Genomic DNA, 115,007 nt, shown 5'->3' with positions numbered 1-115,007 from the left:
TGAATTTCATCTTTTGTAAAATCATAGTGATCTGGGAAATAAAAACTAGCTTTGGCGTGTTTTTCAAACTCTTTTAGGCGCCATGGCTTGGCGATTGCGCTGATTAAAATCGTATTTTCCTTGTCGGTGTGTGGATTTGGGAAATTTGAAATTTCACTCGTGGATTTTATATCATCTATGCTAGGGATAAAATCTGCGAATTTGTAGAAATTTGGCGGATAGCGATAGCCTGCGACTGGTAGTGGCAAGGGCAAAAGTGGCGAATCGCTAGGGCGCAAAACAATCTCAAATTTTTCTATATGAAATTTAGAAAATCCATCGTCTAAAATCGCAAGAGCAAAGCCATCTTTTTTGGCCTGCATTATGGCATTTTCGCGGTTTTCGCTCACAAGAACGCTTGCGTTTTTTAGGGTTTTGGCATAGAGCATGGCTTCGTCGCCACTGGTTTTTATGTCGCATAAAATTTCGCCATTTTTCGCCACATATTGTAGTCCGTGGCTTTTGCGGCCGTATCCGCGCAGTATTATGCAGGTAGGAATCTCGGGGCTAAATTCTGTAAAAATCGCCCCCACAAGCGGAGTTTTACCGCTTCCGCCAAGGGTTAAATTTCCCACGCTTACTACTGCTATGCCATAATCTTTGGGCTTAATTAGGGCGCGCCTAATCATCTGAATAAAGCCAAAAATGATTGAGAGTGGAAGCAAAAAAAATGAAATTATAAGCCAAATAACGCCCGGATCGTATAAATTTTTTTCGAGCCAAATTTTAAACACGGCTTCTCGCAATTTCTATAATTTTTTCGCAGATATAGGCCACATCGTCATCGCTAAGCGAGGCATAAATCGGCAAAGATAAAATTTGCTGATAATTTTTTAGCGCATTTGGGAAATCATTGACTTTGTAATTATACTTGGATTTGTAGTAGCTCAGCAGGTGCAGTGGCACATAGTGAAGCCCCACATCAATGCCCCTAGAAATCATTTCGCGCGCGAAATCATCGCGGTTTTTGTCGATTTTGATGATAAATTGTGTGTAAATATGCTCCGCGCTATCGGTAGGAAGCTCGATATGAGGGCAATCTTCCAAAGATTTCCTAAACATTTTTGCGATATTTTGGCGACGCTTGATAAAGCTATCTGTTTTTTCTAGTTGAGATAGTGCAAATGCCGCATTTATCGAGTTTAAATCGTATTTTTGACCGATACGATCTACATTATAAGTAAAGCCTAAATTTCCGTCTTTATAAAATGCTTCGCCCACGATTCCGTTATTGCGTAAAATTTTGGCAGAATTTGCCAAACCTTCGTTGTTTGTGACGAAAAATCCAGCCGTAGAGATTGCGTCTTGGGCTTGTGGATTTATCTGAAAGCACGAAAACAGCGAGTTTTCAAACGAGCCGATTTTTTTGCCCTTATATGTAGCGCCTGTGGCCCTAGAAGCGTCATCTATGATAGTGATATTTTCTTTTTTGGCGATTTCGTAAATCTCGTCCATATCTGTTACGAGCCCAGCTGTATGCGAGATAAAGGCGCATTTTAGCTTTTTATGTCTGTTTAGCTCGATAGCTTTTGAAAAGCTTTCAGGGGTGATATTAAAGGTGTTTGTATCGATATCTACAAATATCGGCTCGGCATCAAAATGCCTAATAACCGCCGCTACATGCGGAAATGAATTGACCGAGCATAAAATTCTATCTCCGCGCTTGACGCCAAGTGTGCAAAGCGCAAGATGAAGCGCAGTAGTGCCACTAGTAGTGGAGATCGCGTAATTCACGCCAAAATACTCACAAATTTTGTTTTCAAAAATTTCTGAGTATTTTATTTGTGGATTGTGAAGGGCATTTAGTATAAGCGATTCTTCTTTATCATCAACCTGCGCTTTAAAAAAGGGTATTTGCCTCATGTGAAATCCTAAGCATTAGGATCTACTTGTGCTACATTTGGCATGCGTAATTTAAAGCTATTTTTTATCATTCTATTTGTGATAAATTTGCATAAATCAGCGTTGTGATTCGAATCAAGCAAGTATGCTAAATCATCTTTTGTAATCTCTTTGCCACCTCTAATTTTTTCGCGAAGTTCAGGGCGAGAGAAGATGTCTCTAAGCACGCTATCAAGGATATCATAGCTATATCCAAGCTCTCTTTCGTCGCTTTGATTTTCCCATAAATCTGCGCTTGGAGTTTTTGCGATTATATTTTCATTGATAGTAAGCGCTTCGGCAAGTTTGCTTACTTTTGTCTTTAAAATTTCGCCGATTGGGTTAAAGGCACACGCCAAATCACCATAAATCGTGCTGTATCCTAGCATTCTTTCGCTCAAATTTGTTGTTCCGACTACGACTGCGCGGTGTTTCGCGCTGTAATCGTATAATAATCCCATGCGAACTCTTGTCGCAAAATTTCCAATTCTTAGCTTATCTGCGCCAGTATCAAGCGAAGCGAAAGCCTCCATAAATGGGGCGATTTCTTGGATTTCGTAGTCTATACCAAACATATCGCAATGCTCAATCGCATCGCCTAAATTTGCTAAATTTGAGCTAGGCATAGGCATGATTAGGGCGCGAGTTGGGATCTCTGTTAGGGCGCACAATGCCGATACTACGGCACTATCAAGTCCTCCGCTGACTCCGACTACGAAAGCGTCTGCTCCTGTTTTTTCAAGTTCTGTGGCCAAAAAATCGGTCAAATATGGAATTAAATTTTGAGCGTTCATAGAAAACCTTTGTAAATTATAAACTAAACTTTTAATTCTACCAATATTAAACTAAAATTAAACTTTAAAAAAGAGAGAAAAATTTGATTAAAATTTATGATTTATTTGCAAATTTTGCCAAATTTGACAAAATACGCAAAATTATTTGTAAAATTTTGCGTATTTACAGGCTGATTTTGACATAGACTCGTTTCGGGGCAGGGTAACCCTCGATAGTGAGATTTGGGTTTTTTGGATCTAGGAAATTTTCCAAGCTCTGGCCGTCAATCCAATCGGTTTTTCGCTGTTCGTTAAAATCAGTTTGTTTGGTTTCTAAAATTTCAAAATTCTTAAATTTCGCCCTTTCGCACCAGTTGCTAAGTGCGCCGATAGTGGGCACGAAGTAGATATTTGAGATCTTAGAATACCCGCCCTTTGGCGTAAGCGCGAAATCCCCGTCCATATCTATATACATCGTATCCAAAATCACCTCGCCACCGCTATTTAGCGCAGATTTGAGCTGTTTTAGCATAGATACTGGGTCGCTTCTGTGATAAATCACGCCAAGGCAGAAAATCGTGTCAAATTTCGCCCCATAAAACGGCAAATGCTCCACGCCAAGCGGCTCGAAAATCGCCTGCGCTCGCATAAAATGCTGTAAAAACAAAAATTGCAGATAAAATAGCGCGCTAGGATCAAAGCCTGTAACGCTATGCGCGCCAAGGCCTAGCATACGATACATATAGTATCCATTATTACAGCCCACATCTGCGACATTTTTGCCCGCCAAATCAATATGCCCCCTTAAAAGGTTAAATTTGATGAAGCTTTGCCACTCGCTGTCGATAAAAAGCTCATTTAGCGCGAAAGGCCCCTTGCGCCAAGGTTTTAGCGATAGTGCGATTTGCTTGATTTGCTCCATTTGCTCTTCGTTTGCGTCAAATTTCGCACTTATAGCATCGCCAAAACTCACCTTGCAATCAAATTTTGGCAGTGCCTTAATCGCACCTAAAATTTCGGCGTTTTGAGCGTTTTCTAGTTTTTTTAACATTTCGTTTTTTATGGTAGTTAAATCCATTTTTTACCCTAAATTTCATAAATTTTGCGCCATTTTATCAAAGCAAATTTAAAAAAGCAATTTTAAAGCGTTAAAAAGATAAAATCTCTGTCTTTTAGAGCCAAGTTTTGGTTAGATTATTCAGGAATTTTTTCAAATGAAAAGACGAGATTTTTTCAAATTTAGTAGTATTTTAGGTGTCGCTAGCTTCGCTCCTAGCGTAGTTTTGGCTGATGTGAGCGCCAAAGAAGCCGAGCAAAAAACGCGCAAATTTAGCGTTAGTTTAAAACACGCTATCAAAGAGGTCGGCAAAGAGAGCAGGGTGTGGGTCCCGCTCGTGCTTCCTAGCGATTTTCAGCAGGTCATTTCGCACTATAAGGTCGGCTCAAATGCAGTGGAAAAATTTATCACTGAGGGCGAAATTCCGACATATTATGCGAAATTTAGCGGAAGCGATACTCCGATACTTGATATCAGTTTCGATGTGCAAACCACAGAGCGAAATACCGATTTTTCGAAGGTAAATTTCAACGAAAACGAAAAACTAGCCCCCGAAATCGCTAAATTTTTGCAGCCAACTACGCAAATTCAAATCGACGGCGTGGTTAAACAAAAATCAGATGAAATCATAGGAAATATCAAAGGCGATTTAGAAAAGGCTAGGGCGATTTACACCTGGGTGGCAAACACCATGGAGCGCGATAATAGCGTGCTTGGGTGTGGGTTAGGCGATGTCAAACAAATCCTAACTAGCGGTAAATTAAGTGGCAAATGCACCGACATAAACTCGGTTTTTGTGGCTTTGGCGAGGGCTGCTGGGATACCTGCGCGCGAAATGTTTGGTATCCGCGTGGGCGCGTCGCGTTTCTCATCTCAAATGGGCGCAGCACCCAAAGATGACGGATTTAGCCATATTTCAGGCGGACAACACTGTCGCGCTGAGTTTTATCTCAAAGGATATGGCTGGATTCCAGTAGATCCTGCCGATGTCACCAAAGTCCGACTTGGCGAAAAACTCACAAACGACGACCAAAAAATCGCGCAAATCCGCGAATATCTCTTTGGCAACTGGGAGATGTGCTGGATAGGGTTTAATTACGGCAGAGATTTCACGCTAAGTCCGCGCCCAGCGCAATTTCCGATAAACAATTTCGGCTATGTTTATGGCGAAACGGACGGACAAACGCTAAATTATTACGACCCGAAAGAATTTAGCTACGATTACAAAAGTCACGAAATTTGAGTAAGCTAAAATTTATCGTTCTAGCGATTGTAAGCGCATTTATGGCGACTTTGTGCTGTTTGCCAGCGCTTTTGTTTTTGCTTTTTGGGGTGAGTTTTTCGGCACTTTCCTTTGCGGACGAGTTGGCGAGATTTCGCCCCATTTTTACGGCGATTTCCATTGTTTTTTACATTGCGAGTCTGTATTTTGTGCTATTTCGTAAAAACTCATGCGTTATCGGCGCAGGTCGCAAAAAATGGTATTTTATTTACATTTTAAGCGGAATTTTGATATTTTTACTTCTATTTTATCCTGAAATTTTAGGGAGATTTTATGCGTAAAATTTTACTTTTATCACTCGTTTGTGGCGCGCTTTTTGCACAGCGCGAAATCGAAATCCAAGTCGGAAAAATCCATTGCAACCTATGCGCAGCTTCGATTAAATTTGCCTTGCAAAAATGCGAGGGGGTAATTAGCGTCGAGGCCAAAGAGGGCGAGAAAAAAGCGGTCGTCATCGCCGAGGATAGCGCCGATACGAACGCTATGATCGAGGCTTTGAAAAACGCAAAATACGAAAAAGCCAAAATTCTAAGCGATAAACAAAAATAAAGGCAGATTATGCGTAAAATTTTACTATTATTTGCCCTTGTTAGCGCGGTTTTCGCCGATAGAGAGATTGAAATTTATGTAGAGAAAATACACTGCCCGCTCTGCACGCAAATGGTGCGAAAGGCCCTAAGCGAGTGCGAGGGCGTAATCAGCGCGCGCGTGGAGTTATCAAGTAAAACAGCCAGCGTGCTAGCGCGCGATGATGCCGATACAAAGGCAATGCTAGAAGCGATCGCAAAGACCACTTACGAGGGCAAAATCGTAAGTGATAAACGAAAATAAGGCGAAAAAATGAAAAAAGTTATGAATTATTTTCGCCAAATTTGCGAAATTCCGCACCTTAGCTATGAAACGGAAAAATTGCGAGATTTTTTAGTGGAATTTGCAAAAAAGCACGAATTTAGCGTGGAAGTTGATAGTGCAGGAAATATTTATGTCTGCAAAGGTGAGCCAAAAATTTGCCTGCAAGCGCATTATGATATGGTTGGCGTAGGACTTGCGCCGCAAATCGAGCTAGTGGAGCAAGATGGCTTTTTAAGCGCGAAAAACTCATCACTTGGGGCTGATAACGGAATTGGCGTAGCCATAATCATGGCGATGATGAGCGAATTTAGCGATTTTGAGGCAGTTTTCACAAACAACGAAGAAGTGGGGCTCTGGGGCGTTAGAGAATTTAACGCAGAGATAAAAAGCAAAAAAATGCTAAATTTAGACAGCGAAGATGAAAACGAAGTCATAATCGGGTGCGCAGGAAGTGCCGAAATTCGCGCTCTTTGCGACAGCGCGCGCGAGAAAAAAAATGGCTTTTGCTATGAGATTTTTATAGATGATTTTCCGGGCGGTCATAGTGGAATCGAAATTCATAAAAACCTGCCTAATGCGATTAAATTTTTAGCCGAATTTATCGCTAAAAACGGCGCTAAAATCGCCAAATTTAGCGGTGGCGAAAGGGCAAATTCGATCCCTGCAAAAGCTAGTGCAACGGCAATTTTTAAAAATGAAATTTCAAATTTTCCAAATTTTATTAAACATAAATTTTTAGGGTTTAAAGAGTGCGAAATTTATGAAAATTCGGACAATATTTTAAATCTCATTTGCGAATTTAAGCAAGGCGTTATGGATTTTAACGATGATTTAGGATTACCACAAACTAGCATAAATTTATCTCTGGCTAACGAAAAAAACGGCAAATTTGAACTTTTGTTTTACGCTAGATCAATGAGCGAAAAGGGCTTAAAAGGGGTGAAATATCAAACCAAAATGTCGGCTGAGAATTTTGGCTTGGAGTGCGTTTTTGGCGAAACTAGCGAGCCTTGGCAACCACAAATTAGCGAATTTAGCGAATTTATCTTAAAAAATTTGCAAAAATTTGTGCCAACTGCTAGGCTGGGAGCCGTTCATGCCGGGTTAGAGTGTGGCGTTTTTATCACAAAAGATAGCGCTATACAGGCAGCTTCGATTGGTCCAAATATCACTTCGCCACACAGCACGCATGAAAAAGTCGAACTAAAATCGGTAGAAAAAATTCTTAGTGCCGTGCGAGAAATAATGACAAACACGCAAAATTTATAAAATTTTATCCTTACTTTTGCAAAGGTGCGATAAAAAGCACTCTTTGCAATTTGGTTTTACGGCTTTGCAAGTGTATCGCCCAAATAATACCAAAGCTTGGTGCAGGTAGTTTAGCTCGCTTACAAATGCCTTTGTAAGGTCGTTTTCGGTTAGTTCTGGCGTTTTTGCGCTACTTAGCCCAAGCCTGTGCGAAACGCGAAAAACATGGGTATCCACGGCGATAAAATTCGCTCCACAATGCTCGATTAGCACGACATGAGCTGTCTTTTGCCCGACCCCTGCAAGGCTTTTTAAATCCTTTTCATTTAGCGGGATTTCGCCGCCGAAATTTTCCACCACAGACTTTGCCATTTTGATTAAATTTTGCGCTTTATTATTAAAAAAACTGCACGAATTTATCAGCATTTTAACTGCGCCCAAATTTGCATTTGAGAGCGAGTGTATGTCAGGAAACTCCCTAAATAGTGCAGGTGTGATTAAATTTACCCGTTTATCAGTGCATTGTGCGCTAAGCATGACGCAGACGATTAGTTCGTATAAATTCCTAAATTTAAGCTCAGTTGTCGGCTCACCAAAATGCGACAATAATAAATTTTTGATTTCTAAAATATCTTTTTTTGTTCTCATGCCCTTATTTTACACTAAAATTTTGATTATTAACAGCTTTTTGGCTATAATCTTGCATTTTTTTACAAGGAATTTTAATGAAAAAATTACTATTTTCAGCCCTAAGTTTAGCAGCGGCAGCTAGCCTAAATGCGACAGTTTTCGCCACAGTAAATGGCGCGCCAATCACAGAAGCCGAGGTCGCCCCGCACATAGCAGCGCTTGGCAAAGATCCAGCCGCACTTAGCAATCAAGAAAAACAAATGGTGCTAGCAAGAGCGATTGATATCGAAATTTTAGCCGCTGAGGCTAAAAAAAGTGGCGTTACAAATCTGCAAGAATACAAAGACGCCCTAAAAGCAGCACAAGATAGAATCGCAATCGAAATGTATCAACACCAACTATCGAAGCAAATCAAAGTAAGCGACGCTGATATCGCTAAATTTTACAACGAAAACAAATCTGCTTTCGTCGAACCAGCCGCTTTGTTGCTATCTAATATCACAGTGGAGAAAAAGGCCGAAGCTGACGCGATTATCAAAGAGTTAAAAAACACAAAAGCCGACGCTTTGGTGAGCAAATTCGAAGAGCTTGCAGTAGCTAAATCAATCGTGCCTGAGGCCAAACAAACCAAAGGTCATCTTGCATGGGTTACCCAAGAAATGATGCCAAAAGCGTTTTGGGACGCTTCAAGCAAGCTTAAAAGAGGCGCTATCACGCAAACCCCTATCAAAACTGATTTAGGCTATCATATCGTGCTCAAAGAAGACGCCAAACTTCAAAAACAGCTTAGCCAAGACGAAGCTAAGCCTTTCATCGAAAATTTAATCAAAGGCCAACAAGCAGGCGCTGCATTAGAGCAAAAACTACAAGAACTTCGCAAAAGCGCGAAGGTAGAAGTAAAATAAATTTCACTTCAATTACACTGACCCGCTCATAGATACGCGAAAATGCGTATCCTAAGGCGGGCAAAATTTTAATCATTAACCAGCTTTGGCTATAATCTTGCGATTTTTTTTACAAAGGAATTTAAATGAATAAATTAGTTTTTTCAGCACTTAGTTTGGCTGTGGCTATGGGCCTAAATGCGACAGTTTTAGCGACTGCTAATGGCAAAAACATCACAGAAAACGATGTTATTCCATTTCTAGTAGCCCAAGGCATAGCTCCACAACAATTCGCTTCACTGCCAGCAAACACCAAAAAAGATATCTTAAACCGCGTTATCGCTAGAAAACTTGTCGTAGAACAAGCTAAAAAAGCAGGCGTTATGAACGACGAAGTTTATAAAAAAGAGTTAGAGTTCCAAAAAGACAATCTAGCTGTGCGCGTATGGCAATCAAAAGAGGCCAAAAAAATCAAAATCAGCGACAAAGAGGTTCAAGACTTTTACAACAAAAATAAAGCCAAATTTGTAAATCCAGAACTTGCCCAAGTTCGCCATATTTTGGTCAAAACAGACGCTGAGGCAAAGGCTGTGATTGATGAGCTAAAAGGTCTAAATGGTGGCGCGCTAATCACTAAATTTAGCGAAATCGCGAAAGCCAAATCAATCGAGCCAGCCGCAAAACAATCAGGTGGCGCATTACCAGCATTTCCAAAAGAGGGCGCTATGGTTAAACCTTTCGCAGACGCTGCATTTGCGCTAAAAAAAGGTGAAATTTCAAAAACTCCTGTTAAGACAGAATTTGGCTACCATGTAATCTTAAAAGAGGATCAAATCGCAAAACGCCAAGTCCCAGTTAGCGAAGTAAAACCTCTAATCGAAGGCTCAATCCGCCAAGAAAAAGCAGCCGCAAATTCAGAAAAATTGGCGCAAGATCTGCTTAAAAAAGCAAAAATCGAATACAAATAATCTTAAAAAAGGGGTGCAAAATGGGTGTTTTAGATGTAGTTAAAGCTGGTGTATTATTTGGCGATGATGTTAGCAAGCTCTACAAATACGCGCAGAGCGAGGGTTTTGCAATCCCTGCTGTAAATGTCGTAGGAAGCCACTCGGTAAATGCTGTATTAGAGAGCGCCAAAAAGGCAAACTCTCCTGTGATTATCCAATTTAGCAATGGCGGAGCGAGTTATTATGCGGGCAAAGAGTGCGAAAACGGTGCGATTATGGGCGCAGTCGCAGGTGCTTTGCAGGTGCATTTGCTAGCTAGGTATTATGGCGTGCCTGTAATTTTACACACTGACCACGCAGCGCGCAAACTGCTTCCTTGGATTGATGGATTATTAGAGGCAAGCGCAGGGTATAAAAAAGCGCACGGTGTGCCACTATTTAGCTCTCACATGCTAGATCTTAGCGAAGAGAGTTTGGAAGAAAATTTAACCACTTGCGAAAGCTATCTTAAAAAGATGAGCGAGCTAGGAATTAGCCTAGAAATCGAGCTTGGCGTAACAGGTGGCGAGGAAGATGGCGTGGATAATACAGGCGTGGATAACGCACTTTTATACACGCAACCAGAAGATGTCGCGCTTGCGTATGATAGACTTAAAAAAATCAGCGATAATTTCTCGATTGCAGCGAGCTTTGGCAATGTGCATGGCGTGTATAAACCGGGAAATGTCGTGCTTCGCCCTGAAATTTTGCGAAATTCGCAAAAATTCGTGCAAGAAAAATTTGGCTTAAATGACACCAAACCTGTAAATTTCGTATTCCACGGCGGAAGCGGTAGCGAGATCAAAGATATCAAAGACGCTGTAAGCTACGGCGTGGTTAAGATGAATATCGACACCGATACGCAGTGGGCGTTTTGGGACGGCGTGAGAGAGTATGAGCTCAAAAACAGAGCGTATTTACAAGGTCAAATCGGCAACCCAGAAGGCGAAGATAAACCAAACAAAAAATACTACGATCCACGCAAATGGCTAAGATGTGGCGAAGAAAGTATGGTAAAAAGATTGCTTGTCGCATTTGAAAATTTAAATTGTATAAACAAAAACTAAGGCAAATTTATGGAAAAAACAACAGAAATTTTAGATTTAACGCTTCCTGAAAATCCAGAGCGCTCACTACTTGGCGTTTATCTGAAAATCGTGTTTGTTCCTGTGGCGATTTTCGCCATATTTTTGCTAGGATTTTTGAAGGTAATCAACTTCAAAGTCGAGCTTCACTCGATCGTAATGATGGGCTTTTTGCTCATCATTGCGCTATTTTTGGCTAGGCATAATGCTGAATTTGGCTGTTTGAAATTTCAAAATAGTATCGAAAATTTCAAAATTCAGCTTAAAAACTACATCGTCGAAAATCTCCTTAGCATAGGCGCTAAAAAAAAGTCCGACGCTAAATTTGAAAATTTCGTAGATGAATACTCGCACTCGCTTCGCAATGACAACTACGCCTCTGTCGCGGTGGGTGTTTTCCCAATGCTGGGCATTTTGGGCACATTTATCAGCATTGCGATTTCTATGCCAAATTTCTCATCATCAAATATCGCAAATTTAGAGACCGAGATTGCTGGGCTTCTAGGTGGCGTTGGCACGGCGTTTTATGTGTCGATTTATGGTATTTTTCTGGCGCTTTGGTGGATTTATTTCGAAAAAAAGGGAATTAGCAAATTCGAAAGATTGCTTTTGAAATACAAAAACGCCACAAAAAACTTTTTTTGGAGCAAAGAGGAAATCACACAAAGTTACCTTAGCGAGATACTTGATCGCAATGCCGAGGTTTCGCGCTCCTTCATGGCTATGGCTTCAAATACCCTTAGCGATAGCCTAAATGTCGCAATCGATGAAAAAATGCAAACACTTCAAGGCATAATTGACGCCGAGCAGCGCGCCCTTGCGCTAACCACAAGCGAATTAGAGCGAGCCAACGAAATGATACTAAATGCCAACCTAACTCACGGCGAAATCAGCAAAAATTTCGATCAAATTTTATCGTCTTTAAAGGCCGTTACAAGCAATATGGTCGAGATCCAAAACGGCATTTCAGCAGGATATTTGAGCTTTTCAAAATCATCTGAGCAAAAGAGCGCAAATCTGCAAACCAGCGCAGACGCCCTAAATCAGGCAATCGTAAATTTTACCTTGCAGATTAAATCCCTAAACGAAAATATGCTAAGTGAGCAAATTAACGCTAGGGAGAGCTTTAAAGCAAGTTTTAAAGAGCTAAATGACGAAATCAAATCGCTTTTTGATTCTAGCTTAGGCAAAAACACAAGCTCAGAGGGTATCATCGACGAGCTACGCAAAACGCTTAAAAGCATAGACGAAAAAGAAAACCAAAATGAAGAGTAAAACCAGCGAAAAAGAGACCTTTTGGATAGCTTACGCTGATTTAATGGCAGGGCTTTTGTTTGTCTTTATTTTATTAATCGGCGGAATTATCGTCAAATACTATTTGGTGCAAGACGACCTCAAAGCCCAAACCAGCGAGCATGAAAAGACTATGGTCGCACTTCAATCCTCACAGAAAAAATCAGCCGAATTAGAGGCGTTAAATAAGATTTTTTCCGAACAGCTTGAAAAGCTAAATGTCGAAAACACCGACCTTCGCAAACAAAATTCGATCTATTTTATCCAAATCGAAGATTTAAGCGCCATGGCAGAAAAACTCAAAAAAGAGAATTTCGACATTAGCGAGCTTTTGAAAAACTCACGCACCGAGGCTACCGAAAAAGAGATAAAAATCGCGTTTTTGCTCGATCAACTAACCCAAAAAGAGAGCGATTTCAATAAAATTTTGCACGATTTAAATGTCACCAAAAACCGAATTCGCAACCTAACCGGTCAAAAGGTCAAACTAATCGCCGAACTTAAAGAACGCTTAGGTGGCAAAATCCGCATAGATAGCGAGAGCGGGGCGATGACGCTAAACTCGTCCGTGCTTTTTGACAAGGGTTCAAGCGAGCTTAAAGAGAGTAGCAAAGAGAGTTTCAAAACCGCGCTAGAAGGGTATTTTAGCGCACTTATGGATAATGATGAAATCAGAAATAGCCTAGATCAAATCATCATCGAGGGCCACACAGACAGCGACGGCGGGTATTTATACAACCTAGCCCTTTCGCAAGAGCGCGCGCTAGCGGTCATGAATTTCATAAACGAGTGGAACAAAGACGAGAGATTGCAAAAATACCTAATCGCAAGCGGTCGCAGTTATTCTCAGCCTGTGCTAACTGACGGCGTCGAGGACAAAGACGCAAGCCGTAGAATCGAAATCAAATTTACGCTTAGCAACAAAGAGGCTATGGAAGAAATCCGCAAATTTTTGGAATTTGACGCAAATGCGACAAGGTAGCTTTGGCGGGGCGCAATACTCGCGCGAGCTTACAGAGCGCGCCATAATCTCGCCTGAGTTTGAAGCTCATTTGCGCGAAGTAGAAAAGGCGCAAAAAACGGGCGAAATTTCGCTACAACCCCCACAAATCCAAAAGATAAAAATCGAAAATTTTAGCTTTGCAATTTTGCGTGATGATTTGATTGGGATTTTTAACGGCAATAAAGCAAGGAAGCTTCAATCCCTGCTCGGTGTCGATTTACGGGGCATTTCAAAGATTGTAAGCTTTGGTAGCTCGCAATCAAACGCTATGTATAACGAGAGCGTTTTTGCCCGCATAAAGGGCCTTAAATTTCAGTTTGTTATCTCGCATTTAAGCGAAAATTTAAGCGCGCGCCCGTGCGGGAATTTCGCCGCCGCACTAGAAAATGGCATGGAGATTTTCGTGGCGCAAAATCGCCGTGAATTCGCACTTAGCCTTTGCGATGAGAGCACGATTTTTATCGAAGAGGGGGTTGCGCAGGGCGAGGCTGAGGCTGGATTTATCGCGCAGGCTAAATTTATCGAGGAGTATGCGCGCGAAAATGGGCGAGAATTTGACATTTTTTTGCCAAGTGGCACTGGCACGAGCGCGGCGTATCTAGCCAAACACAGCCGTTTTCGCGTCTTTACCACGCCTTGCGTGGGTGATTGCTCGTATCTGAGAGAGCAAATACTCGCCCTAGATCCGCGCTCGGGCGTGCAAATTTTGCCCCCGCCACGCAAATTTCACTTTGGCAAACCTTACACCGAACTTTATGAAATTTGGCAAAAAGCCCGTGCGCAAACCGGCATAGAATTTGACCTCATTTATGACCCCGTGGGACTTCTCACACTTTTAGCTAACCGCGAAAAATTCACAAACGAAGTCCTATATATCCACCAAGGCGGAATTCTCGGCAATATCTCGCAACTGCAACGATACAAATATAAATTTAAAAATTTGTAAATCGCCTTTAAAAGCCTTTTTATAAATGTTTGGCTAAAATTTGCGAATTCATAAATTTAAACAAGGACAAAAAATGCCAAGCATAGAAGAAAAAGTCGAAGATACCATAAAACAACAGCTAAAAAAATTAAAGCTAGATTATTACACAAAAACCGAAACAATCAACAAAGGCATTGATGAAGCCTTAAATAAAGCCCCAAGCAAAAGTGGCGGAAAAGGTAAAAATTTCCCAGACATTAAGCTTTTTATTGAAACAAAAAAATTAAAAAAGCTTCCTGTTATGATTGAAGTAAAAGGAAGCAAAGGCGATTTAGCCAAATTTAACACTAACGGCGAAATTGATAATCTCACAAAAGATAAAAAACCAAACTATGCAAATATCCAAAAATACGCCCTAAACGGAGCTATTCACTATGCCGATGCCGTTACATTTTATTCTGATTTTAGTGAGTGTTTGGCTATCGGTATAAACGGATATGACACACCTACAAAAGATACAAAAATCGAATACGCCGTATATTTTGTATCAAATCCGCAAATTTATCAAAAATTAGGCGATTTTAGCGACCTAAGTTTTCTAAAAAGCGAAAATTTAGATGAAATCATCGAAAATTGTCAATTAAGTGCAGATGAAATCGAAGCAAAATCAAAAGAGATTGAAAACGCTATCGAAGTTAAACTAAAAAATTTAAACGAAACTATTCACCACACTTACGGCGTTGCCGTGCAACACAGAGTTGAAATCGTTGTTGGTATGATTATGGCAGCTCTTGGCATACCAAATGCCGTAAAAGCACTAAATTTAAGCGAATTGACAAGCGAAAATACACAAAATTCAAATGACGGCAGAAAAATTTTATCAAAAGTTGCAGATTTTTTAGAACATAAAAATTTATCAAAACCAAAACAAGATATGATTTTAAATGAGCTTGAAAAGGTCTTTATCCACACAAATTTATGGAAATCCGAAAACGGCGAAAGTAAGCTAAAAAATATATACGAAATCGTCCTTGACAATGTAATGCCGTATCTTAAAAACAATCGCTACCATTTAGATTTTACAGGACAACTTTTCAATGTCTTAAATCGTTATGTCGATGTGCCAGACGGCGAGAAAAACGATGTCGTGCTAACTCCACGCTATGTAACCGAGCTTATGGCAAGGCTTTGTGAAGTAAATAAAGACAGCTTTGTTTGGGACTTGGCACTTGGAAGTGGCGGATTTTTGATTTCTGCGATGAAGCTTATGCTAGAAGACGCAAAAAATAGTATAAATTCAGACACAGAGCTTGAAGATAAACTTTTTCATATCAAATCTCGCCAACTCTTAGGTGTCGAGCTTCGCCCTGATATTTGCCTACTTGCTATTTTAAATATGATTTTAATGGGCGATGGAAGCTCAAATATCATAAACGGGGACAGCCTTAGCAAATTTGACGGCAACTATCAAGACAAAAACGAGCCGTTTCCTGCAAATGTATTTTTGCTAAATCCGCCATATTCAGCTGAGGGCAAAGGTTTTGTCTTTGTCGAAAAAGCCCTTAAAAAGATGAAAAACGGCAAAGCCGCCGTCCTAATCCAAGAAAACGCAGGAGCAGGTCAAGGCTTACCATACACGGCTGAAATTTTAAAACACTCAACGCTTCTTGCAAGTATAAAAATGAGCGATATTTTCTGTGGCAAAGCAGGAGTTCAAACTGCCGTTTATGTATTTAGCGTAGGCACTCCACACGATGAGACGAAATTAGTCAAATTTATCGATTTTTCAAATGACGGATATACTAGACAAAATCGCAAAAAGAGCGGTATGGATGTAAATTTGCGTGATACAGATAATGCAAAAGAGCGTTATAAAGAAATCATCGACATTGTCCTAAATCGCAAGAAATCTACAAACTATTTTGATGATTGCGTTATCGAAGATACCATTAGCCTTGACGGCAAAGACTGGACTTACGCCCAACACAAAAAAATCGACACAATGCCAAATTTAGGCGATTTTAAAAAGACCGTGAGCGATTATCTAGCTTGGGAAGTAAGCCAAATTCTTTCAAAGGAAACTCCCCGTAGCATAAATTTTTCAAATTTACAAAGATTAGAAAATGAATTTAAAGCTAACGGCGGGGAATTTAGGGAATTTAAGCTTAATGAATTATTTGAAAGCTCAAACGGAGATTTTGATATTCAAAAAACTCATATTAACGGCAAAGGTCATTATGTCGTAAGCTCGGGCGAACAAAATTTAGGAATTATTGGAAAAACCGATATAAAAGCTAAAATTTTTGACGCAAACACAATTACTATTGATATGTTTGGAAATGCTTATTTTCGCCCTTATGAATACAAAATGGTAACTCACGCAAGAGTTTTTTCTTTGAAATTTACAAAAGGAAATTTAAATCCAAAACTCGGATTATATTTTGTTTCAAAGCTATTTTTCTTGCCACAAATTTATTCGTATTCAGATATGGCAAGTTGGAATAAAATTCAAAATTTAGAGATAAATTTGCCATTTATAAACGGCGAGATTGCTTTTGATTTTATGGAAAAATTTATAGCGGAGCTGGAAGCGGAGCGTGTTGCGGAGCTGGAAGCGTATCTCGCCGCGACCGGTTTAAAAGACTACAAACTCACCACCACCGAACAAACTACACTTGACATTTTCGCCGAGTATCAGAGAGAGAGAGAGAGTAAATTCCGACTTGTCGCTTAAATTCGCCGAATTTAAAATCGGTGAATTGTTTGAGAAATTAGAGTTAAAATTCTTAAAAAGCAAATTTGAAAAAGAAAAAGATATTTCTAAAACACAAACGCAAGAATTTAATTTGCCGTTAGTTAATGCAAAAGACGGAAATAATGGCATTATGTATTTTGGTAGAGAACAAGATTTTCAATCAGCAGAAATGACACTTGATATAGTAAATGACGGAGCAGTATCAACAGGTAATGTATATGCTCAACCGCAAAAAACTGGTGTTTTATATAACGCTTATTTAATAAAACCAAATTTTGCTTATGTAACAAAAGAAAATTTATTGTATTTTGCTAAATCAATAGAAAAATCAATAAAACATAAGTTTTCGTATGAAAATAAAGCAAGTTGGAATAAAGTAAAATTTGAAAAAATCAAACTCCCTATAAACGAAAACGGCGAATTAAATTTTGATTTTATGGAAAATTTTATAAAAGCAATTCAAAAATTAGTCATAAAAGATGTCGTTTTGTGGGCTGATAAAAAAATCAACGCCACGAAGCAAGTCATCGCAAAACACTAAATTTACAAATTTGTTTAATCTGTCATTGCGAGAAACGGCGCAAGCCATTTCGTGGCAATCTACGACTTTAAAATTTAAGGTCAGCGTTTTTGCAAATTTACCGCAAGGAATTTTAAACTCGTAGATTGCTTCGCTTTCTGCGAAAGCTCGCAATGACAAATCGGGGCAGTATTTAAAAACTTGCGGTAGCGAAAATTTCGCAATGACATTAAATTCCCAAATTTATTAAATTCAAAACCAAATTATGCTATAAACTTCAAATTTTTACAATCAAAATTTTAGGATTAAATATGAAAATTTTAAAAAGCACAGATAGCAATTTCGCGCAAGAATTCGAGGCTCTGGTAAATCGTGGCAATATGGATATGCAAAAGGTAATGCCGATCGTAAGCGGTATCATCGATGATATCAAGGCGCGTGGCGATGAGGCGCTAAACGAGCAAATAGCCAAATTTGACAAATGGGAAGTTAAGGGAAATTTGGCGATTTCGCAAGATGAGATGAAAAAGGCTTTTGACGAGCTAAGCGACGAGCTAAAAATCGCTCTTAAAGTGGCGTATGATCGCATTTATGCCTATCACGAAAAGCAACTCGAAAAAAGCTGGATTGACTTCGGCACGCACGGCGAAATTTTGGGCCAAAAAATCACGCCCGTAGATCGCGCGGGGCTGTATATCCCAGGTGGCAAGGCTGCCTATCCTAGCTCGCTTTTGATGAACGCAGTGCCTGCAATCGTCGCGGGTGTCGCTGATATCACAGTCTGCACCCCTGCTGTGGGCGGAGTGGTAAATTCGCTTCTTCTAGCTGCTATGCATGTGCTAGGAATCAAAAAAGCCTACAAAGTAGGCGGTGCGAGCGCAGTCGCAGCCATGGCGTATGGCACAGAAACGATAGAAAAGGTCGATGTCATCACGGGTCCTGGAAATATCTTTGTCGCCACAGCTAAAAAGCTCGTTTTTGGCGATGTAAATATCGATATGATCGCAGGTCCTAGCGAAGTGGGCGTGCTAGCAGATGCTAGTGCGAGTGCATATCACACGGCTGTGGATTTGCTAAGCCAAGCCGAGCACGACGAGATCGCAAGCAGTATTTTGGTAAGTGCAGATGAGAAATTTGCCCTTGCCGTAAAAGATGAAATTTATAAAATTTTGCCTACATTAGAGCGCGAGAGTATCGCTAGAAAGAGCATTGATGACAAGGGTGCGATTATTATCGCGCGAGATTTCGACGAGGCGATAGATTTGATGAACGACCTAGCCGTCGAACACCTAGAAATCGCCATGGACAACGCCTACGATTACCTTGCGCGCATTAAGCACGCAGGGGCGATTTTCTTGGGGCATTACACGCCTGAGGCTATGGGGGATTATTTGGCGGGGCCAAACCACACGCTTCCGACTGGTGGCAGTGCTAGATTTTTCTCACCGCTTGGGGTTTATCACTTTATCAAACGAAGCTCGATAATCGCGCTAAACAAGGGCGCAATCGACGCTCTGGGCGAAGCGTGCATGGCGCTAGCGCAGGCTGAGGGGCTCACAGCACACAAAAAATCGGTTGAAATTCGCTATAAAAATAATGATTAAAAAAATTTTCAAATTTTTTCTTTGGGTTTTTGGTATTGTTGGTTTTTTGCTTTTTGTTTTTGGCGTTGCTATTATTATTTTTTTTAATGCTTTAATTTTATTTACGCCGCCAGCTGGGTGCGATCCACGCGAGCCCAGCGACGCTTGCGATTATATAAACACAAATTACGAAAGCCAGTTTGAAAACACCCAAGCAAACCCCTTTCCTGCGGATTTAACCCCAAAGCCTATATTTTGGGAAAATGCGATTAAGGGGGCATTTCCTGATGCCATTAGCGTGCCTTATATTTACTTGCGAGATAAGCATGGCGTGTGGCTTCGCTACAACGACCGCTTGTCGTTTGATTATCTTTTGGGCGAAGATATGCCGGGGAAGCACTATTTATACATAGAAGATGATTTTTCGCCAAGCGAGGAAGTGCGAAAAAAGGAGAAATTTTTCAGGCACAAATCGTGGAATATCACCCTCAAAGAGGGCGCAAACGAAATTTACAAGCAAACTGCGCATAAAATCACTAGACAATACATCGGCTCGTTTGATTTGCACTCAAACCCGGGCAGGACGGTGTGGTTTCCTAGCAGTGCCGAGCAAAATTTCGAGGCGATTTCAAGATTGCAAATCCCGCTTGAAGCTTACGATTTCCCGCCTAAACTAAATAGAAATACCGAAATCACGCCCCAAAAATACGGCAAATTTCGCGGTGATAGCGAGGTTTTGCCAGTAGATGAAAATGTCTATGAGATTAAAACCCACGAAGGGATGCAAAAAATCCGCACCTCAAATATGAGCAAATGGTCAGTAGAATACAAAAAACAAAAGGCGATTTGTGGGGATAAATTTTGCCTATTTCTCTTCACTGATACGGATAAAAAGCGTAAATATTGCGAAAATATAGGCAATGAAACAGCGATAGTTTTTTTAAATTTAGAGCGCAAATTCACATCTAGTTCATATAGCAATAGCCCGTTATATAATACCCATGGCTATCATTTTGGGCTAAAAGAGGGCTACGAAATCGAGGATATAGCCTCATTTGAGATGATACCGAGCGAGTTTGCGGAGTTTGAGAAAAAGCAACAACCCGATAAAATGACCTACAAAAATGTCCCAACTGGCAAAAAATTTATCGAATATGAGCTTAAAATTTACGCCAAAGACGGCGCACTCATAAATCAGTATTGCGACTACTACTATATGCACGAAAAAATAAGGGAGTTATAGTGAAAATAGGGCAAATGGGCGAAATTTTTTATATTTTGCTTCTTTGTGTTTGCTTTACTAGCGCAAATGAGCAGAATTTTACGCAGAATTTATCACAAAATTTTACGCAAAATTTAAGCGAGAGTGTTTTTGTGGATACTGCGCCCGATACTGCTTCTGATACTGCGCCGAATTTGGACGCAAATTCTAGTAATGGTGTTTTTGCAGATACTGCGCCAAATTTTGAAATTTTCCACGACGAAAACGCTACAAACGAGCAAATTTCTAGCGCACTAGACGCACTTTTGGATTTTGCGCGCGCAAATGCTGAGCGCATAAATGAGGAATTTGGCGAGTATGGCGAGCGGATTTTCACGCATTTTATCTATAATTCCAAAATTTCGCGCACAGGCAAATTTGACTTCGACAAAATCTCTGAAATTTTAAAATTCAGCCCGAATTTGAATTATAACGAGGGTGAATTTGACAATCCATTAAATATCGTAAATTCCTATGGTTGCGATATCGGCGCAGGTTTGGAAAATGACGAAAATTCCACTAAATTTGATAGCGAGGAGCTGTTTGCGCTAATAGATTTGCTGGTAAGTAGTGGCGCCAAACCTAGCGAAAATGACGCAAAAATGGCTAGTGCGTGCGATAATTTCGACGCGTTTGCATATTTTTTGGCTAACGGCGCACCGCTAGGAAATGGCGTGGTCGCTGATATAACTTCGAGCGAGGCGGAGTTTATCAAGGACCAAAATATCACGCTTGATTATCTTTTAAAAACCCCGCCAAGCGATCTTAGGCGCATTGCGCAGAGTTACGATTTTTCGAAATTTCACGCCGATAAAATGCGGTTTTTCGAGGAAAGTTTAAAGTATAAAGGGATAAATGAGCTCGATAAAAAGGAGCTTGAAGGCTTTATTAAATTTTCTGCGCTTATGGATAATTCGCTTGCGGTGCAGTTTTTGTTGGAGCACGGCATTTGCGAGAAAGACCGCCAAATGTGCGCTTATATGAAGGCGCAGGCGAAGTATTTCGAGGCTGAGAAAATCTCGGATATGCTTAGCTTGGAGCTGAAACATAAATTTTGAAATTCTGTGAAATTCGAAATTCTTTAAATTTTGAAATTTTACGCTGGCGCAACTTTGAAATACTGCACCGAAAATAAAATTCGTCATTGCGAGCGAGTGTAACGAGCGTGGCAATCTATGAGCCAAAATAACCAAACGCTATAATCCGTGTCATTGCGAGACCACGCAGTGGTCGAAGCAATCCAGTAAAATTTAGAGAGAATTTTAAAATTTATGAATTTCGATAAATTTATCTGTGAATTGAAATTTATCTGAATTTCCCTGGATTGCTTCGCTACGCTCGCAATGACAGCGAATTTGTATTTTGGTAATTTAAGCTTTGGCGATTGCTTCGCTTTCTACGAAAGCTCGCAATGACAAATCAGAGATTAGAGGATTCCCATAGATTGCTTCGCTTTCTGCGAAAGCTCGCAATGACAAAATCGGGCAGTATTTAGGAACTTGCGGTAGCGAAAGCTCATGACAAAAATAATGCTTCTTGTAATGACAAAGAATTTTCGGGCATAAAAAAAGCGCCGAAGAATTCGGCGCCGAAGTAGAAATAATAGTAAAATAACGATTATTTATCGTGAGCAATTCTCTCTCTCATAGAGCAAGCTTTTTGGTGTCCTTGATCGCAAGCCATTTGTAATGATAGCATTGCACGATCGTGATTATGCCATTTGCCATCTAAAACTGAGTGGAAGATACCATCGCGGTAGCAAGCCTCAGCATGTTTATGAACATTGCAAGTGCTATCATAATATGTATGAGCTTTGTCATAGTCTTTTGGCAAGCCATCTTCGCCACGGAAATATTTCATACCAAGCTCAGTACAAGCTTGATAATCTCCTGCTTGGCATTTTGCGTCCATTTCCTCTGCTATACCAGCGAATGCGCAACTCGCAAAACCAAATAGTGCTAAGAAAACTAGTTTTTTCATAACTTTCTCCTTGTAAAAATAATATGTGTTTCCTTTGGAACGCGTGATTATACACTAAAATAGTTATAATAGAGTTAAATTTTAATTAAATTTTGTGTAAATTCGATAATTTGCGCCGAATTTTATCGGCGCAGTGGTAAAAACAGAGTAAAAATAGTGATTAATTATCGTCTTTGATTCTCTCTGCCATTTTGCAAGCTTTTTCATGGCCTTGATCACAAGCCATTTTCAAAGATTGCATTGCGCGATCGTGGTTGTGCTCTGCACCAACGCCTACTGAGTGGAAGATACCGTCGCGGTAGCAAGCCTCAGCGTAATTGTGTTTATTACAAGTATCATCATAATAACTATGGGCTTTTTCGTGATCTTGTGGCAAGCCGTCTTGACCGCGGTAGTATTTCATACCAAGCTCAGTGCAAACTTGATAATCTCCTGCTTGACATTTTGCGTCCATTTCCTCAGCTATACCAGCGAATGCACAACTCGCAACACCAAACAATGTTAAGAAAACTAATTTTTTCATAACTTTGCTCCTTTTAAATAAAAATATTCGTTTCCTTTAAAACGGGGCGTATTATACTCCAAAATTTTGCTAACGAAGCTAAATTTTACTTAAATTTTTAGTAAATTCGACAAATTTTATTAATTTACTAGGTTTTACGCGTCTAGTAAGTAGTAGGATATTTGCTCGTCCTTTAACATACGGATAAGATTTGTAGTCCCGCTTACACCTGTTGGATAACCTGCCGTCATGATATATGTTCCGTCAAGCTTGATCGCGCCACAATCCACGCCGCTTTTGATAGCCTTTGCCATAAGCGTGTGAAGCTTGGCTTCTTCTGCTATAACTAGGCTTTGGCCTATACCCCAACAAAGCGTGAGATAGCGCGCTGTGTTTATATCGTGAGTAACGGCTAGGATATCGATATTTGGGCGATATCTCGCCATTTGCACGGCTAGTTTGCCAGAGGAGGTTAGGGCGATGATTTTATCCGCGTTTAGCTGACCTGCTAGCCTAACGGCAGATTCTGCCATGATATCGGTGCTATCGTGGTTTTCGTGCTTGAAGCGGTTGTAAGCGTAGATCTCTTGCGCTTCTAGTATCGTATGCGACATAGCGCGCACGACAGCGACTGGATTTATGCCTACTGCGCTCTCTTCGCTTAGCATTACAGCGTCTGTGCCGTCAAGCACGGCGTTGGCGACATCGCTGATTTCGGCTCTGGTGGCTGTTTCGTTGCGCGTCATACTAAGAAGCATTTGAGTGGCTGTGATGACTGGTTTGGCGGCTTCGTTTGCCTTTTTTATAATCAATTTTTGGATTGAAGGTACCTTGTAAAACGGCACCTCGATACCCAAATCGCCCCTAGCAACCATGATTCCGTCGCTCTCGTCGATAATGCTATCTATGTTTTCCACAGCGTCAAATTTTTCGATTTTTGCCAAAACATGGGCGTGTGAGCCTGAGGCGCGCAAAATTTTCTTTGCTTTGATTATGTCGTTTGCGCTTTGCACAAAGCTGATTGCCACAAAATCCACGCCAAGAGTGGCGCCAAATTCCATATCGGCTCTATCTTTTGGCGTGATGACATCTATGCCAAGAACGGTATTTGGGAAATTTACACCCTTTTTCGAGCTTAGAGTGCCGTCGTTTTCGATGACGGTTTGGACGACATCGTTTCCGCTGTGAGCGACCCTAGCACGGATTATGCCGTCATAGAGATAGACATATTCGCCAGCTTTTAGCATAGGCAAAATTTGGGGTTGATTAATGCTAAGAGCGTAGTGGTGTGGGGCGATTTGGGTGCCGATTTGATCTTTGGCATAGATATCGAGGCGATCGCCGGCTTTTAGCTCGAAAGGCGTATCAAGCTCGCCAATGCGGATTTTTGGGCCGCAGATGTCTTGCAAAATCCCGATATGAAATCCGACCTTTTTCTCCACGCTGCGGATTTTTGCGACATTTTGAGCGTGGTATTCGTGCGAGTTGTGCGAAAAATTTAGTCTAAAAACATTGACCCCAGCCCTAACCATGGCTTCCATTATCTCTTCGTTATCGCTAGCTGGGCCAAGCGTGGCTATGATTTTTGCTTTTTTCATTAAATTTTCCTTTGTGTTAAAATTTGAAATTTAAAAGTAAAATTTATGCAGAAAAATTCTGCATAAATTTGATTATTTTACAAGTTCGTTTTCGAATTTTTCAGCGTCGAATTTTTTGCCCAAAAACGAGCAGATTGAGATAGCGTCGCGCTCTGCGTTGCCAAAACAGCTTGTCGCACCCGGGCTTGGAGTCATATTGAAAATCACGCCGTTATTATCGTCGATTCTAGCCTCGCCTAGAAGCAATTCAAGCTTGTCTTGGTCGATGATTTGAGCCCTTACACCTCCGAAACCTTTGGCATAGTAAATATCTTCTTCTCTAATGCTAGGTATGATTTTTTTGGCGTTTTTGATAAAGAGTTTTTTGCCCAAAACCGGCACTTCAAAAGCGATATTGCGCATTAAGAAATTTCGCACATCGCTATCGCCGAAATTATTCCAAAATACCTTTGCGACCTTTGGCGTAAAATTTAGGGATTGGAAAAACTCAGGCACCGAGCGACAGCCTTTGTAACGCTCTAATTTTGGCATAGTTAGCGCAGTAGGGCCAAATCTCGTGCAACCATCAGCTAGCAGGTCAGGGTCTCCGTGAAGTGCGGCAAATGGGAGTTTTGGGTTTTGTACCATATAGACTTTACCGTTTAATAGCTTTTGTTTAGTCAAATAAAAGCTTCCAGCGATACAAATCGCGCTAAGGCTCTTGCCATAGCCCATTTTGTGTGCTAGCCATAGTGAGTGCGCGCCCGCATCGACTACGACGAAATCAGCGCTGACTGAAATTTTGTTTGCAGTGCGGATATAAAATTTATCGCCTACCTTTGTGATATTTTGAACCTCAGAATTTAGGTATAAATCGCAAATTTTGCCCTTTGTTTTTTGCGCATTTTCGACTAGGGTATTTGTCATGGCACCAAAATCAATCGTGGTATATGCGCCAGTTTGCACGCCAAGACCTGCGACATCTTCGGGGCGAGGGTTGCCATTGCTATCGAAAATGACCTTTGGCTCGATCTGTTTTAACTTGTCTTTGTCATAAAATTCCAAATACGGATAAAGCTCTTTGAAAACCTCATAGCGATCTTTGATAAAAGCGACCTCACTATCGCCCACGCCGATTGCCATTTTTTGCCCTTCAAAGATAAATTTACCGATATAATCGTGCTTTTTGCAGTATTTCGCAATCATATCGGCTGCGCGTTTGACCTTTTTGGCTTTGTCGATTGTGTAGTTTGTCTCGATATCGCCACAATGGATCGTTTGCGAATTTGCCGTGCCCTTTGTATTTAGCGTGGCTAAACCTTCGTATTTTTCGATGATTGCGATGGATTTTATATCAGTGTATTGCGCCAAAGTGTATGCTAGCGCACCGCCAGAAATACCGCCGCCGACGATGACGACTTCGTAGTGTTTTTCTTGCATTTTCACCCCTTAAAAGTATGCGATATTTTGCAAAAATTTTACTTAAAAAAGTGTTAAATTTCGCCGAATTTATCGGAATTTCTCGGAGTTAAATTTAAGATTAAATTGTCATAAAATAACTAAAAATTTAAAAATTTCGCAAGGTTAAATTCCTTGCGAAATTTTATTTTTTCAAAGATTTGAAAAGCTCTACGCTATCGAGTTGCTCCCATGGGTATTTTGGGTTGCCGACTTGGCCGTAAGCAGCTACTTTTGCGTATAAAAATGTCTGGGCACTTGGTTTGTCTAGGCCGAATTTCTCAGTAATCCAGCGTGGAGTTAGGGCGAAATTTTCGAGGACAAATTTCGAGAGTGTATCATCATCGATACCGGCGTTTGTGCCCATACAATCGACACTTACGCTAACTGGTTTTGCTACGCCGATAGCATAGCTTAGCTGGATTATACATTTTTTCGCTAGTCCTGCTGCGACGATATTTTTAGCGATATAGCGCGCTGCGTAAAGCCCCGAGCGATCGACTTTGGTGTAGTCTTTGCTAGATTGCGCGCCACCGCCTATCGGCGAATATCCGCCAAAGCTATCGACGATGAGTTTGCGACCAGTCAAACCGCTATCGTGAAGCGAGCTGTGATTTACATAGCGACCTGTTGGGTTGATATAAATTATGGTTTTTTCTTTTTGATAAAGCTCTTTTGGAAGGCCTGCTGTGTCGATTAAATTTTGGATTAGTTCTCGCACATATTCGATACTCATACTCTCCACGCAAGGCGCGCTTACTACGATTGTGTGGATTGATTGTGGTTTGCAGTCTTCGAAATTTGACTTCGTGCCATAATCAAGCGTAACTTGTGTTTTAATATCCACGCCAAGCTGATTTGGGTGAGTTTTGGCATACTCATAAACCTTATCGCAAAGAAGCCTTGCATAAGTAATCGCTGCTGGCATGAAATTTTGCGTCTCCGAGCTAGCAAAGCCAAACATTATGCCTTGATCTCCTGCGCCGATCTCGCCACTTTCTTGATCTACGCCTTGGTTGATATCTGGGCTTTGTTGGTTTAGATATACATCGACCTCGACATCTTGCGGGTGCAGGCATTGCTCGCGGGTAAAAAATGGATTGTCATTGTAGCCAATGTCGCTAAGAGCGCGTTTGACGATATGGCGATAATCATCGTGTGTAAAATCGACCTTGGCATTTACTTCGCCGCCGATTACGATATGTTTGCCCGCTACGAAAACCTCGCTAGCTACGCGTCCTTTGGGATCTTTTTTTAAAATTTCATCGACAATTGAATCTGCGATTATGTCGGCGCATTTATCTGGGTGACCAGGGCTTACGACCTCGCTTGTGAATAGATACATTTAAGCTCCTAAAATTTTGAAAATTTTGGGCGTAATTCTAGCGTTTAATATTTAATGTAAAATGAAATTTTATTAAATTTTTAAAGAATTTAAATAATGTTAAATAAAAATTTAGATATATTGCGACAAATTTTACTCATTGAAAGGGAGGCAAGATGACTTACTTAGATAAGCTAATACAAAGTTACAGCAACAAAAGCCTGATAATGCGCATTATCATCGGACTTTTGCTCGGTGCTGCGCTAGGGTATTTTGCTAGGGTCGGTGTATCTGGGCTGGATTTAGACGGCGGTGAAACAAATGCGTGGAGTAATATAGCGAATTTGGCTAGATTGTTTGGTGATTTTTTCGTAAGTGCGCTTAAAGCTGTCGCCCCAGTGCTAGTTTTTATTCTAATTTTAAGTTCGCTTGTCAATAAAACTTTTGGAAGCACGACAGGGCTAAAAAGAGTTATCGTGCTTTATATCGTAGGCACGCTTTTAGCTGCTTTTGTTGGCGTTGGCGTTAGCTTTATGTTTCCGACTCCGATTGTACTTGACGGCGTTGGCGCGGCAAACTCACCTGCACCTGCAAATGTCTGGGAAGTGCTAAAAACTACATTTTTCAAAATCGTTGATAACCCTGTAAATGCCCTTTCTAGCGGTAATTATGTCGGTATTGTCGCATGGGCGGTAGGACTTGGAATCGCACTTAAATTTTGCACGAACGAAACCAAACGCTTCATCGGCGATTTAAGCGAAGGTGTAACAAAAATAATTCAAGTTGTAATTCAACTAGCACCAATCGGTATTTTTGGCATTATTACCTACACTGTGTATGATTTGGGCGTGGAGGGTTTGGCAACCTATGCCAAGCTTACAGGCGTGCTTGTGCTAGCACTTATTTTAGTAGCTGTCGTAGTAAATCCGCTAATCGTATTTTTCGTAACCAAGAAAAACCCTTTCCCTATCGTCTTTACCTGCCTTAAAGAGAGCGGAATCCCAGCGTTTTTCACACGCTCATCGGCTGCGAATATTCCTGTAAATATGAACCTTTGCAAAAAACTCGGCGTTGATGATGAGTTAAGCTCAATTTCAATTCCGCTGGGAGCTACCGTAAATATGGCGGGAGCCGCTGTGGTTATCGCTATTTTGGCACTTTCGACTGCATACACGCTAGGAATTCACCCTGATTTTGGCACAGCTTTACTTCTATGCGTAGTCTCAGCTGTGGGCGCATGTGGTACAAGTGGCGTGCCTGGCGGTTCGCTTATGCTTATTCCGCTTGCGTGTGCGCTTTTTGGTATCGACAACGATATCGCATTTAAGGTCATCACCGTCGGTGTCATAATCTCTGTAATCCAAGACTCAATGGAAACAGCCCTAAATAGCTCCACCGACGCACTTTTTACAATTATCGTTTCACAAACTTCAAAACATTAAAATTTAAAAATTTAAGCGACCAAATTTTTGGTCGCTTACCACTGTATAACTCTTTTTGGCTAGAATTGCGCCAAAAATTTAAAGGAAAAGTATGAATTGGGATTTGAGTGAATTGTTTCAAAACGAGGCAAAATTTGAACTTGCGATCGAAAATACGCGCACTAAGGCTAGCGAATTTGAGGCGAAATTTAGGGGAAATTTGGCGAATTTAACCTGCGATAAATTTTGCGAAGCGTTAGGCGAATACGAGCGCATAAACGCGCAAATTTCAAAGATTATGAGCTTCGTGCATTTAGATTTCGCCAGAGATACTACGCGTGGGGCAAGGCAAGCCAAAGTGGAGCAAATCTGCAACGATATCGCCCAAAATTTGCTATTTTTCGAGCTAGAATTTAACGAGCTTAGCGATGAGAAATCGCAAAATTTCATCGCGGGTAGTGGCCGTTTTGCTTACTATTTAAATTTGCTTAAAAAACACAAATCACACCAACTAAGCCTGCTTGAAGAAAAGGTTTTGCTAAAAACGAGCGTAGTGGGTGCAGAGGCGTTTTCGAGGCTGTTTGATGAGAGTATGGCAAGGCTAAAATTTGACTTTGGGGGCGAGAAAATCAGCGAAGAGGAGCTTTTATCACACCTTTACGATAGCGATAGAAATGCGCGCAAGCAGGCCGCAGCTTCGCTAAGTGCGGCATTAGAGCAAAATTCGCACCTTTTAACCTACATTTATAATATGATAAAAACTAGCCTTAAAATCAGTTGCGAGCTTCGCGGATACGGGCAGGGCGAGCTAATCATGCACGAAGAAAACCAAATCGAAAAATCAAGCGTCGATGCGCTCATTAGCGCAACCGAGCGAAATTTTGATTTAGTGTGGCGCTACTATGATAAAAAACGCGAAATTTTGGGGCTTGAAAAGCTCTATGATTTTGATCGATACGCACCGCTAAATTTAAACGACGATAGCAAATTTAGCTTTGATGAGGCTAAGCAAATCGTCCTTGACGCCTTTGATAAATTTAGCCCTAAATTTGGGCAAATCGCAAGGGAAGCGTTTGCGAAAAACTGGATTGATGCCATGCCAAAGCCAAATAAACAAAGTGGCGCATTTTCGCACTCTGGTTCAGCTGATACGCACCCGTTTGTGCTACTAAATTTCACCGCCAAACGTCGCGATGTATTTACCCTAGCGCACGAGTTAGGTCATGCAATCCACCAATATCTAAGCTACAATGCTGGATATTTTTACTCATTTACGCCACTTACCACGGCTGAGACAGCCTCTGTATTTTGCGAAATGCTAGTTTTTGACTATATGCTCTCGCGCGCGGAAAAAAGCGTGGCTCGTGCCATGATAGCAAACAAACTCGAAGATATTTTTGCTACGCTGTATCGCCAGATAGGATTTACGACATTTGAGCGCAGAATTCACGCCTCGCCTGATGAGCTAGCCACCGAGCAAATCAATGAAATTTGGCTAGAAGAGTCCAAAAAAATGTTTGGCGATGCGCTAGAACTTAGAGATGAATATAAAATTTGGTGGAGTTATATACCGCACTTTATCCATACGCCGTTTTATTGCTACTCTTACGGCTTTGCGCAGTTGCTAGTTTTGGCGCTTTATGGGCTGTATAAAAGTGGCAAAATTTCAAATTTCGCCGAAATTTACACTGAATTTTTAAGCTCGGGCGGAAGTGATTCGCCTAAAAATTTAGTCGCAAAATTTGGGCTAAATTTAGACGATGATAAATTTTGGGAGATTGGAATTTCTCAAATTCGCTCCCTTGTTAGCGAGTTTGTAAAGGAGTAAAGATGATTTTAGAAAACGAAAAATTCATACAAAAAGAGATTGCGCACATCAAAGAAATTTTGGAGCTTTTTTTCGAGCTTGGCGAGAGTTTTGGCGTGGTAGCGCGCACAAGCGAGGTGAAATTCGACCCAGAACTTCCTAGCGAGATAAGTGCGGGTTTTATCAAAAAACCTGTGATTTTCTTCGAGCTAGAAAACTACACGCTGTCAAGCGCGCATATCCAAAAGGACGATTTGAAATTTGAAGCTGGTTTTGGTAGCGAGGATTTCGCAGCGGTCGTATCAATCCCGCTGTATGCTATAATGGAGCTAGTCCAAGCTAACACCCCAGTGGCTGTAAATTTAGCCAAAATAGATAGCGAGTGGATCAAAAAAGAGAGATCTCGCAGAATTTTTGCTAGATAGGAAAGATATGAAATTTTTAGATGAATTAAACGAGGCTCAGCGCAGGGCAGCACTGCATATAGACGGGGCTATGCTGATTTTAGCGGGCGCAGGTAGTGGCAAAACCAAAACAATCACCGCGCGCCTAGCTTACCTGCTAGCAAACGGCGTGCCCGCGCAAAACACGCTCACTCTAACTTTCACAAACAAAGCAGCTAGCGAAATGCGCTCTCGCGCGCTTAATCTAATCGCAAATTTAGGGCTTGAAGTGGGTGTGCCGCTGCTATGCACATTTCATAAATTTGGACTTTTGTTTTTGAAATTTTACATTAGTGAGCTTGGCCGTAAGCCAAATTTCGCCGTCATAGATACAGACGATAAGAAAAAAATCCTAAAATCGTTTGAGATAAATTTGCAAACAAGCACCATGGCAAATGAAATTTCAAAATACAAAAACGCCCTAATTAGCCCAGATGAGCTTAAAAACAATATCGCCTCGCTAAGCGATGATATCAAGCAGGCAAACGAGGGATTTTACGCCAAAATGCTAGAAGCCTACACCAGATACGAGGAGTATTTGCTAAGCAATAATTTAGTCGATTTCGATGATTTGCTCGTGCTTCCTTATAAAATTTTAGACGCAAACGAGGCACTTTGCGATGAAGTTTCGCGCCAATACACCTACATAACCGTCGATGAGTATCAAGACACGAACGAAATTCAGTTTAAACTGCTACAAAAGCTTTGCAAAGCGCACCAAAATTTAACCGTCGTGGGCGATGATGATCAGAGCATTTATAGCTGGCGTGGGGCTAGGGTGGAAAATATCCTAAAATTTCGCGATCAATTCGAAAATGTAAAATATGTGAAATTAGAGGAAAATTACCGCTCGACTAGCCAAATTCTCTTCGCTGCAAACGAGCTAATCTCACACAACAAAAACCGCCTTGGCAAAAATTTAAAAAGCACATTTGGCAAGGGCGAAGATGTCAAAATCCTACACTGCGAAAACGAAAGCGACGAAAGCGCGCAAGTAGCGGCGAAAATCAAAGAGCTCATAAACTCAGGTATCCACCCAGCCCAAATCGCCGTGCTTTACCGCGTAAATGCCCTTTCGCGCGCACTCGAAGAGGGGCTAAACCGCGCGAAAATCGCATATCGCATAGTAGGTGGCGTGAAATTTTACGAAAGAGCCGAGATCAAAGACATCATCGCATACCTGCGCCTAATCATCAACGAAAACGACGATTTTTCAATGCGACGCATTATAAATGTCCCAAAAAGAGGCATTGGCAAGGTTAGCCTTGCAAGACTCGATGAAATCGGAGCTAGGAAGCATTTAAGCCTATTTGATGCGTTTTCAGATCAGGGTGCAAATCTAAGTGCAAAGGCAAAAGAGGCCCTAGAAAAGCTCAAACTCCACATAAACGAACTCTCGCACGAGCCAAGCGTGGAGAAAAAAATCGACGGAGTGCTGGATAAATTTGAGCTAAAAGAATACTACGAGGGCATGCCAGAGGGCGATGATAGATTGGCTAATATCAACGAATTTTGCGCTATGCTAAAAGATGAAGCCGTAAATAAGCCAAATTTTGATTTGGGCGAGTTTTTAAACGATTTGGCACTTCTTAGCGATCAAGACAATATCAGCGCAGAGGCGATAAATATCATGAGCGTGCATGCTAGCAAGGGTTTGGAGTTTTCGCACCTTTTTGTCATTGGGCTTGAAGAGGGGTTTTTCCCAATCATCAGCGACACGACAGATTTAGAAGAGGAGCGCAGGCTAGCGTATGTAGCCATAACTAGGGCGAAAAAAGAGCTAACGCTTAGTTTTGCAAACTCGCGCTTTTATCGCGGGAAACGAGATTATCTATCCAAATCACGATTTTTAGGCGAAGCAGGGCTAATCGACACCCCACTTAGCCCACAAAGCGACGGCGAGTTTAAAAAGGGCGATTTAATCACCCACAAACTCTTTGGCATGGGCAAAGTAAGCGCGGTAAATGGCGACAAACTTACCATAAATTTCGGCGGAATTGAGCGCATGATAATGAAAAATTTCGTGCAAAAACTAGTATGAATAGACTTTTTTTAGCAAACAAACCTGCCGGAATTTCATCAAATCAGTTTTTAGGACGCTTGAAGCGCAAATACAGCGTGAAAAAAGCTGGATTTTCTGGCACGCTAGATCCCTTTGCTAGCGGGGCTTTGGTCATTGGTTTTGGCGAATACACGCGGTTTTTTCGATTTTTGCGTAAATCGCCCAAAGTCTATATCGCCACGCTGTGGTTTGGTGCTAGTAGCGAAAGTGGCGATAACGAAAATATTTATAGCGTAGAAAATGTGCCAAAGCTTAGCATTGAGCAAATTTTGGGCGCAAGGGATAGCTTGCTGGGCGAAGTGCGATACACGCCACCAAAATTTAGCGCGAAAAAAATAGATGGCGTCAGGGCCTATGAGCTAGCAAGGCGTGGCGAGGAAGTAGCGCTTAAAGAGCAGGTTATGAGCGTGTATGAGTGCGAAATCCTAAGCTATCGCCACCCGTTTTTGAGCTTTAAAATTTCAGTTAGCGAGGGCGGATATATCCGCTCATACGGCAAACTTTTATGCGAAAAGTTAGGCGTGTGCGGGACACTAAGCGCGCTTTGCCGAGTAAGCGAGGGCGAATTTAGCCTAGAAAATGCCAAATTTGATGACGAAGCGAGTATAAATCCCAAAGATTATCTAAATTTAAAAGAAAATTTTTATAATGGCGATAAAAATGAAATTTTGCTCGGCAAAAAACTTCGCGCGCAAAATTTTAAATTTCAAAACAGTGGCGAATATTTGATAAATTTGGGCGAATTTCACGCAATAATCGAAATTTGCGATGGCGAAGTAAAATATTTATGGAATAGGATAAAGATTTGAAAAGTTTTGCTAAAATAAATGTTTTTTTGAAAATTACTGGCGCAAACGGCGCATTTCATAACATCGCCTCTCGTTTTGTAATTTGCGATGAAATTTACGACGAAATCAGCTTTGAGCGAGGCGAGCGGAGTGGATTTTGCATAGAGTGCAACAAAGAAATCGCCGGTAAAAACATAATCCAAAGCGCATACGAGCGGCTGTGCGAGAGCGGTTACAAAAACGAGCTCGATGAATTTTTTGCAAAATTTTATGTAAAACTTTACAAACAAATTCCAGCAGGCGGTGGATTGGGTGGCGGTAGTAGTAACTGCGCCGCGTTTTTAAAAATGATAAATGATGAGCTAAATTTGGGAATTTCAAAGCCAAATTTAATGCAAATCGCAAATTCGCTCGGAAGCGATATTTGCTTTTTTTTAAGTGGCGAAAAAAGCGCAAATGTGAGTGGCAAAGGCGAAATAATCGAAGCCTTTGATGATGAAATCCCGCCACTTAGGCTTTGCCTAAAAGGGCTATTTTGCGATACTGGCGCAGTGTATAGGGAATTTAGAAAAAATCATTTTAATAAAATTGATTTAGGCCTAGCTAGCAAGCTTTTAAAGCTAAAATCAAGCGAAATTTTAAGTAATTTTGACGCTGATAGCCTAAATGATTTGCTAGCCCCAGCGCGCGCACTTTATCCAGATTTGCGCCTAGAAAAGGGCGAGTTTTTAAGCGGAAGTGGCAGTTCGTGCTTCAAGGTAGATTTAAGGTAGAAAAATGATAAAAGAACTTACAAAAAATAGAAAAGCTTTCCACGACTTCGAAATTTTAGAAAATTTCGAAGCTGGCGTGGTTTTAAAGGGTAGCGAGGTCAAGTCCTTGCGCGCTGGCAGGGCAAATCTCAAAGACAGCTTTTGTCGCATAATAAGAGGCGAGTTGTTTTTGCTGGGGGCGCACATAAGCTATTTGGAGCATACTAACCCGCATTTTCGCCCAGACGAAAAGGCCCCAAGGAAGCTTTTAATGCACAAAAAGCAAATTGACAAACTTCTAGGTCATGTCAGCAAGGACGGCCTTACGCTGGTTGTTACTTCGCTGTATCTAAACGACAAAAACCGCGTCAAGGCTAGGGTGGCACTAGCGCGTGGTAAAAACCTGCATGATAAAAGAGAGGCGCTAAAACGCAAGGAAGCCGACAGGGAGGCTAGAAGCGCGATGAAAAATTATAAATAGAAATTATAAGTAAAAAGGAGAAATGATGAGAAAAATTTTAACGCTGATTTTTGCTGGATTGCTTCTTTGTGGTTGTAATGATGAAAGTGCGCAAAATGCGCAAAATAGCGAAGCAGTGGCGAAATTTACCCCATTTAGCGTGGGCGAAAAATTTAGCTTAAAAAGCGTCGTGGGTGGCGAAGTAGTGATCGAGCGCACGAATAAGGGCTTTAAATTAGCTGGAAGCGATAAAATTTTGATGTTTGATATCTTTGGGACATACTGCGAGCCGTGCAAAATCGAGGCTCCGCACCTAATGGACTATCAGCTAAAAAATGCAGATGATTTTATGATGGTGGGCCTTATCCACTTCGAGGATATCACAGACGCGCAGGTCGTGGAGAATTTCACCAAAAAATACAATGCGTATTATTTCATAGCAAACGACAAGCAAAATTCCCGTATCGTGGAGCAAATTTTAACCGATATCAACTACCGCCATGCACTTTCAATCCCATTTAAGGTGGTTTTTAAGGACGGCGAGTATCAGACACTAACCGACATAAACGAGGGAGATGAGCGCGGGAAGCCGTATTATTTGGGTATGGTTTCGACAAAAGTGATAGAAAAAGATATGCTTAGGATAAAAAATGGCAACTAAAACCAGCACAAAGGTGCGAGTCAAGACCTTCAAACCCTCGCCGTATCGCGTGGTGCTACTAAATGACGATGTTACGCCAATGGATTTTGTGGTGATAATTTTAATCGAAATTTTCGCTCACACCACGCAAAACGCAGTCAAAATCATGCTAAATGTCCATAAAAACGGGCGTGGGATTTGTGGGGTGTATGCCAAAGAGATCGCCAAAAGCAAGCAAGAAGCCGTTTTAGAGGCAGCCGCGAGAGAGGGCTTCCCGCTAAAATGCATTATAGAGGAGGATAAATGATAGGATTTTATTTACAAAAAGACATTGATAACGCTGTGCGAAACGCCGTAAAAGGCGGGTTTGAGTATGTTAGCATAGCAAGCGTGATATATGAAATTTTCTCAGATAAAAATTTTAGAAATTTTTTTGAAAACGAGTTTTCAAATTTTGAGTATGAAAATTTCAAAACCAGCATTGGCGAGCTAATCGCTTCAATGCCAAAATCAGACGAAAAAAACCGCACCAAGGTCGCAGCCACAACCGATTTGGCGCGCATTATGGGGCTTTTTGAGGAGAGCATTGACAACGAAAACGAGCTAGATTTTATATCTTATGTCCTTGCTAGCAAGGATACAGACGCGGCTAAAATTTTCGAATTTTACGGGATAAATTCTTACGATTTTGATAAATTTAGAGATAGATATTTGCAGTGGTTTGATAACCGCGATATGGCGCAAAACGGCGAAAATGGCGAGATGGACGAGGGGCTTTTTAACGATTTTTTAGGCGAAGATGACGAGAGCAAAAAGAAAAAAAAGCCAGCTAGCGAACTATATACGACGAATTTAAACGAAATGGCAAAAAGTGGTAAAATCGACCCGCTAATCGGGCGCGAAAAAGAGATCGAAAAGACACTTCAAACCCTTTGTCGCCGCAAAAAAAACAATCCAGTCCTTGTGGGCGAAGCAGGCGTGGGGAAGACGGCTATAATCGAGGGAATCGCGCTAAAAATCGCAAATGGCGAGGTTCCAGCAAAGCTAGCTGATAAGACGATTTACGCCCTTGATATGGGCGCGCTCGTGGCTGGGACGACGCTAAGGGGCGAGTTTGAGGAGAGATTAAAAAATGTAATCGATGAATTTAGCAAAAATGATAAAGCTATACTTTTCATCGATGAAATTCACACTATTGCGGGTGCGGGCGCAGGCTCGCGCGAGGATTTGGATATGTCAAATCTGCTAAAACCGGGCCTTGCAAACGGCACGCTTAGCCTAATTGGCGCCACTACTTACGCTGAATTTCGCAATCTAAGCAAAGATAAGGCGCTTGCTAGAAGGCTATGCAAAATCGACATAAACGAGCCTAGTATCGAAGATAGCGTAGAAATTTTAAAAGGAATTGTGAAAAAATACGAGGAATTTCATAATGTCAAATTTAGCGATGAAATTTTGCGCGAGGCTGTGAATTTAGCCAAACGCTACGAAAGCGACAAATTTTTGCCAGATAGCGCGATTGATTTGATTGATGAAGTGGGCGCGAGCTACGCATTTAAGGAGCATAGCGAGGCGATAAATGTCAGCAAAGAGGATTTGGTAAATGTGCTAAGTGCTAGCGCAAATATCGCAAATTTAAGCCAAAGCGTCGATAACAAAGAGACCTTGCGAAATTTAGAGGAAAATATCAAAAAGGAAATTTTCGGTCAAGATGAGGCAGTTTCTAGCCTAAGCAAGGCACTGTTGCGCTCTTATGCGGGACTTAGACACGAAAATTCGCCAATTGGCGTGTTTTTATTCACAGGAAGCTCGGGCGTGGGCAAAAGCGAGCTAGCCAAGGTTTTGGCTAAAAATTTAGGTGTAAATTTCGAGCGATTTGATATGAGCGAGTATATGGAAGCTCACAGCGTGAGCCGCCTAATCGGCGCGCCTCCGGGATATGTGGGGTTTGAAAACGGCGGAATTTTGACAAATCAGATCAAAAAACACCCTTACAGCGTCGTGCTTTTCGATGAGATCGAAAAAGCTCACCCTAGCATGACAAATATATTTTTGGGTATTTTTGATAACGGCGTGCTAACTGACACAAACGGCACGAGTAGCGATTTTAAAAACACCATTATCATTATGACCTCGAATTTAGGCACCAAAGAAGCGCCACAAGTGGGCTTTACCAAAGATGAAAGCTATAAAATCGATAACGCTGTAAAGAGCTTTTTTGCCCCTGAATTTCGCAATCGCATAGATAAAATCATAAATTTCAACCCGCTAAAAGGCGAAATTTTAGAAAAAATCGTGGATAAAACAGTGCGCGAAATACAATCAGGGCTCAAAAATATCGAAATTTCGCTAAGCAAAGGCGCAAAAGAGTATTTGATAAAAAAAGGTTATAGCGCAGAATTTGGCGCAAGAAATCTCAAACGAGAGGTGCAGTTGCAAATCTCAGATGAGATTAGCTCGGAAATTTTATTTGGAGCGTTGCAAAATGGCGGTAGGGTTTTTGTGGATTTCGCTGATGAAAAGCTTAAATTTGACTTCGAAAGTGTGCCAATGCTGGACGCGAAGGTATCAAATACTGCCCAAATTAGCGCAGATGATAACGGCGGTTTAACCAAAAATCCAGACGAACCCCAAAACGCCACGCTCATAAAATAAAAATGTCGAAATTCTACGCCTTCCCAAACCCAAAAACCGCGCCAGATTTCGCCCCGTTAGCTAGCGGGGGAGATTTGAGCGCAGAGTGTTTGTTAAGCGCATACACGCAGGGGATTTTCCCGTGGTTTTGTGAGAGGGAGCCGATTTTATGGTGGTCGCCAAACCCGCGCGCGATCTTAGAACCAAAGGCTGTGCGCACCCAAAAGTCGATAAAGCCATATTTAAAACGATATGAAGTAAAATTCGACCAAAATTTTGCTAGATTTATCACCCTTTGCAAACAAACCCGCCAAAACTCAGATGATGGGACTTGGATTAGCGATGAGATTGTAGAGGCGTATGTAAATTTAGCAAATTTAGGCGTCGCTCACAGCGTGGAAGTCTATGAAGAAGGCGTTTTAATTGGCGGATTATATGGGCTGATTTTGGGCAAGGTGTTTTGTGGCGAGAGTATGCTCAGCCTAAAAACAGGCGCGTCGAAGGTCGCTTTAATCACGCTTTGTAGGGTTTTGGAAAAATTTGACTTTTTGATTGATTGTCAGATTATGAACGAGCATTTGCGCTTTATGGGGGCGCAAGATATGCCAAGGGGCGAATTTTTAGCCAAATTTCAAATTTTGCAAAACTTGCCAAGCGGATTTGAAAAATTTAAAGATTTAGAAAAGTTGATATGATTTTACGGGATAAAAACTCAAATATCGGTATTTGTGTGCTTGCGGCTGTGCTGGGATTTTTGATGTGCGTGTTTGTGTGGATGATGTTTTACTCAGCTAGTAGCGATCGCAGGCTTCCACGCCTTGACATAAACGAAACAAACAGCGCAATCAGGGGCTCAATCATCACCAAAGACAAATATGTCGTCTCAAACTCGACCAAGCTCTACAAGGTCAGCATAGACTCTCGCTCTCTTGATCCGCACAAGCTCGATTTGTTTGTCAAACTCTACTGTATTTACACAGGCGATAGCGAAAAATGGGTCAAAAAAACAATCCAAAGCTCAAAGGGCACCACGGTTTTATCCTACAAAATCGACGCCAAAACAGCCGTGCATTTAAAAGAGTTAGCCTACAAGCTAAATTTAAAGAAATTTTTCGTAGCCTTTGAGACAGCTAGCGGACGCGTAAATCCGCCAGTGCGCATGAGCGTGAGCGAAAGTGGCGAAAAGCGCACTTACAATATCCAAAACTCCCTAACCCCGCTTTTAGGTTATATCAACAAAAAAGAGGTTTCAGGGATTACCAAGGTAGTCGGCATTAAGGGCGTGGAGAAATACTATGAGTATTATCTAACCCCGCTAAAAGATGAGTTTATCACGGGCCCGAGGGATCTAAAAGGCAATATTATCCTAGAAAAAAGCACCAAAAAAACGAACAAAATCGACGGATATAATGTCCATTTAAGCGTGCCTTTGGCGCTACAAAGAGATGTTGAGAGGCTAATTGATAAAGCAAGCTTAGCTTACGATGCCAAAGAGATAGTCGTAGGCATAATGAACTCAAAAACAGGCAAAATTCTCTCCCTTGCCACAAACGCTAGGTATAATCCCGAAAATATCACAAAACAAGATGTGAAAAATCTAAATTCGACCGCTAGCGAGTATGCTTACGAGGTCGGCTCGATTATGAAGCCGATAATTTTCTCAATCGCTTATGAGGGAAATTTAGTCAAACCGACAGAAATCATAAACACCCACAACGGCGCATACAAGCTAGGTTCGCGCACTATCCGCGACACTCACCCAGCAAAATCAATGAGTGGCGAGGAAATCATCGTGCATTCATCAAATATCGGTATGATTAAAATCGCCGAGCGTATGAGTGGGCAGATGATTTATGACGGGCTTTTAAATTTCGGTATGGCGCAAAAAACCGGTATTGATTTGCCTTACGAGCAGATTGGCAATATCCCTAGCGTGCGAAGTTTGGAGGGTAAGGTTTATAAGGCTACGATTAGCTATGGTTATGGCGCGCAGATGACATTTTTGCAGATGTTAAGCGCGTATGGGGTTTTTAATAACGGCGGAGTTTGGATTAGTCCAAGGCTGGTCGAAAATTTAGAAATGAACGGTAAAATTTACCCTGTAAATGAGAGCGAAACACGCACCGTGCTAAGCCCGCAAACAGCAGATGTTATGAGAGAAATTTTGATTAAGGTAGTAGAGGGCGGCACAGGGCGCAAAGGGCGCACGAGCGGTATCGAAGTAGGGGGCAAAACAGGCACCGCTAGAATTGCCAAAGGTGGCGGATATTCTAGCGCGTATAATAGCTCGTTTTTTGGCTTTGCGAACGACGCTCACACTAGCTACACCATAGGCGTGCTAGTTAGAGAGCCCAAAAAGGGCAGTTATTACGCGGCGCAAAACGCCTTGCCTGTGTTTAAAAGCATAGTTGATTTGCTAGTCGAAAAAGGATTTTTAACCCCTAGTGGCGATAGCGACAAGATAAATCATGTAGATATTAAAGATTTAAACGAAATCAAAGATTAAAGGATAAGCGATGAAAATAGGAATTATCGGACTTGGTTATGTGGGGCTTCCCCTAGCAGCGGCATTTAGCGCAAAACACAGCGTAGTGGGCTTTGATATAATGAAATCTCGCATAGACGAGCTAAACGGGGGCCATGATAAGACCCTAGAATTAGAAGATGACAAACTTGCCACCGCGCTAAAAAACGGGCTTAAATTTACCTGCGATATAAATGATTTAAAAGATTGCAACTTTTATGTCGTTTGCGTCCCAACGCCTGTGGATAAATTTAACCGCCCAGATATCACGCCACTAATCAAAGCTAGCCAGAGTGTGGGCTCAGTGCTTAAAAAGGGTGATATCGTAGTGTATGAAAGCACGGTTTATCCAGGAGCAACGGAGGAGGACTGCGTGCCTGTTTTAGAGCGCACTAGCGGGCTTAAATTTAACGAGGATTTTTTCTGCGGATACTCGCCAGAGCGCATAAATCCGGGCGATAAAATTCACACCGTAACAAAAATCAAAAAAATCGTCTCAGGTAGCAATGAGCGCACACTTGATATCGTCGATGAAACATACTCTTCTATCCTAGAAAACGGCACTTTTCGCGCCAAAAGTATCAAGGTAGCAGAAGCTGCCAAAGTCATCGAAAATACACAGCGCGACATAAATATCGGCTTTATCAACGAGCTTGCGATTTTGTTTAACAAACTAGGAATAGATACCAATGATGTCATCGACGCAGCTGCGACGAAATGGAATTTCCTAAGCTTCCGCCCAGGGCTTGTGGGAGGGCATTGTATCGGCATAGATCCATACTACCTAGCCCAAAAAGCCACAGAGGTGGGCTATCACCCGCAAATCATACTCGCAAGTCGCCGTATCAACGACAATATGGGCAAATATGTCGCCACGCAGGTCGTGCAGATGATGATTAAATTTGACAAAAAAATCAAACATAGCAAAATTTTGATTTTAGGTCTTACCTTTAAAGAAAACTGCCCAGACATACGCAATACGCGCGTTATTGATATGATTGATGAGCTTAAAAATTTCGGTTGCGCGGTCAGTGTGTATGATCCGTGGGCGAGCAAGGACGACGCGAAACGCTACTACGATATCGAGCTAATCGAAAAGCCAAATTTAGGCGATTTTGACTGCGTTGTAATCGCTGTGGCGCACAATCAATTTAAAGAATTCGACTACTCTACTTCGCTAGTGTATGATGTGAAAAATATCTACGAAGGCGCGCAAGGCAGGCTATAATAAGCTATAATCTGGGGCTAAATTTAGCCCTGGGTTTTTTGAGCGTGAGTGATGATAAACGAAGCAAACTCATCGCCAAAATTCGGACACTCGCAAACCTCAAAATAGCTAAATTTAAGCTCTTTTGCCACATTTCTAAAATACATATCAAGCTCAAATTTCGTCTCAGAATTATCTATACAAAACGAAATCGGAAAAATCAGCGCGCGCTTGTTTTGCAAATTTGCCAAATGCTCGTTTAGGTTTGGTTCTAGCCATTTTACGGGACCTAGGCGGGATTGATAGGCGAGCGAAATATCTTTAAATTTTATGCCAGATTTTTGCAAAATTTCACTTAAAATTTTGACATGCTCATTAACCTGCGCCTCGTAAGGATCGCCAGCGACGATGATTTTTACAGGCAGTGAGTGAGCTGAGAAAACTAAGCTTGTGCGCGAAATTTCATCAACGCTTAAATTTTTGATTTTTTCTTTGATTAAATTTAGCAGGATTTGGTTGTAAATTTCGCTTTTGTAAAAAATATCAACTATTTTAAAATTTGAAATTTCTAAATTTGCTAGGGTTTTTTTAGCGTCGTCAATGCTCGATTTGACCGTCGTTTGCGAAAAATGCGGATAAAGCGGAAAAAGCAAAATTTCATCAAATTTCGCATATTTTGCCAAAACATCACTAGCAAAAGGGGCAGTGTAATTCATAGCAAAATCGCAAACAAACTCATTTTGGTATAAATTTATCTTATCGCAAAGTCGCTTTGTAAGCCCAGCGATAGGGGACTTTCCGCCAAGTTTTTCATAGTTTTGGCGCGCTTCTTTAACGCGCATTTTAGTAATCAAACTAGCTAAAATTTTGCGCAAAATTTTGCTTTTAACACCCAAAATATTTGGATCGCAAAACATATTTTTTAAAAATACGCTAACCTCGTCTAGGCTATTTGGACCGCCCATATTTAGGAGAATTAAGGCTTTTTTCACGAGATTAACTCTCTTAGTTTGATTGCTTCATCAGGGGTCGCAATTCCCTCGAATTTAGAATTTTCGATTAAATTTAAAAACGCTTTGTGCTGGTATCTAAGCGCGTAATCATCGCGATCGACGCGCTGATTTATCCGTCCGTCGTTTGTAACCTTGAATAAATTTAGCGACTCTAAATCGCCAAAATAAACGCCAGAATTTGTGCAAATCTCCACGCCGTGGCGTTTGAGCGGGTATAAATTTGAGAGCAAAATCGTGCAATTACTCATTGACTTTGTGCGAAATGCGACGCCAATGCCGTTAGAATCGCCATTTTTGCAGATATTTTGTGATGAAATTTCAGATTTGCTAAGCAGGGCAATCAAATCCAAATCCCTAATCAGCGCATTTTGTAAGCAGTTTGCACTCTCAGAGCTAAATCCATCTACGAAATTTATCGAATAAATTTTCTCGTCCTTAGCCAGCTCCCTACACAGCGAGATTATGACAGGATTATAGCGCCCAGCATATCCCACGCCAAGCTTCGCGCCGTTAATCGAAATGGAGTAATTTATCTCCCTTGCCTCAGCTAAATTCCCAGCGAGCGGGGATTCTACAAAGATATTTTTGGTAAAAGGTATGCATTTTAAAATGATTTCTTTGTGCGTCGCAGGCGGTGTAGCGATGACCACAGCGTCTGGTTTGGCGCTTTCATACATTTTAGCTAAATCATTATAAAGTGGATATCTAGGGCCAAAATCCTCGGTTTTTTCTTTGTCATAAAGCGCGACCAAATCGAAATAATCGCTTCTTCTAAGCTCTTTGAAATGTTTTGCGCCAAGCTCCCCTAAGCCTATTATGGCTATTTTTTTCTTCATTAATTAATCCTGTAAATTTTGCATATTTTTCATTATAACGAATAAGAGTAAAAATTTATATTTCTTAAAATCAAAATTTGCTAAAATGGGCGCTAAATTTTACTAAATTTAGGATAGTTAATGGATATTAGAAAAGCTTATTTAGACTTTTTTGCGTCAAAAGGACACGAAGTTATGCCAAGCTCACCGCTTGTGCCAGATGATGATAGTTTATTATTCACAAATGCCGGTATGGTGCCGTTTAAGAGCATTTTTACAGGTGCGGTACCACGCCCAACTCCACCGATTCGCACGAGTTGCCAAACCTGCATTAGAGCAGGTGGCAAACACAACGACCTTGACAATGTCGGCTACACGGCACGCCACCACACATTTTTTGAAATGCTTGGAAATTTCAGTTTCGGCGAGTATTTCAAAACAGACGCGATAGCCTACGCATGGGAGTTTGTAACCGAAATTTTAAAACTCCCAAAAGACAAACTTTATGTCACCGTCCATGATAGCGATGACGAGGCATTTGAAATTTGGTCGCGCCATATCGCAAAAGAGCGAATTTATCGCTTCGGCGATCACGATAATTTCTGGGCTATGGGCGATACTGGACCTTGTGGGCCATGTAGCGAGATTTTTTACGATCAAGGAAGCGAGCATTTCCATAGCGATGAGGATTATATGGGCGGAGACGGCGATCGTTTCTTAGAAATTTGGAATTTAGTCTTTATGCAATACGAGCGAAGCGCAGACGGCAAACTCTCGCCACTTCCAAAACCATCAATCGATACAGGTATGGGTTTAGAGCGCGTAACAGCGATAAAAGAGGGTAAATTTAGCAATTACGATAGCTCGCTATTTATGCCATTAATCGGCGCAGTAGAAAAGCTATGTGGCAAAAAATACGAGTATGAAACTGGCGCGAGCTACCGCGTCATCGCAGATCATATCCGCTCAGTTACATTTTTGCTAGCCCAAGGCACGAACTTTGATAGAGAGGGCAGAGGCTATGTGCTTAGAAGGATTTTGCGCAGGGCGGTTAGACACGGATATTTGCTAGGCATAAAAGAGCCGTTTATGTATAAGCTAGTCGATGATGTTTGCGCTAGCATGGGCTCTCACTATACATATCTAAACGAGAAAAAAGAAGCTGTAAAAGAGCTAGTAAAACTCGAAGAAGAGCGATTTTTCGCCACTTTGGCAAACGGAATCGAGCTATTTAACGAAGAATTAGCTAAAACCTCAGGCAATGTTTTCTCTGGCGATGTCGCATTTAAGCTCTATGATACCTACGGATTTCCGCTCGATCTCACAGCCGATATGCTAAGAGAGAAAAATCTTAAAGTCGATGAGGCTAAATTTGATGAGCTAATGGCGGAACAAAAACGCAGAGCCAAAGCCAGCTGGAAGGGCTCAGGAGATAAAGCACAAGCCAAAGGCGATTTCGCGCAACTTATCGAAAAATTTGGCAAAAATGAGTTTGTGGGGTATTCATGCCAAGAGAGCGAGGGTCGAATTTTAGCCCTTTTGGACGAGAATTTTAAAATTTGCGATAGTTTAGAGCCAGGACACACTGGCTGGGTAATGCTAGATATCACGCCATTTTACGCTACAAGTGGCGGTCAGTGCGCAGATACCGGCACTATCGAAAAAAGCGAGGTTATCGACACGCAAAAATTCTTTGATTTAAATTTATCTCAAATCAAAGTAAAAAGCCTGCTTAAAACTGGCGATCTCGTAAAATGCGTGGTAAGCGCTGGCAAAAGAGCGATGATAGCGCGTCATCACAGCGTGACACACCTGCTTCACGCTGCGCTAAGAGAGGTGCTAGGCGAACATATCGCGCAGGCTGGATCGCTTGTAGAGGCAAACAGACTTAGATTTGACTTTTCGCACCCAAAAGCGATGAGTAGCGAAGAACTTGCCAAAGTCGAGCAAATCGTAAATCGCTGGATTAGCGCGGGCGCACAGAATAAAACCGAAATTTTAGATATAGACGAGGCCAAAAAATCAGGCGCGATTGCGCTTTTTGGCGAAAAATACGGCGCGAAAGTGCGTGTGGTAAGCTTCGGAGAGGTAAGCAAAGAGCTTTGCGGCGGCACCCATGTCGAAAACATAAGCGAAATCGGAGCGTTTTTAATCTCAAAAGAGAGTGGCGTAAGTGCTGGCGTGCGTAGAATCGAGGCAATTTGTTCGCAAGAAGTGCTAAATTTTACGCTAAATTTAAGATCGCAAATTAACGAAATCGAAGCTGAATTCAAAGGTGCAAACCCACTAGATGGCATTAAAAAGCTAAAAGATGAAATCAAAGGCTTAAAAGAAAAATTAAAACACGCAGGCGATCAAAAGTCCTTGCCTTGCCAAGAAATCTCAGGCGTGAAGCTTTGCGTAGCAGTGGTAGAAAACGGCGAAATTAAAACCATGATTGATGAGTTTAAAAACGCGAACGAAAAGGCTGCGATTTTGCTAATGCAAGTGGGCGAAAACGATAAAATCACAGTCGCAGCCGGAGCGAAAAACGCCCCAATCAAGGCTGGCGAGTGGGTTAAGATGACGGCTCAAATTTTAGGCGGTAACGGTGGCGGACGCGATGATTTCGCTACTGCTGGCGGAAAAGATACTAGCATGGTTTCTAACGCGCTAGCTGGGGCACTAGAATTTGCAAAAGGTAAGCTAGGTTGAACGAATTAGAAACGAGTTTTGCCAGAAGTGATCAAATTTTGCCCCTAATTCACATTTTAGGGGCGATTTGCTTTATTTGCGCGCATGTTTGCATTATCATGCTGATTCGAATTTTCAGCGATAAAACAGACATCACAAACTCAAATTTCGAAAAAATCAAATTTTATCTTTCGAAATTTAATCTCTTTTTCGGCTCGTTTTTTTTGATTATAATTGTGAGTGGATTTTTTCTAAGCATAGGCAACAACTTCAAGTTCGCAGATCCTATGATAAATGCTGTAATCGTTACGCTGTGGGTTTTGGCGGTGTTTATTTTGATAAATTTTGGCTATGTTTATTTTAAATTTTACTCGTTTAAAAAGGCACTTTTAGCGGGTGATAAATTCGAAGCTAGCGAGCATTTGATTATCATCGCTAGATATTTCGTCCCGCTAAATATCGCTGTATCGGTGCTTTGCACCTATCTTTGTGTAGCGGTGGGTAGATTTTGATTTATTTGGTTTCATCTTCGCCGACAAGGGCGCAGATTTTGCGGGAAGCTGGGATAAAATTCGAGCAAATCAGCTTTGAATTTGACGAAAATGTAGGCGACATAGCCGATGCCAAAACATACGCTTACCGCGTGGCAAGTGCGAAAAAATCGCAGTTTTTAGCCAAAAACAAAAATGCAAAAAATTTGCTTTTTTGCGATAGCTCGGTTTTGGTAGGTGGCAAAATTTTAGGCAAAGCAAAGGATATTAACCACGCAAGAGCTATGCTAAATGCCCAATCTGACGCTATTAGCGAGGTTTATACGGCGATGATTTTTGTGGGCGAGGGCTTTGAGATAAGCACGCTTTTGGTGGCTAGTTATAAATTCGCCAAATTTAGCGAGGCAGATTTAGAAGCGTATCTAAAAAGTGGCGATTGGCGCGGCAAAGCAGGGGCTATGAGTATCGAGGGATTTAACAAAAAATATATCCAAAGCTTTCGTGGCGATACCAGCACCGCTATGGGTTTAAATGTGGAAATTTTAAAAAGGTATTTAGATGGTAAGAATTTTATTTAGTTTTATTACGGTTTGTTTTTTCGCAGGGTGCGGTGTGTTTATGTATTTTTATACGCAAATTCGCCTAGAATCGAACTCCATTATTGATTATCACCCGGAGTTAACGACCAAAATTTACGATCGCAACGGCAACTTGCTTGCCAATATTTTCAACGAACAAAACCGCCTTTATACTAGATTTGACGAGATTCCAGGCCGTATGGTCGAAGCCCTTGTTGCTATCGAGGATACCGCGTTTTTCGAGCATCAGGGCATTAATACAGAGGCGATTTTTCGCGCGATTGTAAAAGATATAAAAGCGATGAAATTTGTGGAAGGTGCCTCGACTATCACGCAACAACTTGTCAAAAATTTGGTTTTATCTAGCGAAAAAAAGATAGATAGAAAAATCAAAGAGATGATTTTATCGCTAAAAATCGAAAACACCCTAAACAAAGAGGAAATTTTAGAAAGATATTTTAACGAAGTGTATTTCGGGCACGGGTATTATGGCGTCAAAACTGCCGCGCTTGGGTATTTTAAAAAGGATTTAGCCGACCTTAGTATCAAAGAAATCGCCATATTGGTGGGTTTGCCAAAAGCCCCTAGCCAGTATGACCCTACCAAGCACCTAGATTTGGCACTTTCTCGCGCAAACAATGTAATTTACCGCATGCACGAGCTTGGCTGGATAAACAAAACCGAGTATGAAATCGCAATGGCAGAAGAGCCGTTTGTCTATGATGAAACCCTAACCCAAAATGTCGCCCCATACGCAGTCGATGAGATCGTCAAAGAGGCAGAGAGACTGCTACCAGATGTGCGCACAGGCGGGTATAGAATCGAAACAAGCTTAGACTTAAAGGCGCAAGAAATGGCGCAAGAGGCACTGATTTTTGGCTACAACGAAATTTTAAAACGCAACAAAGACGCAAATGCTAGCAATGTAAATGGCGCGATTATCGTTACGCACCCGCAAAATGGCGAAATTATCGCGCTTGTAGGCGGTGTGGATTATGCGAAATCAAATTTCAACCGCGCTAGCCAAAGCAGACGCCAAACAGGGTCAAGCTTCAAGCCATTTATCTACCAAATCGCCCTAGATAGCGGGTATTCGACGATGACAGAGGTCCCTGATATCGCGCGTGAATTTGATGATGGAAGCAACAAAAGCTGGAAACCGAAAAACTACGATAGCACATACAGTGGCTATATCACAATAAAAGAGGCCTTGCAACGCTCTCGCAACCTCGCTTCGATAAATTTAATGCAATCAATCGGCATTGAGCGCACGATTCGCAAACTAAACGAATACGGCTTTAAAAATGTCCCGCCAGCGCTGTCTGTGGCGATCGGAAGTTACGGCATTTCGCCACTTGAATACTCGACTATGTATTCGATGTTTCCTGGTCTTGGCATTAGCACGAAGTCTAAATTCATCACCGCAATCACCGATAATAACGGCACTACGCACTATATCGAGCCTGAGCGCAGACGCATTTTGCGCCCAGAACAGGCGTATTTGATGACGACGCTGATGAAAAACATAGTCCAGCGAGGAACTGGCACCAGAGCGCGCGTGCAAGGCATCGAAATCGCGGGCAAAACAGGCACTTCAAACGATAGCATTGATGCGTGGTTTTGCGGATTTACGCCTGATTTGCAAATCATTGTTTGGTATGGAAACGACGATTATAAGCCTATGCGCAAGGTCGAGGGTGGCGGTAGAACAGCTGCACCTGTGTTTGCGAAATTTTTGGAAAATTATCTTAAAGAATACCCGCAAGCTAAGCGAAATTTTAGCGTCCCAAGTGGAGTATTTACCCGTAGATACGGCGCTGGCGATGAGTATTACACCAAAATTTCCCCACTTCCAAGAAGGGTTGAAACAAACGCAGAAGACGGGTTGATGTTTTAGAGGCAAAATTTTTGAGAATAATTTAAACAAAAAACGCAAAAAATGGGAAATTTTTTAAAATTTCAAGGTTTAACATTTTCAACCCTGCTAATTTTTGATTTTTGTTTTTTTCTGCTGTCTTCCGCATTTTTGGGCGAATTTTTTGCCTTTATCATTTTAGGATTTTTAAATTTAGGATTTGTTTTTAAATTTTGCCTAGCTTTGTGGAAATTTTATAAAGGCACATACGAGGAGGAAAAATTCAGCGCAAAATTCGCATTTGCACAATTTGCGAAATATTTTGCGGAAGCACTATTTTTAGGAATTTGGTTGATATTAGAAGCTGCTTCGGCACTTTTTAGCTCGCTTGGGTGAAATACTTTTAAAATTTCGCTTCGCAAATTCCGATACTGCGCCGAAAATTTAAAATTTTGCTTTTATGATATTGCGCCCAAAATTTTGCTTTTAAGTGTCATTGCGAGCCCGCTTTGCGGGCGTGGCAATCTACAAAATCCAAATCACTAACCGCCATAATGGCAAAATTCTAAAATTCAAAATTTCGCGAAATTCTGCCATTTACTCTACTTTTAATTTTAGCTTTGTAGATTGCTTTGTCAATGCTTCGCATTTCCTCGCAATGACACTTAAAGACGAAATTTCGGCGCAGTATTTAAAATTTGCGAAGCGGAAATTTTGGAGTTTAACGATTTCGCAAATTTCGCCTAAGTTTTGCTTTTGGGCGAAATTTCGCCTATTTTATCACCTCTTTCATCTCTTTTATCGCATTTTCAAGCCCTACGAAAATCGCGCGCGAAATGATACTTTGACCGATATTTACGAGCGAAATTTCGCTGTTTTTCACCAGCGCAGAGACATTTTGGTAGTTCAGACCACCGCCAGCAGTTACATTCATACCTAGTCCCTTGGCATACGCGCTCATGTGGCGAAGCTTGGAGATTTCATCTTTTAACATCGATTTTAGCGTATCAAGCGGGAGATTATACGCCTTTATCGCATGTGGCGTAAAAGCCAAATTTGACCTAATCGTCGCAAACAGCGCAGAGTATGTGCCGGTGCGAAGCTCGATCGAGCGGACATTAAAATCATTTGCCATGTCGATTACTTCGCGCACAGGCTCGATAAACAGCCCCACACGCACGCCTGAGTGTTGCAAAAACTCGATATCGCTCGCGATTTGCTCAGAGTGCAGATTTAGCCCACAATCCTCGCCAGAGTGCGGCACTAGCGTGATACGATATGGCTTAGCCTTGACCAAAATCTCCAAAAGTTCGCTCCCACCGCTACACTCGACATTTACAGGCACCTTTGAGTGGCGCACGATATCGGCGATATCATCTTCGTTGATATGGCGTCGATCCTCGTGCAAACGAAGCGTGATTTGATTTGCACCCGCGCTGATTGCGGTGTATGCCGCCATCAAGATATCAGGGTCGTTCATCGCCCGTGCCTCGCGCAGAACCGCGACATGATCGATATTTACTCCAAGTAGCATTTTAACTCCTAAGAAAATTTTCGCTATTATAACCAAAAAAGGTAAGGAGAAATTTATGGTTTTAGGCTTTGATTTAGGCTCGAATACACTGCGCGCATGCGTGATGAAGCGCGCTGGGGTGGGCTTTGAGATAGTTAAATCTAGCGAGCGCATAGTCGGCTCGGCTAGGGGATTAGTGGCAAACAAACCTTTGCAAAATGACGCCAAAGAGCGCATTTTGCGGGCTTTGGGCGAAATTTTAGAAGAACTTTCGGATTTGATTTATGAGCGAAATTTGGATTTTGAAAATACTTGCGCGCGAAATTTGGGTTTTGAAAATACTTGTGCGCAAAATTTTAAAAATGCCAAATTTAGCCTACCTTACGCCGCTGTGGCGACGGAAGCCTTTCGAGTCGCCAGCGATAGCGTAGAATTTTTCGAAAAACTTTACAAAGAATTTTGCGTAAAATTTAATATAATCGACGGCGAAACAGAGACAAATTTGACCAGGCTCGGTATCGAAAACAGACTTCAAATTTTGGGTATCAAAGCGCAAAATGCCGTCAGTATCGACCTTGGCGGAGCTAGCACAGAGATAAGCAGTGCCGAATTTGGACAAAGCTTTAAATTTGGCATTGTGAGATTTTGCAATGAAAATCCTGGAATTTTACAAAATTTTAGTTACGCCAAATTTAGCCAAATCGCAAACGAGCAGACAAGAAGCGCAAGGGAGTTTTTGCGCAGTTTAGGCGCAGGAAAAATCGTGCTCACAAGCGGTGTGCCAACCACGATAAGCGCCCTTAAATTGGGAATTTGTGCCAAAGATTACGACGCAGGCAAAATCAATGGAAGCGTTTTGAGATTTAGCGATTTTGCTGGGGCGATAGAGCAAATTTTGAAATTCTCAAAGCGCGAAGCCGATGAGGCAATGGGCGAAAATAGGGCGGAGGTTATCGTGGCTGGGGCGCTACTTTTAGAGGCGATTTTGAGCGATTTTAGCGGTAGTGGCGCAGATTTTATCGTCGTTGATGATGGATTACGAGAGGGCGTGTGTATAAATTTAATGCAAAATTTGGCGAAGCCGTAATAAAAAATAAAATCAGCTAAATTTAGAAAAACGCAGTTTTTCTAAATTTAGCCACTTCTAAGGTTTTACAGGGGAAATTCGCACGGAGCAAAAGGCGCGAACAGTGCTTTTGCGTGCGAATTAAATGCAAGGGGGAGGGTAGCGTCTCCAAAACCAGCGTAGCGGTGCGAGGCGGAAGCCGAAGCAGGTTTCCCCAGAGCGCAACGCGCGAAGCAGAGCAAACAAGCGCGCCCTCCCCCTTACGGAGAATTTCACGGCGCAGGTTAAATTCAAAAAATCGTTCAATGCTAAATTTAGGTTAAATTTTACTTCAAATTTTTACTATAAAACAGTATCATACCCAAATTTTATCAAGGAGAAAAAATGGTAAGAGAGCAAATTTTAGAAGATATCAAAACCGCTATGAAATCCGGTGATGCGGTGCGCAGAGACGCTTTGCGTATGCTAAATTCTACGCTTAAACAAATTGAGGTCGATGAGAGAATTACGCTAAGCGATGAGAGGGTTTTTAGCGTTTTGCAAACCGAAATCAAGCGCAGAAACGAAAGCGCGGCACAATACAAAGCTGGCGGGCGCGATGATTTGGCGCAAAAAGAGCTTGGCGAGGCTGAAATTATCGGCGCGTATCTGCCAAAACAGCTTAGCAATGACGAGCTTAGCGTGGCTTTGAGCGCACTGCTTGGCGAACTTGGCGCAAACTCTGCCAAAGATATGGGGCGCGTAATGAAAGCCGCAAAAGAAAAATTCGGCGCCAGTGTCGATGGCAAACGCCTAAGCGAAGCGGTAAAATCGGCTTTAAACTAAAATTTAAAATTCGCAATTTAGGCTAAAATTTAAGCAAAATTTTAGCCTAAAACTATTGACAAAAAATCAAATTTTGCATATAATCTAGCACTCAAAGATACAGAGTGACAACTTTTAGAAAATCAAAACTAATTTAGAAAGGACGAAAATGAATTTTCAACCACTTGGAAAACGCGTTTTAATCGAGCGCGAGGAAGAGACCAAAACCACAGCTAGCGGTATCATTATCCCAGATAACGCTTCAAAAGAGAAGCCATCAACTGGCAAAATCGTGGCTGTCGGCACAGAGTGCGATAGCGTAAAACTTGGCGATGTTGTAGCGTTTGCAAAATACGCTGGCGCGGATATCACAATAGATGATAAGAAATATCTTATCTTAAATTTAGAAGATGTTTTAGGAATACTTAAATAAAAGGAATCAAAATGGCAAAAGAAATTTTTTTCTCAGACGAAGCTAGAAACAAACTTTACTCAGGCGTAAAAAAACTAAACGACGCAGTTAAGGTCACAATGGGACCAAGAGGCAGAAATGTGCTTATCCAAAAAAGCTTTGGCGCACCTGCTATCACAAAAGACGGCGTAAGCGTAGCAAAAGAGATCGAGCTTAAAGACACTCTCGAAAATATGGGCGCAAGCTTGGTTAGAGAGGTCGCAAGCAAAACTAACGACGAGGCAGGCGATGGCACAACTACTGCGACCGTGCTAGCTCACGCGATTTTCAAAGAGGGCTTACGCAATGTAACAGCTGGCGCAAATCCTATCGAAGTAAAACGCGGTATGGATAAATTTAGCGCAGCCGTAATCGAAGAGCTAAAAAAATCTGCAAAAGCAGTAAGTGGCAAAAAAGAGATTGCCCAAGTCGCTACAATCTCAGCTAACAACGATGAGAGCGTGGGTGATTTGATTTCTGAGGCTATGGAAAAGGTCGGCAAAGACGGCGTAATCACAGTCGAAGAAGCAAAATCAATCAACGACGAGCTAAATGTGGTCGAGGGTATGCAGTTCGACAGAGGCTATCTAAGCCCATATTTCATCACAAACCCTGAAAAAATGCTAGTGGAGCTTAGCTCGCCGCTAATTTTACTTTTCGATAAAAAAATCACAAATTTAAAAGATTTGCTTCCGGTTTTAGAGCAAGTTCAAAAAACAGGCAAACCACTTCTAATCATCGCAGAGGATATCGAGGGTGAAGCACTTGCGACTTTGGTCGTAAATAAACTTCGTGGCGTGCTAAACATTTCAGCCGTAAAAGCCCCTGGATTTGGCGATAGAAGAAAGGCAATGCTAGAAGATATCGCTATCCTTACAGGCGGAACAGTCGTAAGCGAAGAGCTAGGCAGAACGCTAGAAAGCGCAAATATGGCTGATCTTGGTCAGGCTGAGCGTATCGTAATCGACAAAGACAACACTACAATCGTAAATGGTGTAGGCGAAAAAAGTGCAATCGACGCTAGAATCGCGCAAATCAAAGCTCAAATTTTAGAGACAACAAGCGATTATGATAAAGAAAAATTGCAAGAACGCCTTGCAAAACTAAGCGGTGGCGTAGCTGTAATCAAAGTAGGCGCAGCAACCGAAACAGAGATGAAAGAGAAAAAAGATCGTGTCGATGACGCACTAAATGCAACAAAAGCGGCTGTCGAGGAAGGTATCGTAATCGGCGGTGGCGCTGCGCTAATCAAAGCTAGCAAAAATGTCAGCCTAGATTTAAGTGGCGATCAAAAAATCGGCGCAGATATCGTCAAACGAGCTCTCTATGCTCCACTTCGCCAAATCGTAGAAAACGCTGGATATGACGCAGGCGTAATCGCAAACGCAGTCGAAAACGCAAGCGATGAGGCGCAAGGCTTCAACGCTGCAAGTGGCGAATTTACAAATATGTATAGCGCTGGAATCATCGATCCGCTAAAAGTAGAGCGTGTAGCTTTGCAAAATGCGGTTTCAGTCGCTAGCATGCTACTAACCACAGAAGCGACAGTCAGCGAAATCAAAGAGGACAAACCAGCTCTTCCTCCAATGCCAGATATGGGTGGCATGGGCGGTATGGGCGGCATGATGTAAGCTTGCCTAGCGCAAATTTAAGAGGCAAATTTAAGAGGGAATTGCCCCTCTTAAATTTGCAAAAATTTATTCTATTTCTCGCTATAATCTTATTAAATTTTTAATTCTTTTTTTGTAAAATCAAGGCTTTTTAAAAGGAGAAAATATGAGAAGTCAAATTTTAAATTCCTTTGTTATTTTTGCCGTTTGTTTAGGGCTAGCAGGGTGTGCCCAAAACAAGCCAAAACCGCGCGTGGAGCCATATCCGATAGTCAAAGACAGCTCCAAACAACCGCCTAAAAAAACAAAAAGAATTAAGAAAAAACAAAACGCCTCCAAACAAGATAGCGCAAAAAAACCTATCGCGCAAAATTCAGAGAAGCGTTGGGTTGTGGATATCGACTCTCTAAAAAGAGAAGAACCGCCAGCTACGGAAAAAAAGCCAAAGGTGGATAATGGCACTCCTCGCAAATACACTGTCCCGATAGAGTAAATTTAGGCTAAGCTATGAAACGAGTAGAGCGAGTAGAGCAGATGAGCGAGATTTTAGCAAAAGTGCAAAAGTGCCTAGACACATTTGAACTCGCCCTTGATGAGTATAAAAATTCGCAAAAACTTATCAAAAAACTTAGCAAATATTATTCTAGTAAAATTTGGCTAAGTGATTACGAGGCCGATGAGAGCGGTAAAATACCGCGCGAAATAGGTGAGGGCGAGAGCTTTCGTGCGATCAATCGCGGTGCGCTAAGCGAGGATGGGATTTACAACGCTATTTGGCTAAACAAACGCCTAGCGCGCGATATGAAAAAATTATCAAATTTGATTTGTAAGGAATAAAAATGAACAAAAAATATGTTTTTATCTTGGTTTTGCTAGCGCTCTGCGCTGTGGGAGCACTTTTGGGCGTGGCTAAAAAAGACGAGCTTAAATGCTACGCAAAAGATGCTCAAAGCTGCCTAAATGTCGGTATGAAATACTTCGAAAACAGCCACGACCCAGTAGCGCAAAAGTATTTCAAAAAATCTTGTGATTTAAAAAGCGCGTATGCGTGCTACAATCTAGGCGTTATGTTTGACAACGGCTTTGGCGTGGCTAAAATGGAGCCAGAGGCGATTAGGTATTATACCAAGGCCTGCGATAGTGGCTACGCCCCAGCATGTGTAAATTTAAGCTACATTTACTACGACAGCTCAGTTTATAGCAACACAACCCAAGCTATCGAATTAGCCAAAAAAGCCTGCGATTTAGGCGAGGGAAGCGGGTGCTATAATCTAGGCTTTTATTATCTAAAAGGCAACGCATACCGCCAAAACATACCAGAGGCCATAGCTAGCTACGAAAAAGCCTGCGATCTAAACTACTCCCCAGCGTGCGGACTAATCGGAAATATGTTTGCCAAAGGCGAGTATTTGCAACAAAACAATAAAAAAGCCATAGCTTTTCACCAAAAAGCCTGCTCTCTTGGCAACGAAAAAAGCTGCGCACTCTTTAAAAAACAATAAATTTATCTAAATTTTCTGGCGTTAAATTTGCAAATTTAACGCCAAATTTATCTTTTAAATTTCACTACTTCGCTTAAATTTTCTTCGAGTTTGATTGTATTTTGCATGCCAAAATTTGATGATTTTATCGCGTCAATGCGCTTTTGCAAAAGCGGGTGCGATTCAAAAAGATTGATGAAGGTATCGCTATCACCAAGCTTTTTTGCACTAGCGAAAAACTCATCTGCACCGCCAATGTGCCCATAAGCGCAGTTTAAAATCCTAAGCGCCTCATTATCGGCGGCGGCTTCTTGCGAGCGCGAGTATTTGCCAGCAATCGCTCCGCCTAAAATTTGGCTTAGTCTCTCATCGCTAAAACCGAACAAAATCGCCATTACAGCGCCATTTCCTAAACCTTTTATGTGATCGCGGTGCTTAAAATGCGCTAGCTCGTGGGCTAAAACAAAGGCTAGCCCATTTTCGCTTTTAATATGCGAAAAAAGCCCGGTATTAACCGTGAGTGCGCCATTTAGGGCTGCGCTTGCGTTTGGGATTTCGCTTTCGTTTATCACGATAAAATATTCGTTTTTGACCTTGGCGCATGAATTTAGCCGTGAGGTTAGGGTGCGGATTTGTCTGACAAGCCTCTCGTGTTTTGGCTCGATTACACGCTCACTTTCACTGGCTTTGAAAATTTTATACTCTTTGCCCTCTGGGATAAATTTTACAGCCGCGCCCACGAAAATATTTAGCGCGAAAAACGCGCACGCGATAACTGCGACAAGCCCCACGCCAAGGGCTAGGAAATTTATAGCGTGATTTTCTTTGGAATAATTTTGCTCGCCCTCGTTTTGCGAGGGAATAAATTTAGCCATTGAGTGTTGCCTGTTTTGGCTTTTTGGCGTAATAAATCGCCGTAGCGTAAGCTAGGATTTCCACGCTTCCGACATTTTTCGTGGTTTGATTTATCGAGCTTGTTTCTATGCGCAAATTTATAATCTCGTCCGCACCCAAGGCCTTTTCTTTTAGCCTAATCACAGCCTCGCGTCTAGCGCGGTCTAGCAGGCTTTCATACGGCACGACATCGCCACCGAAAAAATTTATCACGCTAGCGTAAATTCGCTTGAAATAATCAATACTTATAACCACATTTCCGCTTACAAATCTCACCCTTTCGATTTTGCCAGAATTTAGCAATGGGTGTTTTGAGTTTGTGGTGGGTATGTGTAAAAACAGAGCCTCTTTTTTGCGAATTCTAGCGAAATGGCGCACCTCAGCTTGCTTGCCAAAGATATATCCAACCCCAAGCAAAATGAGAAATATTATAATATCGCTCATAGCTTACCTTGCCAAAACTGCCGTGCCATAGACATAAATTTCGCTCGCACCAGCCGCAACCGAGCTAGTGGAAAATCGCAAATTTACAATCGCATTTGCCCCCATGGCTCTGGCCTGCGCGCACATACGCTCGATCGCTTGTTCGCGCGATTCTTCGAGTAGCTCGGTATAGCCTACTAGCTCGCCACCTACGATATTTTTCAGGCTCGCCATGATATCGCGTCCGAAGTGTTTAGCTCTGACCGTGCTTCCACTCACCACGCCGAAAACCTGCTCAATCTCTTTTCCGGGGATCGTCTCTGTATTTACCAAAGTCATCATAAGTGAATTTTTAAAATTTGCCATATTTTCTCCCAAATTTTACAAAATTTGCGAAATTTTAAATTTCGCAAATTTAGCTTATTTATAGTTTTTCACAAATTCTGCTATGCGCGCGATTCCCTCTTTTATCTCGTCCATTGAGCAAGCATAACTAATCCTAAAATGCTCGTCCATACCAAATCCCACGCCCGGCACGGTCGCTACAAGTGCCTCATCTAGCAGTTTTGTGCAAAATTTCATGCTATCTTTTTCTACGCCCCCGCAGTTGATAAATAAATAAAACGCGCCATCAGGTTTGACTACACTAAGACCCTCTATCGCATTTATCGCATCTACGGCGTAATCACGGCGTTTTTGATACTCTTTATTCATCATAGCGATATATTCATCGGCCTTGCCTTCTAGCACAGCCACGGCACCTGCTTGGACTATGCTTGAAATATTGCTTGTGCTTTGGCTTTGAAGTTTTTTCATAGCTTTGTTTAGCTCGTCGTTCGCACACGCTGTATAGCCAAATCTCCACCCAGGCATTGCACCACATTTGCTAAGGCCATTTACGGTGATAGTGCGATTAAACATATCCTCGCTGATACTAGCACAAGCTACAAATTCTTTATCAAAAATGATTTTTTCGTAAATTTCATCTGCGATTACGGCGATATCTGTGCCTTTTAGCACCTCAGCAATCGCTACTAACTCATCTTTGCTATACACAGCTCCTGCTGGATTTGACGGAGAGCAAAGGCTAAGCGCTTTCGTGCGTGGCGTGATAGCTGCTTTTAATTCATCTGCTGTGATTTTGTATTTATTTTCTGGTTTTGTGTCGATTATGACAGGTTTGCCACCGCAAAATTTGACAATCTCAGGATATGTTACCCAAAATGGCGCTGGCACGATAACCTCGTCGCCATCATCTATCAAACATGAAAAAATATTAAAAAGCGAGTGTTTTGCCCCTACATTTGTGATGATTTGGCTAGGTTTGTAATCTAGACCATTATCTCGTTTTAGTTTTAGTGCGACTGCGTTTAGAATTTCAGCTGTGCCTGGGATTGGTGTGTATTTGCCGCAGCCCTTAGCCATAGCCTCTATTACGGCATTTTTCGCCGCTTCGGCAGTATCGAAATCAGGCTCGCCTGCGCTAAAAATAATCACATCTTTTCCACTAGCTTTAAGCTCTTTTGCGCGTGTGCTAATGGCGATTGTTAGGCTTTCGCTTAGTCTGTTTATGCGTGAAGCAAGTTTCATTTTTTCTCCTTTTGGTGTGTTTTTAAACAATCATAAATCATCTCTTTGACGCTAAATGCGGTGCCCTCGTCGATATTGTAGATATCATCTACCTTGCACTCGCTTTCGTTGCAACTTGTTTTATAAACTATATTTGTATCTTTGTAACCCTTGCATTTAAGGCTAGCTTTGACATCGCCAAATTCGCTTATTTCAAATTCAGATTTCATATCATTGCATAAATCATCTTGTCCAGCCTGCCTAGGGTCGAAATCCAAGCACCCAAGCTCGCCGTCGCCTGCAAATTCTTCATCTTGTAAAAGCGAAATTTTGAAGGAATTCGTGCAGTATTTATCACAAATTTCTTTAAAGCCTCCTTGATTTTGGTAGAAATTTTTCACTACCGAAATTTTAAGTTCATCAAAGCTTCCAGCGTTTAACGCACCGCAAATTCCAAACAAAATCAAAATTTTTCTCATTATTCCCCCTGTTATTTGAGTGATTTTAGATAGTTTTCATACTCTTGGTTGATCTCTTTTTCTTTGTCGCAGAGATTTTTATCGCCATTTTGTATGCAATCTTCTAAAATTTCAATTCGTTTGATTAGATATTTCATCAGCTCTTTGTTGATATCTGGGAGTTTGTTATGCGCTAGCGGATCGCTATCGCACTCGCCTAAAATCCTAGCTGGCACGCCCACGGCTGTGGAGTTTGCGGGGACATCTTTTATCACGACAGAATTTGCGCCGATTTTAGAGTGCGCTCCGATTGTGATATTGCCTAAAATTTTCGCCCCAGCTCCCACGACTACGCCGTTTTCTAGGGTAGGGTGTCGTTTGCCCTTTTCCAAGCTAACGCCACCTAGGGTTACATTTTGATAAATCAAACAATTATCGCCGACAATCGCCGTCTCACCGATGACCAAACCAGCCGCATGGTCAAAAAACACGCCACTGCCGATTTTCGCCCCTGGGTTGATATCCACGGCGGTGATTAAGCGCGTAATGCCTGAGATTATGCGCGCGATAAGGCGAAATTTGCGCTCATAAAACCAGTGCGCGAAACGATAATTTATCAGCGCCCACACACCCGGATAGCAAAAAATCACCTCAAATACGCTATTGCACGCCGGATCTTGGCGAGACGGCTCGGTAAAATCGTGTTTTATAGTTTGCCAAAAAGTCATAATCCCGCCTTATTGGATAGTTTTTAAATAGCTATTATCATTTAGGAACAAATACAGCTCGCCTAGGACATGCTTTTTCTCTTTTTCTGAAAGCAATGGTGAGTTTGCGATTCGTTCATTTAGGCTCTCTCTGATATCGACTACATCATAATCCATATCATCTAAGATATCAATGACAGATTGCGACTCGATAAAATCCGTAATCTCAAATCCGCCGTCTTTTAAAATCACGGTTGCCTCATTTGGGTGAGCGAAGAGGTTGTGATTCATACCAAGCACCTCTTGATACGCCCCGACTAAGAAAAATCCGAGAAAATACTCTTCTTCTTCCGGGTCGATATCGTGCAAAAACAAAGGATTATGCTCTTTATCAAATGTAATCTCGCCGTCGCTATCGCAGGTGATATCCCACAGCGTAGCTGAAAGCGTAGCGCGCTCGTCGAGGTGTTCGAGTGGCATGACTGGAAAATGCTGTTTAATGCCCCAAAAATCAGGCAAGGATTGGAAAAGCGAGAAATTTACCAAATACCGCTCTTGCGCGTTTCCGAGTGAATTTAAGAAATTTCCATACTCTTGCTTATTTCCCAAAAGCGCATAAGCCTTGCGCACGACTAGATGCACCAAAATTTCGCCATTTGAGCGATCCGTGAGATCTACATAGCCCAAATCAAAGAGCGTCAGCACGCTCTCCATGTGCGCCATAGCGTCATGCAGGTATTCAAGGGCGTTTGAGGGTTTTAACGAAGTGTAAAGATCGTAAAGCTCGGTGATGACTGGCGGATTTTCCTTTTTCAAAGCCAGTTTAGCCTCTGTGTATTCTTGGGTAAAAAGCTCCAAAACAGGCGCGACCAGCACAGCGTGGCTAGCTGCGACATAACGGCCGCTTTCTATGAAAATATTTGGCTCGATCTCGTTTTTATCCTGCGCGATCGATTTTAAAAGAAAAACGACATCGTTTGCGTATTCTTTGAGAGTGTAATTTCTGCTGAAATTTTCCTTCACTTGCGAGTATTCTATCGCCAAACCACCGCCTAAATTTATCGAATTTAGATTTTTAGCACCCATTTTGCGAAGTTCGGCGTAGATGTTTCCAGCCTCGACTAACGCCTTTTTGAGCGGGTGAATTTCGGTGATTTGCGAACCGATATGGAAATGAATCATCGTAAATTGCTCGATTAGATTATTTTTTTTGAGCAAATTTACAGCCTCAATTAGCTCGGTCGAAGTAAGGCCAAATTTGGAGTTTATTCCGCCACTTTTGACCCAAATTCCGCTACCTGAATTATGAAGCCTTATGCGAAGCCCGATAAATGGCTTTGGCGCAAAGCGTTCTTTGGCGGTTTCGATTATGGTTTTTAGCTCGTTTAGCCCCTCGATTGTAAGCGTGATATTATGCCCCATCTCAGCGGCGATAAAGCCGATATTGATAAGCTCTTTATCCTTAAAGCCATTTACGGTGATTGGCGCGTTGTCGTTGTTATACGCCATGGCTAAAAGCAGTTCTGGCTTAGATCCAGCCTCTAAGCCATACCCGTAAGGCTTGCCGATTTCGACTAAATTTTTTACAAATCCCGGAAATTGATTTACTTTGAGCGGATAGACGGCGTTGAATTTGCCCTTGTAGTCAAATTCTTTTATCGCGCGGTTGAAATTCGAGTAAATTTCGACAATTTGTTTTTTGATAAGGTGCGGAAAACGAAGCAAAATAGGGCCTCTAATGCCGTCAGCCCTGATTTCTTTAACCATATCGACAAGAGGCTGTTTGAAGTCAGAATTCACGCACAACTTGCCAGAATCAATGACGAAATTTGAATTTCCCCAAATATTTAGTCCATAATCGTTCATACTCTATCCTTAAAAAAATCTTCGATTTCGTTAAATTTAACCATGTCTTGGCTTTTATCCTCTAAATTTTTGCACCATACGCTAGCGTTTTTAAACTCATCTTCGCCGATACATAGGCAAAATTTAGCCATTTTTGAATCTGCGCTTTTTAGGTGTTTTTGCAAATTTTTTGGCTCGTATGCGATATGAGTTTTGGTGATTGCGCGCAGTTTTTGTCCGATAGCAAACGCACAAGACACGATTGCCTCGTCCATTGCGCCGATGTAAATTCCGCTGCGAGAGCTAGGGGCTTCTTTTAATTTTAAAATTTCGATTAGCCTTTCAATTCCTATCGCAAAACCCACGCCAAATGTGCTTTTGCCACCCAAAAACTCTACTAGTCTATCGTATCTGCCGCCACCACCGACTGCGCTTTGTGCGCCAAGCTCACTGCTGACGAACTCAAATGCGGTTTTGCAGTAATAATCAAGCCCTCTAACCAATCGTTTGTCGATTTCGAAATTTAGCCCATTTGCAAGCAAAATTTCTTGTAATTTTTCAAATTCGCTTTTGCACTCACCGCTTAGATTATCCGTGATTAGCGGGGCAGTGGCAAGCTCGCTTTGGCAGGCTTCGTTTTTGCAATCAAGCACGCGGATTGGGTTTGTGATAATGCGCCTTTTGCAATCCTCGCAAAGCCTATCCTCGCGCTCATTTAAAAATTTGATTAGTTTGTTTTTATACTCTGGCATGCACGAGCTATCGCCTAGGGAGTTTAGTTTGAGCGTGGTTTTCACGCCTAGTTTGCGCAAAATTTCAGCTAGCAACAAAATCACACTCGCGTCCTCATACACGCTTCCCTCGCCAAAACACTCTACGCCAAATTGGTGAAATTCGCGTAGTCTGCCTCGTTGCGGGCGCTCGTAGCGAAACATCGAGCCGGTGTAGTAAAATTTGCGCACGCCACCAGCCTTGTCAAATTTATTCTCGATAAATGAGCGAACGACCCCAGCCGTGCCCTCTGGGCGCAAGCAGACGCTATCGCCACTTTTGTCACTAAACTCATACATTTCCTTACCAACTATATCGCTACTCTCGCCCACGCTTCGGCGAAATAGGGCAGTTTGTTCGAGTTTTGGGGTTTCGATTAGTTCAAATCCATAATTCCTCGCCACGCTTTCACACACACGCACGATTTTTGCGAAAAGTTCGGCTTCATAGCCCATTAGGTCGTTCATACCACGCAGTGCTTTAATCATCTATAAATTCCTTTATTTTTTTTGTTATTTTATCAATATCATCGTTTGCATTAACGATTAAAAAATTTAATTTTAGCTTTTGTAAGGTAAATTTTATCTTTTCTTGCACCCTAAGCAGATACTCCACGCCACGAAGCTCGATTTTATCGTATCCCGCGCGAGTATTTAGCCTAGAAATCAAATCATCTTTGCTAATCTCAAAAAATACAAATTTACCATAAATTTCGCCACCAAGCGCGATTTTATTTAGCATTACAAGCTCGTCAAATTTAGCGTTTTCATCGTTTGCTAGGGCGTAAGCGATACCTGAGATGAAGCTTCTATCGCTTAGGATTAGATTGTGCGAATTTGGCAAAACAACCTTCTCGTGGTGCTCAGCGCGATCAGCTAAAAACAAAAACATCTCAGCAGTTTTTGAGATACTTCCGCAAATTTGACCTAAATTTATGTGGTTGTCGCCGTTAAATTTGAAATTTTCGTTTAAAATTATACTACGCAAAATTTCGCCAAACCTTGTAGCGCCCGGTTCTTTGGTAACTATCGCACCAGGATAAATTTCAGCTAGGCGCGATATTTGCGTGCTTTTGCCAACTCCGTCAATCCCTTCGAAGGCTACAAACATCAATTTTCCTTTTTAAGCAGTGGCAAAATTTGCTTTGGCACAAACTGCGAAACATCGCCGTCGTGGCGCAGTATCGTGCGAACCATAGAACTCGAAATAAAGGCGTTTTTCAGGCTCGGCATCAAAAACACACTCTCAAATTTATCCCATAGCGATGTGTTTGTGTAACTAAGTTGTAATTCGTATTCGAAATCGCTCACCGCGCGCAGTCCCCTAATGCAAAAATTCGTGCCATGGGATTTGGCGAAATCGACTAGCAGGTTCGAAAACGGCTCGACTTTGACATTTTTTAGATCGCTAAGGGCAAGCCTTGTCATCTCCAAGCGCTTTTCTAGCGAAAAACAAGGGCTTTTGCTCTCGCTAAGTGCAATTGCGACGATGACCTCGTCAAAAAGCCCAAGGGCGCGTTTGATTACATCTAAATGACCATTTGTGATAGGATCAAAAGTACCGGGATAGATACATTTTCTCATTTTTGCCACCTTTTAAAGAGATTGTTTGCCACGCCCATAGCGTCGCACCATTTGCCGATTATGAAATTTTGCATATCTTCTAAATTTTTCGCACCGCTATAACCGCCGATAATGGGCGGAGCGATGATGACGCCGAGATTTGCTAACTCGCTCATTGAACGAAGCGAAATAGGCGAAAAAGGCATTTCGCGCACGCCAAGGATTAGTTTTTTGCGCTCTTTTAGCGCGACGGCTGCTGCGCGAGTGCTAAGAGTATCGGCAATACCTGCGTGAATTTTCGCTAGTGAGTTGATAGAGCAGGGGGCAAAAATCGTAGCGTCTATACCAAACGAACCAGACGCCACACTCGCGCCAATATCGCTATCATCGAAGAATTTCACAGCTTGATTTTCGCTAATGAAATTTGCAAAATTTATATTATTTTCGGATTTTAAGACGATTTTTGCATTTTTGCTTATGATTGCGTAAATTTCGTTTGGCGTGGTCGATAAAAATTTGATTAAATTTAACCCAATTTCGCAAAAACTAGCACCGCTTACACAAACTAGGATTTTCATAAGCAAACTTTTTGATTTGGATTTAAAAAAGTGGAGCGGGAAACGAGAGTCGAACTCGCGACATCAACCATGGCAAGGTTGCGCTCTACCACTGAGCTATTCCCGCACGAAGTAAAAAAGAACTTGGATTTTAGCAAAAAATTTTTCATTTGTCAATACTTTCTAAAAAATCTAATCATTATAGGGCTATCATCGCCAATATCGCTTAGTGCAATAGAGTTAAATTTCAATAAAGGCATTATCATAAACGAGCCGAATTTATCGCATTTTGCCTCAAATTTGCCACCTGCAAAATCGCCGAAAATTACATTTTCTCGTTTTGGATTGCATTTTATTTGCTCTTCCAAAAAAGCTTCAAAGCTTTCACTCATACAATCAAATTTTCCGCCTAAATAGCGCAAAATAGGGAGCATGAAAAGTAGCGATACAATGTAGGCTGCCATTGGATTTCCAGGTAGGACGAAAAAGAACTTCTCGCCTTTTTTAAAGCATTTTGTAGGCTTTCCGCCAGGTTTTAAATTTATCCCGTTTAGGATATTTTCAAATCCAAGCCTGGTTAAGACCTTTTCCATAAAATCAGCCTCCCCGACGCTAGCTCCGCCACTTGTGATAACCACATCGTAACTTTCATAAGCTTTTTTCAAAGTATCCAAAACCACATTATACTCATCTTTTATAATGCCCAAATTTTCGCACTCAAAGCCATTTTGTAAAAGCAAAGCGCAAATTCCTGCCGAGTTCGCATCATAAATGCTAAAATCATCCGCCCTCTCGCCAACCTTCAAAAGCTCGTCTCCGCTCGAAAATAGGGCGATTTTTGGCCTTGCAAACACTTCAATCTCACCCACGCCTTGGCTAGCTAAAAGCATAATCTCAGGCGGGGTTAGGGCTTTGCCTTTTTTTATTAGCACTTCGCCCACGCTAAATTCTTCGCCCGCTTTTCTATGTCCGTCGCCAAATTTAGGATTTTTTGGCATTTTTAGTTTTTCACCCACAAACTGGGCGTCTTCTAGGCGGATTACGGAATTTGCGCCCTTTGGGAAGGGTGCGCCTGTCATTATTTTTTGCGCTTGATTAGCTTTGATTTCATAAATTTGCTTAGCCCCTGCAAAAATAACAGGCTCTACGATTTCTAAACTCTCTCCCACAAATTCGGCATTATAAGCATATCCGTCAAGCGCAGAATTGTCAAAAAGTGGCGAATTTCGCAAAGCTTTAAAATCCGTAGCTAAAATTCGTCCTAATGCAAAATTTAAGCTAACAAACTCACTTTTTAAATTTAAATCAATGCTAGAAATTACCGAATTTATCGCTTCATTTAGGCTTTTCACTCTTCAAGCCTTTTTATTTTTACACCAAGTTTTGCGAATTTTTCCTCTAATTTCTCATATCCGCGGTCTAAGTGATATATGCGATGCACGCGCGTAGTGCCACTTGCTGCAAGAGCCGCTAAAACAAGAGCTGAGCTAGCGCGCAAATCCGTCGCCATGACATCTGCGCCTGCGAGTTTGCCACCCTTGATTGTAGCGATATTGCCGTTTAGTTTGATATCTGCGCCCATGCGGTTTAGTTCGCTCACATGCATAAAGCGGTTTTCAAACAGCCTTTCCTCGACCGTGCTAGTGCCCTGCGCGACGCAGGTTAGCGCCATAAACTGAGCTTGCATATCGGTCGGAAAGCCCGGATATTCGGTAGTGATGATTTTGGTCGCTTTGATTTCGTCTGCTGGCAAAATGGTGATTTTAGAGTCGTTACCACTGCCTGAAATTTCAAATTTAAATCCCATATCCTCAAATTTCGCTAGCACAGCGCCCAAATGCGCAGGATTTACGCTTGTAACGCTGATTTTAGAATTTGTTATCGCCCCGGCGCATAGATATGTCCCAGCCTCGATACGATCGGGGATTACGGTGATTTCGTTGATATTTAAAAGTTCGCCCGCTGTGCCTGTGATTTTAAGCTCGTCAGTGCCGATTCCTTCGATTTTTACGCCGGCACTAGCTAGGGCTTCGCACACGGCCACGACCTCTGGTTCTTTGGCAGCGTTGATTATGCAAGTCTCCCCATGTGCTAACGCAGCCGCCATTACGACATTTTCGGTGCCTGTAACGGTGATTTTATCAAACGAAATATTCGCACCCTTTAATGCGCCCTCGCACACGACATAGCCTTCTTCGATTTTGACCTGCGCGCCCATTTTTTCGACTGCTTTTAGGTGCAAATCAATCGGCCTTGCCCCTATCGCACACCCGCCTGGCATGCTAACTTCTGCCTTGCCAAAACGCGCTAGCAATGGACCAAGAACTAAAATCGAAGCGCGCATTTTGCGCACGATGTCATAAACTGCCTTGGTTGAGTTTATCCCTCTTGGATCAATTACGGCGGTATGAGCGTCCAAATACTCGCATTTTGCGCCTAAATTTGCCAAAAGCTGGATTAGGGTTTTGATATCTGAAACATCTGGTAAATTTTTAATTGTAACTGGGTTTTTGGATAGTATAATTAGCGCGATTAGCGGTAGTGCCGCGTTTTTGGCGCCTGAGATTTTTATTTCGCCACTAAGCTTGGCTTTGCCTTTGATTTGTAAATAGTGCATTTTCTCTCCGTTTTGATTGCAAAAATTTCGCCGTGATTATACATAAATTTGCTTTAAAATTACTATTTTATTACATTTGGTTGCTAAAATGAAAACACATTTTGTATTTTTTAAGGTAGTTTATGAAAAAAATTTTTGCTTTATTTTTAGGGGCGTTTTTGATGAGTGGCTGCTCGTGGCTAGCTCCGTTTTCATCGCCTGCAAACCCCACTACGCAAGCAGACTATGAGGTTTATGAGGATAACTCTGGCTCATCACAAATCCCAGGAAATACCTACAACACAACGCTCATTTCATGGGTCGATAAATACACTGGAACCAAGGTAGGCGGGGATTGTAGCGGGTTTATCACAGCGCTAAATTCTAAAAACAAAGAGATTTTTTTCAACTCAAAAGAGCTGCCTAAGTATTTCACAAACGGCAGAAAATCACAAGCGATTTACAACTACTACAAAAAACGCGACCTAATCGCGCACAAAAACCCACGAGTAGGGGATTTGATATTTTTCCAAAACACCCTTCAATCAAACAAAAAACGCATAAATAACGAAATCAGCCATATCGGCGTGATCCGCGAAATTTACGCAGACGGCAGGATAAAATTCGTGCATAATTCGCGCGGTAGAAACAAGGTCGATTTTGTAAATTTAAACAAAAAAAATACTCACAAAAACGGCAAAAAAATCGAAAATAGCTATATTGTGCGCTGCGGAAGCAACAAAGTTTCTTGCCTAGCTTCAAATCGCTTCGCAGGATATGGTCGCGTAAAACAATAAATTTAGGAAATTTATGCAAATGGCAAATTTCGGACAAAGAGCGAATTTCGGGCAGGCAGGCAAGGCCACACTAACTATCATCATCGCAAACTGCGCGTTTTTCGTCCTAGCGAATTTAATCCCAAATTTGGGCGCGTATTTGGGGCTAAATTTGCTATTTTTTGACGGATTTTTTTGGCAAATTTTATCATCATTTTTCATGCACGCTGGAATTGCGCATTTGGCGATGAATATGGCTGTGCTGTATCAGTTCGGCTCTATTTTAGAGCGATTTTTTGGTAGCGTTAAATTTACGATTTTGTATTTTGGGCTTGGAATTTTTACAAATTTAATCTGCCTGATTTACATTTTTTGCACTTACAAATTCATGGGACAAAATATAAATTTAATCGGCGCGAGTGGCGTAATCTGCGCACTTTTGGGCGTGATTTTGTGCTATGAGAGGCAAAATTTAAAAAGCGTTTTGGCTATGGTTGCGCTTATTAGTTTTGCTCCGCTTTTGCTAGCTTCAAATGTGGCGTGGTATGCGCATTTGATAGGGTTTGGGGTAGGGTTTGGATTCGGAAAGATACAGCAAAAATTTAAAATTTTGTAAAATTTTGCGTAAAATTATACGAAAAGGAAATTTATGAAACAAATTTATTTTATCAGACACGCCAAAGCCGAGGCTTTCGCACAGACAGATTTCGAGCGCAAACTAAGCCAAAAGGGCGAAGACGACGCAGGCAGGCTAGGGGAGCTTTTGGCAAAAGAGGGGATAGTGCCTGATATCATCACCACTAGCCCTGCCAAACGCGCATTAAAAACCGCCAAAATCATAGCCAAAAATATTGGCGCCAAAGATATTTTAAAAGAAAAAAAAGAGCTTTACGACATTAGCGCGCGAGAGCTGGCGGAGTTTGTGCGCATGCTCGATGAAAAATACAAAGTGGTTTTCATAGTAGGCCACAACCCCACAATCGGCGCAGTGTGCGAGTATTTCAGCAACTCAGTAATCGAAAAATTCCCAACTTGTGCGATTTTCGGATTAGAATTTGAAGCGGAAAATTTCGCCGAGATTAGCGAGCATAGCGGGAAAGTTTTGCTTTTTGATTATCCAAATTTGCATTTAAAATAAATTTTTACAAAAGGAGAGAATTATGTCAAAATTGTTAGTTTATGCCTCAAAAAGTGGCGATACAAAGGCTGTGGCTGAGTATATCGCAGAAAAACTAGGCTTTAAGATAATGGACGCAAAAGAGATTTGCCAAGCAGATATCGAGGAGGCTAGTGCGCTGATTTTAGCGGTTTCTACGCATGCTCAGGGACAAATTTTCGCAAATTTTGAAAACAAATTAGAGCTATTAAACAGCATTGATTTAAAGGGCAAACCTGTCGGGCTCGTGGGCGTGGGAAACTGCGAACGACACGGTGATGATTTTTGTAGTGGGCTTAGTGCGTTTTTGCCGGTATTGCGCAACGCAAAACTCGTAGGGCTAACAGATGCCGATGGATATAATTTTAGCTATTCAAGGGCATTTGTAAATGGGAAATTTCTAGGTCTAACTATTGATTTCAAAGGTGATGAAAACTGGAAAAATAGGGCTGATAAATGGGCTATGGCAGTAGAGAGTGAATTTTAAATTTAAACGCCGTTTTTGGCGTTTAAATTTATAAATTTTATCTCACAAACGCTGATTATTCCGCTGCGCCAAGCGTTCGCTCTCTTTTGTCGATACTTATCTGTCCGGCGTAGAGATTGCGGTATTGCGCGTGTAGGTTGTATCCGTCGAAATCGTCGTCCTTATAGACGGCCTTGTATAAATCGATTGCCTTTTTTATCCTGAAATGTAGGCTGTCGCGCGGATACTTGACATCTTTGCTATACATTTTGTTAAAAATATAATTCAGCAAGATAAACGCCTCTTTTCGCGTTAAATTTTGCTTGTTTTTGAAAAACTCTTTTTCGTCGAAAATCAACACAAAACCATAGTTAGGATTGGTGTTTTGCTCGGTTTCGTTGTAGTCAAATTTGACATAAATTTTCTCTTTGATTTGCACGAATTTCATTTCGTTGAAATCGAATTGAAAATAGTTCGGAACACCCCTGAAATTCGAACGCCCGCCAAATTGCTTTAAATATAAATTTTTATTATCGCCGATTATTACAACATCGAAAAGCATATCAAACCTTTATCATATATATAATTCATAATTTTAATAAATTTGGGTAAAAACTCGGTAAATTTGTAAGCCAAATTTCACAATTTTCAATGAAATTTAAACGAAATTTTGCGCCAAATTTTCGTGATGATCGATACTCAAACACCCCACAAACACATTTCGATACTGCGCGTGCATGTTGAATTTATGGTCTTTTTCTTTGGTAAAATTATAAATTTTGTTTAAAAATTCAATCGTTTTTTTTATTTTTGCGTGCAGGCTGTCGCGCGGGTATTTGATATTTTTGTCATAAATTTTATCAAAAAGATAGCTTAACATATAAAAAATCTCTTTTTTAGAAAGGTGAGTTTTGTTGTTTATAAAAAATTTATTGTCCTCGAAAACGAGGTAAAATCCATAGTCCAAATCAGATTTGCAGCCTGTGGATTTGATAGAAAGTTTGTTGTTTAGCTTGACAAAAGACATCGCAGAAAAGTCGAATTTCAGGTAGTGCGGGACGCCGTTTAGGTTCGAGCGACCAAACCGCTTTAAATATAAATTTTTCGTATCGCCAATTAAACTGATATCAAAAAGCATATCAAACCTTTCTCATCTGATTGGTCTAGGCATTATAGCGCAATAATTTTAATATAAAATTAGAAGCATGATTACATTTTAGGTTTATGTATTTTTAAATTTTATTTTTAGTATTGAAAACTACAATTTTCATTTTTACTTTTATATCCAATCCTACTATTTTAAAGTTCATCTTTTTCAATAATTGCTTGTAAAATCATAGTTCGTATCCTCTCGTTTTCACTTTTGCGAATATCATTTTGTAGATAAATTTTAGTAAATTTTAAATTTTTTTTAAATTTCTCTGGATTGCTTCGTCGCCTTGCTCCTCGCAATGACACGGATTATGGCGTTTGGTTATTTTAACTCGTAGATTGCCACGCTCGTTACTCTCGCTCGCAATGACAAATCAGGGGAAATTTTCCGCTGTCGTTCGCTCGCAATGACAATGGAAAGCGTAAAATTTCAAATTTAAATCCACTTTGCCATGCGAGCAATGCTCGCTCGCGATGGCAAATAGCGAAAAATAACTAAATTTGGATTATTTAAATTCAGCCGTGATTGTATCTGCGATGAATTTCGCGTGTTTTATGAAAAAAAAGTGATCCCCATCAAGCGGGTAAAATTTGCTATTTTTGATGAGCGAGTGGATTTTCTCTCCGCTACTTAGAGCTGTGGCTGTATCGCTAATACCCCAAAAAATCAGCGTTTTTTCGGGTTTAATCTCGGCAAAAATCGGCTCGAAATCCTCGCGAATCACATTTTTTAGCGTCCCAAACATCTCTTCGCTCATACCAGAAGCGTCTTTGCTGGCAAAAAATCGCCAAAACTTCGCCAACCCGACATATTTTAGGCACTTAAAAACCACGATTTTTGCCCTCACCTTCAAAGGCTTTGGCTCGATTATCCCAGCCGAGCTTAGCAAAATCAGCCTTTTTGGCGCGAGCAGTGTGGCGACTTTGCCACCGAAACTATGCCCCATAATGGCCTCCGGTGCGCCTCCAAGCGCAGCGATAAACTCACGCATAATGCCCGCATAATCCTCGCTTGTAAGCGCAAATTTTGGCTGTGAGCTAGCGCCAAATCCGGGCAAATCCACGAAAACTAGCCTGTAATTTGGGAAAAATTTCGCCTCGAAAACCCTCTGCATAAGCTCTTTTTTCGCGCCCCAGCCGTGCAAAACCAAAATATACGGCTCGACGCTTAAATTTTCGATTTCGTAGCTGATTTTGTATTCGTTGCCACCAAATTTTATGGTTTTACTGGCCATCTTGACCCTTTTTACCATAAATCGCTTTGAGTAGCTCGACTGCCTTTTCTAGGCGCTCGTATTCGCTCATACTAAGCATTACGGCCTCAAATTTATTATTTTTGACAATCATAGCCTTTTTAATCTCTTGGCTATTTAGTTTTTTTAAAATTGAGCTAAAATTTCTCGCCATTTCCGTCGCTGTGTAAATTTCGTCTTTATTTAACATAAACAATCCTTATGTAAAATTTTACGCAAAATTTAGCGTAAAATTTTTAAATTTAGCTTATTTATTCGCTGAAATTTTTGTTATCAAATCATACGAAATCGGAATTTCCTTAGTCGCTGGAAGCGAAGCAGCTAGCTTGCCCAAAACCTCTGCAAAGTCGCTAAATAGGTAGTTTGCCATACTTCCTGGATTTGGATTTATCTCGTTTAGATAGATTTCGTTATTTTGCACGAAAAAATCACACCTAATCAACGCCCCCTCAAATCCACCAACATTATAAAGCTTAGCAAACGCGTCTTTCATCTTATCCTCGATCGACATACCGATTTGCGCCTCTTCGACCACGCCAGTGCGCGAAAAGTCAAGGTATTTTCTACCAAAATCCAAATATCCCTCTTTTTTCGGCTCTTCGATGAAGGAATACTCGATTTTGCCGTCGATTTTAGCCCCTGCTAGGTTGTATTCTTTGATATTTTCCATATATGGCTCGACGATTGCGCTATCATCTAGCTCATAGACCTTATCCATGCAGTAGTCGAACTCTTTTTCTGATTTTGCTATGCCAATACCGATACTAGAACCCAAATGAGCGGGTTTGATGATGACTGGGAAGTTGAAATTCGGCAAGCTGTTGCGATTGACGATTTCAAATGGCACGGTTTTTACACCTGCGATTTGCGCTAGGTATTTGGTTAAAATTTTGTTGTAGCTTAGCACGCTAGCCTCGATTCTAGGGCCGATATAAGGGATTGAGAAAAACTCAAAAAGGCTTGCGAATTTTCCGTCCTCGCCGTCGCAACCATGGATCAAATTCACATAAACACTCACTTCAAGCATGCTTTTTTTGCCAAACATACCCCCACTCATATAAAATCCGCCGTTTGAGATATTTAGCTCTTTAGATTTTGTGTATTCGCCGTTTTTGAAATACACTGCGCGCATATTTTTCTCTTCGATTAAGAAAAATCGCCTATCTTTGTCACAAAAAACAAACGCCAAATTCTCGCCCTTTAACGCGTCTTTGACCGCGATTGCAGAGATTATACTAATCTCGTGTTCGTAACTTTGACCACCAAAAACTATACCGTATTTCATTATTTCTCCTTGTAAATTTTAAATTTATGCTAGTTTTTTCAATGCTTCTTTGATTAAATCAGCCGTATTTGTGCTGACGCAATCAAGCAAAATTTTACTGATTCTATCGCGTTTGAAACCTAGACTCTCTAACGCGCTCATCGCCTCTGATTTATACACTTCGCTCTCGCTAAACTCCATTAGTTTCGCGTCCCCTAGCTCGGCGATTATGCGCCTAGCTGTCTTTGGGCCGATCCCTGGCACGCTCGTTAGTAGTGCGCTATCGCCTGTGATAATCGCGCGAGAAAAGCTCTCCGCACTAAGCGATGAGCACACAGCCATTGCTGTGCTAGCCCCTATTCCGCTTAGTTTGATTAGCATTTCAAACATATTTTTCTCTTTTGGCTCCAAAAATCCATAGAGCAAATTTGCGTCCTCTCTGATAATCTGAGTTATCAAAAATTCCACCTTTTCACCCCGCTCTACCCTAGCGCCACACCCTAGCGAAATCGCCACAGCATAACTTACGCCACTAGCGCACTTTATCACGCATTTAGTGGGCTCTTTGTGCGTGATGATTCCTTCTAATCCTACTATCATTGAATTGCCTTTAAAATTTCATCAATTGCCAAATTTAACGCTGAATTTGTCGCGTTATAAATGCTTTGTGAGCTTGGATCTGGCACGAAAACTCGCTTTGTAATCACGCCAGATTTTATGCTTTGCACAGCGTTTAAAAACTCATAGCCAATCGTGATTTTAGCGTGATCGCCATCGACTTGAAGCGTGATAAGCGTGGTTTTTAGGCGCAAATCTCTCTCTTGTGGCACAAAAATCGGATTTAACGCGCATGTAGAAAACGCCGCGTCGATTAGGGCTTTATAAAGCATTTCGCTTGGCATTGTGATATATTTAGCGTCGCTTGCGTATCTTGTGCGAGATTTCCAATCCACGATTAAAATATCGCGTCTATCGACCAAATTTGTCGCAGTTACACTCTCGATATAGATATTTTTGCGTGAATTTGACTTCGCGGCGCAGTGTTTTTGGTCGTATTTAAGCTCATAATAAGTATATGGCTTGGCACTCTTTGCCAAACAGCCTCCTAGTAAAGCTCCTGCCAAAACTGCGCTAAATGCGCATAAAATTTTTCTCATTTTCAGTCCTTTTTGGTATCTCTAAAAAAGAATTCATACGGATTTTCTTCTAGCCTAAACATCGCGCCTTGAAACTCTCTTAAAGCCTTGTTAAACTCGGTTAGCGTGGTTTTGGCCTCGTTTAGGGTAGGATCTAGTATGGCTTTGAGATTGTATTCGCCCCGCTCTACGCGCTTTGCCATAATCTGACTTGTTTTTTCGAGCGAATTTGAAAGGCGCGTCGCACTGCTAGCAAAAGCATTAAATTTATCCAAAATTTCGTCTAATTCGTGCTCTCTATCGTTTAAATTCGTCATTAAGGTATTGAAATTCGCCATTAATGCGTTTAGTTCGTTAAATTTCTTCTCATCGCTAAGTTCGGCGCTAAATTTGTTAAGCGAAGTTAAAATTTCATCGACTTTTTTCATATTATCTTGCGATAAAAGCGAGTTGATTTTAAATATCATCTGCCCTACACTATCTGTGATAACTTCTGCTTTGGAGCCGATTTTATCGAGCAGGGTTTTATCTAGCTCGATGATTGGCTTTTCTTCATTTTCGCTAAATAGCTCGCCACTTCCCTTTGTGATATTTAAAAACGAAATTCCACTAATGCCTTGCGTTTCGACCTTGGCGATACTATCTCGCGAGATAGGGAGTTTGCTTTTAAGCGATACTTCGATTTCGATTATTGCATTTTCGATATCGATAAAATCTATTTTTTTGATGATTCCAGCATTTACGCCGATAAATTTGACATCTGAATTCTCGCGAATTCCAGTCGGAAGCTCCTTAGTATGGATATAATACGACCTGTAAGTCTCCCTGGTATCGGTGCGAGTTAGCATCCACCACACGAAAGCTGTAAGCGCAAACACACACGCCATAACAAATGCGCCCACGATTGTATATGAGGTTCTATTTTCCAAATTTTGCTCCTATTTCGCTCTCATTTTAAATAGCTCTTCAAGCGGGTTGTTTTCTAGCTTTTCGATTTCGCTCAAAGCCCCTTCGAAGATGATTTTTTTATTATCGACTATCAAAAATCTATCAAGTATATCAAAAATACTATCCACATCGTGCGTTACCATTACCACGGTTACGCCAAGATTATCTCTTAGCTCGCACACTAGCCTATCAAGGGCGCGCGAGCTAAGCGGATCGAGCCCTGAGTTTGGCTCGTCTAAAAATAAAATCTCAGGGCTTAACGCCAATGCCCTAGCAAGGGCGACACGCTTTTTCATACCGCCACTTAACTCGTTTGGATTTAGCATTGCGCTCTCTTTTTTAAGGCCTACCTTTTGTATCCAAAACATAGCAAGCTCGTTAATCTCTTTGTCGCTAAAATTTGAGTATTCGCGCAGTAGCACGCCTACATTTTCTAGCACATTCATCGAGCTATACAGCGCGCCGAATTGAAACATCACACCGCATTTTAAGCGAATTTCATTGCGTCTATCCTCGCCCACGCTCCAAATATCCTCGCCAAAAATTTTAATCTCGCCGCTTTTTGGCTGGTTTAGGTAAATCAGCGTTTTCATTAGAGTGGTTTTTCCGCTTCCACTTCCGCCCAAAAAGCCGTAAATTTCAGCCTTTTTCACGCTAAAACTCACATTATCGTGCATTATGCGCGAACCATACGCTGTGGTTACATTTTTTGCGCTTATTATCTCGCTCACAGCCCAATCTCCGAGAAGAGTATCGCAAAAATCGCGTCTATGGCGATGACCCAAAATATCGCATTTACCACGCTGATTGTGGTGTATTCGCCGATACTTTGGGTATTTCCCTTGACCTCAAAGCCTCTCATACAGCCAATTATTGCTATAAATGCGCCAAAAAACGGAGCCTTTATCATACCGGCGAAAAAGTGGCGAATTTCGACATTTGATTTAAATCTATCCAAATAATCCAAAAATCCTATCTCCAAATACGCCTCGCAAACTATCATTTGAGCGAAAATACATATTGAATTTGCGATAAAAATGATAAATGGCATACAAATCACCATAGCCAAAATTCGTGGCATCGAGAGGAAATAAAACGGATCAAAGCCCATTGTTTTCATCGCGTCGATCTCTTCTGTGATTTTCATAACGCCAATTTGCGCCGTAAAACTCGACGCAGAGCGCCCAGCAATGACAATCGCTGCGATTAGCGGGGCAATCTCGCGCATGGTTAAAGCGCCCATAATATCTATGATATAAATACTAGCCCCAAACTGCGATAACATGTCTGCGCCAATATAAGCTAGCACCACGCCGATTAAAAACGCGGTCAAAGCCACGATAAAAAGCGAATCGATACCGTTGTCTTTGATAAAATTTACGGTCTCTTTGAGGCGAAATTTGCGCGGGTGCAAAAATAGCGAAAATACCTTGCAAAAAAACTCGCCCAAAAATGTAGCTAGATTTACAATCCCAGCCCAGCCTGCGCAAAAATACAGCCCTATTTGAGCCAAAATCCCCATACCATGCACTTTTGGCATAAAATTATGGTCTATGCTCTCATCGCTAATAAATTCGAAAATTTTCTCTATTTTTGGATTTTGGCTCCTAAATTCCACGCTTTTGCCACGCATTAAATTTTTAATGCTATAAGCCATGAAATAATCCAGCCTTTCGACATTTGAAAAATCTGCTACGAAATTGTCTAAATTTGATAGTGTTTTTTTAAGTAAATCAAGCTGTTTTTTTCCGCTTCGATATGTCCAGCTACCCTCAAATTTTAGGGTTTTGATGAAGTTTTGCGTATCGAGCGAAAATGGCAAATTTTGCAAAATATCCTCTTTCAAAATCAAAAAATAGGCGAAATTATATTATAATCTATCTTTTTATTTTATAAAATTTAACGAGGAATTATGTTTAGAGGGTTTTTTACAAACAGCGTCGGAACGCTAGCTTCTCGCATTTTGGGCTTTGTGCGTGATTTGCTGACGGCTTCTATTTTGGGCGCTGGTGTGTATAGCGATATATTTTTTGTGGCGTTTAAACTGCCAAATTTATTTAGACGACTTTTTGGCGAGGGTGCCTTTACGCAAGCGTTTTTGCCAAATTTTACCGCTTCGAAAAAAAAGGGGATTTTCGCAGCTTCCGTGCTGATTAGATTTTTTCTTTTTATTTTGTTTTTAACTGCGGTTGTGTGGGTGTTCGCGCCGTTTTTTACTAAAATTTTAGCTTATGGTTTTTCGGACGAGCAAATCACGCTAGCAACGCCATTTGTGCGCATAAATTTCATATATCTAGCTTTTATTTTTATCGTTACGCTTTTTGCCTCTATGCTTCAATACCGCGATCATTTCGCCACTACGGCATTTTCTACCGCTTTATTAAATTTAGCTATGATTGCTGCTTTGCTTTTGGCTCGTGGCAAGGACGAGCGAAGTATCGTTTTGTATCTATCTTGTGGCGTCGTAGCGGGCGGGTTTTTGCAGTTTTTGGTGCATGTGTATGCGCTGAAATTTACCGGTATGCTCAGAGTGCTATTGGGCGGATTTGCTAGGCTAAAAAACGGCGCAAAAGCGCAAACTAAGGGCTTTTATAACAACTTTTTTGCCGGGGTTGTAGGGGCTAGCGCTTTGCAACTTAGCTCATTTATAGATACATTTTTTGCTAGCTTTTTAGCCAGTGGAAGTATCAGCTATCTATACTACGCAAACCGCATTTTTCAGCTTCCGCTCGCACTTTTTGCAATCGCGCTTAGCACGGCGATTTTCCCACGACTAACTAAACAAATCAAAACAAACAACCAAAAAGAGGCGCTAAATTTAATCGAGCGTGGATTTTACATGCTTTTGGCACTTTTGGCACTCTCCACAATCGGCGGAATCATGCTCTCGCACGAGATTACCAAAATTTTATTTGAGCGCGGAAATTTCACCACCACTAACACAGCCCAGTGTGCGGCTGTTTTGGCAGCGTATATGGTGGGACTGCTGCCCTTTGGGCTATCGCGCATTTTTTCGCACTGGCTGTATGCGCACATGAAACAAAAACTAAGTGCTAAAATTTCGCTTTGGTGCGTCTTTATAAATGTAGTTTTGTGCGCACTATTCTTTAAACCATTTGGGGCTGTGGGTTTGGCGCTTGCTAGCTCGATTACAGGGGGATTTTTGTTTGTTTTCAATCTCTATTTTTTTGGATTTAATAACTTTTTAGCTATAATCAACGCTAAAAAAATCCTTCTAATTCTAGGGCTTTGCGCACTTGAAATAGGAATTTTATATGTTTTAAAAGGTTTATATTATGGTAATTTATGATACTGCAAGTAAAAAAAAGGTCGAATTTATCCCGCTTAACGAAGATGAGATTAAAATTTATGTCTGCGGGCCGACTGTGTATGATGACGCGCATTTGGGGCATGCTAAAAGCGCGATTAGCTTTGATTTGCTTAGGCGCGCGCTAGAAGCGCAGGGCAAAAATGTGAAATTTGCTAGAAATTTCACCGATATCGACGATAAAATTTTAAAGAAAATGAGCGAGAGCGGAAAAACTCTAAGCGAAATTACAGAATTTTACACCAAGCGATATTTGGACGATATGAGCGCGCTAAATGTCCGTGACGCCGACATTTCGCCCAAAGCGACAGAAAATATCAGTGAAATTTGCGCCCTTGTTTCAAATTTGCTAAATTTGGGTTATGCGTATGAAATTTCAGGCGATGGGATTTACTTTGATACCACCAAAGATAGCGATTATTTAAGCCTTAGTGGCAAAAAAGCAGAGGATCAAAACAGCGAGTTTGCGCGCGTGGTTTCAAACGAGCAGAAAAAAAATGAAAAAGATTTCGCGCTATGGAAATTCGATGAGGCGTGGTTTGAGGCGCCATTTGGGCGTGGCAGACCTGGCTGGCATAGCGAGTGTGTGGCGATGATTTTAGCGCATTTAGATAGCCGTGACGCCGAATTTTGCATTGATATCCATGCTGGCGGGGCTGATTTGCTCTTCCCACACCACGAAAACGAGGCCGCACAGTGCAGATGTAGCGAGCATAGAGCCTTGGCTAAATACTGGATGCACAATGGATTTGTGCAGGTAAATAACGAAAAAATGAGCAAAAGTCTAGGCAATAGCTTTTTTGTCAAAGACGCCCTAGCTCTCGTGCCTGGCGAGGCTTTGAGATTTTATTTGATGAGTTCGCATTATAGGGCAAATTTCAACTACACAATCGATGATTTGCTCGCCTGCAAAAAACGCCTTGATAAAATTTACCGCCTTAAAAAAAGGGTGAATATGGCGCAAAATTTGCCTTGCGTTGAAGCCAAATTTAGGGGCAAAATTTTAGAGTTTTTAAATGATGATCTAAACACATCTGGCGCGCTTGCCTGTGTCGATGAAATGGTGTCTTGCGCAAACGAAGCACTCGATAAAAACCCAAAAGATAAGGCTTTTAAAGCGCAAATTTTAGCAAATTTAGAATTTGTCAAAAATACCCTTGGCGTGCTTTATATGGACGAGATTAGCTATTTTCAATTTGGCGTAAGCGATGATGAGAGGGCTGAAATTTTGCGTCTAATCGAGCAAAGAAGCGAAGCTAAAAAGCAGAAAAATTTCGCCCTAGCCGATGAAATTCGCGCCAAACTTACAGCGATGAAAATCGAGATTATGGATACGCCAAATGGCACGATTTGGGAAAAAAGCGCGTGGTAGCGAAAAATAAGGAATAGTTTTGAACGATTTTAAGACCATTTTGACAAGATTTAAACCATTTTTGATTGATTATAAAATCCAGTTTGCGCTGGCATTTTTGGGTATGATTATGACCTCGCTTGCGACATCTGCGAGTGCGTATTTGGTAAAACCGGTGCTTGATTATATCTTTGTCGAGAAAAACACTCTCTATCTCTACCCGCTTGCGTTTGCGATTATAGCGGTGTTTGCGATGAAAAGTGCTGGCACATTTATCCAGACATACTACACTTCATTTATCGGGCAAGATACCGTGCGCAGACTGCGCGATTTGCTCGTTTCAAAGCTAATTAGGCTAGATTTGAAATTTTTCAACACTCACAGCACCGGCGAGCTGATTTCTAGGACGATGAACGATATCGAGCGAATCCGCACGGTGGTTTCAAACATGATACCTGATTTTGTGACGCAAATCATCACTATTTTTGGGCTTCTTGGCGTGGTGATTTACAATAGTCCTAAGCTTTCGTTTTTTGCGCTCGTGGTCTTTCCAGCTGCGATTTATCCGCTATCGCGCCTAGCCAAACGCATGAAAAAGGTCTCGCGCCAATCGCTAGAAAAGACCTCTGATATCACATCGGCTCTAAATCAAATTTTTACAAATATCGAAATCGTAAAGGCTAGCAACGCCCAAAATTTCGAGGTAAAACACTTCGAGGAAGAAAACTCAAAATTTTTCAAGCTAAATTTAAAGGCAATAATTACAAACTCGCTCGTAAGCCCCGTAATGGAGATGCTTGGCGCACTTGGCGTGGCTGTGGTTATCATCGTAGGTGGCAAAGAGGTCATCGAGGGCAAGATGAGCATAGGAAGCTTTTTTAGCTTTTTGACCGCGCTTTTTATGGTCTATACGCCGATAAAAAAGGTCTCATCACTGCATAATAAAATGCAAGACGCCACGGCTGCTACTGAGCGGACTTTCGAGCTAATTGATTTAGAGCCAGCCATAATCGGCGGAAGCCTAAAAATGGGCGATATATCCACGCTCTCTTTCGAAAATGTCTCGCTTAGCTATGATGAAAAAATCGCGCTAAAAGATATAAATTTTAGCGTCAAAAAGGGGCAAATTTTAGCCCTTGTGGGAAACAGCGGCGGCGGCAAAAGCTCGGTAGTAAATCTCATAATGCGCTACTACGACGCCAAAAGCGGAAATATACTTTTTGACGGCAACGAGATTAGCGAATTTGACATCGCAAGCCTGAGGGATAATATCGGCTTTGTGAGCCAGCGAATTTATATTTTTAACGATACAATCGCTGCAAATGTCAGCTACGGCGCCGAATTTGACGAAGAGCGCGTCATAAATGCGCTGCGCCTTGCCAATGCTTATGAATTTGTCGCCAAGATGGAAGACGGCATAAACACGCTTTTAAGCGAGTTTGGCGCGAATCTCTCAGGCGGACAGCGCCAGCGTATAGCGATTGCGCGCGCGCTGTATAAAAACCCGCAAATTCTCATTTTCGACGAAGCCACGAGTGCTCTGGATAACGCCAGCGAAAAGGAAATCTCATCTGTCATCGAAAAAATAAAGGCCGATAAAATCGTCATTGTCATCGCTCACCGCTTATCCACTATCAAAAACGCTAGCCAAATCGCCGTGGTCAAAAACGGCGAGATTATCGCAATGGGCGATGATGAAACACTAAGCGCGAATTGCGATGAATACAGGATTTTAAAGGGTCTAGCGAAGGATTAAATTTTGCAAAATTTGCTTAAATTTTGCGCCAAATTTGTCATTGCGAGAATTTTGCGCCCAATTTGTCATTGCGAGAATTTTGCGCCCAATTTGTCATTGCGAGAATTTTGCTCTCACTTACCATGCTAAAACAATCGCAAATTTTGCAAATTTAACCTTGAATTTTTCAAATTTCGAGTAAAATACTAGCTTGAATTTCAATTTTTAGGATATTTATGTTTAAAAGCCTGCGTGCGGCAAGGACGCTAAGTGCGCTATTTCTAGCGATTTTTTTTATGTTTATCGGGGACGCGCTAGCCCTATCATCAGCCGGCGTCATACTCAAAATGCGAGGCCAAAGCGACCTAATCATCGGCATTATCTCATCGTTTTTCTTCTTAGGCGCCATTTCTAGCGTGTTTTTCACGCCAACGATCATCGGCCGCTTCGCCCATGTGCGCTCGTATTATATTTTTAGCGTGGTTTTCGCGCTGTGCGCCCTAGCCCACGATATCAGCGCAAATTTGGCATTTTGGGCGATACTTCGCTTCGGGCTTGGGTTTTGCTACTACGCACTTTTGATGATAATCGAAAGCTGGATCAACTCCAAAATCACAAATTCTATCCGCTCACGCGTCCTAGCCGTGTATGAGATCGTATTTTACGGCGCATTTACCGTGGGCGTGGGGATAATCGCGCTAAATTTAAGTGCAAATTTAATCTTTTTTCTAAGCGGATTTTTCATACTTTTTGGGCTAGTGCCTTTGAAATTTATGCGTTTCAACCCGCCCGCAAAAGCGCAAAAAGCCACAATCTGCATGCCAAAAATCTCGGTTCTACCGCCACTTGCGCTTGCGACGGCAGTTTGTGGCGGGATTTTGATAAACGGATTTTTTTCAATGGCGAGCGTGTATGTGCTTGGAAGCGGAAATGTCAGCCAAGTGGGCTGGTTCATGGGGCTAGCCATGGTCGGAGGCTTCATTTCGCAGATTTTTGCTAGCCCCGTGTCTGATTTTTTCGGCAGGCGCAAGGCGATAATGCTAGTGTGCGCAATCGGCGCATGCTCGGCGCTGGGGCTATTTGCCACCAGGAATTTCGAGGTCAAATGCGCCCTAGCCTTTTTGCTAGGATTTGGCGTTTTTCCGCTATACTCGCTCGCAATCGCGCGCGCGAACGATTCCTTTACAAACAGCTCCTCAATCTCGCGCGTGCAAATCTCGGCCTCGCTTTTGTTTTCGTATTCGCTCTCATCGTTTTTCTCGCCCATAATCATAGGCGGGGCGATGAGAGTTTTCGGCGCAGAGGGGTTTAGCGCAGTGTTTTTCGTGGTAATGGTGTTTTTGCTCGTTTTCGCATACTTCCGCCCCGAAATCGCCCCTAAAATTTAAAATTTGTTAGATTTGTCATTGCGAGAATTTTGCGTAGCAAAATTCGTGGCAATCTACGACTTCAAAATTTAAGGTCAGTGTTTTTGCAAATTTAGCGCAAGGAATTTTAAATTCGTAGATTGACTTCGCTTCGCTCGCAATGACAGCAAAATTAGTAAATTTTACGCTAAACCTCACTCCTTGCTTAGATACCTATCATACACGATAAATTTATAATACACCGCAGCGATTATAAACATAAATCCCATTAGAAATGTTATCTGCCACAGCGCCAGCCCTAGCGAATACAGCGCACCGATAGCCGCCGAGGTCAGAGTTGCGACGATAAAATACGCCATATCGTTATACGCAATCACCCGCCCGAAAAACTCCCTATCGACATGGCTTTGGAGTTGCGTGAAAGAATACGACCACACCGTCGTGATAAAAAATCCAGCCATCACGATACCGATAAACGAAAGCCAGTAATTAAACTCCAACGCCGCCCAGAGCATGATTCCGCCGCCCTGCCCTAGCAAAATCCAAAAATACCGTTTCAAATTTACAATGCGTGTCAGCCACATCTGCCCAAAAAACGCCGCGGCTGAGCGCGCCATATTCATCAGCCCAATCACCAGCGACGCGCTTAGGATTTCTTTATACTCAAATTTCGCTAGTAGCGCGATGAGATTATCATAAGTCGTAACCGCCACAAAGGCGTGAATTACGATTAAATGCACCACCAAAGGGCGCGAGCGTATGTAAGCAAAGCCCTCTTTTAGCATTTTTATCGCGCCTTGCGTGCTACTTCCTGCAATATCTTTAAAATTTAGGCGAATTAGGATAAAAAACGAAAAAACATACAAACAAAAATCCAAAATAAACGCCGCTCTAACCCCAAAATAGTGTATAAACACCCCAGCTAGCGCCATACCAAGAGTATAAGTAATCGTCCAACTAATGCTAGTTAGCTCGTTTGCTAGCTTCAAATACGGCTTTGGTAGAAATTTCGGCAGGGTCGAAGACTCAGTTTGATAAAAGAGTGTCCCAGCCACGCTTCGCACCACGACAATGCCCAAAAGTAGCCACAAATACGCCAAATCATTGATAAAAATCAGCATGAAAATCGTTACAATCTCTATGGCGAACATGCTCACCATTAGGGGTTTTGGGCGAAATTTATCCACGATAATGCCATTAATCGGAGCTAAAAATATATTTGGTATAAACGACACCACGCCCACAGCGGTGATCGCCCACACAGGCGCGCCCAGCTCGATTAGTAGCGTAGCGATACCTACGATCGAAAACCACACGCCAAACATGCAGATAAATCCCGCGCTAAATAGCAAGCGATAGTTGCGAAAATTGCGAAGTAAAATATAATATCTAACCATTTTTGCCTTTCAAAAAACCTCGCATTTTAGCCAAATTTGGCTTAATTATGTGTTTTGGATTTGTTAAATAAAACTACCAAAAATCTTAAATTTAGTATTAAACATTAACTTGCTATAATCGTCAGATTTAAATTTTAGAAATTTTAGGAGAAAAAATGGAAGGTTTCGCAGCTACCGTTGTGGTGATTTGTGCGCTAATCGCGCTGGTTTTGAAGCTTGGTGTCAAAATCGTATCGCAATCTGAGATTATGATTATCGAACGACTTGGTAAATTTCACAAGGTTTTAGACGGCGGATTTCATGTAATTGTGCCGTTTTTTGACAGCGTGCGCGCTAAAATGAGCGTTCGCGAACAGCTAGTAGATATCACAAAACAGCAAGTCATCACCAAAGACAATGTCAATATCATGGTCGATGGAATCGTATTTTTGAAAATCGTAAATGGCAAAATGGCGCTTTATAATGTCGAGGATTATCGCAAAGCAATCTCAAATTTGGCTATGACTACACTTCGTTCAGCAATCGGCGAAATGAGCCTAGACCAGACCCTATCAAGCCGCGATCAGTTAAACTCAAAACTTCAAATCGCTCTTGGGGACGCAGCAGATAACTGGGGCGTAAAAATCATGCGTGTCGAAATTTCAGAAATTTCAGTCCCAAAAGGCATAGAGGACGCTATGAATATGCAAATGAAAGCCGAGCGTGAAAAACGGGCAATCGAGCTAAAAGCCGAAGCCGAAAAAGCCGCCCTAATTCGCACAGCCGAAGCGCAAAAACAAGAAAAAGTACTAGAAGCTGAGGCAATCGAGCGTATGGCAGACGCGAAAAAATACGAGCAAATCGCCCTAGCTGTGGGTCAAAAACACGCTATGGATAATATCAATATGGCTATGGCTGCGTCGAAATTCGCCGCTGAATACCTGCTCGCGCAAAGTCGCGTAAATGCCTTCAACGAGCTAGCAAAAAGCGCAAGCAAGGACAAGGTCATCATACCGTATGAAACTAGCGAAATCATCGGCTCGCTCTCTGTGCTAAGCGAATTTTTAGGCAAGGCTGGGGATAAAAATTTAATCACGGAAAACAATCAATGAGCCCACTTATTTTTATCATAATTGGCGTTATTTTGGTGATTATCGAGCTTTTGGTGCTTGATTTCACCTTTGTGTTTTTTGGCGCAGGATTTTTGATCGTGGGGCTATTTAGCTTCGCGCTTCCGCTATCATGGGAGGTGCAAATCCTAGCCTCTTTCGTGCTATCTTTCGCGCTTTTGCTCGCCCTAAAAAAGCCACTAAAATCCAAATTTTTCAAGCCAACCGAAGAGATTAAAGACAATTTCTTAGACGAGAGTGGCGAGGGCTATGTCAAAGAGGGTATGGTCTATTTCAAGGGCACGCTATGGCAAAGCGATGAGGTAAAAAGCATGGCAGAAGGCACGAAAGTGCGCGTGCGTGGCGTCAAAGACGGACAAATCATACTAGAAAAATAAATCAAAAAAAAGGTTAAATTTGAGTAGAATTACTAAATCACAGGCATTAAATTTGATAAAAAACGCCCCTCTTCACGAGCTTGGGGCTATGGCGTATGAAAAAAAATTAGCTCTTCACCCTGATAAAATCACGACTTTTGTAGTCGATCGCAACATTAATTACACAAATATCTGCTTTGTGGATTGCAAATTTTGCGCGTTTTGTCGTAAAATCAACGAAAAAGACGCCTATATTTTGAGCTTTGATGAGATTGATGAAAAAATCGACGAACTAATCGCAATCGGCGGGACGCAAATTTTATTTCAAGGCGGCGTCCATCCGAAATTAAAAATCGATTGGTATGAAGATCTCGTCGCTCATATAGCGCAAAAATACCCGCAAATCACGATTCACGGCTTCTCTGCAATCGAGATTGATTATATCGCTAAAATTTCAAATTTAACGCACAAAGAAGTCTTATCTAGGCTTCAAGCAAAGGGACTTTATAGCATTCCCGGAGCCGGAGCTGAGATTTTAAGCGATAGAGTTAGAGATATAATCTCGCCTAAAAAAATCGGCGCAGACAGTTGGCTAAATGTGCATAAATCAGCCCACGAAATCGGTATGAAAACCACAGCCACGATGATGTTTGGCACGGTCGAAACTGACGAAGAAATCATCGAGCACTGGGAAAAACTGCGAAATTTGCAAGACAAAACAGGCGGATTTAGAGCTTTTATCTCGTGGAGTTTTCAGTCTGCAAACACAAAACTCATCGCCGAACACCCAGAAATCAAAAAAACAAGCTCAAATCGCTATTTAAGGCTATTAGCTGTGGCAAGGCTGTTTTTGGATAATTTTAAAAATATCCAAAGCTCGTGGGTTACGCAAGGCAGTTACATAGGGCAACTCGCACTAAAATTTGGCGCAAATGATTTGGGTTCGACCATGATGGAAGAAAATGTCGTAAAAGCAGCAGGTGTGTCCTTTCGCATGAGCCAAAACGAGATGATAGAACTCATCAAAGACATAGGCGAAATCCCAGCCAAACGCAACACAAACTATGATATTTTGGAGATTTATAAATGATAAAAAGCGAAATTTTAGCAAAAAACACCAAAGTAGATTTTCTTACTCAAATCGAAAATTCCCTGCCGGTGGCGAGTTTCAAGCTCGTTTTCAAAGCCAGTGGCGCAGTGAGCGAAAAGATAAATGGCCTAGCCAAACTCACCGCAAAAATGCTAAATGAGGGCACAAAGAGCCTAGGGGTAAATAAATTTTACGAAAAACTCGATATCTATGCGATAAATTTCGATATCGACGCAGGGTTTGAGACCTTCGTAATCGAGGTAAATTCGCTCAAAGAACACTTCGAATTTGCCCTAGAAATGCTAGATATTTTGCTAAAAGAGCCAAATTTCACAGATGAAATTTTAGATAAAATCAAAACCCAAATTTTAGGCGAAATCGATATTTTAAAGAGCGAATTTGACTATATCGCAAACCAAGGCTTGCAAAACTGCCTTTATTCGGGCACTAAACTAGCCTCCCCACTAATCGGCGACGAGGCTAGTATCGCGCAAATCAGCCTTGAAAATGTCAAGGAATTTTTCGCCTCGCTTGATCTTGCAAACGCCTATGTCCTCGTAGTGGGCGACGCGCAGGGCGCAAGCGATGAGGCTAGGCTTGTGCGCAAAAATATAACCAAAATTTTAGAGAATTTCGCCGCCACAAGCGCGCGCGAACTACCCGTTTTTGCGACAAATTCTACACCCAAATCCCAAATTATCGCCCAAAAAAGCGAGCAAGCCTATATCTATTTTGGCGCGCCATTTTACGCCGAAATCGCAGAAAAATATATCGCAAATGTGGCGCTTTTTATCCTTGGTTCGAGCGGATTTGGCTCACGCCTCATGGAAAACATCCGCGTCAAACACGGACTTGCATACTCCGTGTATGCCAGAGCGAATTTCGACCTGTCTAAGCGCGATTTTTGGGGATTTTTGCAGACCAAAAACGAAAATTTAGCCAAAGCCTACGAGCTAATCAAATCCGAAATCGCAAATTTCGTCCAAAATGGCGTTACGCAAAGCGAGCTAGAAAGTGCGAAAAAATTTATCCTAGGAAGCGCGGTTTTGCAAAAAGAAACTATGTTTAAGCGCGCAAATATCAGTGCCAACGAATACTATCAAGGCTTCGAATTTGGCGAGTTTGAGCGAAATTTAGAGCGCACGAAAAACCTAGATTTGCGCACGCTAAATGAATTTATCGCCTCGCACGCTGAAATTTTAAATTTAAGCTTTTGCGTGGTTTGCTCAGAAGTCGCAAAGTCAAATTTTAAATTATGAAATTTAGCCCCAAAGATAGCGCAACGCTCGCTAAAATCGGCGTTTTTTCACTGCTTGATTTAGCCTTGGCACTTCCAAAAAGCTATGATGATTTAAGCGTCAAAGATGAGCCAAATACCGGCGAAAACACGGTTTTGATCGAGTGCAATTCCGCAAGCCGTCGCGCCAATGGCATGCTCATCATCAGCGCATTTTGCCTAAGCTGGGAGTGCGAGATCAAAATCGTCATCTTCAACGCCAAAAGCTGGCACCACAGCGTCTTTAAAATCGGCAAGCAGATGTTTATCCACGGCAAAAGCGACAACGCTTACGGCGCGTGGCAGTTCGTAAATCCCAAAATCGTCACCAAAGTAGGCGAAATTATCCCCAAATACAAAAACGCCCTCACGGACGCCGCGACGCAAAAGCTTATTTCAAACTACATTTCCAAGCAGGCATTACTTGATGAGGGGCTTAGCGAAAATGAGGCTGAATTTTTAATGCAAATTCACCAAAACGACCAAAACAGCGTGCGTTTGGTGCAAAATTTAGAAGAAAACGAAAACGGGCTTGAAATTTTAAAATTCGTTGAAATTTATAATTATTTAAGAAAATTAAAAGCCAAAAAAATGGATTTTAAGGCGCAAATTTACCCTTTAAACGACATTTCCTCGTGGCTTAGCACCCTGCCTTTCGCTCCCACAAACGACCAAATAAAGGCACTTGATGATATCAAAGCCGACCTATCTAGCCCGCTTGCAAGGCGCAGAGTGGTAATGGGCGATGTAGGTTCGGGCAAGACGCTAATAATCCTTGGCGCAGCCTTGCTGAACTATCCACGCACCAGCTATTTAATGGTGCCAACCTCGATTTTAGCCGATCAAATTTACGCAGAAGCGGTGCGGCTTTTGCCAGAGTTTATGAATATTTTGGAGGTCAAAGGTGGCGAGAAATCGCTAAATTTAGAGGGCGCGCACCTAGTCATCGGCACGCACGCCCTGCTCTATCATGATTTGACGCCCTCAAATCTCATCATGGTCGATGAACAGCACCGCTTCGGCTCAAATCAGCGCGAAAAAATCAACGCCCTCACCCAGTGTGGCGAGTATCGCGCGCACTTCGTGCAATTTAGCGCCACGCCAATCCCGCGCACACTCTCGCTAATCCAATCCGAGCTTGTGAATTTTAGCTTTTTAAAGCAAATGCCTTACGAAAAACATATCCACACGCTAATCTTGCAAAACGCTGGATTTGAGGGCTTTATGAGCCATTTAAAGCGCGAAATCGACAAAGGAAATCAAGCAATCATCGTCTATCCGCTCGTCGAACAATCCGAAAAGCTGATTTACCAAAGCGTCGAGGAAGCCGCGCCGTTTTGGCAGGCGAAATTTTCTGGCGTATATGTTACGCACGGGCGCGACAAGGAAAAAGAGGAAATTTTGCTGAAATTCCGCGACAATGGCTCACTGCTAATCACCACAACCGTCGTAGAAGTGGGCATTTCTCTACCAAGACTTAGCATAATCTTAATCGTCGGAGCCGAGCGCATGGGGCTAGCCTCGCTTCACCAATTGCGCGGTCGCGTGGGGCGAAACGGCGGCGAGGGTTGGTGCTATCTCTACACGAAATTAAAGCAAGCGCCAGAAAGACTAAAAGAATTCGCGCAAACACTAGATGGATTTAAGGTCGCAGGAATTGATCTCAAAAACCGCCAAGGCGGAGATTTGCTCGATGGCTCGGTTCAGCACGGAGCGACATTTTCGTGGTATGATTATGAAGAGGATATAACCGAACGAGCCAAAAGCAGAGCGCAAAATTTCGCCGATACGCAAACAAGTAGCGAGATTAAATTTTAAAATCGGCAAATTTGCCCGATATTGTCATTGTGAGCCAGTGGAGTAAGATTTGTCATTGCGAGCGAAGCGAAGCAATCTAGGGAAATTCAGATAAATTTTGATAAATTGAAATTTTCTCTAAAATTTACTGGATTGCTTCGAAAACTTCGTTTTCTCGCAATGACACGAAATTTGCGTTTGGATTATTTATACTCGTAGATTGCCACGAAACGGCTTACGCCGTTTCTCGCAATGACAATAGAAGGGATAAAATTTTAAATTTTGAAATTCTCTTTAAATTTTACTGAATTGCCTCAAAAACTTAGTTTTATAACAATGGCAGATTAGACAAATAAAATTTTCAGCCATAAAAAAAGGCGCCTTAAAAAAGGCGCCCAAGTATAGTATCAAAAAGCACTAATTATAGTAATGCTTCATAAATATCATCTAGAACGAACATTTTCTCTTCTAGCTCACCACGATAGAATAGCTCGAAAGTTTGCTCATACATATCAGCAAAGAAGCCTTCTTGTGATAGAGATAGGATTTTGCTATCTACGATTTCCATTAGATCGCGGTTGCCTTTTTGAGTGCCTACGCAGTTGAAAGCGATAGCTCCTATGCGTTTGATAGCAAGCTCAAATCTATCATCAACAAAAGGAATAGTAGCGATTGCTGTGATTTTTCTAGCATAGCCGTCAGCTTCGCCAGCTCTTAGCTTATCCAAGCACTCTTTTGATGTAGAGCAAGGGACTTGTTGGATTTGTGGTTCTTTATTAAGAGCAGTTTCAGCTGATGTGCCTGGGACAACTAGAACTCTTCTACCTCTTAAATCGCTTAGTCTTTGGACACCTAAATCTTTTTTAGTAACAACAGCATCCATTGTTGAAAGATAAGGCATAGAAAAGTCCATTGATTTCTCGCGCTCAGGTGTTCTTGAATAATTATGGATTAGCAAATCAACTCTGTTTTGAGTTACAGCGTCCATACGCTCAGCATCTTTAACAGCGACAAATTCTACCTTACCGCCGTCTCCTAAAATGGCTTTTGCTAGTTCTTTTGCCAACTCAATTTCAAAACCTTGAAATTTGCCACTTTTTGAAATAGAACTCATTGGAGCATCGTGCTCACCTACACCAATTCTTAGCGTATTGCTCGCTTTGATTTGTTCTAGTGTGTTAGCACCAGAAAAAGTCACTGCGCCTGCTAATGCCAAAAGACCTAAAAACTTTTTCATTTTAACTCCTTAAAAATAAAACCGAAAAATACCTAAAAAAAGTAAATAAAAAGACAATACGCGCCCATTTACCAAAATTTTAGATAAATTTGGAAACTTTAACCTAAAATTTTCAAGTGATTTTAATCTAATAAAACTTAAATTTTAAGAAAAAAAATCAAAATTTGCATTTTTCAAAAAAAAATTAAATTACACATTAAACCTAAAATGCATTACATCGCCATCATTTACTACATAATCCTTGCCTTCTAGGCGCATTTTTCCTGCCTCTTTTGCCCTACTTTCACCTCCATGCGCCACGAAATCATCGTAGCTAATCACCTCTGCACGGATAAAGCCACGCTCGAAATCATTATGTATCACGCTAGCTGCCTTTGGCGCTTTCCAGCCTTTGGTTATCGTCCATGCGCGCACTTCCATAACCCCAGCGGTAAAATAGCTTATCAAATTTAGCTTCGCAAAAGATCTTCTGATGATATTATCTAGTCCGCTTTCTTCTGCGCCTAGGCTTTGAAGCATTTCGTGCGCCTCATCATCACCTAGACCGATTAACTCCTCTTCAATTTTAGCGCAAAGCTTGATAACTTCGGCATTTCGCGCATTTGCATACTCTTTTACAGCTTTTACATACTCATTATCCTGCGCTATGCCGTCCTCATCGACATTTGCGCCATAAATCACCTCTTTTGCAGAAAGCAGGCGCAACTCTTTGTTTAGGCTCGCAAAGACTTCGCTGTCTTTGTCTGCAAAATTTGAAGCAGGTTTGCCTAAATTTAAATGCTCTAAAAGCTCATTTGCGAGTGCCAAGGCCTCTTTGGCGCCTTTGGCGTTTGCTTTGGCCTCTTTGTTTAGCCGCTCGATTTTTCTGCCTAGCTGCTCGATATCAGCTAAAACAAGCTCGGTTTCGATGATTTCGATATCGCGGATCGGATCGATACTGCCCTCTACATGCGTGATATTGCCGTCTTCGAAGCAACGCACGATATGCAAAATAATCTCAGCTTCACGGATATTTGAGAGAAATTTATTTCCCAAACCCTCGCCCTTGCTAGCACCCTTTACAAGTCCAGCGATATCGACAAATTCGATTGTCGAGTGCATGATACGCTCTGGATTTACGATTTTGGCTAGCTCATCAAGCCTAGTATCAGGCACTGGCACGATAGCCTTGTTTGGCTCGATTGTGCAAAACGGATAGTTTTGCGCTTGGGCATTTTGCGCCTTTGTTAGTGCATTAAAGGTGGTAGATTTGCCCACATTTGGCAAACCTACGATTCCAACAGAAAGCCCCATTAGCCCCTCTTTTCTAGCTCTTTTTGCAGAGCCATTAGGTAGTATAGATTTGCTCTAACTGCCGCACCTGTCGCGCCGAATTGGTTATATCCCCACGCTTTTTCGACATAGGCTGGGCCTGCGATATCGAGGTGGAGCCATTTGTCTTTAAATTCAGGTTTGATAAATTTATCAAGGAAAAGTCCCGCCGTGGTCGTGCCACCGTATCTGCTAGACGCTGTATTTGAGACATCTGCGATATTTGATTTGATAAGTTCTCGCAAATAATCATTAAATTCTAAAATCGTAAAAAGCTCGCCACTAGCTTTGGTTAAATTTTTAAATTTTAGCTTTAACTCTTCGTTATTTCCTAGAATTCCGCTTGTGTATTCGCCAAGTCCCACTACGCAAGCGCCTGTAAGTGTCGCCATATCGATTAGCAAATCAGGGTTTAAATCCTGAGCGTAGCTTAGACAATCAGCCAGCACTAGTCTGCCCTCTGCGTCTGTGTTTCGCACCTCGATACTCACGCCTGAGCGAGAGATTAGCACATCGTCTGGTTTGTAGGCGTTGCCACCTATCATATTTTCTGTCGCACCGATAATAGCGTGTATTTCAAAAGGCAAATCAAGCTCGGCAGCGCCTTTGATAATCGCCATAGCTGCAAGCGCGCCACTTTTGTCGGCTTTCATTGTCAGCATATAATCGCTCGGTTTTAGGCTAAGTCCGCCACTATCATAGGTCAAACCCTTGCCCACGAAAACGACCTTTTGAAGGCATTTTTCAGGTTTGTAGGTAAGGTGGATTAGGCGTGGGCGATGAGCTGAGGCGCGATTGACAGCCAAAAACGCGTTCATTTTCTCTTCTTCTAAAAATCTCTCATCATACACAGCTACGCTAACATCATCGTAGTTTGAAGCTAAAATTTCAGCCTCATCTGCCATTTTATGCGGAGTGTAAATTTCAGGGATTTCATTGACGCCGTTTTTGGCGAAATTCGCCGCGTCCGCCATAATAACACCAAATTTCACGCCACGACTAGCTTTATCGGCTTCTAGCGTAGAGCCTGTGTATGTGTCGCTAGCGATAAAAATTTCATTTAGAGTGTAGGATTTTTTTTCGCTTTTGTATTTGTTAAACTCATACGCGCCCAGCACTGCGCCCTCAGCCATAGCCATTGCGCTTTTTTTCGTGCAACCGCAATCATAAAATGCGATTTTAAAATTTGAAATTTTAAGATTTTTTAGCGTATTGTATGCCTGCGCTACGCCCACTCTCACGCGGTCGTATTCTAGGGCTTTTATGCCTACATATAGCCTTTTTTGCTCGCTTAAAAGCAAATTTCCCTCGCCTTTGTAATCAAAAAAATCAAATTTATCGCCGTCTTTGACAAAGCGGTGAGCTGTGTCGCCACCGACGATAAAAATCACCTCAAAATCCGCATTTATCGCGTCAAAATTTTGATTCAATAATGTTACTTTCATCTCTATCCTTTCTTAAATTTATAAAATGATTTTCTAATCTTGCAAAAATTTTATAAAACCCAAAGACAATTCCGGCAATCAGCGGTATCGCAAAATACCAGTATTGCTCGATCAAATTTATCGCTTGCCAAATTTGCTTGCCGAAATACCACGCAGGTATCATCGTCATGCTAGCCCATGCAATCGCACTCAAAAAATTGATAAATGCAAATTTTTTGGCACTATAACGGGTAATGCCAATACTCATCGGAATTATCATACGCAAACCATACATATATCGCTGGATAAATATCAAAATCCAGCCCCAACGCTGTAAAAGCAGGTGCGCGATAGCAAATTTACGGCGTTGGGTGGCGAGCTTTTTGCTAATGTAGTTTTTATTATACCTGCCGATATAAAAATAAAATTGATCGCCCGCAAACGCCCCACACGCCGCGACAAAAATGCCAAGCGGTAAATTTATATGCCCCTCGTGTGCCAAAATCCCGCCCAAAACTAGCGCGATTTCGCCCTCTAATGCGCACCACGCAAAAAGCACGATATAAGCGTATTGATGATACTGGGTTAGAATTTCTTTGAGCGTTTCTTCCAAACTAAGCCTCTAAAACACAATAAACTTTCGTTCTTGCTTCAAATTCGCCCAGATCGTTTAATGCGCGCAAATTTAGCAAAAAGCATGCTTCCACGCAATCAGCGTTTGTTTGTGCAATCAAATCAAGCGCGGCTTTGGCAGTGCCACCAGTAGCGATTAAATCGTCGATTAAAAGCACTCTGGCTTTGCGGTTTTGCGCGTTTGCGACTGCGTCAAAGGCATCGACATGCATTTCAACTTGATCGAAGCCGTATTCGAGAGAGTATTTTTGCGAAATGGTGATATATGGAAGTTTTTTTGGTTTGCGAATCGGCACGAAAGCTAAATTTAGCCTAGCCGCAAGTGCCGCACCAAAGATAAATCCCCTGCTTTCAATCCCTACGATATAATCAAGCTCGTAATCCTTGTAGCGATCTACGAGATGATCTAACAAAAAGCTAAATGCCTTTTTATCGCCCAAAAGTGTCGTTACATCGTAAAACAAAATCCCAGGTTTAGGGAAATCCTCGATAGTCCTTAATGATTTAAAAAGATAAGCTTTATCATCATTGCTTAAAGTTTTCATCCTCTATCCTTTAATAATTTTGCATTTTGCAATCTTAAATTTAACTTTTCTGCTTCGTCGCTTTGCAAGGCCTGTATGCTAAGCTCCAACGCAGATTTTAGCTTTTCTTGATTTTCTTTTAGTTTTGAAATTTCGTCTTCGCATTTTGCCAATTTATCGTAAATTTTCATATTTTTACGGATCGAAAGCACCAACAATACAGCCAAAACAAAGCTTAAAATTTCAAAAACCACTATCATATCTCGCCCTATTTTGCGCTCATATCGCAGGCAATCACGCCTAGCTTATTCACGCGTCTTTCGTGTCTGCCGCCACTAAAATTTGTGCTAAAAAATGTCTTTATCATATCCTCAATCTCGGCGATTCCTAACACTCTTGCGCCAAATGCAAGCACATTTGCGTTATTATGCTCCCTGCAAAGCCTAGCAGTTAAGCTATCGTGGCAAAGCGCGCAACGAATATGTGCGTGGCGGTTTGCCGCAATCGAAATCCCAATGCCTGTGCCACAAATTAAAATTCCATAAATTCCAAATTTTGTGCTATCTTCGCCGTTTTGCTCGCCGTTTGCGCTAGCTAAATTTTTGCTTTCAACCAAAATTTTATCAGCCAAAATTTTCGCGAAATCAGGATAATCCACGCTGATATTTTCGTCATTTGTGCCCAAATCTTCGAACTCATAGCCCAAATTTGCGATTATTTTTTTGACTTCTTCCTTCACAGCCGGTGAAGCGTGATCGCCCGCAATAAAAACCTTTTTTACCTGCATATTTTCCCTTTATTTTTGCTCATAAATCAAGCTCTCATCGCTTTGAAGCGTGTCGATGAAGCGCCCTATTCTCTCCCAGCGGATTTTTTTATCCGGGTCGATACTAAAATAAGTAAACCACGGCTTGCCTACGATCAAACGATACGGCACGGTGCCCCAATACCTGCTATCACCTGAGTTGTTGCGGTTATCGCCAATCATAAAAAATTCATCTTGCGGAACTTTGATATAAAATGCGTTAAATTTCACACTGCCGTATTCATAGACCTTCTCGCTCTCAGCCACCATTATAGGGCGCATTGCTAGGCTTTTGCGCTCCAAATTTCCAAGCATGCTTGCCCGCATGGCGTTTCTAAAATGCGGATTGTAGTTTATGCCTTTGAATTTATACGGCTCTTTTACATATTTTTGTCCGTTTAAGATGACAATATCGCTTTTATCGTAGTTTTGCTCTATAAATTCATCGCCCTCGTTTGGTCTGAGGTAGAAATTATCTAAATCAAAAATCACTTCATCTCCACCAACGGCGAAATTTCGCTTGACATAGTGAATTTTCTCATCTTTTGGATAGCGAAATACCACGATATCCCCACGAGCTGGGCGTTTGCCTTGGATTAAATGTCCGTCTGCGTCGCTATCAGGGGCTACTGGAACCTCGATAAATGGGATATGGGGTGTTGGTATTCCGTAGCTAAATTTTTTCACAAACAAAAAATCGCCCTCCAAAAGCGTAACTCTCATCGATCCGCTTGGAATCACAAAAGCTTGCGCCACAAAAAGTATGATAAAAAGCACAATGCAAATCGTGCCAACCCAGCTAGATGAAAAGCGATAAAGCGAACCTAAAAATTTCATTTATTTGCTTCTTTTTAGGCGGTTGCGCGCCGATGTGATTGTGTTTTGAAGTAGCATTGCGATTGTCATAGGACCCACGCCACCAGGAACTGGCGTGATAAACGAGCATTTAGGCGCGACTGCGTCGAAATCCACATCGCCAGTTAGTTTGCCGTTTTCTAGGCGGTTTATGCCTACATCAATGACCACTGCGCCATCTTTTACCATATCAGGGGTTACGAAATTTGGCTTTCCAATCGCTGCGACTAAGATATCAGCCTGCGAGCAAATTTCGGCTAAATTTTTGGTGCGAGAGTGTGTGATAGTAACGGTAGAATTCGCGTTTAAAAGCAAATTTGCCATAGGTTTGCCGACTATATTGCTTCTGCCAATTACCACAGCGTTTGCGCCGTTTGTTTCTATGCCGTATTCAGCCAAAAGTCGCATAATGCCAAGTGGCGTGCATGGCACAAAAGCCTCCAATCCGCTAACTAGCCTGCCGACATTTACAGCGTGAAATCCATCAACATCTTTGCTAGGATCGATTTTTTCTAAAATTTTATTTGTATCAATGTGTTTTGGAAGTGGAAGTTGGACAAGTATGCCATCGACATTTTCATCAGCATTAAGCTCATCAATTAGCTCTAATAGCGCAGTTTCGGTAGTTTGCGCGCTTAAATGATATGGGTAAGAATTTATCCCGCACGCTACGCACGCCTTTTCTTTGCTAGCCACATAAGTAGCACTAGCCTTGTCCTCGCCCACTAAAATCACCGCAAGCCCCGGAGTGACACCTTTCGCACTAAGCTCTTCGGCTGCGATTTTTACCTCTTCTTTGACCTTTGCGCTTATCGCTTTTCCGTCGATTAAAGTCATAAAAAACCTTTAAATAAAAATTTAAGCTTCAATTCTACCTTAAATTTAATAAAAATCAGATTTATTTTTAGGCTAAATTTGGGAATTTTAAGTGGAAATGGTAGTTAAAAACTACCATTGAAATTTATCTTTTTATATTTTTGTTTGCTTCTTGGGCTTTGATTACGGCGTCCATGCAGCCTGTGGTGCAACCAGCGCTATTTTGGTTGAAATTTGGCTCGATTTTTTTCTGCTCGATTGGCGCGCTCTCGCTCACGCCCGGCTCTTTTGTGCCAGCACAACCGATAAAAAACCCAACCACTAGGGCGCATAAAATTAACTTTTTCATAAATTCTCCTCTATTAAATTTAAATTATTCATTACGCAAAGTTTGCAAAACATCGACTTCGGTGGCCTTTTTGGCTGGATACCACGATGAGAGCGCTACTATTATCACAGCCCCTACCACGGTAGAAATCAAATCGCTTAGTGATAGCTCCATAGGCAGTTTGCTGCTTCCATAAACATCGGCTGGCAGGTCGATGATATCGAAATTTCCAAGCAACCAAACTCCAAAAAGCCCCAAAATAAGGCCAAAGATTATTCCGCTTCCGCCAATCGTCGCCCCAAGCGAGAAAAATGTCTTTTTCACCTCTTTTTTGCTCGCCCCAAGGCTAAGCAAAAGCGCGATTTCTTGGCGACGATTCATCACGGTCATCAAAAGCGAACTAACGATATTTAAGCTAGCCACTAAGATTATTAGCAAAAGCACCAAAAAAAGCGCCCGTTTTTCAAGCGCAAGGGCTGAGAAAAAGTTGCCGTTTTGTTGCCACCAGCCAACAGCGCGCGCGCTCGGCGGGAGGTTTTCTTTAATGATTTCTAAATCCTTAAATGGATCGTCCGAGAAAACATGCACCCCATCATATCGCCCCTCGTCATAGCCCAAAATTTTCGCTAAATCGCCCACGCTCGCGTAAGAATACGCCTTATCATAAGCAATCAAACCAGAATCAAAGCTAGCGCGCACTTCAAATCGCTTCATTTTTGGAATCAGCGCAAATCCGCCTGGGTCGTTTTTGGTAAAAATCATTGTGATTTTATCGCCCATATCCAGCATAAATTCGTCCTTTATGCCCTTGCCGACCATAATGCCAAATTCGCTCAAATTCGCGTCTTTCGCCCCCTGTGCGACAACTGAGTTTATTTGAATTTCATCAGCCAAATTTACGCCAAAGATTATCCCACCCTCTAATCTATCGCCGTTTTTGGCGATGACTTGCGAGCTGATATATGGGCTAAATTTTAAATTTGGGAAATCACCCTTTAAAATTTCGACATCATCGTTTGTGATACCGCCACGAAATTGGCTGTGTATCGTGATAGGATAGTTCATCGTAAAGAGTTTGCGTTGAAATTCTTTATCGAAACCGTTCATTATCGCCATTGCGATGATTAGCACCATTAGTCCAATACTCACGCCCAAAAACGCCAAAATCGCAGAAAGCGTGATAAATGGCTGGGATTTGTCGAAACGCAAATATTTAAAAAGTAGATATTTTATCAAAGTCTGCCCTGTGAATTTTGAAATTAGGCGTTTGCAAGTTACCTTGCAAAACCGCCTTTTTTAGGGCCACCTTTTCCGTGGCAGTCTTTGTATTTTTTACCGCTTCCGCATGGACATGGGTCGTTTCGTTTAGGTTTTTTCGCGCCTAGCGAAAATTCGCTATTTTCTGTGCTTTGGCTAGAATTTTCACTTGAATTTACGCTTTGGCTTGAATTTGAAATTTCATCTTCATTTGTGTTAGCTTCGTTTATTTCGTCCTGCGCTTCGCTACGCATTTGCTCTTGCATAGCCTCTCTTTCGGCGTCAATTTCTTCTTGGGTTTTGAAGCGAATTAGTTGCAAGGTGCGGATACTATCGCTTTTTAGGCGCAAAACAAGCTCCATAAAGAGATTGTAGCTTTCTTTTTTATACTCGGTTAGCGGGTCTTTGTGATTGTATCCCCTTAGTCCAATGCCCGTTTTTAGGATATCCATTTGGTATAAATGCTCTCTCCAATCGCGATCTACGATTTGCAAATAAAGCATTTTTTCGATCTCTTTGCGCTGAGCCTGATCGATTTGGCTCATTTTTTCCTCGTAAGAGTCTCGAAGTTGCTCTACAATCACGCTTTTTAGCTCGCCATAATCATTAGCGTTTTTCAAATTCGCCTCATTTAGCATCTCGCCAGTATCGTTTAAAATGCGGTTTATTATCGCCTCATAATCGAATTTTTCCTTCTCATCTCCGTCGAAAATCTCCAAATCATCTAGCACACTTGCGATATACTCTTCGCGGTTTTGCAAAATTTTGTCTTTTAGGTCAAATTCTTTATCCAAAAGCTCGTTTCGGTATTTATAAATCGTTTTTCTCTGCTCGTTTGCGACATCGTCGTATTCTAGGATATGTTTTCTAGCCTCGAAATGCAGGCTCTCGACCTTTTTTTGCGCATTTTCTACGGCACGAGAGACCATTTTAGACTCGATATGTTCGCCGTCTTGCAAACCCAAACGCTCCATAATATTTTTAATCTTATCGCTACCAAAAATTCGAAGCAAATTATCCTCTAAACTCAGATAAAATCTACTCTCGCCCGGATCGCCCTGGCGGCCTGAGCGACCGCGGAGCTGGTTGTCGATACGGCGGCTTTCGTGGCGTTCTGTGCCTAGGATATAAAGCCCGCCAAGCTCCCTGACTTCATCATTTATGCGGATATCTACACCACGACCCGCCATATTTGTAGCGATTGTTACAGCGCCCTTTGCACCGGCTTCGGCGATGATTTGTGCCTCTTTTTCGTGGTTTTTGGCATTTAGCACAGAGTGAGCGATTTTTTCTTTAACCAAAAGCTCGTGCAATAACTCTGATTTTTCGATCGACGCGGTGCCCACTAAGACTGGCTGACCTTTTTTGTTTAGCCTTTTTACTTCCTCGATTACGGCGTTAAATTTCTCACGCTCTGTTTTGTAAATTAAATCGTTTTGATCTAGTCTTTGCACTGGGATATTTGTAGGGATTGAAACGACCTCTAATTTATAAATTTGAGAAAACTCAGTCGCCTCAGTTTGGGCTGTGCCGGTCATGCCTGCTAGTTTTTCATACATTCTAAAATAGTTTTGAAATGTAATATCGGCTAGGGTTTGGCTCTCTTCTTGGATTTGCACGCCCTCTTTGGCTTCTAGGGCTTGGTGCAAGCCCTCGCTAAAACGACGCCCCTCGCTTAGTCTGCCTGTAAATTCATCTACGATGACGATCTGCCCATCGCGCACGACATAATTGACATCTTTTTTAAATATATAATTTGCTTTTAATGCTTGGTCTAAATAGTGGCTTAAAACGGCGTTTTCAAGCTTATATAGGTTATCTACGCCAAAGAGTTTTTCAGCCTTTGCGATACCTGCTTCGGTAATTAGCACGCTTTTGTTTTTTTCATCTAGAATAAAATCGCCAGTTGGCTTTTCTTTTGGATCATCTGGCGCCTGACCTTGCACCATTTGTTTGGCTACTTCGTTTGCTTTGACATAGCCATCAAGTGTGCGGTTTGTAGGGCCTGAGATGATTAGTGGAGTTCTAGCCTCGTCGATTAAGATACTATCGACTTCATCGACGATTACGAAATGATGACCTCTTTGCACTTTGTCTTCGCTGCTAAATTTCATATTATCACGCAAATAATCAAAGCCAAATTCGTTGTTTGTGCCGTAAGTTATGTCGCAAGCGTAAGCCTCTTTGCGCTTAGTATCGTTATACTCGCCACCGACTACTACGCCAACGCTAAGTCCTAAGAAATTATACAAAACGCCCATTTGCTCGGCGTCGCGTTTGGCTAGGTAGTCATTGACCGTAACGACATGCACGCCCTTGCCACTCATAGCATTTAAAACCACAGGAAGAGTTGCAACCAGCGTCTTTCCCTCGCCTGTTTTCATCTCAGCTATCGCGCCGTCGTTTAAAACCATACCGCCGATTAGCTGGACATCGAAATGGCGCATATTTAGCACCCTTTTTGAGGCCTCTCTGACGATAGCAAAAACATCATACAAAATTTTATCAGTTGTCGTTTCGCCCTTTTGGATTTGCTCTTTAAGTGCGTTAAATTCAGCCTTTAACGCCTCGTCATCGAGTGCTTCGTATTTTTTTTCTAGCGCGTTTATCTCTTTTGCGCGTTTTGCGTATTGTTTGACCACACGATTGTTTTTCGTGCCAAAAATCCCTCTAACTACTCTTTTAAACATTTCAAACCTTCATTTTAAAATTTTAACCGAACATATTACCATATTTTTAGTTTTTATTTAATTAAACTTAATAAAAACAGCTATAATAACGCAAAATTTTAAATTTAAAGAGGTTTGAGATATGAAAAAATCTGTTTTTGCATTGGCGTTTTGTGCTACCTTTTCGCTCGCAAATCCGCTCGAATTCGACACTCTAAGCGCAAATTTCACCCAAAGCGTCCAAAGCGAAGACGCCAAAATCAACTACACAGGCGATTTTAGCGCGACCAAAGAGCATGCCGTGTGGCACTACACAAGCCCTACGAAAAAAAATATATTTTTTAGCTTCACAAAGGTTACGGTCATAGAGCCTGATTTGGAGCAAGCTATCATCACAAATATCAAAGAAACGCCGAATTTAGTAGCAATTTTATCTGGCGCGAAACAAAACAAATCAGGCGCTTATGAGGCCGAACTTGACGGCGTGAAATACTTCATCACTACCCAAAACGACGCCCCTAGCCAGATCTCATACACCGACAAACTCGATAACAAAGTCGTGATAAATCTGCAAAGCGTGCGCAAAAACGAGAAAATAGACGAGAAAATTTTCGCGCCAAATATCCCTAATCACTACGACATAATCACGCAATAAAGGGCAGAAATGAGAATTTTATTCGTTTGTCATGGAAATATTTGTCGCTCGCCAATGGCGCAGGCCGTCATGGAAAATTTAGTAAAAATTCGCGGTTTGCAGGATAAAATTCATTGCGATTCCAAAGCCACTCACACCGATGAAATCGGCTCTGCGCCCTACTACGAAACCAAGCGAGTATTACGCGAAAAGGCCGTGCCTCTCATGGCTCATGTTGCCACGCAAATCACAAAAGCTGATCTTGAAAAATTTGATTTGATTTTATGTATGGACGAAGAAAATATGCGCTCATTAGCCCGAATTTTTGGGCTAAATTCGCCAAAAGTAAAATTCTTGCTCGAATTTGCGGTAGGCCAAAACGCGCCAAAATCGCAAAAAATCATCGCAGATCCATACTACACGCGCGATTTTGAGAGCTGTTATGACGATATCGCTAAATCGTGCGAAGCGCTAATGCAAAAAATAGAAAATTTAGAAAGCTTTTGATAAAATTGGCGCTTTAAATTTCAGCAAGGATAGAAATGTTTAGGTTTTTGATACTTCCGTATTTGGTGCTAGAAATGATAATCACATACCATTTTTTGCACGCAAACGGATTTGTGATTTTTGTCATCGAAGTCCTTGCCAGCACGATTTTGGGGCTATTTTTGATGACAAAACGCCCAATGGTAAATTTGGCAAATTTCGCCCGTATCACGCCAAAATATATTTTGAGTGAATTTGGCTTTGTCGCGGCTGGTTTTGCGCTATGCGTGCCACTCATACTCAGCGATATTTTGGGCGTTTGCTTGCTAGTAGCGGCGGTGATTTTATACCTGAAAAACCCCGCTTCCAAAAACGACACATTTTATCGAAACAGCAGCGATTATAGCGCACAAAACAGCGCCCATTACAGACCCAAAAACCACGCAAACGACGATATAATCGACGCTGAAATCATCGAAGAGAAAAAAGGAGAATAAATGCAAAATTTAATCATAGCCACCCGCGGAAGCGTGCTAGCTCTGTGGCAAAGCGAACACATAAAATCGCTAATCGAGCAAAAACACGGAGTTAAGGTCGAGCTAAAAAGCATGAAAACCAAGGGCGATAAAATTTTAGACACACCGCTTGCAAAAATCGGCGGCAAGGGGCTATTTACCAAAGAACTCGAAGAGTGTATGCTCCGAGGCGAAGCCCACCTAGCCGTGCATAGCCTAAAAGATGTGCCAGTTGTCTTTCCAGAGGGTCTAGTTTTGGCTGCAATCGGCGCTAGGGAAGACGAGAGAGACGCGATGATTAGCGAAAAATACGCTAAATTTAGCGACCTGCCAAATGGCGCTAAAATCGGCACCACAAGCCTTCGCCGCAAAATGCAACTTCTAAAAATGCGCCCTGATTTAGAGATTATTTCGCTTCGCGGAAATGTCCAAACACGCCTCAAAAAGCTAAAAGACGGCGAATTTGACGCGATAATTTTGGCAATGGCTGGGATAAATAGGCTAAATTTAAGAGCCGAAGTGGCGTATGTTTATACCTTCGAGCTCGATGAAATGGTGCCTGCAATGGGTCAAGGCGCACTAGGGATTGAGTGTGCCGACAAAAAAGAGTTGCTCGAAATTTTAAATTTCATAAACGACGAAAACAGCGTGCTTGCGACAAATTTAGAAAGGGCGTTTGTGGCGAGATTGGAGGGCGGTTGCCAAGTGCCAATCGGCGTAAATGCGCAAATCTCAGATGATAGCGTAATCGTGCGCGCGGTCGTGGGACTGCCTAATGGAAGCGAGTTTATCGAGGATAAACTCTGCCTTGCACGCGCAGGAATCGATGCGAAAATAGCGCAAAAAATCGGCGCAGATTTTGCCGATAAATTTATCGCCAAAGGGGCAAAAGAGCTTCTAGCCCGCGCCGAAACTATGGCGTAAATTTGCCTTTTATGCCTTGCGGTGGCGCAAATTCGCCATTGCAAGGCATAAATCTACAAAATTTTAAAATTTCAAATTCCACGAAACATTAAGCTTGAATTTTATTTTTGGACAATTTAAAAACAACTCGCAAGAGCGAGAACTTAACGCATAGTAGGGTTAAACATCCGTATCATACTCGCCACCAAAAATGGCTAAAAACAACGCAAAAACCAAAGAGCTGTATTTTTTATCGAAAGAAATAAGATGATAGAAATATCGGGGAAAGAGCCATAAATTCCGAAGAAATTTATCTAAAAATCAAAGGTAAAAACGCTAAATTTGCGCCAAAATTTAGCGCAAATTTTGATAATAATGTATAAATTTTGATTAATCGGCGCAGTGTTTTGGCAAAAATTCATAAATTTTAAAATTCTTTGCGGTGAATTTGCAAAAATACCGGCCTTAAATTTTTCACTCGTAGATTGCCACGAAACGGCTTACGCCGTTTCTCGCAATGACAATAAAAGGCGTAAAATTTTAAATTTATTTAACCTCTAAATTTATGATTATTTCGTTTTTGTTAAGCGAATTTTTGTGTAGTATAAAATACGCCGTGCCAAAAGCCAAAACGCTAATCACAAATGAAACTACCACGCCAAAATCACACACCACGCATAAAGCCACAAAGCAAATAGCACCAAGCACAAAGGCTTTAAACATAGTCCCGGCTGTGTTTTGCAAATACCAAGTAGCAACCAAAAGCGAAGCAATGATTATAAAAAACGCATACATGATAATCCTTTTTTATTTCTGAGATTTTATCAAAATTTGATAATAAAACAAACCAAAAGACCGAAACGCCAAATTCTAACGCAGGTGCGAGTGAGCCAAATATCGTAATCATAAATAGCGTGGATAATAGCGTAATGGAGGCTTGGGCGAACTCACGCGGTGGGACAAAAGTGATAAAAAATATAATTAAGGGTTAAAGGCACTCCATAAAAAGGCATTTGCATTTATAAATATCAAAATTTATAATATTATCTAATTCTAATGTGTCAAACACAAAAGTGGTGGCATAAGTGTTTTTTAAATCTACTAAATTCCCGCCTTTTTGGTATGCTTTTATAGTGATTATGGCATTAGCGTATAAATTCCCACTTATTTTAAGTGTATCAAACCCAAAATTTGGCGCATAATCGCGCTTAACAGCCTCATAAACCTCATGGAAGCTAATGCTGTCTTTGCCTATATATTCGCAGTTTTGTGGAGCGTTTAAAAATGGTTTTTTCTGCGTCATAGTATTAAAAACAAAAGGGGCTTTTTTCGCCTCTTTATACTCTGGGCTATGGATTAGACGAGTAGAACACCCCCAAAACAAAAGAGCTATTAAAATCAAAGTCAAATTTTTCATAAAATTCAAATTTCACCCTTTATCTTTTTAAGCCACTCATCTAGCGTTTTTTCGAAGCCAATTTGTTTGCTGTGGTAAAATTTCACTCTCGCGCTAGTATATTCTTGCGCCACCCAGCCGCCAAAATCGTGCGGATAGCGATATTGTGCGATTTCAGGCGCGGAGTTTATCAAGTAGCGAGGAGTTGGCAAAATCCCCCCCTCTCGCACAAATTTCAAAGCCTCGTTTATGGCGTTGTAAGCGGAGTTTGATTTGGGCGAGTGTGCCAAATACACTGCGCATTGTCCTAGTATTATGCGAGCTTCTGGGTAGCCGATTTTGCTGACTGCCAAAAGTGTATTAACCGCCATATTTAGGGCATTTGGATTGGCGTTGCCGATATCTTCGCTAGCTAGAATCACCATACGCCTAGCGATGAAATCAGCGCTCTCGCCAGCCTCGATTAGGCGCGCCACATAGTATAGGGCGGCGTCCGCGTCGCTTCCGCGCAGGCTTTTTATCATCGCGCTTGCTAGCTCGTAATGCGTATCGTCCGAGCTTACCCCCTGTGCGACGGCACTCGCGCGCAGTGTTTTTAGAGTATCGAGAGAGATTTTACTATCAGCCAAAATCGCAAATTCGAGCAAATTTAAAAGACTTCGCCCGTCCCCTGCGCTAGTGTGTATGAGATACTCTCTGGCATCATCATCACACGCGAAGCCCAGCTCGCCCTGCACCCGCTCAAAAAGCTCGCTCATTTCCTGCGCTCCCAAAGGCTCAAACTCGAAAATCATCGAGCGAGAGCGAATCCCAGAGCTTATGACAAACTGCGGATTTTCCGTGGTCGCGCCAATTATTATCGCTTCGTAATTTTCCATTGGGATTAAGAGGACCTCTTGCTGGGTTTTGCTAAGGCGATGAATTTCGTCGATAAAAATCAGCGGTTTGGCTAGCACGCCAGAGTGCGCAGATAGGATTTTGCGGATATCTTCGACTTTTAGGCTCGTGGCGTCAAGCTCGTAAAAATCGTAGTTCAGCTCGCTTGCGAGCACGCGCGCCATAGTGGTTTTGCCACACCCTGCCGCGCCGAAAAATATACTATGCGGAATTTTGCCAGAGGCGATAAATTTTTTAAAAAGCTCCACGATTTTTTTCTGACCTAGAATTTCATTTAAGCTTTTGGGACGAAATTTTAGCGCTAGACTTTGCATGATTAACCTTTGAAATTTAATGCGTGATTGTAGCGAAGTAAGGATAAATTTTAAGTTACACGCCAAATTTACGAAGCGCAAAGGCTTCGTAAGCTAGCGTTTGATGAGCTTAAAAATAAATGAAATCGCAAAAAGCACAAGAAAGACAAAAAACAGGATTTTCGCAATTCCTGCGCTTGTGCCAGCAATCCCGCCAAAGCCGAAAATTCCAGCCACGATTGCGATGATTAGGAAGATTATGGCGTATCTTAGCATTTTAGCCTCCATTAAAAATTTCGCCAAAGCGATTGGGAAATTTTAACTCTATTTGGTAATGAAATGATAAAGATTTGTGAAATTTTGAGCTACGAGCCAAATTTTGGCAAATAAAAAGGGAATTTAGCAAATTTGCCAAATTCCCTTTTTTTATCACAGGTTTTCGCACGGTTATGGTGAGCGAAAATATCAGCGTCTCAGCCTCAATGGCGGGCAAGGTAAAAACGGTGTCGCAAATGTTTGCCATAGGATTTTTGACAATGCAGTGGAGTGGCGGAAATTTCTTGCTATGGGTCGCAGTAGCACTCACGCTGTATTCGGGACTAGAATACATTTTAGCCTACGCAAAAAATCACAAAAATTAAAATTTAGCCCTGTGGGCTAAATTTTACTACAAATTAACATTTTAATTTTTACTTTTGAAATTCATAGTTTTAAAATATTGTAAATTCGACAAATTTGAAAGTGAATTTGCCGAATTTTATTTTAGCTATTTATTTGTTTAATTTCTTCTTTTTTAGGTAGAAAGCCTTCGTTTTGTAATGCGTTGCAAATTTTACCTTCATACTCTCTATATTCTGCGTTATGGCGTTCTATCCAGTTATTTTGTTCAATTACATCTTGCAATTTTATTTTATAATCATCGCTCTTGTAAGAACGAATGCTAAAAAGAACACCAAAGACAACGGCTCCGATAATACCATAAAAAATATTACCTGATATAAATAGTAACATAGTGGTTAAAAGAGAAATAATCGAAATTATCAATAATATTATTAATAATATGTTTGGTTTTTGCGGAATACTCTTTTTTTCTAAATAATTAGGAAACCAACTTGGTTCTGAATATTTTTTTGTAGCATTATCCAAACAATCAGCAATATAATAAACTCCGTCCCTAAAATAGCTCTCCACCACTACAAAATCGCCGTTTTTTAGGTGCATTGTATCGCTAATTAATTTAAACGAAGTATCGCCTATATCAAAAGTCCAAATCGTCTCACGGGTAGAATTTACTTTTACTTCGCCACCACTAACAGAAGTTTCGGCTTTTACGCCACTTCCAGTCAATGCCAAAAAATGACCATATCCCAGCCCAAACTGCGGACCTCCACCTGAAACCTTAGTATTTACTTCTATCGGAGTTCTACTGACTTGAAAATCTGTTACAATTTCCCTTTTGACATCTTCGATATATCCCCAAAAAAACATAAAAATCCTTTCGAAAAAAATTGTTTATTATACCCCCCCCCATTAAAATTTTCTGAAAATTTGGTGAATTAAAATAATTCTTAGAAATTTAAACATTTGTTTCAAATTTTACACTTAGTTTTTGGCGTATTTATTCCTTTTCACACAGATTGCTAATTTTGAGATTACGGGGCAGTATTTCGGGCTTGCGGCAGCGAAAATAGTATAAAAATAGCGTAAATTTAAGCAAACGAAAAAATTTTAAATAAAAAATTTAGATGAAATTTAAAAATATGCAAAATTTTACATTAAATTTTGCATATTTTGTAAAATTTGGCTAAATTAGTGCAAATTTAGCAAAAAACAAAATTTATTTCACAGGCAAGACATCATCGACATCGATTTCTACGCCGACTAAATCCTTATCCACCTCGCCGACTATGCGGATTTTGGTATCTGGACTCACGACTAGGCCGTTCCAGTCATCATCGTCGATATCGACGGTGATAGAGGCGCCACTTTTATCCACGAATAGATATTTATCGTCGTTATTTAGGCGTTTTTTGATATTTCCCACTAGGGTTACCTTCGTATCATCGCGCAAATCTTTCGCCTCTTTGACGCTAACTACGCGGTATGATTTGGCGCCGTATTCGACGAACTCACCCTTGCTACTGCCATCACCTCCGACAAAACCACCCTTTGCCAAGGCAAATGCGCAAACTGCGCTAAGGATTAGAAATTTTTTTACCATAATTCGCTCCTTTTAAGAAATTTTTTGTGTGATTTTACAATATTTGAATTAAACCTAAGTTTAACGAATTTTTTTAATTTTAAAATTTGAAATTTTATACATTTTCGAGGGGGCATGCTCACTAAATTTCTCATCTACGATGATATCTGCGATATCCCTAGCATACTCCTCGTCGAATTTCTCGCCGTGCAAATTCGCCGAGCTCGAATACATCGCGCCAAATTGTCGCAAAAATTTCGCATGCTCACAGCCTTGCACATAGCGAAGTGAAATTTGATTTGGGTAGATGAAGGTTGATTTTTTCGCCCTTCGCACGAGATTTTTAAATTTTTCTGGCACGCGCGCTATGGTTTTTAGCTCGTTTAAATTCGCCGTGGTCAGCACGCATGGGGTGTTTTTGGGGCGCATTTTCGCGCGGTTAATCTGCGTAAAGTCCTTGCTTAAAAATCCGGCTGTGGTGTCTGTCTGGGCTAGGTAAATCATAGCGGAAGTGAAATTTCGCCCGAAATTTGGGCGAAATTATTATTTGTAGTTTGCGATTGCGCGAGATAGGATTGCCTCGGCCTTGCTAGCGTCCTCAAAATCCTTGACCTTCACCCATTTGCCCGGCTCCAACGCCTTGTAAGTTTCAAAGAAATTTTTGATTCTATCAAGTGTGATTTTTGGCAAATCGCTTAGAGATTTGATATTGTCATATCTAGGGTCGATTTTGCTAACCGGCACGGCTAGGAGTTTTTCGTCCATTCCGCTTTCATCTTCCATAACCAAAACGCCGATTAAGCGGCATGGGATAACTGAGCCTGCTTGAAGCGGGTATTCATTTAGCACCAAAATATCCGCTGGATCGCCGTCATCAGCTAGTGTGTTTGGCACAAAGCCGTAGTTTGCAGGGTAAAACATCGCCGAATACATAACGCGATCGACGCAAACCGCACCGCTTTCTTTGTCGATTTCATATTTTATGTTTGAGCCGTATGGGATCTCGATTACGGCATTGATTTTATCAGGGTTTGAACCTACTTTGATTTTAGAAATATCCATTTTTTGTCCTTTTTATTAAATTTGTAAATTTACCACGCACTTATAGAAAATCCCGTGAAAACTCCGCCGCCGCCGCTGTTTCCTGCTGCGCTCACGGATTTTTTGGCTTCACAACCAGCGCAAAAAACCAAAACAGCGAAAACAGCGCAAATTCTAAGGCAAAATTTCATGCCAAATTTGGGGCTAAATTTCACAAGAATTCCCTAAATTTCACTCATTAGCCAATGATTTTTTTCGCTATTATATCGTTGATATCTTCGACGATTTCTTCGATTGTGCGTTCGCCATCAACTGAGTAAAAAATCTCTTTTTTGCCGTAAAATTCGCGGATTGCGCCGATTGGTTCGTTGAAGACTTTCATGCGGTTATAAAAGACTTGCTCGTTATCATCAGCTCCCCTTGCACGACCCAAAACGCGCTCTTTGGCTGTGTTTTCGCTGACAGCTACTTCGATTACTGCGCTAAGCTCGATCTCATCATCGCTTTTTAAAACTTCGTCGAGTTTTGTCATTTGCTCCACGCTTCGTGGGTAGCCATCGATAATGATAAAATCTTTTGGCGAGCTTTTAATCGCAGAAGTTATCGTGCCTACAACCACTTCAAGCGGGACTAAATTTCCAGCTGAGATAAAGCTGTCGATTGTTTTGCCTAGTTCGCTACCGCTTGCTACCTCTGCGCGAAGCAAATCGCCAGTAGAGTAGTGAGCGATACTCTCGTTGTTTTGCGCGATCAAGCTAGCGTCTGTGGTTTTGCCACTGCCCGGTGCGCCGATGATTAAAAATAGATTTTTCATTTTTTATCCTTTAAATTTATTCTAAGTCCCAATTCTTGGAGCTGTTCGCTGCTAACCTCGCTTGGAGCCTTTGTCATAGGGCATTGCGCTCTTTGAGTTTTAGGGAAGGCGATGACATCTCTAATGCTACTTGATTTAGTTACTAACATCATAAGTCTGTCAAATCCAATAGCAATGCCCCCGTGTGGTGGCGCACCAAAGCTAAGCGCGTCAAGCAAGAAGCCGAATTTTTCTCTTTGCTCGTCTGGCTCGATTTTAAGTAGTTTGAAAACCTTTTCTTGGATATCAGCTTTGTGGATTCTGATACTTCCACCACCAAGCTCGACGCCATTTAGCACGACATCGTAAGCGATAGAGGTGATTTCTTCCATATCTGGTTCATCGACATTGTTTGGCATAGTAAATGGGTGGTGCATAGCCGAGTAGCTTCCGTCGTCGTTTTGCTCGAACATTGGGAAATTTACAACCCACAAAAATTCGAGTTTGTTCTCGTCGATAATGCCAAGCTCGTTTGCAAGGAAAAGTCTAAATCTACCCATATAATCAAGCACGATTTTTTTCTTTCCAGCGCCGAAAAATACGACATCGCCGACTTTTAGGTTACAGCGAGCGACTAGCTCATTTACATCTGCTTCATCGAAAAATTTAACCAAAGGTCCTTTTAGTCCGTCTTCTTTGACTTGGATAAAGGCTAGACCTTGTGCGCCAAATTTACGCACATATTCTTCAAATCTTTGCATTTGGCGTTTGCTAAATTTCAAATCTCCACCCTCGACTACAAGGGCTTTTACGCGGTTTTTCTTAGTATCTTTTGCGATATTAGCGAAAATTTCATTATTTGAACGCGCGAAAATATCAGCCACATCAATAAATGGCATACCAAAGCGAAGATCTGGCTTGTCGCTACCGTAATTCTCCATAGCGTCTTTGTATTCCATTACGCGAAATGGAGTTGGAATATCGTGACCACAAGCAGCGAAAATATCTTTCAAAAATGTCTCAGCGACCTTCATTACATCATTTTGATCGCAAAAGCTCATCTCGACATCGATTTGTGTAAATTCTGGCTGGCGATCTGCGCGCAAATCCTCATCGCGGAAGCATTTTGCCACTTGGAAATATCTATCAAATCCAGAGCACATTAAAAGCTGTTTGAAAAGCTGTGGGCTTTGCGGAAGCGCATAAAAGCTACCCGGATAAACGCGACTAGGCACCAAATAATCCCTCGCACCCTCTGGCGTAGCGCGAGTTAGCACAGGGGTTTCAACCTCGACAAAACCAAGTCTATCAAGCGCATTTCGCGCCGCAATAGCCGCTTTTGAACGCATTGCAAAGCGCTCAAATTTATCGCTCGTCCTTAAATCCAAAAATCTGTATTTTAGGCGAATTTCCTCATTTACATTTTCATCACCGATGACAAATGGTAGCGCACGGCTCGGATTTTCGATGATTAGCTCATCGACTACGATTTCAATCTCTCCGGTTTTTAAATTTGGGTTTTCCAAACCCTCGCCTCTGGCGCGCACTTTTCCGTTTGCGCGCAAAACATATTCGTTTCTGACATCGTTTGCTATTTCGTAAGCGCTTTTGCTATCTTTTGGATCGCATACTAGCTGTAAAAGTCCGCTTCTATCGCGCAAATCGATGAAAATAACGCCACCATGGTCGCGGTAAGAATTCACCCAACCACAAACGCTAACATTTTCGCCGATATTTGCTTTGCTTAGATCGGTGCAATAATGACTTCGCAATGTGTTCTCCTTAAAAAAAATAATTAAAACCAATGATTATAGTTAAATTTTGCTTTTACAAAGCTAATTTTTTATAAAATCGCGCCATGGAAAATTTAATCGCATTACAAAAAAATTTAAAATTTGTCGGAATCATCGCCAAAACAGAGGCGGGAATTTTGCCTATTATGGAGGAAATTTCTAAAATTTTGCGCTTGGGGGGCATTGAAATTTTATGCGAAAAAACCTGCGCGCAGTATTTTGGCAAAACTGGATTTAGCATAGATGAGATTTTATCTCGCACCAAAGTTTTAATCAGCCTTGGAGGGGACGGCACGCTAATTGGCGTAGCTAGGAGCGTGCTAAAAAAAGGCGCATATATAATAGGTGTAAATGCTGGCACGCTTGGCTTTCTAACAGACATTAAAAATAGCGAATTTAACGCATTTTGGCGTGAATTTATGGCTGGGAAATTTAGGCTAGATAAACTGCCTGTTTTAAGCGTAAGCTTGGAGCGCAAAAACGGCGAGAAGCTCGAAATCAGCGCATTTAACGATATGGTTATCACGCGCTCTCATATCTCGTCAATGGCGAAAATCGACGCGTTTTTGGACGATACGCACTTTAACACATACTATGGAGACGGCGTCATAATCAGCTCGCCAGCAGGCTCGACAGCGTATAATATGAGCGCAAATGGCGCGATAATCTACCCGCTTTGCGAAGTTTTCGCTATAACGCCGATTTGCTCACACAGCCTGACCCAACGCCCGCTAATTTTGCCAAAAAGATACAAACTAGGCTTCAAAAATAGCGGAAATTCCGAGCTTTGCGTAGTCATCGACGGGCAAAATTTTTACAATATGGACGAATTCAAAAGCGTGGAAGTAAAAATTTCAAAACACAAATCCCAAATAATCCGCGCTAGCTCATACGATTATTTCGCGGTTTTGAAGGAAAAATTGCGCTGGGGACATACTGGATGTTAGAGAGAGTGTATATCAAAAATCACCTTAGCTTCAACGAAATCGAGCTAAATTTCGCCCCAGGGCTAAGCGTATTTACCGGTGTGAGCGGTGCTGGAAAATCTGTGCTAATGAACGCTATTTTGGCTGTGTTTGGGCTAAGAGAGGCGGAAGCAAAGATCATCGAAGCCGACATTAGCCACGAATTTGGACTTGATGAGTTTGGCATAGGAAACGAAACGCCGAATAATTTCCGCATTTTGCGGGATAAATCCGTGCGGTATTTCATAAACTCGCAACTAATTTCAAAGAAAAATTTGACCAAAATAGCGGGCGAATATGTGAAGTTTTTGGGCGCAAAAAATGCCGATGAGATAAACTCTGCCTCGCTTTTGGAGTTGCTTGATTTTATGATTTGCAAAAACGATAGCGCTCATGGCGCAAATTTGGCGAATTTTAGGGCTAAATTTAGCGAATTTTTAAGAGTGCAAAAAGAGCTTAGAAAAATCGAAGAAGAAGAAAACAAAATCGAAGAACTTAAAGAATTTGCCAAATTTGAAATCGAAAAAATCGAGCAAATTTCGCCTAAAATCGGCGAATACGAAGAGCTTTTGGCAGTCAAAAAAAAGCTTAGCAAAAAGGATAAAATCGAAGAACTTTGGGCGAGAGCCGAAGGGATTTTCGAATTTGAGCGAAGCGTGATAGAAGCACTAAATCTAAGCGAAATGGATAGTGCGTTTTTCGAAGATAGCATGAACGAACTGCGCATAAAAATGGAAAACTTAAACCTAGACGAACTAGGTGAAATCGATATCGAGGCAGTATTAAACAGACTAGAAGCGCTTTCAGGCTTAAACAAACGCTACGGCGACATTGCCGGCGCGCTTGACACGCTTGAAAGGCGCAAAATAGAGCTTGCGCACTACGAGCAAATCAGCTTCGAAAAAAG

Annotated in this window: 120 protein-coding genes, 1 tRNA gene and 1 pseudogene (2 of these 122 only partly in view); 61 read left to right on the top strand and 61 right to left on the bottom strand. The window is 41.6% G+C overall.

The window, feature by feature from the left end:
- From OFO07_RS02105 to cmoB, 4 genes are all read right to left on the bottom strand, one after another.
- Window positions 1-773: the 5' portion of a tetraacyldisaccharide 4'-kinase gene (locus OFO07_RS02105; RefSeq protein WP_270870771.1), read on the bottom strand. The gene continues 169 nt to the left of window position 1, outside the view; only the first 773 of its 942 coding nucleotides appear in the window; the start codon lies at window positions 771-773; the stop codon falls past the left edge of the window.
- Window positions 766-1,902, bottom strand: a complete 1,137-nt coding sequence (locus tag OFO07_RS02100) for a DegT/DnrJ/EryC1/StrS family aminotransferase (protein ID WP_270864399.1) — start codon at window positions 1,900-1,902, stop codon at window positions 766-768. Before OFO07_RS02100 ends, OFO07_RS02105 begins: the two co-directional genes overlap by 8 nt.
- Window positions 1,903-1,910: 8 nt before the next feature.
- Window positions 1,911-2,714, bottom strand: a complete 804-nt coding sequence (gene nadE / locus OFO07_RS02095) for an NAD(+) synthase (protein WP_270870770.1) — start codon at window positions 2,712-2,714, stop codon at window positions 1,911-1,913.
- A 163-nt stretch (window positions 2,715-2,877) separates the two neighbouring features.
- Entirely contained in the window at window positions 2,878-3,771 is an 894-nt protein-coding gene (gene cmoB, locus OFO07_RS02090) for a tRNA 5-methoxyuridine(34)/uridine 5-oxyacetic acid(34) synthase CmoB (protein ID WP_270870769.1), read from the bottom strand.
- A 136-nt stretch (window positions 3,772-3,907) separates the two neighbouring features.
- Between cmoB and OFO07_RS02085 the strand changes: the two genes are divergently transcribed.
- The 5 genes from OFO07_RS02085 to OFO07_RS02065 are packed head-to-tail and all read left to right on the top strand — an operon-like array spanning window position 3,908 to window position 7,153.
- Window positions 3,908-4,993, top strand: coding sequence for a transglutaminase-like domain-containing protein (locus OFO07_RS02085; protein ID WP_270870768.1), 1,086 nt, complete (start codon window positions 3,908-3,910; stop codon window positions 4,991-4,993).
- Complete coding sequence (locus OFO07_RS02080) at window positions 4,990-5,313, top strand: aryl sulfotransferase (RefSeq protein WP_270870767.1); 324 nt, start codon at window positions 4,990-4,992, stop codon at window positions 5,311-5,313. Before OFO07_RS02085 ends, OFO07_RS02080 begins: the two co-directional genes overlap by 4 nt.
- On the top strand, window positions 5,306-5,581 hold the full coding sequence (locus tag OFO07_RS02075) for a heavy-metal-associated domain-containing protein (RefSeq protein ID WP_270870766.1): 276 nt from the start codon (window positions 5,306-5,308) through the stop codon (window positions 5,579-5,581). The genes OFO07_RS02080 and OFO07_RS02075 overlap by 8 nt, the downstream gene beginning before the upstream one ends.
- Before the next feature lie 9 nt (window positions 5,582-5,590).
- Window positions 5,591-5,863, top strand: a complete 273-nt coding sequence (locus tag OFO07_RS02070) for a cation transporter (protein ID WP_270864394.1) — start codon at window positions 5,591-5,593, stop codon at window positions 5,861-5,863.
- A gap of 9 nt (window positions 5,864-5,872) precedes the next feature.
- The gene (locus OFO07_RS02065; protein WP_270870765.1) at window positions 5,873-7,153 is read left to right on the top strand and encodes a M28 family peptidase; all 1,281 of its coding nucleotides are present in this window, start codon (window positions 5,873-5,875) and stop codon (window positions 7,151-7,153) included.
- Here the strand turns inward: OFO07_RS02065 and OFO07_RS02060 are convergent.
- A complete protein-coding gene (locus OFO07_RS02060; protein WP_270870764.1) occupies window positions 7,148-7,780 on the bottom strand; it encodes an endonuclease III domain-containing protein in 633 nt (210 codons plus the stop codon). The two genes, OFO07_RS02065 and OFO07_RS02060, sit on opposite strands and share 6 nt — an antisense overlap.
- A 77-nt stretch (window positions 7,781-7,857) precedes the next feature.
- Between OFO07_RS02060 and OFO07_RS02055 the strand changes: the two genes are divergently transcribed.
- The 11 genes from OFO07_RS02055 to OFO07_RS02005 all read left to right on the top strand — a co-directional run bounded on the left by OFO07_RS02055 (window position 7,858) and on the right by OFO07_RS02005 (window position 21,115).
- Entirely contained in the window at window positions 7,858-8,667 is an 810-nt protein-coding gene (locus tag OFO07_RS02055) for a peptidylprolyl isomerase (protein WP_270870763.1), read from the top strand.
- Between the two features lie 125 nt (window positions 8,668-8,792).
- Window positions 8,793-9,614 (top strand): peptidylprolyl isomerase, encoded by an 822-nt coding sequence (locus OFO07_RS02050; RefSeq protein ID WP_270858917.1) that lies wholly within the window; start codon window positions 8,793-8,795, stop codon window positions 9,612-9,614.
- Between the two features lie 20 nt (window positions 9,615-9,634).
- Window positions 9,635-10,699, top strand: coding sequence for a class II fructose-bisphosphate aldolase (gene fbaA, locus OFO07_RS02045; protein ID WP_270870762.1), 1,065 nt, complete (start codon window positions 9,635-9,637; stop codon window positions 10,697-10,699).
- A 9-nt stretch (window positions 10,700-10,708) separates the two neighbouring features.
- Window positions 10,709-11,992 carry a MotA/TolQ/ExbB proton channel family protein gene (locus OFO07_RS02040; protein WP_270870761.1) on the top strand — a complete coding sequence of 428 codons (1,284 nt, stop codon included), beginning with the start codon at window positions 10,709-10,711 and terminating at the stop codon, window positions 11,990-11,992.
- Window positions 11,982-12,992, top strand: coding sequence for an OmpA family protein (locus tag OFO07_RS02035; RefSeq protein WP_270870760.1), 1,011 nt, complete (start codon window positions 11,982-11,984; stop codon window positions 12,990-12,992). The genes OFO07_RS02040 and OFO07_RS02035 overlap by 11 nt, the downstream gene beginning before the upstream one ends.
- Complete coding sequence (locus tag OFO07_RS02030; RefSeq protein ID WP_270870759.1) at window positions 12,979-13,959, top strand: 1-aminocyclopropane-1-carboxylate deaminase; 981 nt, start codon at window positions 12,979-12,981, stop codon at window positions 13,957-13,959. Before OFO07_RS02035 ends, OFO07_RS02030 begins: the two co-directional genes overlap by 14 nt.
- 73 nt (window positions 13,960-14,032) lie before the next feature.
- Window positions 14,033-16,672, top strand: a complete 2,640-nt coding sequence (locus OFO07_RS02025; protein WP_270870758.1) for an N-6 DNA methylase — start codon at window positions 14,033-14,035, stop codon at window positions 16,670-16,672.
- Entirely contained in the window at window positions 16,614-17,234 is a 621-nt protein-coding gene (locus OFO07_RS02020) for a restriction endonuclease subunit S (RefSeq protein ID WP_333720482.1), read from the top strand. The genes OFO07_RS02025 and OFO07_RS02020 overlap by 59 nt, the downstream gene beginning before the upstream one ends.
- Window positions 17,235-17,524: 290 nt before the next feature.
- A complete protein-coding gene (hisD, locus tag OFO07_RS02015) occupies window positions 17,525-18,817 on the top strand; it encodes a histidinol dehydrogenase (RefSeq protein WP_270861737.1) in 1,293 nt (430 codons plus the stop codon).
- Entirely contained in the window at window positions 18,810-20,039 is a 1,230-nt protein-coding gene (locus OFO07_RS02010; protein WP_270870756.1) for a hypothetical protein, read from the top strand. Before hisD ends, OFO07_RS02010 begins: the two co-directional genes overlap by 8 nt.
- Window positions 20,039-21,115, top strand: a complete 1,077-nt coding sequence (locus OFO07_RS02005; protein WP_270870755.1) for a hypothetical protein — start codon at window positions 20,039-20,041, stop codon at window positions 21,113-21,115. Before OFO07_RS02010 ends, OFO07_RS02005 begins: the two co-directional genes overlap by 1 nt.
- A gap of 559 nt (window positions 21,116-21,674) precedes the next feature.
- Here the strand turns inward: OFO07_RS02005 and OFO07_RS02000 are convergent.
- The 5 genes from OFO07_RS02000 to metK all read right to left on the bottom strand — a co-directional run bounded on the left by OFO07_RS02000 (window position 21,675) and on the right by metK (window position 26,919).
- Entirely contained in the window at window positions 21,675-22,037 is a 363-nt protein-coding gene (locus tag OFO07_RS02000) for a hypothetical protein (RefSeq protein WP_270870754.1), read from the bottom strand.
- A gap of 160 nt (window positions 22,038-22,197) precedes the next feature.
- A complete protein-coding gene (locus tag OFO07_RS01995) occupies window positions 22,198-22,560 on the bottom strand; it encodes a tetratricopeptide repeat protein (RefSeq protein ID WP_270870753.1) in 363 nt (120 codons plus the stop codon).
- Window positions 22,561-22,694: 134 nt separating this feature from the next.
- Entirely contained in the window at window positions 22,695-24,137 is a 1,443-nt protein-coding gene (gene pyk / locus OFO07_RS01990; protein WP_270870752.1) for a pyruvate kinase, read from the bottom strand.
- 72 nt (window positions 24,138-24,209) lie between these two features.
- The gene (locus OFO07_RS01985; protein WP_270868196.1) at window positions 24,210-25,556 is read right to left on the bottom strand and encodes an FAD-dependent oxidoreductase; all 1,347 of its coding nucleotides are present in this window, start codon (window positions 25,554-25,556) and stop codon (window positions 24,210-24,212) included.
- A 163-nt stretch (window positions 25,557-25,719) separates the two neighbouring features.
- On the bottom strand, window positions 25,720-26,919 hold the full coding sequence (gene metK / locus OFO07_RS01980) for a methionine adenosyltransferase (RefSeq protein WP_270858903.1): 1,200 nt from the start codon (window positions 26,917-26,919) through the stop codon (window positions 25,720-25,722).
- A 155-nt stretch (window positions 26,920-27,074) separates the two neighbouring features.
- Between metK and sstT the strand changes: the two genes are divergently transcribed.
- The 13 genes from sstT (at window position 27,075) to OFO07_RS01915 (ending at window position 41,657) form a co-directional block, all read left to right on the top strand.
- Window positions 27,075-28,340: a serine/threonine transporter SstT gene (sstT, locus tag OFO07_RS01975; protein ID WP_270870751.1), complete on the top strand. Its 1,266-nt coding sequence runs from the start codon at window positions 27,075-27,077 to the stop codon at window positions 28,338-28,340.
- Between the two features lie 91 nt (window positions 28,341-28,431).
- Window positions 28,432-30,147, top strand: a complete 1,716-nt coding sequence (locus OFO07_RS01970; protein ID WP_270858901.1) for a M3 family oligoendopeptidase — start codon at window positions 28,432-28,434, stop codon at window positions 30,145-30,147.
- Between the two features lie 2 nt (window positions 30,148-30,149).
- Window positions 30,150-30,551, top strand: coding sequence for a hypothetical protein (locus OFO07_RS01965; RefSeq protein ID WP_270870750.1), 402 nt, complete (start codon window positions 30,150-30,152; stop codon window positions 30,549-30,551).
- A 7-nt stretch (window positions 30,552-30,558) separates the two neighbouring features.
- Entirely contained in the window at window positions 30,559-32,610 is a 2,052-nt protein-coding gene (locus OFO07_RS01960; protein ID WP_270870749.1) for an ATP-dependent helicase, read from the top strand.
- Window positions 32,607-33,440, top strand: coding sequence for a tRNA pseudouridine(55) synthase TruB (truB, locus tag OFO07_RS01955; RefSeq protein WP_270869515.1), 834 nt, complete (start codon window positions 32,607-32,609; stop codon window positions 33,438-33,440). Before OFO07_RS01960 ends, truB begins: the two co-directional genes overlap by 4 nt.
- Window positions 33,441-33,466: 26 nt before the next feature.
- Window positions 33,467-34,192: a 4-(cytidine 5'-diphospho)-2-C-methyl-D-erythritol kinase gene (locus OFO07_RS01950; protein ID WP_270870748.1), complete on the top strand. Its 726-nt coding sequence runs from the start codon at window positions 33,467-33,469 to the stop codon at window positions 34,190-34,192.
- Window positions 34,193-34,196: 4 nt separating this feature from the next.
- On the top strand, window positions 34,197-34,652 hold the full coding sequence (gene smpB, locus OFO07_RS01945) for an SsrA-binding protein SmpB (protein WP_270858896.1): 456 nt from the start codon (window positions 34,197-34,199) through the stop codon (window positions 34,650-34,652).
- A 25-nt stretch (window positions 34,653-34,677) separates the two neighbouring features.
- Complete coding sequence (locus tag OFO07_RS01940; RefSeq protein ID WP_270870747.1) at window positions 34,678-35,292, top strand: TlpA family protein disulfide reductase; 615 nt, start codon at window positions 34,678-34,680, stop codon at window positions 35,290-35,292.
- Entirely contained in the window at window positions 35,282-35,578 is a 297-nt protein-coding gene (locus OFO07_RS01935) for an ATP-dependent Clp protease adaptor ClpS (protein WP_270865010.1), read from the top strand. The genes OFO07_RS01940 and OFO07_RS01935 overlap by 11 nt, the downstream gene beginning before the upstream one ends.
- A complete protein-coding gene (locus tag OFO07_RS01930; protein WP_270870746.1) occupies window positions 35,575-37,926 on the top strand; it encodes an AAA family ATPase in 2,352 nt (783 codons plus the stop codon). The genes OFO07_RS01935 and OFO07_RS01930 overlap by 4 nt, the downstream gene beginning before the upstream one ends.
- Window positions 37,927-37,928: 2 nt before the next feature.
- Complete coding sequence (gene aat, locus OFO07_RS01925) at window positions 37,929-38,600, top strand: leucyl/phenylalanyl-tRNA--protein transferase (protein WP_270870745.1); 672 nt, start codon at window positions 37,929-37,931, stop codon at window positions 38,598-38,600.
- Entirely contained in the window at window positions 38,597-40,411 is a 1,815-nt protein-coding gene (locus tag OFO07_RS01920; protein ID WP_270870744.1) for a peptidoglycan D,D-transpeptidase FtsI family protein, read from the top strand. Before aat ends, OFO07_RS01920 begins: the two co-directional genes overlap by 4 nt.
- 10 nt (window positions 40,412-40,421) lie before the next feature.
- The gene (locus tag OFO07_RS01915) at window positions 40,422-41,657 is read left to right on the top strand and encodes a nucleotide sugar dehydrogenase (protein WP_270870743.1); all 1,236 of its coding nucleotides are present in this window, start codon (window positions 40,422-40,424) and stop codon (window positions 41,655-41,657) included.
- Between the two features lie 23 nt (window positions 41,658-41,680).
- Here OFO07_RS01915 and hemH read toward each other — a convergent pair whose 3' ends face one another.
- A complete protein-coding gene (hemH, locus tag OFO07_RS01910; protein ID WP_270870742.1) occupies window positions 41,681-42,628 on the bottom strand; it encodes a ferrochelatase in 948 nt (315 codons plus the stop codon).
- Entirely contained in the window at window positions 42,625-43,485 is an 861-nt protein-coding gene (locus tag OFO07_RS01905) for a Gfo/Idh/MocA family protein (protein WP_270870741.1), read from the bottom strand. The genes hemH and OFO07_RS01905 overlap by 4 nt, the downstream gene beginning before the upstream one ends.
- A gap of 120 nt (window positions 43,486-43,605) precedes the next feature.
- Here OFO07_RS01905 and alaS point away from each other — a divergent pair, with 120 nt between their 5' ends.
- From alaS to OFO07_RS01880, 5 genes are all read left to right on the top strand, one after another.
- Window positions 43,606-46,158 carry an alanine--tRNA ligase gene (gene alaS, locus OFO07_RS01900; protein ID WP_270870740.1) on the top strand — a complete coding sequence of 851 codons (2,553 nt, stop codon included), beginning with the start codon at window positions 43,606-43,608 and terminating at the stop codon, window positions 46,156-46,158.
- A complete protein-coding gene (locus tag OFO07_RS01895) occupies window positions 46,155-46,649 on the top strand; it encodes a hypothetical protein (RefSeq protein WP_270870739.1) in 495 nt (164 codons plus the stop codon). Before alaS ends, OFO07_RS01895 begins: the two co-directional genes overlap by 4 nt.
- Complete coding sequence (gene maf, locus OFO07_RS01890; protein ID WP_270870738.1) at window positions 46,646-47,206, top strand: septum formation inhibitor Maf; 561 nt, start codon at window positions 46,646-46,648, stop codon at window positions 47,204-47,206. The genes OFO07_RS01895 and maf overlap by 4 nt, the downstream gene beginning before the upstream one ends.
- The gene (locus tag OFO07_RS01885) at window positions 47,187-49,103 is read left to right on the top strand and encodes a transglycosylase domain-containing protein (protein WP_270870737.1); all 1,917 of its coding nucleotides are present in this window, start codon (window positions 47,187-47,189) and stop codon (window positions 49,101-49,103) included. The genes maf and OFO07_RS01885 overlap by 20 nt, the downstream gene beginning before the upstream one ends.
- 129 nt (window positions 49,104-49,232) lie before the next feature.
- Window positions 49,233-49,457 (top strand): hypothetical protein, encoded by a 225-nt coding sequence (locus OFO07_RS01880; RefSeq protein ID WP_270870736.1) that lies wholly within the window; start codon window positions 49,233-49,235, stop codon window positions 49,455-49,457.
- 376 nt (window positions 49,458-49,833) lie between these two features.
- Here OFO07_RS01880 and OFO07_RS01875 read toward each other — a convergent pair whose 3' ends face one another.
- The gene (locus OFO07_RS01875) at window positions 49,834-50,595 is read right to left on the bottom strand and encodes a pyridoxine 5'-phosphate synthase (RefSeq protein WP_270858881.1); all 762 of its coding nucleotides are present in this window, start codon (window positions 50,593-50,595) and stop codon (window positions 49,834-49,836) included.
- Window positions 50,596-50,650: 55 nt separating this feature from the next.
- On the opposite strand from OFO07_RS01875, the gene OFO07_RS01870 reads away from it, so the two are divergent.
- The 7 genes from OFO07_RS01870 to OFO07_RS01840 all read left to right on the top strand — a co-directional run bounded on the left by OFO07_RS01870 (window position 50,651) and on the right by OFO07_RS01840 (window position 56,007).
- Window positions 50,651-51,661 carry a Ppx/GppA phosphatase family protein gene (locus tag OFO07_RS01870; protein WP_270870735.1) on the top strand — a complete coding sequence of 337 codons (1,011 nt, stop codon included), beginning with the start codon at window positions 50,651-50,653 and terminating at the stop codon, window positions 51,659-51,661.
- A gap of 363 nt (window positions 51,662-52,024) precedes the next feature.
- Window positions 52,025-52,465 carry a GatB/YqeY domain-containing protein gene (locus OFO07_RS01865; RefSeq protein WP_270870734.1) on the top strand — a complete coding sequence of 147 codons (441 nt, stop codon included), beginning with the start codon at window positions 52,025-52,027 and terminating at the stop codon, window positions 52,463-52,465.
- A 148-nt stretch (window positions 52,466-52,613) separates the two neighbouring features.
- Window positions 52,614-52,877 (top strand): co-chaperone GroES, encoded by a 264-nt coding sequence (gene groES / locus OFO07_RS01860; protein WP_270858878.1) that lies wholly within the window; start codon window positions 52,614-52,616, stop codon window positions 52,875-52,877.
- 11 nt (window positions 52,878-52,888) lie between these two features.
- On the top strand, window positions 52,889-54,526 hold the full coding sequence (gene groL / locus OFO07_RS01855) for a chaperonin GroEL (protein ID WP_270861706.1): 1,638 nt from the start codon (window positions 52,889-52,891) through the stop codon (window positions 54,524-54,526).
- 145 nt (window positions 54,527-54,671) lie between these two features.
- On the top strand, window positions 54,672-54,998 hold the full coding sequence (locus OFO07_RS01850; protein WP_270870733.1) for a hypothetical protein: 327 nt from the start codon (window positions 54,672-54,674) through the stop codon (window positions 54,996-54,998).
- A 14-nt stretch (window positions 54,999-55,012) separates the two neighbouring features.
- Entirely contained in the window at window positions 55,013-55,342 is a 330-nt protein-coding gene (locus tag OFO07_RS01845; RefSeq protein ID WP_270870732.1) for a DUF4298 domain-containing protein, read from the top strand.
- Between the two features lie 2 nt (window positions 55,343-55,344).
- The gene (locus OFO07_RS01840; RefSeq protein WP_270870731.1) at window positions 55,345-56,007 is read left to right on the top strand and encodes a tetratricopeptide repeat protein; all 663 of its coding nucleotides are present in this window, start codon (window positions 55,345-55,347) and stop codon (window positions 56,005-56,007) included.
- Window positions 56,008-56,054: 47 nt separating this feature from the next.
- On the opposite strand, the gene OFO07_RS01835 is transcribed toward OFO07_RS01840, so the two are convergent.
- The 14 genes from OFO07_RS01835 to murA all read right to left on the bottom strand — a co-directional run bounded on the left by OFO07_RS01835 (window position 56,055) and on the right by murA (window position 67,389).
- Complete coding sequence (locus tag OFO07_RS01835) at window positions 56,055-56,861, bottom strand: M48 family metallopeptidase (RefSeq protein WP_270870730.1); 807 nt, start codon at window positions 56,859-56,861, stop codon at window positions 56,055-56,057.
- Window positions 56,854-57,324, bottom strand: coding sequence for a YbjQ family protein (locus tag OFO07_RS01830; protein WP_270870729.1), 471 nt, complete (start codon window positions 57,322-57,324; stop codon window positions 56,854-56,856). Before OFO07_RS01830 ends, OFO07_RS01835 begins: the two co-directional genes overlap by 8 nt.
- Window positions 57,325-57,327: 3 nt before the next feature.
- The gene (locus OFO07_RS01825) at window positions 57,328-57,669 is read right to left on the bottom strand and encodes a YbjQ family protein (RefSeq protein WP_270870728.1); all 342 of its coding nucleotides are present in this window, start codon (window positions 57,667-57,669) and stop codon (window positions 57,328-57,330) included.
- A 54-nt stretch (window positions 57,670-57,723) separates the two neighbouring features.
- Window positions 57,724-58,893, bottom strand: coding sequence for a pyridoxal phosphate-dependent aminotransferase (locus OFO07_RS01820; protein WP_270870727.1), 1,170 nt, complete (start codon window positions 58,891-58,893; stop codon window positions 57,724-57,726).
- Window positions 58,890-59,351, bottom strand: a complete 462-nt coding sequence (locus OFO07_RS01815) for a hypothetical protein (RefSeq protein ID WP_270870726.1) — start codon at window positions 59,349-59,351, stop codon at window positions 58,890-58,892. The genes OFO07_RS01820 and OFO07_RS01815 overlap by 4 nt, the downstream gene beginning before the upstream one ends.
- 11 nt (window positions 59,352-59,362) lie before the next feature.
- Window positions 59,363-60,058 carry a serine O-acetyltransferase gene (gene cysE / locus OFO07_RS01810; protein ID WP_270858868.1) on the bottom strand — a complete coding sequence of 232 codons (696 nt, stop codon included), beginning with the start codon at window positions 60,056-60,058 and terminating at the stop codon, window positions 59,363-59,365.
- A gap of 9 nt (window positions 60,059-60,067) precedes the next feature.
- Window positions 60,068-61,903: a biosynthetic arginine decarboxylase gene (speA, locus tag OFO07_RS01805; RefSeq protein ID WP_270867924.1), complete on the bottom strand. Its 1,836-nt coding sequence runs from the start codon at window positions 61,901-61,903 to the stop codon at window positions 60,068-60,070.
- Window positions 61,900-63,141, bottom strand: a complete 1,242-nt coding sequence (hisS, locus tag OFO07_RS01800) for a histidine--tRNA ligase (protein WP_270870725.1) — start codon at window positions 63,139-63,141, stop codon at window positions 61,900-61,902. Before hisS ends, speA begins: the two co-directional genes overlap by 4 nt.
- On the bottom strand, window positions 63,134-63,763 hold the full coding sequence (tmk, locus tag OFO07_RS01795) for a dTMP kinase (protein WP_270870724.1): 630 nt from the start codon (window positions 63,761-63,763) through the stop codon (window positions 63,134-63,136). The genes hisS and tmk overlap by 8 nt, the downstream gene beginning before the upstream one ends.
- Window positions 63,763-64,236 (bottom strand): pantetheine-phosphate adenylyltransferase, encoded by a 474-nt coding sequence (coaD, locus tag OFO07_RS01790; RefSeq protein ID WP_270870723.1) that lies wholly within the window; start codon window positions 64,234-64,236, stop codon window positions 63,763-63,765. Before coaD ends, tmk begins: the two co-directional genes overlap by 1 nt.
- The gene (locus OFO07_RS01785; protein ID WP_270867927.1) at window positions 64,233-64,793 is read right to left on the bottom strand and encodes a UbiX family flavin prenyltransferase; all 561 of its coding nucleotides are present in this window, start codon (window positions 64,791-64,793) and stop codon (window positions 64,233-64,235) included. The genes coaD and OFO07_RS01785 overlap by 4 nt, the downstream gene beginning before the upstream one ends.
- A gap of 31 nt (window positions 64,794-64,824) precedes the next feature.
- Window positions 64,825-64,899 (bottom strand) — tRNA-Gly (locus OFO07_RS01780).
- 46 nt (window positions 64,900-64,945) lie between these two features.
- The gene (locus tag OFO07_RS01775; RefSeq protein ID WP_270870722.1) at window positions 64,946-66,124 is read right to left on the bottom strand and encodes a molybdopterin molybdotransferase MoeA; all 1,179 of its coding nucleotides are present in this window, start codon (window positions 66,122-66,124) and stop codon (window positions 64,946-64,948) included.
- Window positions 66,121-67,389: a UDP-N-acetylglucosamine 1-carboxyvinyltransferase gene (gene murA, locus OFO07_RS01770; protein WP_270870721.1), complete on the bottom strand. Its 1,269-nt coding sequence runs from the start codon at window positions 67,387-67,389 to the stop codon at window positions 66,121-66,123. The genes OFO07_RS01775 and murA overlap by 4 nt, the downstream gene beginning before the upstream one ends.
- 122 nt (window positions 67,390-67,511) lie before the next feature.
- On the opposite strand from murA, the gene OFO07_RS01765 reads away from it, so the two are divergent.
- From OFO07_RS01765 to OFO07_RS01750, 4 genes are read left to right on the top strand one after another with little or no spacing between them, the layout of a single operon-like run.
- Window positions 67,512-68,165, top strand: a complete 654-nt coding sequence (locus OFO07_RS01765) for an NlpC/P60 family protein (RefSeq protein ID WP_270869489.1) — start codon at window positions 67,512-67,514, stop codon at window positions 68,163-68,165.
- A gap of 19 nt (window positions 68,166-68,184) precedes the next feature.
- Complete coding sequence (locus tag OFO07_RS01760; protein WP_270870720.1) at window positions 68,185-68,760, top strand: rhomboid family intramembrane serine protease; 576 nt, start codon at window positions 68,185-68,187, stop codon at window positions 68,758-68,760.
- Window positions 68,761-68,793: 33 nt separating this feature from the next.
- Window positions 68,794-69,282, top strand: a complete 489-nt coding sequence (locus OFO07_RS01755; RefSeq protein ID WP_270870719.1) for a SixA phosphatase family protein — start codon at window positions 68,794-68,796, stop codon at window positions 69,280-69,282.
- Window positions 69,283-69,304: 22 nt separating this feature from the next.
- A complete protein-coding gene (locus OFO07_RS01750; protein ID WP_270870718.1) occupies window positions 69,305-69,787 on the top strand; it encodes a flavodoxin domain-containing protein in 483 nt (160 codons plus the stop codon).
- Between the two features lie 55 nt (window positions 69,788-69,842).
- Here OFO07_RS01750 and OFO07_RS01745 read toward each other — a convergent pair whose 3' ends face one another.
- The 10 genes from OFO07_RS01745 to OFO07_RS01700 all read right to left on the bottom strand — a co-directional run bounded on the left by OFO07_RS01745 (window position 69,843) and on the right by OFO07_RS01700 (window position 77,365).
- Entirely contained in the window at window positions 69,843-70,328 is a 486-nt protein-coding gene (locus tag OFO07_RS01745; RefSeq protein WP_270870717.1) for a hypothetical protein, read from the bottom strand.
- Between the two features lie 96 nt (window positions 70,329-70,424).
- Window positions 70,425-70,904 (bottom strand): hypothetical protein, encoded by a 480-nt coding sequence (locus OFO07_RS01740; RefSeq protein WP_270870716.1) that lies wholly within the window; start codon window positions 70,902-70,904, stop codon window positions 70,425-70,427.
- Between the two features lie 520 nt (window positions 70,905-71,424).
- Complete coding sequence (locus OFO07_RS01735) at window positions 71,425-72,153, bottom strand: alpha/beta fold hydrolase (RefSeq protein WP_270870715.1); 729 nt, start codon at window positions 72,151-72,153, stop codon at window positions 71,425-71,427.
- Window positions 72,143-72,367 carry a prevent-host-death protein gene (locus OFO07_RS01730; RefSeq protein WP_442867895.1) on the bottom strand — a complete coding sequence of 75 codons (225 nt, stop codon included), beginning with the start codon at window positions 72,365-72,367 and terminating at the stop codon, window positions 72,143-72,145. Before OFO07_RS01730 ends, OFO07_RS01735 begins: the two co-directional genes overlap by 11 nt.
- 51 nt (window positions 72,368-72,418) lie before the next feature.
- A complete protein-coding gene (locus tag OFO07_RS01725) occupies window positions 72,419-73,456 on the bottom strand; it encodes a D-alanine--D-alanine ligase (RefSeq protein WP_270870714.1) in 1,038 nt (345 codons plus the stop codon).
- Between the two features lie 24 nt (window positions 73,457-73,480).
- Window positions 73,481-74,035, bottom strand: a complete 555-nt coding sequence (ruvA, locus tag OFO07_RS01720) for a Holliday junction branch migration protein RuvA (RefSeq protein ID WP_270870713.1) — start codon at window positions 74,033-74,035, stop codon at window positions 73,481-73,483.
- Window positions 74,032-74,592, bottom strand: a complete 561-nt coding sequence (locus tag OFO07_RS01715) for a hypothetical protein (RefSeq protein ID WP_270858846.1) — start codon at window positions 74,590-74,592, stop codon at window positions 74,032-74,034. Before OFO07_RS01715 ends, ruvA begins: the two co-directional genes overlap by 4 nt.
- Window positions 74,593-74,594: 2 nt before the next feature.
- A complete protein-coding gene (locus OFO07_RS01710; protein ID WP_270870712.1) occupies window positions 74,595-75,500 on the bottom strand; it encodes an MlaD family protein in 906 nt (301 codons plus the stop codon).
- A 9-nt stretch (window positions 75,501-75,509) separates the two neighbouring features.
- Window positions 75,510-76,250, bottom strand: coding sequence for an ABC transporter ATP-binding protein (locus tag OFO07_RS01705; protein ID WP_270870711.1), 741 nt, complete (start codon window positions 76,248-76,250; stop codon window positions 75,510-75,512).
- Window positions 76,247-77,365 carry an MlaE family ABC transporter permease gene (locus OFO07_RS01700; protein WP_270870710.1) on the bottom strand — a complete coding sequence of 373 codons (1,119 nt, stop codon included), beginning with the start codon at window positions 77,363-77,365 and terminating at the stop codon, window positions 76,247-76,249. The genes OFO07_RS01705 and OFO07_RS01700 overlap by 4 nt, the downstream gene beginning before the upstream one ends.
- A 66-nt stretch (window positions 77,366-77,431) precedes the next feature.
- Between OFO07_RS01700 and murJ the strand changes: the two genes are divergently transcribed.
- The 4 genes from murJ (at window position 77,432) to OFO07_RS01680 (ending at window position 83,321) form a co-directional block, all read left to right on the top strand.
- A complete protein-coding gene (gene murJ / locus OFO07_RS01695; protein ID WP_270870709.1) occupies window positions 77,432-78,829 on the top strand; it encodes a murein biosynthesis integral membrane protein MurJ in 1,398 nt (465 codons plus the stop codon).
- Complete coding sequence (gene cysS / locus OFO07_RS01690) at window positions 78,816-80,219, top strand: cysteine--tRNA ligase (protein WP_270870708.1); 1,404 nt, start codon at window positions 78,816-78,818, stop codon at window positions 80,217-80,219. Before murJ ends, cysS begins: the two co-directional genes overlap by 14 nt.
- Window positions 80,220-80,238: 19 nt before the next feature.
- Entirely contained in the window at window positions 80,239-81,954 is a 1,716-nt protein-coding gene (locus OFO07_RS01685; protein WP_270867942.1) for an ABC transporter ATP-binding protein, read from the top strand.
- 215 nt (window positions 81,955-82,169) lie between these two features.
- On the top strand, window positions 82,170-83,321 hold the full coding sequence (locus OFO07_RS01680) for an MFS transporter (RefSeq protein WP_270870707.1): 1,152 nt from the start codon (window positions 82,170-82,172) through the stop codon (window positions 83,319-83,321).
- A gap of 173 nt (window positions 83,322-83,494) precedes the next feature.
- Here OFO07_RS01680 and OFO07_RS01675 read toward each other — a convergent pair whose 3' ends face one another.
- Entirely contained in the window at window positions 83,495-84,697 is a 1,203-nt protein-coding gene (locus OFO07_RS01675) for an MFS transporter (RefSeq protein ID WP_270870706.1), read from the bottom strand.
- A gap of 155 nt (window positions 84,698-84,852) precedes the next feature.
- Between OFO07_RS01675 and OFO07_RS01670 the strand changes: the two genes are divergently transcribed.
- From OFO07_RS01670 to recG, 5 genes are read left to right on the top strand one after another with little or no spacing between them, the layout of a single operon-like run.
- Window positions 84,853-85,788 carry an SPFH domain-containing protein gene (locus tag OFO07_RS01670; RefSeq protein ID WP_270866362.1) on the top strand — a complete coding sequence of 312 codons (936 nt, stop codon included), beginning with the start codon at window positions 84,853-84,855 and terminating at the stop codon, window positions 85,786-85,788.
- Window positions 85,785-86,183 (top strand): NfeD family protein, encoded by a 399-nt coding sequence (locus tag OFO07_RS01665; protein WP_270870705.1) that lies wholly within the window; start codon window positions 85,785-85,787, stop codon window positions 86,181-86,183. Before OFO07_RS01670 ends, OFO07_RS01665 begins: the two co-directional genes overlap by 4 nt.
- 19 nt (window positions 86,184-86,202) lie before the next feature.
- Window positions 86,203-87,252, top strand: a complete 1,050-nt coding sequence (locus OFO07_RS01660; RefSeq protein WP_270870704.1) for a dehypoxanthine futalosine cyclase — start codon at window positions 86,203-86,205, stop codon at window positions 87,250-87,252.
- Complete coding sequence (locus OFO07_RS01655; RefSeq protein WP_270870703.1) at window positions 87,249-88,511, top strand: M16 family metallopeptidase; 1,263 nt, start codon at window positions 87,249-87,251, stop codon at window positions 88,509-88,511. The genes OFO07_RS01660 and OFO07_RS01655 overlap by 4 nt, the downstream gene beginning before the upstream one ends.
- Window positions 88,508-90,346, top strand: coding sequence for an ATP-dependent DNA helicase RecG (gene recG, locus OFO07_RS01650; protein WP_270870702.1), 1,839 nt, complete (start codon window positions 88,508-88,510; stop codon window positions 90,344-90,346). Before OFO07_RS01655 ends, recG begins: the two co-directional genes overlap by 4 nt.
- 400 nt (window positions 90,347-90,746) lie before the next feature.
- Here recG and OFO07_RS01645 read toward each other — a convergent pair whose 3' ends face one another.
- The 12 genes from OFO07_RS01645 to secA all read right to left on the bottom strand — a co-directional run bounded on the left by OFO07_RS01645 (window position 90,747) and on the right by secA (window position 102,205).
- Window positions 90,747-91,523, bottom strand: a complete 777-nt coding sequence (locus OFO07_RS01645; RefSeq protein WP_270870701.1) for a transporter substrate-binding domain-containing protein — start codon at window positions 91,521-91,523, stop codon at window positions 90,747-90,749.
- Between the two features lie 228 nt (window positions 91,524-91,751).
- Window positions 91,752-92,855: a redox-regulated ATPase YchF gene (ychF, locus tag OFO07_RS01640; RefSeq protein WP_270858831.1), complete on the bottom strand. Its 1,104-nt coding sequence runs from the start codon at window positions 92,853-92,855 to the stop codon at window positions 91,752-91,754.
- Window positions 92,855-94,318, bottom strand: coding sequence for a leucyl aminopeptidase (locus tag OFO07_RS01635; RefSeq protein WP_270870700.1), 1,464 nt, complete (start codon window positions 94,316-94,318; stop codon window positions 92,855-92,857). Before OFO07_RS01635 ends, ychF begins: the two co-directional genes overlap by 1 nt.
- Window positions 94,287-94,910, bottom strand: coding sequence for a DedA family protein (locus tag OFO07_RS01630; RefSeq protein ID WP_270864996.1), 624 nt, complete (start codon window positions 94,908-94,910; stop codon window positions 94,287-94,289). Before OFO07_RS01630 ends, OFO07_RS01635 begins: the two co-directional genes overlap by 32 nt.
- A 1-nt stretch (window position 94,911) precedes the next feature.
- Window positions 94,912-95,475, bottom strand: a complete 564-nt coding sequence (gene apt / locus OFO07_RS01625) for an adenine phosphoribosyltransferase (protein ID WP_270864995.1) — start codon at window positions 95,473-95,475, stop codon at window positions 94,912-94,914.
- Window positions 95,472-95,714, bottom strand: a complete 243-nt coding sequence (locus tag OFO07_RS01620) for a hypothetical protein (RefSeq protein ID WP_270858827.1) — start codon at window positions 95,712-95,714, stop codon at window positions 95,472-95,474. The genes apt and OFO07_RS01620 overlap by 4 nt, the downstream gene beginning before the upstream one ends.
- Window positions 95,715-95,722: 8 nt before the next feature.
- On the bottom strand, window positions 95,723-96,241 hold the full coding sequence (locus OFO07_RS01615; protein ID WP_270870699.1) for an RpiB/LacA/LacB family sugar-phosphate isomerase: 519 nt from the start codon (window positions 96,239-96,241) through the stop codon (window positions 95,723-95,725).
- Between the two features lie 9 nt (window positions 96,242-96,250).
- Window positions 96,251-97,096, bottom strand: coding sequence for a signal peptidase I (lepB, locus tag OFO07_RS01610; protein WP_270870698.1), 846 nt, complete (start codon window positions 97,094-97,096; stop codon window positions 96,251-96,253).
- Entirely contained in the window at window positions 97,097-97,951 is an 855-nt protein-coding gene (gene folD, locus OFO07_RS01605) for a bifunctional methylenetetrahydrofolate dehydrogenase/methenyltetrahydrofolate cyclohydrolase FolD (protein WP_270870697.1), read from the bottom strand.
- Between the two features lie 124 nt (window positions 97,952-98,075).
- The gene (locus tag OFO07_RS01600) at window positions 98,076-98,279 is read right to left on the bottom strand and encodes a hypothetical protein (protein ID WP_270870696.1); all 204 of its coding nucleotides are present in this window, start codon (window positions 98,277-98,279) and stop codon (window positions 98,076-98,078) included.
- A 24-nt stretch (window positions 98,280-98,303) separates the two neighbouring features.
- Complete coding sequence (locus OFO07_RS01595) at window positions 98,304-99,494, bottom strand: ABC transporter permease (protein WP_270870695.1); 1,191 nt, start codon at window positions 99,492-99,494, stop codon at window positions 98,304-98,306.
- Between the two features lie 38 nt (window positions 99,495-99,532).
- A complete protein-coding gene (gene secA / locus OFO07_RS01590; protein ID WP_270870694.1) occupies window positions 99,533-102,205 on the bottom strand; it encodes a preprotein translocase subunit SecA in 2,673 nt (890 codons plus the stop codon).
- A gap of 121 nt (window positions 102,206-102,326) precedes the next feature.
- Here secA and lolA point away from each other — a divergent pair, with 121 nt between their 5' ends.
- The 4 genes from lolA to hemC are packed head-to-tail and all read left to right on the top strand — an operon-like array spanning window position 102,327 to window position 104,743.
- Window positions 102,327-102,839, top strand: a complete 513-nt coding sequence (gene lolA, locus OFO07_RS01585; RefSeq protein ID WP_270858820.1) for a LolA-like outer membrane lipoprotein chaperone — start codon at window positions 102,327-102,329, stop codon at window positions 102,837-102,839.
- Between the two features lie 9 nt (window positions 102,840-102,848).
- Window positions 102,849-103,325 carry a low molecular weight protein-tyrosine-phosphatase gene (locus OFO07_RS01580; protein WP_270870693.1) on the top strand — a complete coding sequence of 159 codons (477 nt, stop codon included), beginning with the start codon at window positions 102,849-102,851 and terminating at the stop codon, window positions 103,323-103,325.
- 35 nt (window positions 103,326-103,360) lie between these two features.
- On the top strand, window positions 103,361-103,801 hold the full coding sequence (locus OFO07_RS01575; RefSeq protein ID WP_270858818.1) for an FxsA family protein: 441 nt from the start codon (window positions 103,361-103,363) through the stop codon (window positions 103,799-103,801).
- Window positions 103,802-104,743, top strand: coding sequence for a hydroxymethylbilane synthase (gene hemC, locus OFO07_RS01570; protein ID WP_270870692.1), 942 nt, complete (start codon window positions 103,802-103,804; stop codon window positions 104,741-104,743). It abuts the gene before it with no gap.
- 525 nt (window positions 104,744-105,268) lie between these two features.
- Here the strand turns inward: hemC and OFO07_RS01565 are convergent.
- From OFO07_RS01565 to OFO07_RS01550, 4 genes are all read right to left on the bottom strand, one after another.
- Window positions 105,269-105,517, bottom strand: a complete 249-nt coding sequence (locus OFO07_RS01565; RefSeq protein WP_270870691.1) for a hypothetical protein — start codon at window positions 105,515-105,517, stop codon at window positions 105,269-105,271.
- Window positions 105,518-105,710: 193 nt separating this feature from the next.
- Window positions 105,711-106,139, bottom strand: coding sequence for a hypothetical protein (locus tag OFO07_RS01560; protein WP_270870690.1), 429 nt, complete (start codon window positions 106,137-106,139; stop codon window positions 105,711-105,713).
- 5 nt (window positions 106,140-106,144) lie between these two features.
- Window positions 106,145-107,329 carry a replication-associated recombination protein A gene (locus OFO07_RS01555; protein WP_270870689.1) on the bottom strand — a complete coding sequence of 395 codons (1,185 nt, stop codon included), beginning with the start codon at window positions 107,327-107,329 and terminating at the stop codon, window positions 106,145-106,147.
- Between the two features lie 93 nt (window positions 107,330-107,422).
- Complete coding sequence (locus OFO07_RS01550) at window positions 107,423-107,596, bottom strand: DUF1328 domain-containing protein (RefSeq protein WP_442867994.1); 174 nt, start codon at window positions 107,594-107,596, stop codon at window positions 107,423-107,425.
- A gap of 134 nt (window positions 107,597-107,730) precedes the next feature.
- On the opposite strand from OFO07_RS01550, the pseudogene OFO07_RS01545 reads away from it, so the two are divergent.
- A pseudogene (locus OFO07_RS01545) lies at window positions 107,731-107,949 on the top strand (CDP-alcohol phosphatidyltransferase family protein); the annotation flags it as partial.
- Between the two features lie 121 nt (window positions 107,950-108,070).
- On the opposite strand, the gene OFO07_RS01540 reads toward OFO07_RS01545, so the two are convergent.
- From OFO07_RS01540 to aspS, 7 genes are all read right to left on the bottom strand, one after another.
- The gene (locus OFO07_RS01540) at window positions 108,071-108,796 is read right to left on the bottom strand and encodes a hypothetical protein (RefSeq protein ID WP_270870688.1); all 726 of its coding nucleotides are present in this window, start codon (window positions 108,794-108,796) and stop codon (window positions 108,071-108,073) included.
- Between the two features lie 349 nt (window positions 108,797-109,145).
- Window positions 109,146-109,529, bottom strand: coding sequence for a YgiW/YdeI family stress tolerance OB fold protein (locus OFO07_RS01535; RefSeq protein ID WP_270862482.1), 384 nt, complete (start codon window positions 109,527-109,529; stop codon window positions 109,146-109,148).
- 60 nt (window positions 109,530-109,589) lie between these two features.
- Complete coding sequence (locus tag OFO07_RS01530) at window positions 109,590-110,012, bottom strand: Sua5 YciO YrdC YwlC family protein (RefSeq protein WP_270870687.1); 423 nt, start codon at window positions 110,010-110,012, stop codon at window positions 109,590-109,592.
- Between the two features lie 39 nt (window positions 110,013-110,051).
- The gene (gene ppa, locus OFO07_RS01525; RefSeq protein WP_270870686.1) at window positions 110,052-110,570 is read right to left on the bottom strand and encodes an inorganic diphosphatase; all 519 of its coding nucleotides are present in this window, start codon (window positions 110,568-110,570) and stop codon (window positions 110,052-110,054) included.
- Between the two features lie 29 nt (window positions 110,571-110,599).
- Window positions 110,600-110,764: a hypothetical protein gene (locus tag OFO07_RS01520; protein WP_270858807.1), complete on the bottom strand. Its 165-nt coding sequence runs from the start codon at window positions 110,762-110,764 to the stop codon at window positions 110,600-110,602.
- Window positions 110,765-110,787: 23 nt separating this feature from the next.
- Entirely contained in the window at window positions 110,788-111,363 is a 576-nt protein-coding gene (locus OFO07_RS01515) for an adenylate kinase (protein WP_270858806.1), read from the bottom strand.
- Window positions 111,360-113,114, bottom strand: coding sequence for an aspartate--tRNA ligase (gene aspS / locus OFO07_RS01510; RefSeq protein WP_270870685.1), 1,755 nt, complete (start codon window positions 113,112-113,114; stop codon window positions 111,360-111,362). The genes OFO07_RS01515 and aspS overlap by 4 nt, the downstream gene beginning before the upstream one ends.
- Window positions 113,115-113,200: 86 nt before the next feature.
- On the opposite strand from aspS, the gene OFO07_RS01505 reads away from it, so the two are divergent.
- Together OFO07_RS01505 and OFO07_RS01500 are read left to right on the top strand one after the other, a co-directional pair.
- On the top strand, window positions 113,201-114,082 hold the full coding sequence (locus OFO07_RS01505) for an NAD(+) kinase (RefSeq protein WP_270870684.1): 882 nt from the start codon (window positions 113,201-113,203) through the stop codon (window positions 114,080-114,082).
- Window positions 114,076-115,007 carry the 5' portion of an AAA family ATPase gene (locus tag OFO07_RS01500; RefSeq protein ID WP_270870683.1) on the top strand. It continues 589 nt past the right edge of the window, so 932 of the gene's 1,521 nt are visible here — the first part of the coding sequence; its start codon is at window positions 114,076-114,078; its stop codon lies off the right edge, out of view. The genes OFO07_RS01505 and OFO07_RS01500 overlap by 7 nt, the downstream gene beginning before the upstream one ends.

Origin of the sequence: Campylobacter sp. JMF_06 NA1 (genome assembly GCF_027737785.1) — a bacterium.
Lineage (GTDB): Bacteria > Campylobacterota > Campylobacteria > Campylobacterales > Campylobacteraceae > Campylobacter_B.
The sequence above is the reverse complement of the archived record's forward strand: the minus strand, read 5'-3'. Positions and strand labels throughout refer to the sequence as shown.

Excerpts from the sequence above, each read along its gene's own strand:
- OFO07_RS01665 (WP_270870705.1), top strand. The coding sequence starts at position 85,785 with ATGAGCCCACTTATTTTTATCATAATTGGCGTTATTTTGGTGATTATC.
- speA (WP_270867924.1), bottom strand. The coding sequence starts at position 61,903 with ATGAACGATTATGGACTAAATATTTGGGGAAATTCAAATTTCGTCATT.
- OFO07_RS01970 (WP_270858901.1), top strand. The coding sequence starts at position 28,432 with ATGAATTGGGATTTGAGTGAATTGTTTCAAAACGAGGCAAAATTTGAA.
- cysS (WP_270870708.1), top strand. The coding sequence starts at position 78,816 with ATGGTAATTTATGATACTGCAAGTAAAAAAAAGGTCGAATTTATCCCG.
- OFO07_RS02000 (WP_270870754.1), bottom strand. The coding sequence starts at position 22,037 with ATGAAAAAACTAGTTTTCTTAGCACTATTTGGTTTTGCGAGTTGCGCA.
- OFO07_RS01785 (WP_270867927.1), bottom strand. The coding sequence starts at position 64,793 with ATGAAAATCCTAGTTTGTGTAAGCGGTGCTAGTTTTTGCGAAATTGGG.
- OFO07_RS01505 (WP_270870684.1), top strand. The coding sequence starts at position 113,201 with ATGGAAAATTTAATCGCATTACAAAAAAATTTAAAATTTGTCGGAATC.
- OFO07_RS01845 (WP_270870732.1), top strand. The coding sequence starts at position 55,013 with ATGAAACGAGTAGAGCGAGTAGAGCAGATGAGCGAGATTTTAGCAAAA.
- OFO07_RS01680 (WP_270870707.1), top strand. The coding sequence starts at position 82,170 with ATGTTTAAAAGCCTGCGTGCGGCAAGGACGCTAAGTGCGCTATTTCTA.
- OFO07_RS01620 (WP_270858827.1), bottom strand. The coding sequence starts at position 95,714 with ATGATAGTGGTTTTTGAAATTTTAAGCTTTGTTTTGGCTGTATTGTTG.
- apt (WP_270864995.1), bottom strand. The coding sequence starts at position 95,475 with ATGAAAACTTTAAGCAATGATGATAAAGCTTATCTTTTTAAATCATTA.
- coaD (WP_270870723.1), bottom strand. The coding sequence starts at position 64,236 with ATGAGAAAATGTATCTATCCCGGTACTTTTGATCCTATCACAAATGGT.
- folD (WP_270870697.1), bottom strand. The coding sequence starts at position 97,951 with ATGACTTTAATCGACGGAAAAGCGATAAGCGCAAAGGTCAAAGAAGAG.
- OFO07_RS02035 (WP_270870760.1), top strand. The coding sequence starts at position 11,982 with ATGAAGAGTAAAACCAGCGAAAAAGAGACCTTTTGGATAGCTTACGCT.
- ruvA (WP_270870713.1), bottom strand. The coding sequence starts at position 74,035 with ATGATAGTAGGATTAGAAGGAATCATCACGCACAAAGAGCCCACTAAA.
- OFO07_RS01655 (WP_270870703.1), top strand. The coding sequence starts at position 87,249 with ATGATAAAAAGCGAAATTTTAGCAAAAAACACCAAAGTAGATTTTCTT.
- OFO07_RS01820 (WP_270870727.1), bottom strand. The coding sequence starts at position 58,893 with ATGAAACTTGCTTCACGCATAAACAGACTAAGCGAAAGCCTAACAATC.
- OFO07_RS02025 (WP_270870758.1), top strand. The coding sequence starts at position 14,033 with ATGCCAAGCATAGAAGAAAAAGTCGAAGATACCATAAAACAACAGCTA.
- OFO07_RS01940 (WP_270870747.1), top strand. The coding sequence starts at position 34,678 with ATGAGAAAAATTTTAACGCTGATTTTTGCTGGATTGCTTCTTTGTGGT.
- OFO07_RS01560 (WP_270870690.1), bottom strand. The coding sequence starts at position 106,139 with ATGAAAAATTTGACTTTGATTTTAATAGCTCTTTTGTTTTGGGGGTGT.
- OFO07_RS01905 (WP_270870741.1), bottom strand. The coding sequence starts at position 43,485 with ATGAAGAAAAAAATAGCCATAATAGGCTTAGGGGAGCTTGGCGCAAAA.
- cmoB (WP_270870769.1), bottom strand. The coding sequence starts at position 3,771 with ATGGATTTAACTACCATAAAAAACGAAATGTTAAAAAAACTAGAAAAC.
- OFO07_RS01935 (WP_270865010.1), top strand. The coding sequence starts at position 35,282 with ATGGCAACTAAAACCAGCACAAAGGTGCGAGTCAAGACCTTCAAACCC.
- OFO07_RS01995 (WP_270870753.1), bottom strand. The coding sequence starts at position 22,560 with ATGAAAAAATTAGTTTTCTTAACATTGTTTGGTGTTGCGAGTTGTGCA.
- OFO07_RS02100 (WP_270864399.1), bottom strand. The coding sequence starts at position 1,902 with ATGAGGCAAATACCCTTTTTTAAAGCGCAGGTTGATGATAAAGAAGAA.
- lolA (WP_270858820.1), top strand. The coding sequence starts at position 102,327 with ATGAAAAAATCTGTTTTTGCATTGGCGTTTTGTGCTACCTTTTCGCTC.
- OFO07_RS01760 (WP_270870720.1), top strand. The coding sequence starts at position 68,185 with ATGGCAAATTTCGGACAAAGAGCGAATTTCGGGCAGGCAGGCAAGGCC.
- OFO07_RS02010 (WP_270870756.1), top strand. The coding sequence starts at position 18,810 with ATGATTAAAAAAATTTTCAAATTTTTTCTTTGGGTTTTTGGTATTGTT.
- OFO07_RS01930 (WP_270870746.1), top strand. The coding sequence starts at position 35,575 with ATGATAGGATTTTATTTACAAAAAGACATTGATAACGCTGTGCGAAAC.
- OFO07_RS01840 (WP_270870731.1), top strand. The coding sequence starts at position 55,345 with ATGAACAAAAAATATGTTTTTATCTTGGTTTTGCTAGCGCTCTGCGCT.
- OFO07_RS01580 (WP_270870693.1), top strand. The coding sequence starts at position 102,849 with ATGAGAATTTTATTCGTTTGTCATGGAAATATTTGTCGCTCGCCAATG.
- murA (WP_270870721.1), bottom strand. The coding sequence starts at position 67,389 with ATGCACTATTTACAAATCAAAGGCAAAGCCAAGCTTAGTGGCGAAATA.
- metK (WP_270858903.1), bottom strand. The coding sequence starts at position 26,919 with ATGTATCTATTCACAAGCGAGGTCGTAAGCCCTGGTCACCCAGATAAA.
- OFO07_RS01965 (WP_270870750.1), top strand. The coding sequence starts at position 30,150 with ATGATTTTAGAAAACGAAAAATTCATACAAAAAGAGATTGCGCACATC.
- fbaA (WP_270870762.1), top strand. The coding sequence starts at position 9,635 with ATGGGTGTTTTAGATGTAGTTAAAGCTGGTGTATTATTTGGCGATGAT.
- OFO07_RS01915 (WP_270870743.1), top strand. The coding sequence starts at position 40,422 with ATGAAAATAGGAATTATCGGACTTGGTTATGTGGGGCTTCCCCTAGCA.
- OFO07_RS01765 (WP_270869489.1), top strand. The coding sequence starts at position 67,512 with ATGAAAAAAATTTTTGCTTTATTTTTAGGGGCGTTTTTGATGAGTGGC.
- aat (WP_270870745.1), top strand. The coding sequence starts at position 37,929 with ATGTCGAAATTCTACGCCTTCCCAAACCCAAAAACCGCGCCAGATTTC.
- OFO07_RS01550 (WP_442867994.1), bottom strand. The coding sequence starts at position 107,596 with ATGGAGGCTAAAATGCTAAGATACGCCATAATCTTCCTAATCATCGCA.
- OFO07_RS02070 (WP_270864394.1), top strand. The coding sequence starts at position 5,591 with ATGCGTAAAATTTTACTATTATTTGCCCTTGTTAGCGCGGTTTTCGCC.
- OFO07_RS01565 (WP_270870691.1), bottom strand. The coding sequence starts at position 105,517 with ATGTATGCGTTTTTTATAATCATTGCTTCGCTTTTGGTTGCTACTTGG.
- OFO07_RS01745 (WP_270870717.1), bottom strand. The coding sequence starts at position 70,328 with ATGCTTTTCGATGTTGTAATAATCGGCGATAATAAAAATTTATATTTA.
- hemC (WP_270870692.1), top strand. The coding sequence starts at position 103,802 with ATGCAAAATTTAATCATAGCCACCCGCGGAAGCGTGCTAGCTCTGTGG.
- OFO07_RS02075 (WP_270870766.1), top strand. The coding sequence starts at position 5,306 with ATGCGTAAAATTTTACTTTTATCACTCGTTTGTGGCGCGCTTTTTGCA.
- OFO07_RS01725 (WP_270870714.1), bottom strand. The coding sequence starts at position 73,456 with ATGAAATACGGTATAGTTTTTGGTGGTCAAAGTTACGAACACGAGATT.
- OFO07_RS02055 (WP_270870763.1), top strand. The coding sequence starts at position 7,858 with ATGAAAAAATTACTATTTTCAGCCCTAAGTTTAGCAGCGGCAGCTAGC.
- smpB (WP_270858896.1), top strand. The coding sequence starts at position 34,197 with ATGATAAAAGAACTTACAAAAAATAGAAAAGCTTTCCACGACTTCGAA.
- murJ (WP_270870709.1), top strand. The coding sequence starts at position 77,432 with ATGTTTAGAGGGTTTTTTACAAACAGCGTCGGAACGCTAGCTTCTCGC.
- OFO07_RS01885 (WP_270870737.1), top strand. The coding sequence starts at position 47,187 with ATGGTAAGAATTTTATTTAGTTTTATTACGGTTTGTTTTTTCGCAGGG.
- OFO07_RS01575 (WP_270858818.1), top strand. The coding sequence starts at position 103,361 with ATGTTTAGGTTTTTGATACTTCCGTATTTGGTGCTAGAAATGATAATC.
- lepB (WP_270870698.1), bottom strand. The coding sequence starts at position 97,096 with ATGAAATTTTTAGGTTCGCTTTATCGCTTTTCATCTAGCTGGGTTGGC.
- cysE (WP_270858868.1), bottom strand. The coding sequence starts at position 60,058 with ATGACTTTTTGGCAAACTATAAAACACGATTTTACCGAGCCGTCTCGC.
- hisS (WP_270870725.1), bottom strand. The coding sequence starts at position 63,141 with ATGATTAAAGCACTGCGTGGTATGAACGACCTAATGGGCTATGAAGCC.
- OFO07_RS01635 (WP_270870700.1), bottom strand. The coding sequence starts at position 94,318 with ATGAAAGTAACATTATTGAATCAAAATTTTGACGCGATAAATGCGGAT.
- OFO07_RS01600 (WP_270870696.1), bottom strand. The coding sequence starts at position 98,279 with ATGAAAAAGTTAATTTTATGCGCCCTAGTGGTTGGGTTTTTTATCGGT.
- OFO07_RS02060 (WP_270870764.1), bottom strand. The coding sequence starts at position 7,780 with ATGAGAACAAAAAAAGATATTTTAGAAATCAAAAATTTATTATTGTCG.
- nadE (WP_270870770.1), bottom strand. The coding sequence starts at position 2,714 with ATGAACGCTCAAAATTTAATTCCATATTTGACCGATTTTTTGGCCACA.
- OFO07_RS02065 (WP_270870765.1), top strand. The coding sequence starts at position 5,873 with ATGAAAAAAGTTATGAATTATTTTCGCCAAATTTGCGAAATTCCGCAC.
- OFO07_RS01670 (WP_270866362.1), top strand. The coding sequence starts at position 84,853 with ATGGAAGGTTTCGCAGCTACCGTTGTGGTGATTTGTGCGCTAATCGCG.
- OFO07_RS01715 (WP_270858846.1), bottom strand. The coding sequence starts at position 74,592 with ATGAGAAAAATTTTATGCGCATTTAGCGCAGTTTTGGCAGGAGCTTTA.
- OFO07_RS01675 (WP_270870706.1), bottom strand. The coding sequence starts at position 84,697 with ATGGTTAGATATTATATTTTACTTCGCAATTTTCGCAACTATCGCTTG.
- sstT (WP_270870751.1), top strand. The coding sequence starts at position 27,075 with ATGACTTACTTAGATAAGCTAATACAAAGTTACAGCAACAAAAGCCTG.
- OFO07_RS01750 (WP_270870718.1), top strand. The coding sequence starts at position 69,305 with ATGTCAAAATTGTTAGTTTATGCCTCAAAAAGTGGCGATACAAAGGCT.
- OFO07_RS02030 (WP_270870759.1), top strand. The coding sequence starts at position 12,979 with ATGCGACAAGGTAGCTTTGGCGGGGCGCAATACTCGCGCGAGCTTACA.
- OFO07_RS01755 (WP_270870719.1), top strand. The coding sequence starts at position 68,794 with ATGAAACAAATTTATTTTATCAGACACGCCAAAGCCGAGGCTTTCGCA.
- OFO07_RS01530 (WP_270870687.1), bottom strand. The coding sequence starts at position 110,012 with ATGATTTACCTAGCCCAGACAGACACCACAGCCGGATTTTTAAGCAAG.
- OFO07_RS01960 (WP_270870749.1), top strand. The coding sequence starts at position 30,559 with ATGAAATTTTTAGATGAATTAAACGAGGCTCAGCGCAGGGCAGCACTG.
- OFO07_RS01515 (WP_270858806.1), bottom strand. The coding sequence starts at position 111,363 with ATGAAAAATCTATTTTTAATCATCGGCGCACCGGGCAGTGGCAAAACC.
- OFO07_RS01535 (WP_270862482.1), bottom strand. The coding sequence starts at position 109,529 with ATGGTAAAAAAATTTCTAATCCTTAGCGCAGTTTGCGCATTTGCCTTG.
- recG (WP_270870702.1), top strand. The coding sequence starts at position 88,508 with ATGAAATTTAGCCCCAAAGATAGCGCAACGCTCGCTAAAATCGGCGTT.
- OFO07_RS01865 (WP_270870734.1), top strand. The coding sequence starts at position 52,025 with ATGGTAAGAGAGCAAATTTTAGAAGATATCAAAACCGCTATGAAATCC.
- OFO07_RS02085 (WP_270870768.1), top strand. The coding sequence starts at position 3,908 with ATGAAAAGACGAGATTTTTTCAAATTTAGTAGTATTTTAGGTGTCGCT.
- OFO07_RS01835 (WP_270870730.1), bottom strand. The coding sequence starts at position 56,861 with ATGGCTAAATTTATTCCCTCGCAAAACGAGGGCGAGCAAAATTATTCC.
- OFO07_RS02040 (WP_270870761.1), top strand. The coding sequence starts at position 10,709 with ATGGAAAAAACAACAGAAATTTTAGATTTAACGCTTCCTGAAAATCCA.
- OFO07_RS01875 (WP_270858881.1), bottom strand. The coding sequence starts at position 50,595 with ATGCTACTTGGAGTAAATATCGATCATGTCGCGGTTCTGCGCGAGGCA.
- OFO07_RS01615 (WP_270870699.1), bottom strand. The coding sequence starts at position 96,241 with ATGCAGGTAAAAAAGGTTTTTATTGCGGGCGATCACGCTTCACCGGCT.
- groES (WP_270858878.1), top strand. The coding sequence starts at position 52,614 with ATGAATTTTCAACCACTTGGAAAACGCGTTTTAATCGAGCGCGAGGAA.
- OFO07_RS02050 (WP_270858917.1), top strand. The coding sequence starts at position 8,793 with ATGAATAAATTAGTTTTTTCAGCACTTAGTTTGGCTGTGGCTATGGGC.
- OFO07_RS01985 (WP_270868196.1), bottom strand. The coding sequence starts at position 25,556 with ATGCAAGAAAAACACTACGAAGTCGTCATCGTCGGCGGCGGTATTTCT.
- groL (WP_270861706.1), top strand. The coding sequence starts at position 52,889 with ATGGCAAAAGAAATTTTTTTCTCAGACGAAGCTAGAAACAAACTTTAC.
- OFO07_RS01825 (WP_270870728.1), bottom strand. The coding sequence starts at position 57,669 with ATGGCAAATTTTAAAAATTCACTTATGATGACTTTGGTAAATACAGAG.
- alaS (WP_270870740.1), top strand. The coding sequence starts at position 43,606 with ATGGATATTAGAAAAGCTTATTTAGACTTTTTTGCGTCAAAAGGACAC.
- OFO07_RS01555 (WP_270870689.1), bottom strand. The coding sequence starts at position 107,329 with ATGCAAAGTCTAGCGCTAAAATTTCGTCCCAAAAGCTTAAATGAAATT.
- OFO07_RS01920 (WP_270870744.1), top strand. The coding sequence starts at position 38,597 with ATGATTTTACGGGATAAAAACTCAAATATCGGTATTTGTGTGCTTGCG.
- OFO07_RS01870 (WP_270870735.1), top strand. The coding sequence starts at position 50,651 with ATGGTTTTAGGCTTTGATTTAGGCTCGAATACACTGCGCGCATGCGTG.
- hisD (WP_270861737.1), top strand. The coding sequence starts at position 17,525 with ATGAAAATTTTAAAAAGCACAGATAGCAATTTCGCGCAAGAATTCGAG.
- OFO07_RS01815 (WP_270870726.1), bottom strand. The coding sequence starts at position 59,351 with ATGAGAAAAATTTTGATTTTGTTTGGAATTTGCGGTGCGTTAAACGCT.
- ychF (WP_270858831.1), bottom strand. The coding sequence starts at position 92,855 with ATGGGGCTTTCTGTTGGAATCGTAGGTTTGCCAAATGTGGGCAAATCT.
- OFO07_RS01735 (WP_270870715.1), bottom strand. The coding sequence starts at position 72,153 with ATGGCCAGTAAAACCATAAAATTTGGTGGCAACGAATACAAAATCAGC.
- OFO07_RS01850 (WP_270870733.1), top strand. The coding sequence starts at position 54,672 with ATGAGAAGTCAAATTTTAAATTCCTTTGTTATTTTTGCCGTTTGTTTA.
- truB (WP_270869515.1), top strand. The coding sequence starts at position 32,607 with ATGAATAGACTTTTTTTAGCAAACAAACCTGCCGGAATTTCATCAAAT.
- secA (WP_270870694.1), bottom strand. The coding sequence starts at position 102,205 with ATGTTTAAAAGAGTAGTTAGAGGGATTTTTGGCACGAAAAACAATCGT.
- OFO07_RS01540 (WP_270870688.1), bottom strand. The coding sequence starts at position 108,796 with ATGTTTTTTTGGGGATATATCGAAGATGTCAAAAGGGAAATTGTAACA.
- tmk (WP_270870724.1), bottom strand. The coding sequence starts at position 63,763 with ATGTTTGTAGCCTTCGAAGGGATTGACGGAGTTGGCAAAAGCACGCAA.
- OFO07_RS01740 (WP_270870716.1), bottom strand. The coding sequence starts at position 70,904 with ATGCTTTTTGATATCAGTTTAATTGGCGATACGAAAAATTTATATTTA.
- ppa (WP_270870686.1), bottom strand. The coding sequence starts at position 110,570 with ATGGATATTTCTAAAATCAAAGTAGGTTCAAACCCTGATAAAATCAAT.
- OFO07_RS01830 (WP_270870729.1), bottom strand. The coding sequence starts at position 57,324 with ATGAGCGATATTATAATATTTCTCATTTTGCTTGGGGTTGGATATATC.
- pyk (WP_270870752.1), bottom strand. The coding sequence starts at position 24,137 with ATGAAAAAAGCAAAAATCATAGCCACGCTTGGCCCAGCTAGCGATAAC.